The organism is Acinetobacter sp. GRABPA_MV_2, assembly GCF_056725885.1.
Genome location: NZ_JBWZNA010000013.1, coordinates 1 through 111443 on the forward strand (window position 1 = coordinate 1; position 111443 = coordinate 111443).

The 111443-nt window shown below is 39.5% G+C and carries 103 protein-coding genes and 3 pseudogenes; 66 read left to right on the forward strand and 40 right to left on the reverse strand.

Annotated elements, in window-relative coordinates; translation table 11 throughout:
- Positions 1-94 precede the first annotated feature (94 nt).
- Positions 95-406, forward strand: coding sequence for an ankyrin repeat domain-containing protein (locus tag ACXM0J_RS12085; protein ID WP_086266090.1), 312 nt, complete (start codon positions 95-97; stop codon positions 404-406).
- Positions 407-449: 43 nt separating this feature from the next.
- Here the strand turns inward: ACXM0J_RS12085 and ACXM0J_RS12090 are convergent, their stop codons facing one another.
- The 5 genes from ACXM0J_RS12090 to ribF all read right to left on the reverse strand — a co-directional run bounded on the left by ACXM0J_RS12090 (position 450) and on the right by ribF (position 6037).
- A complete protein-coding gene (locus tag ACXM0J_RS12090) occupies positions 450-992 on the reverse strand; it encodes an NADPH-dependent FMN reductase (RefSeq protein WP_086266091.1) in 543 nt (180 codons plus the stop codon).
- A 137-nt stretch (positions 993-1129) separates the two neighbouring features.
- On the reverse strand, positions 1130-1612 hold the full coding sequence (locus tag ACXM0J_RS12095) for an FKBP-type peptidyl-prolyl cis-trans isomerase (protein WP_057067883.1): 483 nt from the start codon (positions 1610-1612) through the stop codon (positions 1130-1132).
- A 1-nt stretch (position 1613) separates the two neighbouring features.
- Positions 1614-2144, reverse strand: a complete 531-nt coding sequence (gene lspA / locus ACXM0J_RS12100) for a signal peptidase II (protein ID WP_005804840.1) — start codon at positions 2142-2144, stop codon at positions 1614-1616.
- Entirely contained in the window at positions 2137-4974 is a 2838-nt protein-coding gene (gene ileS, locus ACXM0J_RS12105) for an isoleucine--tRNA ligase (RefSeq protein WP_086266092.1), read from the reverse strand. The genes lspA and ileS overlap by 8 nt, the downstream gene beginning before the upstream one ends.
- A 61-nt stretch (positions 4975-5035) precedes the next feature.
- Positions 5036-6037: a bifunctional riboflavin kinase/FAD synthetase gene (gene ribF, locus ACXM0J_RS12110; protein ID WP_086266093.1), complete on the reverse strand. Its 1002-nt coding sequence runs from the start codon at positions 6035-6037 to the stop codon at positions 5036-5038.
- 207 nt (positions 6038-6244) lie between these two features.
- Between ribF and ACXM0J_RS12115 the strand changes: the two genes are divergently transcribed.
- Both ACXM0J_RS12115 and ACXM0J_RS12120 read left to right on the forward strand, forming a co-directional pair.
- Positions 6245-7378, forward strand: coding sequence for a TDT family transporter (locus ACXM0J_RS12115; RefSeq protein WP_086266094.1), 1134 nt, complete (start codon positions 6245-6247; stop codon positions 7376-7378).
- A gap of 80 nt (positions 7379-7458) precedes the next feature.
- Positions 7459-8025, forward strand: a complete 567-nt coding sequence (locus ACXM0J_RS12120) for a 5'-methylthioadenosine/S-adenosylhomocysteine nucleosidase family protein (RefSeq protein ID WP_086266095.1) — start codon at positions 7459-7461, stop codon at positions 8023-8025.
- A 36-nt stretch (positions 8026-8061) separates the two neighbouring features.
- Here ACXM0J_RS12120 and ACXM0J_RS12125 read toward each other — a convergent pair whose 3' ends face one another.
- The 12 genes from ACXM0J_RS12125 to ubiG form a co-directional block, all read right to left on the reverse strand.
- A complete protein-coding gene (locus ACXM0J_RS12125; RefSeq protein ID WP_009387703.1) occupies positions 8062-8682 on the reverse strand; it encodes a TetR/AcrR family transcriptional regulator in 621 nt (206 codons plus the stop codon).
- Positions 8683-8941: 259 nt separating this feature from the next.
- Positions 8942-9742, reverse strand: coding sequence for an ATP-binding cassette domain-containing protein (locus ACXM0J_RS12130; protein ID WP_086266096.1), 801 nt, complete (start codon positions 9740-9742; stop codon positions 8942-8944).
- 13 nt (positions 9743-9755) lie between these two features.
- Positions 9756-10553 carry an aliphatic sulfonate ABC transporter permease SsuC gene (gene ssuC / locus ACXM0J_RS12135; RefSeq protein WP_002120785.1) on the reverse strand — a complete coding sequence of 266 codons (798 nt, stop codon included), beginning with the start codon at positions 10551-10553 and terminating at the stop codon, positions 9756-9758.
- Positions 10550-11725: an FMNH2-dependent alkanesulfonate monooxygenase gene (gene ssuD, locus ACXM0J_RS12140; RefSeq protein WP_086266097.1), complete on the reverse strand. Its 1176-nt coding sequence runs from the start codon at positions 11723-11725 to the stop codon at positions 10550-10552. The genes ssuC and ssuD overlap by 4 nt, the downstream gene beginning before the upstream one ends.
- 26 nt (positions 11726-11751) lie before the next feature.
- Entirely contained in the window at positions 11752-12735 is a 984-nt protein-coding gene (locus tag ACXM0J_RS12145) for a sulfonate ABC transporter substrate-binding protein (RefSeq protein ID WP_086266098.1), read from the reverse strand.
- A 72-nt stretch (positions 12736-12807) separates the two neighbouring features.
- Positions 12808-13776: a sulfonate ABC transporter substrate-binding protein gene (locus tag ACXM0J_RS12150; RefSeq protein WP_086266099.1), complete on the reverse strand. Its 969-nt coding sequence runs from the start codon at positions 13774-13776 to the stop codon at positions 12808-12810.
- Positions 13777-14110: 334 nt separating this feature from the next.
- Positions 14111-15466 (reverse strand): amino-acid N-acetyltransferase, encoded by a 1356-nt coding sequence (argA, locus tag ACXM0J_RS12155; protein ID WP_057085049.1) that lies wholly within the window; start codon positions 15464-15466, stop codon positions 14111-14113.
- A 119-nt stretch (positions 15467-15585) separates the two neighbouring features.
- Complete coding sequence (locus tag ACXM0J_RS12160; RefSeq protein ID WP_017482365.1) at positions 15586-15915, reverse strand: RcnB family protein; 330 nt, start codon at positions 15913-15915, stop codon at positions 15586-15588.
- Positions 15916-16155: 240 nt separating this feature from the next.
- Positions 16156-16569 (reverse strand): RcnB family protein, encoded by a 414-nt coding sequence (locus ACXM0J_RS12165; RefSeq protein ID WP_009387402.1) that lies wholly within the window; start codon positions 16567-16569, stop codon positions 16156-16158.
- 218 nt (positions 16570-16787) lie between these two features.
- Complete coding sequence (locus ACXM0J_RS12170) at positions 16788-17534, reverse strand: YciK family oxidoreductase (protein WP_002120710.1); 747 nt, start codon at positions 17532-17534, stop codon at positions 16788-16790.
- Between the two features lie 68 nt (positions 17535-17602).
- Positions 17603-18304, reverse strand: coding sequence for an HAD family hydrolase (locus tag ACXM0J_RS12175; protein ID WP_086266100.1), 702 nt, complete (start codon positions 18302-18304; stop codon positions 17603-17605).
- Complete coding sequence (gene ubiG, locus ACXM0J_RS12180; RefSeq protein WP_005804826.1) at positions 18301-19014, reverse strand: bifunctional 2-polyprenyl-6-hydroxyphenol methylase/3-demethylubiquinol 3-O-methyltransferase UbiG; 714 nt, start codon at positions 19012-19014, stop codon at positions 18301-18303. Before ubiG ends, ACXM0J_RS12175 begins: the two co-directional genes overlap by 4 nt.
- Positions 19015-19194: 180 nt before the next feature.
- Here ubiG and ACXM0J_RS12185 point away from each other — a divergent pair, with 180 nt between their 5' ends.
- A complete protein-coding gene (locus ACXM0J_RS12185) occupies positions 19195-19812 on the forward strand; it encodes a thiol:disulfide interchange protein DsbA/DsbL (RefSeq protein WP_002120747.1) in 618 nt (205 codons plus the stop codon).
- An 87-nt stretch (positions 19813-19899) separates the two neighbouring features.
- On the opposite strand, the gene ACXM0J_RS12190 is transcribed toward ACXM0J_RS12185, so the two are convergent.
- Both ACXM0J_RS12190 and ACXM0J_RS12195 read right to left on the reverse strand, forming a co-directional pair.
- The gene (locus ACXM0J_RS12190) at positions 19900-20547 is read right to left on the reverse strand and encodes a TetR/AcrR family transcriptional regulator (protein WP_025464204.1); all 648 of its coding nucleotides are present in this window, start codon (positions 20545-20547) and stop codon (positions 19900-19902) included.
- A gap of 138 nt (positions 20548-20685) precedes the next feature.
- Complete coding sequence (locus ACXM0J_RS12195; protein ID WP_033850857.1) at positions 20686-21324, reverse strand: TetR family transcriptional regulator; 639 nt, start codon at positions 21322-21324, stop codon at positions 20686-20688.
- Between the two features lie 173 nt (positions 21325-21497).
- Between ACXM0J_RS12195 and ACXM0J_RS12200 the strand changes: the two genes are divergently transcribed.
- The 5 genes from ACXM0J_RS12200 (at position 21498) to ACXM0J_RS12220 (ending at position 27574) form a co-directional block, all read left to right on the forward strand.
- A complete protein-coding gene (locus ACXM0J_RS12200; RefSeq protein ID WP_086266101.1) occupies positions 21498-22523 on the forward strand; it encodes a ferredoxin reductase in 1026 nt (341 codons plus the stop codon).
- Between the two features lie 30 nt (positions 22524-22553).
- Positions 22554-23696, forward strand: coding sequence for a fatty acid desaturase family protein (locus ACXM0J_RS12205; RefSeq protein ID WP_078221350.1), 1143 nt, complete (start codon positions 22554-22556; stop codon positions 23694-23696).
- Between the two features lie 159 nt (positions 23697-23855).
- Entirely contained in the window at positions 23856-24572 is a 717-nt protein-coding gene (gene rph, locus ACXM0J_RS12210) for a ribonuclease PH (protein ID WP_002120794.1), read from the forward strand.
- Between the two features lie 289 nt (positions 24573-24861).
- A complete protein-coding gene (locus tag ACXM0J_RS12215; protein WP_086266102.1) occupies positions 24862-27030 on the forward strand; it encodes a phosphocholine-specific phospholipase C in 2169 nt (722 codons plus the stop codon).
- Between the two features lie 376 nt (positions 27031-27406).
- Complete coding sequence (locus ACXM0J_RS12220) at positions 27407-27574, forward strand: ABZJ_00068 family colistin stress protein (RefSeq protein WP_000938938.1); 168 nt, start codon at positions 27407-27409, stop codon at positions 27572-27574.
- Here the strand turns inward: ACXM0J_RS12220 and nadC are convergent.
- Positions 27571-28416 (reverse strand): carboxylating nicotinate-nucleotide diphosphorylase, encoded by an 846-nt coding sequence (nadC, locus tag ACXM0J_RS12225; RefSeq protein ID WP_086266103.1) that lies wholly within the window; start codon positions 28414-28416, stop codon positions 27571-27573. The genes ACXM0J_RS12220 and nadC overlap by 4 nt on opposite strands.
- A 171-nt stretch (positions 28417-28587) precedes the next feature.
- Between nadC and ampD the strand changes: the two genes are divergently transcribed.
- Both ampD and murJ read left to right on the forward strand, forming a co-directional pair.
- Positions 28588-29157: a 1,6-anhydro-N-acetylmuramyl-L-alanine amidase AmpD gene (ampD, locus tag ACXM0J_RS12230; RefSeq protein WP_086266104.1), complete on the forward strand. Its 570-nt coding sequence runs from the start codon at positions 28588-28590 to the stop codon at positions 29155-29157.
- A 72-nt stretch (positions 29158-29229) separates the two neighbouring features.
- Positions 29230-30780, forward strand: coding sequence for a murein biosynthesis integral membrane protein MurJ (gene murJ / locus ACXM0J_RS12235; RefSeq protein ID WP_171265351.1), 1551 nt, complete (start codon positions 29230-29232; stop codon positions 30778-30780).
- Between the two features lie 48 nt (positions 30781-30828).
- Here murJ and bamJ (ACXM0J_RS12240) read toward each other — a convergent pair whose 3' ends face one another.
- The 5 genes from bamJ (ACXM0J_RS12240) to ACXM0J_RS12260 all read right to left on the reverse strand — a co-directional run bounded on the left by bamJ (ACXM0J_RS12240) (position 30829) and on the right by ACXM0J_RS12260 (position 36225).
- Positions 30829-31524 carry a BamJ family beta-barrel-assembly machinery protein gene (gene bamJ, locus ACXM0J_RS12240; protein WP_068611900.1) on the reverse strand — a complete coding sequence of 232 codons (696 nt, stop codon included), beginning with the start codon at positions 31522-31524 and terminating at the stop codon, positions 30829-30831.
- Positions 31525-31572: 48 nt separating this feature from the next.
- Positions 31573-32298: a BamJ family beta-barrel-assembly machinery protein gene (gene bamJ / locus ACXM0J_RS12245; RefSeq protein ID WP_086266107.1), complete on the reverse strand. Its 726-nt coding sequence runs from the start codon at positions 32296-32298 to the stop codon at positions 31573-31575.
- 191 nt (positions 32299-32489) lie between these two features.
- Entirely contained in the window at positions 32490-34673 is a 2184-nt protein-coding gene (locus ACXM0J_RS12250; RefSeq protein WP_086266108.1) for a polysaccharide biosynthesis tyrosine autokinase, read from the reverse strand.
- A gap of 18 nt (positions 34674-34691) precedes the next feature.
- Positions 34692-35120 carry a low molecular weight protein-tyrosine-phosphatase gene (locus ACXM0J_RS12255; RefSeq protein WP_086266109.1) on the reverse strand — a complete coding sequence of 143 codons (429 nt, stop codon included), beginning with the start codon at positions 35118-35120 and terminating at the stop codon, positions 34692-34694.
- Positions 35121-35124: 4 nt separating this feature from the next.
- On the reverse strand, positions 35125-36225 hold the full coding sequence (locus tag ACXM0J_RS12260) for a polysaccharide biosynthesis/export family protein (protein ID WP_086266110.1): 1101 nt from the start codon (positions 36223-36225) through the stop codon (positions 35125-35127).
- A 355-nt stretch (positions 36226-36580) separates the two neighbouring features.
- Here ACXM0J_RS12260 and tviB point away from each other — a divergent pair, with 355 nt between their 5' ends.
- The 16 genes from tviB to galE all read left to right on the forward strand — a co-directional run bounded on the left by tviB (position 36581) and on the right by galE (position 53846).
- Positions 36581-37855 carry a Vi polysaccharide biosynthesis UDP-N-acetylglucosamine C-6 dehydrogenase TviB gene (gene tviB, locus ACXM0J_RS12265; protein ID WP_086266111.1) on the forward strand — a complete coding sequence of 425 codons (1275 nt, stop codon included), beginning with the start codon at positions 36581-36583 and terminating at the stop codon, positions 37853-37855.
- Positions 37856-37900: 45 nt separating this feature from the next.
- Entirely contained in the window at positions 37901-38899 is a 999-nt protein-coding gene (gene pseB, locus ACXM0J_RS12270) for a UDP-N-acetylglucosamine 4,6-dehydratase (inverting) (RefSeq protein WP_009387362.1), read from the forward strand.
- A gap of 1 nt (position 38900) precedes the next feature.
- A complete protein-coding gene (pseC, locus tag ACXM0J_RS12275) occupies positions 38901-40061 on the forward strand; it encodes a UDP-4-amino-4,6-dideoxy-N-acetyl-beta-L-altrosamine transaminase (RefSeq protein ID WP_086266112.1) in 1161 nt (386 codons plus the stop codon).
- Between the two features lie 2 nt (positions 40062-40063).
- Positions 40064-40756, forward strand: coding sequence for a pseudaminic acid cytidylyltransferase (gene pseF / locus ACXM0J_RS12280; RefSeq protein ID WP_086266113.1), 693 nt, complete (start codon positions 40064-40066; stop codon positions 40754-40756).
- Positions 40757-40758: 2 nt separating this feature from the next.
- On the forward strand, positions 40759-41856 hold the full coding sequence (gene pseG, locus ACXM0J_RS12285) for a UDP-2,4-diacetamido-2,4,6-trideoxy-beta-L-altropyranose hydrolase (RefSeq protein ID WP_479750545.1): 1098 nt from the start codon (positions 40759-40761) through the stop codon (positions 41854-41856).
- On the forward strand, positions 41850-42365 hold the full coding sequence (pseH, locus tag ACXM0J_RS12290; RefSeq protein ID WP_479750547.1) for a UDP-4-amino-4,6-dideoxy-N-acetyl-beta-L-altrosamine N-acetyltransferase: 516 nt from the start codon (positions 41850-41852) through the stop codon (positions 42363-42365). Before pseG ends, pseH begins: the two co-directional genes overlap by 7 nt.
- A gap of 1 nt (position 42366) precedes the next feature.
- The gene (gene pseI, locus ACXM0J_RS12295) at positions 42367-43419 is read left to right on the forward strand and encodes a pseudaminic acid synthase (RefSeq protein WP_479750548.1); all 1053 of its coding nucleotides are present in this window, start codon (positions 42367-42369) and stop codon (positions 43417-43419) included.
- The gene (locus ACXM0J_RS12300) at positions 43416-44669 is read left to right on the forward strand and encodes a lipopolysaccharide biosynthesis protein (RefSeq protein ID WP_479750550.1); all 1254 of its coding nucleotides are present in this window, start codon (positions 43416-43418) and stop codon (positions 44667-44669) included. Before pseI ends, ACXM0J_RS12300 begins: the two co-directional genes overlap by 4 nt.
- Positions 44647-46077 (forward strand): capsular polysaccharide export protein, LipB/KpsS family, encoded by a 1431-nt coding sequence (locus ACXM0J_RS12305; RefSeq protein WP_479750552.1) that lies wholly within the window; start codon positions 44647-44649, stop codon positions 46075-46077. Before ACXM0J_RS12300 ends, ACXM0J_RS12305 begins: the two co-directional genes overlap by 23 nt.
- Positions 46074-47411, forward strand: coding sequence for a DUF6418 domain-containing protein (locus ACXM0J_RS12310; protein ID WP_009387370.1), 1338 nt, complete (start codon positions 46074-46076; stop codon positions 47409-47411). Before ACXM0J_RS12305 ends, ACXM0J_RS12310 begins: the two co-directional genes overlap by 4 nt.
- Positions 47412-47414: 3 nt before the next feature.
- On the forward strand, positions 47415-48257 hold the full coding sequence (locus tag ACXM0J_RS12315) for a glycosyltransferase family 2 protein (protein WP_479750554.1): 843 nt from the start codon (positions 47415-47417) through the stop codon (positions 48255-48257).
- 12 nt (positions 48258-48269) lie between these two features.
- A complete protein-coding gene (locus ACXM0J_RS12320) occupies positions 48270-48890 on the forward strand; it encodes a sugar transferase (protein WP_025470407.1) in 621 nt (206 codons plus the stop codon).
- A 24-nt stretch (positions 48891-48914) separates the two neighbouring features.
- Complete coding sequence (gene galU / locus ACXM0J_RS12325) at positions 48915-49790, forward strand: UTP--glucose-1-phosphate uridylyltransferase GalU (protein ID WP_479750556.1); 876 nt, start codon at positions 48915-48917, stop codon at positions 49788-49790.
- Positions 49791-49907: 117 nt separating this feature from the next.
- Positions 49908-51170: a nucleotide sugar dehydrogenase gene (locus ACXM0J_RS12330; RefSeq protein WP_479750558.1), complete on the forward strand. Its 1263-nt coding sequence runs from the start codon at positions 49908-49910 to the stop codon at positions 51168-51170.
- On the forward strand, positions 51167-52837 hold the full coding sequence (gene pgi / locus ACXM0J_RS12335; RefSeq protein WP_479750559.1) for a glucose-6-phosphate isomerase: 1671 nt from the start codon (positions 51167-51169) through the stop codon (positions 52835-52837). The genes ACXM0J_RS12330 and pgi overlap by 4 nt, the downstream gene beginning before the upstream one ends.
- The gene (gene galE / locus ACXM0J_RS12340) at positions 52830-53846 is read left to right on the forward strand and encodes a UDP-glucose 4-epimerase GalE (protein ID WP_086266126.1); all 1017 of its coding nucleotides are present in this window, start codon (positions 52830-52832) and stop codon (positions 53844-53846) included. Before pgi ends, galE begins: the two co-directional genes overlap by 8 nt.
- 45 nt (positions 53847-53891) lie before the next feature.
- Here the strand turns inward: galE and ACXM0J_RS12345 are convergent, their stop codons facing one another.
- Entirely contained in the window at positions 53892-55262 is a 1371-nt protein-coding gene (locus ACXM0J_RS12345; protein WP_086266127.1) for a phosphohexomutase domain-containing protein, read from the reverse strand.
- Positions 55263-55635: 373 nt separating this feature from the next.
- On the opposite strand from ACXM0J_RS12345, the gene lldP reads away from it, so the two are divergent.
- The 4 genes from lldP (at position 55636) to dld (ending at position 61227) form a co-directional block, all read left to right on the forward strand.
- Positions 55636-57303, forward strand: a complete 1668-nt coding sequence (gene lldP / locus ACXM0J_RS12350) for an L-lactate permease (RefSeq protein ID WP_171265352.1) — start codon at positions 55636-55638, stop codon at positions 57301-57303.
- A gap of 19 nt (positions 57304-57322) precedes the next feature.
- The gene (lldR, locus tag ACXM0J_RS12355; RefSeq protein ID WP_086266129.1) at positions 57323-58075 is read left to right on the forward strand and encodes a transcriptional regulator LldR; all 753 of its coding nucleotides are present in this window, start codon (positions 57323-57325) and stop codon (positions 58073-58075) included.
- Positions 58072-59223 carry an FMN-dependent L-lactate dehydrogenase LldD gene (lldD, locus tag ACXM0J_RS12360; protein WP_086266130.1) on the forward strand — a complete coding sequence of 384 codons (1152 nt, stop codon included), beginning with the start codon at positions 58072-58074 and terminating at the stop codon, positions 59221-59223. The genes lldR and lldD overlap by 4 nt, the downstream gene beginning before the upstream one ends.
- Before the next feature lie 297 nt (positions 59224-59520).
- Entirely contained in the window at positions 59521-61227 is a 1707-nt protein-coding gene (dld, locus tag ACXM0J_RS12365; RefSeq protein WP_213034472.1) for a D-lactate dehydrogenase, read from the forward strand.
- A 48-nt stretch (positions 61228-61275) separates the two neighbouring features.
- On the opposite strand, the gene ACXM0J_RS12370 is transcribed toward dld, so the two are convergent.
- Together ACXM0J_RS12370 and ACXM0J_RS12375 are read right to left on the reverse strand one after the other, a co-directional pair.
- Positions 61276-62490, reverse strand: coding sequence for an amino acid aminotransferase (locus ACXM0J_RS12370; RefSeq protein WP_086266132.1), 1215 nt, complete (start codon positions 62488-62490; stop codon positions 61276-61278).
- Positions 62491-62825: 335 nt separating this feature from the next.
- Positions 62826-62960: pseudogene (locus ACXM0J_RS12375) on the reverse strand (hypothetical protein).
- 45 nt (positions 62961-63005) lie between these two features.
- Here ACXM0J_RS12375 and ACXM0J_RS12380 point away from each other — a divergent pair.
- From ACXM0J_RS12380 to ACXM0J_RS12425, 10 genes are all read left to right on the forward strand, one after another.
- Entirely contained in the window at positions 63006-63716 is a 711-nt protein-coding gene (locus tag ACXM0J_RS12380; RefSeq protein ID WP_001153627.1) for a GntR family transcriptional regulator, read from the forward strand.
- On the forward strand, positions 63709-64593 hold the full coding sequence (prpB, locus tag ACXM0J_RS12385) for a methylisocitrate lyase (protein WP_005071840.1): 885 nt from the start codon (positions 63709-63711) through the stop codon (positions 64591-64593). Before ACXM0J_RS12380 ends, prpB begins: the two co-directional genes overlap by 8 nt.
- Before the next feature lie 66 nt (positions 64594-64659).
- Complete coding sequence (gene prpC / locus ACXM0J_RS12390; RefSeq protein WP_002120737.1) at positions 64660-65817, forward strand: bifunctional 2-methylcitrate synthase/citrate synthase; 1158 nt, start codon at positions 64660-64662, stop codon at positions 65815-65817.
- The gene (gene acnD, locus ACXM0J_RS12395; RefSeq protein WP_086266133.1) at positions 65817-68423 is read left to right on the forward strand and encodes a Fe/S-dependent 2-methylisocitrate dehydratase AcnD; all 2607 of its coding nucleotides are present in this window, start codon (positions 65817-65819) and stop codon (positions 68421-68423) included. Before prpC ends, acnD begins: the two co-directional genes overlap by 1 nt.
- A gap of 101 nt (positions 68424-68524) precedes the next feature.
- On the forward strand, positions 68525-68743 hold the full coding sequence (locus ACXM0J_RS12400; protein WP_000350168.1) for a hypothetical protein: 219 nt from the start codon (positions 68525-68527) through the stop codon (positions 68741-68743).
- 72 nt (positions 68744-68815) lie between these two features.
- Positions 68816-69754, forward strand: coding sequence for a PDDEXK family nuclease (locus ACXM0J_RS12405; RefSeq protein ID WP_262470567.1), 939 nt, complete (start codon positions 68816-68818; stop codon positions 69752-69754).
- A 323-nt stretch (positions 69755-70077) separates the two neighbouring features.
- Positions 70078-70212 (forward strand): zinc ribbon-containing protein, encoded by a 135-nt coding sequence (locus ACXM0J_RS12410; RefSeq protein WP_001983336.1) that lies wholly within the window; start codon positions 70078-70080, stop codon positions 70210-70212.
- Positions 70213-70335: 123 nt separating this feature from the next.
- Positions 70336-70911 carry a DUF4126 domain-containing protein gene (locus tag ACXM0J_RS12415; protein WP_017482338.1) on the forward strand — a complete coding sequence of 192 codons (576 nt, stop codon included), beginning with the start codon at positions 70336-70338 and terminating at the stop codon, positions 70909-70911.
- 406 nt (positions 70912-71317) lie between these two features.
- A complete protein-coding gene (locus ACXM0J_RS12420; protein WP_086266262.1) occupies positions 71318-71827 on the forward strand; it encodes a GNAT family N-acetyltransferase in 510 nt (169 codons plus the stop codon).
- Between the two features lie 377 nt (positions 71828-72204).
- Positions 72205-72741: a hypothetical protein gene (locus ACXM0J_RS12425; protein ID WP_086266261.1), complete on the forward strand. Its 537-nt coding sequence runs from the start codon at positions 72205-72207 to the stop codon at positions 72739-72741.
- A gap of 343 nt (positions 72742-73084) precedes the next feature.
- Here ACXM0J_RS12425 and ACXM0J_RS12430 read toward each other — a convergent pair whose 3' ends face one another.
- Positions 73085-73369, reverse strand: a complete 285-nt coding sequence (locus ACXM0J_RS12430) for a hypothetical protein (protein WP_086266260.1) — start codon at positions 73367-73369, stop codon at positions 73085-73087.
- 661 nt (positions 73370-74030) lie between these two features.
- Positions 74031-74723, reverse strand: coding sequence for a tetratricopeptide repeat protein (locus ACXM0J_RS12435; protein ID WP_086266259.1), 693 nt, complete (start codon positions 74721-74723; stop codon positions 74031-74033).
- A 261-nt stretch (positions 74724-74984) separates the two neighbouring features.
- Here ACXM0J_RS12435 and ACXM0J_RS12440 point away from each other — a divergent pair, with 261 nt between their 5' ends.
- From ACXM0J_RS12440 to ACXM0J_RS12465, 6 genes are read left to right on the forward strand one after another with little or no spacing between them, the layout of a single operon-like run.
- The gene (locus ACXM0J_RS12440; protein ID WP_086266258.1) at positions 74985-77747 is read left to right on the forward strand and encodes a type VI secretion system Vgr family protein; all 2763 of its coding nucleotides are present in this window, start codon (positions 74985-74987) and stop codon (positions 77745-77747) included.
- 1 nt (position 77748) lies between these two features.
- Complete coding sequence (locus ACXM0J_RS12445; protein ID WP_086266257.1) at positions 77749-78579, forward strand: lipase family protein; 831 nt, start codon at positions 77749-77751, stop codon at positions 78577-78579.
- Positions 78576-79064 (forward strand): hypothetical protein, encoded by a 489-nt coding sequence (locus ACXM0J_RS12450; protein ID WP_086266256.1) that lies wholly within the window; start codon positions 78576-78578, stop codon positions 79062-79064. The genes ACXM0J_RS12445 and ACXM0J_RS12450 overlap by 4 nt, the downstream gene beginning before the upstream one ends.
- Positions 79065-79072: 8 nt before the next feature.
- A complete protein-coding gene (locus ACXM0J_RS12455) occupies positions 79073-79483 on the forward strand; it encodes a hypothetical protein (protein ID WP_086266255.1) in 411 nt (136 codons plus the stop codon).
- Complete coding sequence (locus tag ACXM0J_RS12460) at positions 79437-79859, forward strand: hypothetical protein (protein WP_086266254.1); 423 nt, start codon at positions 79437-79439, stop codon at positions 79857-79859. The genes ACXM0J_RS12455 and ACXM0J_RS12460 overlap by 47 nt, the downstream gene beginning before the upstream one ends.
- 45 nt (positions 79860-79904) lie before the next feature.
- On the forward strand, positions 79905-80381 hold the full coding sequence (locus ACXM0J_RS12465; protein WP_086266253.1) for a hypothetical protein: 477 nt from the start codon (positions 79905-79907) through the stop codon (positions 80379-80381).
- Between the two features lie 86 nt (positions 80382-80467).
- Here the strand turns inward: ACXM0J_RS12465 and ACXM0J_RS12470 are convergent, their stop codons facing one another.
- Entirely contained in the window at positions 80468-81169 is a 702-nt protein-coding gene (locus ACXM0J_RS12470; protein ID WP_086266252.1) for an SDR family NAD(P)-dependent oxidoreductase, read from the reverse strand.
- 608 nt (positions 81170-81777) lie between these two features.
- Here ACXM0J_RS12470 and ACXM0J_RS12475 point away from each other — a divergent pair.
- The 5 genes and pseudogenes from ACXM0J_RS12475 (at position 81778) to ACXM0J_RS12495 (ending at position 84188) form a co-directional block, all read left to right on the forward strand.
- Positions 81778-82281 (forward strand): DUF2867 domain-containing protein, encoded by a 504-nt coding sequence (locus tag ACXM0J_RS12475; RefSeq protein WP_086266251.1) that lies wholly within the window; start codon positions 81778-81780, stop codon positions 82279-82281.
- A gap of 24 nt (positions 82282-82305) precedes the next feature.
- Positions 82306-82500: pseudogene (locus tag ACXM0J_RS12480) on the forward strand (DUF1003 domain-containing protein); the annotation flags it as partial.
- A 111-nt stretch (positions 82501-82611) separates the two neighbouring features.
- Complete coding sequence (locus ACXM0J_RS12485) at positions 82612-83277, forward strand: pseudouridine synthase (RefSeq protein ID WP_086266250.1); 666 nt, start codon at positions 82612-82614, stop codon at positions 83275-83277.
- A 127-nt stretch (positions 83278-83404) separates the two neighbouring features.
- A complete protein-coding gene (locus ACXM0J_RS12490) occupies positions 83405-83782 on the forward strand; it encodes a ribonuclease E inhibitor RraB (RefSeq protein ID WP_069035888.1) in 378 nt (125 codons plus the stop codon).
- A gap of 28 nt (positions 83783-83810) precedes the next feature.
- Positions 83811-84188, forward strand: coding sequence for a nuclear transport factor 2 family protein (locus ACXM0J_RS12495; RefSeq protein WP_086266249.1), 378 nt, complete (start codon positions 83811-83813; stop codon positions 84186-84188).
- A 42-nt stretch (positions 84189-84230) separates the two neighbouring features.
- Here the strand turns inward: ACXM0J_RS12495 and ACXM0J_RS12500 are convergent, their stop codons facing one another.
- Positions 84231-86321, reverse strand: coding sequence for a TonB-dependent receptor (locus tag ACXM0J_RS12500; RefSeq protein WP_213034475.1), 2091 nt, complete (start codon positions 86319-86321; stop codon positions 84231-84233).
- Positions 86322-86396: 75 nt separating this feature from the next.
- On the opposite strand from ACXM0J_RS12500, the gene ACXM0J_RS12505 reads away from it, so the two are divergent.
- Positions 86397-87542 carry an acetyltransferase domain-containing protein gene (locus ACXM0J_RS12505; protein ID WP_086266248.1) on the forward strand — a complete coding sequence of 382 codons (1146 nt, stop codon included), beginning with the start codon at positions 86397-86399 and terminating at the stop codon, positions 87540-87542.
- A 41-nt stretch (positions 87543-87583) separates the two neighbouring features.
- Here ACXM0J_RS12505 and ACXM0J_RS12510 read toward each other — a convergent pair whose 3' ends face one another.
- Entirely contained in the window at positions 87584-88051 is a 468-nt protein-coding gene (locus tag ACXM0J_RS12510; protein WP_005804788.1) for an Lrp/AsnC ligand binding domain-containing protein, read from the reverse strand.
- Between the two features lie 136 nt (positions 88052-88187).
- Between ACXM0J_RS12510 and ACXM0J_RS12515 the strand changes: the two genes are divergently transcribed.
- From ACXM0J_RS12515 to ACXM0J_RS12535, 5 genes are all read left to right on the forward strand, one after another.
- Complete coding sequence (locus ACXM0J_RS12515; RefSeq protein WP_002118025.1) at positions 88188-89453, forward strand: D-amino acid dehydrogenase; 1266 nt, start codon at positions 88188-88190, stop codon at positions 89451-89453.
- A gap of 20 nt (positions 89454-89473) precedes the next feature.
- On the forward strand, positions 89474-90577 hold the full coding sequence (alr, locus tag ACXM0J_RS12520; RefSeq protein WP_086266247.1) for an alanine racemase: 1104 nt from the start codon (positions 89474-89476) through the stop codon (positions 90575-90577).
- Positions 90578-90587: 10 nt separating this feature from the next.
- Positions 90588-90947 (forward strand): RidA family protein, encoded by a 360-nt coding sequence (locus ACXM0J_RS12525; RefSeq protein ID WP_000071347.1) that lies wholly within the window; start codon positions 90588-90590, stop codon positions 90945-90947.
- 161 nt (positions 90948-91108) lie between these two features.
- Positions 91109-92548 (forward strand): amino acid permease, encoded by a 1440-nt coding sequence (locus tag ACXM0J_RS12530; RefSeq protein ID WP_086266246.1) that lies wholly within the window; start codon positions 91109-91111, stop codon positions 92546-92548.
- Positions 92549-92918: 370 nt separating this feature from the next.
- Positions 92919-94352: an amino acid permease gene (locus tag ACXM0J_RS12535; RefSeq protein WP_171265354.1), complete on the forward strand. Its 1434-nt coding sequence runs from the start codon at positions 92919-92921 to the stop codon at positions 94350-94352.
- Positions 94353-94409: 57 nt separating this feature from the next.
- On the opposite strand, the gene ACXM0J_RS12540 is transcribed toward ACXM0J_RS12535, so the two are convergent.
- Positions 94410-95291: a LysR family transcriptional regulator gene (locus tag ACXM0J_RS12540; protein ID WP_005071920.1), complete on the reverse strand. Its 882-nt coding sequence runs from the start codon at positions 95289-95291 to the stop codon at positions 94410-94412.
- Between the two features lie 166 nt (positions 95292-95457).
- On the opposite strand from ACXM0J_RS12540, the gene ACXM0J_RS12545 reads away from it, so the two are divergent.
- From ACXM0J_RS12545 to ACXM0J_RS12575, 7 genes are all read left to right on the forward strand, one after another.
- Positions 95458-96975: a CoA-acylating methylmalonate-semialdehyde dehydrogenase gene (locus ACXM0J_RS12545; RefSeq protein WP_086266245.1), complete on the forward strand. Its 1518-nt coding sequence runs from the start codon at positions 95458-95460 to the stop codon at positions 96973-96975.
- Positions 96976-96986: 11 nt separating this feature from the next.
- On the forward strand, positions 96987-97877 hold the full coding sequence (gene mmsB, locus ACXM0J_RS12550) for a 3-hydroxyisobutyrate dehydrogenase (protein ID WP_086266244.1): 891 nt from the start codon (positions 96987-96989) through the stop codon (positions 97875-97877).
- A gap of 77 nt (positions 97878-97954) precedes the next feature.
- Positions 97955-99604: an AMP-binding protein gene (locus tag ACXM0J_RS12555; RefSeq protein ID WP_086266243.1), complete on the forward strand. Its 1650-nt coding sequence runs from the start codon at positions 97955-97957 to the stop codon at positions 99602-99604.
- Between the two features lie 11 nt (positions 99605-99615).
- Complete coding sequence (locus ACXM0J_RS12560; protein WP_086266242.1) at positions 99616-100743, forward strand: acyl-CoA dehydrogenase family protein; 1128 nt, start codon at positions 99616-99618, stop codon at positions 100741-100743.
- Between the two features lie 21 nt (positions 100744-100764).
- Positions 100765-101538: an enoyl-CoA hydratase gene (locus ACXM0J_RS12565; RefSeq protein WP_032025523.1), complete on the forward strand. Its 774-nt coding sequence runs from the start codon at positions 100765-100767 to the stop codon at positions 101536-101538.
- Between the two features lie 12 nt (positions 101539-101550).
- A complete protein-coding gene (locus ACXM0J_RS12570; RefSeq protein WP_086266241.1) occupies positions 101551-102576 on the forward strand; it encodes an enoyl-CoA hydratase/isomerase family protein in 1026 nt (341 codons plus the stop codon).
- A gap of 120 nt (positions 102577-102696) precedes the next feature.
- Positions 102697-104058, forward strand: coding sequence for an MFS transporter (locus ACXM0J_RS12575; RefSeq protein ID WP_086266267.1), 1362 nt, complete (start codon positions 102697-102699; stop codon positions 104056-104058).
- A gap of 125 nt (positions 104059-104183) precedes the next feature.
- On the opposite strand, the gene ACXM0J_RS12580 is transcribed toward ACXM0J_RS12575, so the two are convergent.
- From ACXM0J_RS12580 to ACXM0J_RS12595, 4 genes and pseudogenes are all read right to left on the reverse strand, one after another.
- Positions 104184-105080, reverse strand: a complete 897-nt coding sequence (locus ACXM0J_RS12580; RefSeq protein ID WP_086266240.1) for an EamA family transporter — start codon at positions 105078-105080, stop codon at positions 104184-104186.
- A 64-nt stretch (positions 105081-105144) separates the two neighbouring features.
- Positions 105145-106584, reverse strand: coding sequence for an amino acid permease (locus ACXM0J_RS12585; protein WP_086266239.1), 1440 nt, complete (start codon positions 106582-106584; stop codon positions 105145-105147).
- 58 nt (positions 106585-106642) lie between these two features.
- Positions 106643-108059, reverse strand: a pseudogene (locus ACXM0J_RS12590) (NAD(P)/FAD-dependent oxidoreductase).
- Between the two features lie 11 nt (positions 108060-108070).
- The gene (locus tag ACXM0J_RS12595; RefSeq protein WP_005804779.1) at positions 108071-108466 is read right to left on the reverse strand and encodes a nuclear transport factor 2 family protein; all 396 of its coding nucleotides are present in this window, start codon (positions 108464-108466) and stop codon (positions 108071-108073) included.
- Positions 108467-108736: 270 nt separating this feature from the next.
- On the opposite strand from ACXM0J_RS12595, the gene pdxR reads away from it, so the two are divergent.
- Entirely contained in the window at positions 108737-110248 is a 1512-nt protein-coding gene (pdxR, locus tag ACXM0J_RS12600; RefSeq protein WP_086266238.1) for a MocR-like pyridoxine biosynthesis transcription factor PdxR, read from the forward strand.
- Positions 110249-110372: 124 nt separating this feature from the next.
- On the opposite strand, the gene abaI is transcribed toward pdxR, so the two are convergent.
- Both abaI and ACXM0J_RS12610 read right to left on the reverse strand, forming a co-directional pair.
- Entirely contained in the window at positions 110373-110939 is a 567-nt protein-coding gene (gene abaI / locus ACXM0J_RS12605) for an acyl-homoserine-lactone synthase AbaI (protein WP_086266237.1), read from the reverse strand.
- A gap of 84 nt (positions 110940-111023) precedes the next feature.
- Positions 111024-111419 (reverse strand): DUF4902 domain-containing protein, encoded by a 396-nt coding sequence (locus ACXM0J_RS12610; RefSeq protein ID WP_086266236.1) that lies wholly within the window; start codon positions 111417-111419, stop codon positions 111024-111026.
- Between the last annotated feature and the right edge of the window lie 24 nt (positions 111420-111443).

Below are 111443 nucleotides of genomic sequence, written 5' to 3' on the forward strand. Positions count from 1 at the left end.
ATTTTTATAAAAGATAGATTCAAAATTAGATTTGTATCCTTGTTGTATTCTATGAATATTATAATGATGAACTCTATTATTTTTGGGTGCGTCTATGAAAATCAATTCTTTCTCTCCAATACCTGAAGATGATGAAGAGCTATCTTTGCCTGCATTAATTTATTGGGCATCTCTAGGTGATATCGATCAAGTAAAAGAATTACTAATAGAGGGAGAAGATCCTAATCAGACAGATGATGAGGGATATAGTGCTCTACAAGCAGCTGCTGAAAATGATCATTTAGAGATAGTTCAACTCTTAATTGAAACAGGTGCGCATGTCGCTTACAAAAGTGAATACACAGCATTAGAGCTTGCAGAAATGGCAGGTAATACTGATGTAGTGGAGTATTTAAAGAGTTTATAAAATTAAAGGCCTCTTTTGTTTAGAAAAGAGGCCTTTTGTTCAATTAAGACAAATGATATTTCTGTAATTTCTCAATAATGGATTGAAGACCTTTTACTTCAAACTCATTAGCTTCGAATTTTTCATCTTTATTACGTTTAAATATATCTCTTATCTCTATTACAGCATTCGGGTCAATAATACTTAAACTTGAGGTGACTTGACGTATTTGGCTAATCGAGCGAGAGCCATTTGTTGAACCATAGCCAATAAATGCAGCAGGTTTACCACCCCATTCCTTACCGACATAATCAAGTGCATTTTTTAAAGCTGGACTGTAACCATGGTTGTATTCTGGGCTAATAAAGATAAATGCATCTGCTTGAGCAATTTTGTCTGCCCATTCTTGTTGTTTAGGTTGATCATAAATCCCGGTAGCAGGTGGATGAGAGCCTGAAAATAACGGTAAATTCCACTCTTTTAAATCAACTACTTCTGTTTGGAAATCTTTTAAATTAAATGATGGAATTGTGGATTCTACCCAATTGGCAACTTTAATTGCTGTACGTCCTTCACGAACACTTCCTACGATAATATAGACCAGCATGTATTTTTCCTAAGAATTTTTATCTTTATAACTTAATTCATTATATAGATAGGAGAGAATATAGAATTTGTAAGGATTCTTATGTCTCTAATAAAAATTGAATCATAAAAAAGCCCTCATTTAGAGGGCTTTTTTATTTACATTAGCTTAATGCCTTGTTGGCCTTCAGGAGTAACCTTGAATATTTCTACTTCAAAGGTAATGTTTTTCCCAGCTAACGGATGATTAAAATCAATTTCTGTAATGTCATCATTAACTGATTTTACTACACCGAATAAGGTGGTTTTTGCCTTATCTTCAAATTCGATCATGTGACCAGGAATAGGGCGTTGCTCAAACTTAACTGTATCGAAAGTTTGAACATTTTCTGGATTCCACGGACCAAAAGCATCTTCTGGTGGAAGGTGTACTGTACGGCGGTCACCTGCACGTAAACCGAATAATGCTTTTTCGAAACCTGGTAAAAGGTTTCCGTCACCAATCGTCAGACTAACTGGCTCTTCACGGCTACGTGTATTGTCAATTTCTACACCATTTTCGATAGCCACAGAAAAGTGTAGATCGACTTTAGAGCCTTCTTGGATACGAATTTCTTCGTTAGGTTGAATAATTTCGGTCATATTATGCATCCGAATTTTGGTTACGTTGCTTCTCAAGGAAGAATGTATCAATGAGTAGCAAAATCGTACCTAGGGTGATGGCACTGTCCGCAATATTAAAAGCTGGAAAGTGATGATTTTGGTAATAAACATGAATAAAATCGACCACATAACCTAGGGTAATACGGTCAATTAAATTGCCTAAAGCTCCACCTAAAATTAAAGCGATGGCTACAGGTAGTACCACCATTTTTTTAGGCATACGCATTAACCAAAATACAAAAAGTACTGAAACTAAGCCCGCTAAAGATGTGAAGAAATAGCGCTGCCATCCTCCTGCATCAGATAAAAAGCTAAAAGCTGCACCATAGTTATGTAATAGTGTCCAGTTTAAAAATGGAAGTACTGGTACAGGATCTGCATAGTTGAGATGTGTACTTGCAATCCATTTTGTCCATTGATCCAATACAATGGCAAGGACAGAAAGTCCAAGCCAAATCAGATTATGTGGATAAAACTGGAATAAGCCTTTTTTAGCTTGTGAATTAGGCATATTTTCTCACTTCGCCACGACCAGTGACGTTCACAATACAACGACCACATAAACCAGGATGATCGGCATGTGTATTTACATCTGGAAGAACGTGCCAGCAACGTGCACATTTTTCACCTTCAGCTGCAGATATTTGTACACGTAAGCCTTCCATTTCAGTTGCTTCACCTTGCTCAGCAAATGGATGTACTACTACTTGCGAAGTAATAAGAACAAAACGGAGTTCATCAGCCAGTTGGTTTAAAACTGTTTGTAATGATTCACTTGCCCAAAGTTCAACTTTGGCTGAAAGATTACTGCCGACAAGTTTAGCGTTACGCGCTGCTTCAATCTGTTTATTTACTGCAGATTTTACGCTAATCAATGTTTGCCAATCTTCTTCAGAAAGCAAGTTTGCTTTTGATGAAACAGGCAAGTCATACCATTCTGATGTAAATACATACTTTTCAGTTTGTTCTGGAATCAGTGGCCAAGCTTCTTGAGCGGTAAAGCTTAGGATTGGGCTCATCCAACGGATAAATGCTTGAACAATATGATAAAGCGCTGTTTGTGCAGAACGGCGTGCCTGAGAATCCGCTTTAGTGGTGTATTGGCGATCTTTAATAATGTCTAGGTAGAAACCACCTAAGTCATTAATACAGAAGCTCGTTAACGCACTACACACCACATGGAAGTTCATTTCTTCATAGGCAGTGATAATAGTTTGTTGTACTTCATTTGCACGCTGTAAGATGTATTGATCTAGAGCAATAAGGTCATCTACGTCCAAAGCATCAGTACTTGGTTTGAAACCATTTAGATTGGCAAGTAAGAAGCGTAGAGTATTACGAATACGACGATAGCTATCACTTACACGGCTAAAGATTTCTTTCGATGCTGCGATTTCATAACGGTAGTCACTAGAAGCTACATATAGACGTAAACCATCGGCACCAAGCTGTTTGATGATTTCTTCAAGTGGGATATAGTTACCTAAAGATTTTGATAACTTACGACCGTTTTCATCCACTGTAAAACCATGTGTTAACAATGCCTTATATGGTGCACGATTGTGAATTGCCATGGACGTTAATAAAGAAGATTGGAACCAACCACGGTGTTGGTCTGATCCTTCTAAATATAAATCGGCAGGGCTTTCTAATTCATCACGTTGCTCAAGTACAGCGTAATGCGTTGTACCAGAGTCGAACCATACATCGAGTGTATCGCGAACAGCGTTATATTGTTCAGCATCTTCACCAATGAAGTCTTTTGCTTCACGTTTGAACCATGCTTCGATACCTTCTTCTTCGATCAGTTGAGCAACTTCTTCGATGAGTTCAGGTGTACGTGGGTGTAATTCGTTCGTGTCTTTATGAACGAAGAATGGAATTGGAACACCCCAAGTACGTTGACGTGAAATACACCAGTCCGGACGGCCTTCGATCATTGATTCAATACGGTTTTTACCCCAGTTCGGTACAAACTCGATATCATTTTCAATAGCATTAAGCGCACCTTCACGTAACCCTTTTTGATCCATGCTAATGAACCATTGTGGTGTAGCACGGAAAATAATAGGAGTCTTATGGCGCCAACAGTGTGGGTAGCTGTGTTTAATTGGTTGATGAGCCCATAAACGGCCTACAGCGCCCAAAGCTTCGATAATCTTTGGATTGGCTTTATAGATGTGCTCACCAGCATAGATTGGAGCAGTTGGGAGATAAACACCATTACCACCCACTGGGTTATCTACTTTAAGGTTGTATTGAAGACCTACTTTATAGTCGTCTGCACCATGGCCAGGTGCTGTATGTACGGCACCTGTACCGCTTGTTGCGATAACGTGTTCACCTAAAATAACCGGAACTTGACGATCAGTAAGTAGAGGGTGTTGTAAGGTAAGGTTTTCAAGAGCCGAACCTGTAAAATCAGCTAAAACAACTGGATTTTCAAGCTTGTAACGCTCAATCGCAGAAGCAACTAGGTCTTTAGCAAGAATGAAGTTTTGCTTACCGCGCTCAGTTGTCACTTGTACCAATTGATATTCAATTTCGGCATGCAACGCAACTGCTTGGTTAGCTGGTAATGTCCAAGGTGTAGTGGTCCAGATCACGATATCTGTCGGATCTTGAACTTCTATGTTTAAGCGAGCACTTAAATCTTTTAGATCGACAACGCCAAATCCAACGTCAATTGCGTCAGATTTTTTATCTTCGTATTCAACTTCTGCTTCAGCAAGAGCTGAACCACAGTCCATACACCAGTTCACTGGCTTTAAGCCTGGCTGGATATGGCCATTTTTCTGGATGAGACCTAGAGCACGAACGATATCGGCTTCTTGTTTGTAATTCATGGTGAGATAAGGATTATCCCAATCACCTAAAATACCAAGACGTTTAAAGTCAGTACGCTGTAAATCAATTTGTTTTAGCGCGTATTCACGGCAAAGTTTACGGAAAGTTGCTGCGTCAACTTTTTCGCCCACTTTACCCACTTTTTCTTCGACTTTTAGTTCGATTGGCAAACCGTGACAGTCCCAACCTGGAACATATGGTGCATCAAAACCTGAAAGCGTACGGCTTTTTACAATAACGTCTTTGAGTACTTTATTGACCGCGTGACCCAAGTGAATTGTACCGTTCGCATATGGAGGGCCATCATGCAAAATATATTTTTTCTTGCCAATACGCGATGCACGAATCTGCTGATAAATGTTGTCGGTATACCACTCTTCTAACCATTTCACTTCACGTACTGCCAAATTTGCTTTCATTGCAAATTGAGTATCCGGCAGGTTTAGCGTGGCTTTGTAGTCCACTGCATTCTCAGGAGTTTGCTTATCGCTCATGCAAGTTTTCTTCCAGTTTAATCAGCTTGGGAGCTGACATGTTTTACAATCAAAATTCGAATTAAAAAGGAAATTGTGTCGTGTCGTTACGATATTGTCGTAACTGTTTCACGTCATTATCAATTCCTGCCTTAAGTGCCTCAAGCGAAGGGTAGTTCAATTCACCATGAAGATAGTGAAGAAAAGTCACCCGCATAAATAAGCCATACAGATTAGCAGAAACATCAGGGAAATGTACTTCTAATCTCCATTCCGGATGTTCTTGCTGAATGGCGGGACGTGTACCGACATGACCTGCGCCATAGAGGCTATTTTCATGATATCCGGCAATTCCCGGTTTCTCTGGTGTTTCTTGGCGTACTTTTTCAGTGAGTGAAGTTGTTTCGCAAATGACTTCAACGCCATAAATACCGTTTAAACAAGGTTTGTGGCGGTTGAGACGAACATTAATGGTTGGAAAATCAAGAGTTCGTCCAATTTGGTCGCCATATTGGACACGTCCAGTAATACTGTACGGACGGCCTAATAATTTAGCTGCTAAAGCGAGATTACCCACTTGAAGTACTTGGCGAATACGGGTTGAACTGACGCGTTCACCTTCAAGTTCAATGGTATGTAAATTTGTGACTTGGAAGCCATAATCTTTTAAAAATTCACTATTGCCTTGGCGGTCTTTACCGAAATGAAAGTCATCCCCTAAAACTAATGACTGGGCATTTAATTTATTTTTTAATAAATCTGCGAAGGCAGATGCGCTCATGCTACGGAAATGTTCATCAAATTTAGCAACCGCAATATAGTCAACGCCAAGCTCAGCTAGGTATTCAACTTTTTCCCGTAATGAATTAATACGAGGAGGTGCATCGTAACCTTTAAAGAACTCAAGAGGTTGTGGCTCAAAAATCATGACCAAAGTTTTTAAGCCTTGTGCTGCAGCAATGTTTTTGAGTTGAGCAATCATCGCTTGGTGGCCTAAATGGACACCATCAAAATTACCAATAGTCACCGCTGTTTGAGGTAACTGAAAATTGGGCGATAACACATTAAGACGAAGCAGTTTCATGAACTTAAAATATGGCTATTTTTGCAAGGGCTATATATTGCCATAATCTCACAGATTCGTCTTGTTGTTGTGTTTTTACTCAGTTATTTTTCAATATGAATATCTTTATATTTAAAATACTGATGAATTAAATAAAAATAAATCAATTTTGCTTATCAATGGTTTGCTCTACTATGCCTTTATCCACTCTTTAATTAGAGAACTAAGATGAAAAAACCCTTTTATCAATTAAATCAAAGCAAAGATGTTATACGACATTTTACCCCAAATTGGTTTACAGCGACTATGGGTACTGGTGTGGTGAGTATGATTTTAATCCAGCTGCCATTTGCTCAATCTTTTTTATTCACGTTAGCAACTTGGTTATGGCAATTTAATATTGTCTTATTCAGCGTTTTTTCAGTTCTTTATTTATTGCGGTGGTTTCTTTTCCCTCATGAAGCGAAGCAAATTTTTAATCATCCAAATATGAGCTTGTTTTTAGGGGCTATCCCGATGGGGCTCGCAACGATATTAAACGGGTTTCTAAGCTTCGGTTTTGGGCTTTACGGTGAAGTCGCAATCCATATCGCCCAAGCTTTATGGTACATCGATGTCTTTTTAGCGCTAGCAATTGCGTGGATTGTGCCGTTTTGCATGTTTAGCCGTCAGAACCATCAGTTACATACGATGACCGCAATCTGGCTTTTACCTGTAGTTGCTTGTGAAGTAGCAGCAAGTTCTGCGGGGATGTTGGTTGCACATTTACCAGCAGATGTGCACAGCTTTCATCTATTACTGGCTGGTTATGTGCTCTGGGGAATCTCTGTTTTACCAGCATTCGCTATTTTGACAATTTTAATGTTGCGTATGGCTTTGCATCAGTTACCTGAAAAAGAAGTCGCTATTTCTAGCTGGCTCTCTTTAGGTCCTATTGGTACAGGTGCATTAGGTTTATTGCTATTAGGGCAGCAGGCACAAAGAGTAGCGCCAAACGTAGGATTTGACCAATTTGCGAATATCTTTCAAGCCTTAGGAGTTGTAGGTAGTCTCGTGCTTTTAGGCTTTGGGTTATGGTGGCTTGGTCTTGCGATTTTAACAACGCTTCGGCACGCAAAGACAGGTATTCCATTTAACTTGGGCTGGTGGGGCTTAACTTTTCCATTAGGCGTATTTATTCTCGCCCTATTTAACTTAGGACATCAGGTTGAAGTTGTATTTTTACAATACGTTGCTGTGGCATTGAGTTTTTTATTATTGGCAATGTGGGGCGTGGTAATGAAGAAAACGCTTGCAGGCGCATATAGCGGTCAACTGTTCTTTTCACCGTGTTTAATCGCTTTACAACAAAAAGTGCAGTAATGATGAAAAGGTGCAAAAAGCTTTTGCACCTGATTTATACTTATTTTCTAACTTATTTAATTTTGATTTGAGCTTTTTGAATGAACACTGATATTGCTTTAATTATGGCACTTCCTAATGAATCTAAGGGTTTATTTGAACAAGCAGGTGTAGAAGTCCATTACAGTGGTATTGGTAAGATTAATGCTGCCTTTAAAGCATTTGAAGTTATTCAAAAAACAGGATGCAAAACTTTAATTAACCTCGGTACAGCTGGAAGCTCTGCATTTAATCGACATGATTTGGTCGAAGTAAAAACTTTTGTACAACGTGATATGGATGTTTCTCCCTTAGGTTTTGAAGTAGGAGTAACGCCGTTAGATGATCACTTGCCAGCTGAAATTCATCTTCAAACACATTTTGCTGATTTGCCAAAAGCAATTTGTGGAACTGGAGACTCATTTGAAACAGGTCATCCAAAAGTCGCGTGTGATGTCGTGGATATGGAAGGCTATGCTTTAGCCAAAGTATGTCATAAGTTAGGCGTACGACTAATTTCGGTGAAGTATATTACTGATGGGGCAGATGACACCGCGTATCTGGATTGGGAAGAAAATTTATTGTTAGGTGCCCAGAAACTTTTAGCCCTTTATCAACACCATTTCTAAAAAAAGATCGGCAAATTTGCCGATCTTTTTTTTGTTTTAACGAGGCAATACGCCGTAGAGCATCAGGTGAACTGTATGCTCAATCGAACGCTGGAACATACTGCGGTTACGAAGCGTTTTACCGGTCACCATTTCCATTTGAGTTGCAAAATCTGCATAGTTTTGCGTAAGGCCCCAAATATTTAAGATTAATAATTCTGGGTCGATATCTGGGGAAATCTTTCCTTCTTCTTGCCAAGTCTGAATGACCTTGGCTTTGCGCTTAAATAGCTTTTTCAAAGGCCCTTTCAGTATTGGTAAAATATGTGGAGCGCCTTGAATAATTTCTAGTGCAAACAATCTTGATGCTTTCGGTTGGCTACGAGACAGTTCGATTTTTTGAATTAAATAGTGAGATAAGGCTTCGGCTGGTTCTAATTCAGCTTCTAAAGTTTGTAATGGGGCCAACCATTTTTGTAAAACGGTTGTGAGCACTTCTACATATAAAGACTCTTTATTTTCATAGTAATAGAAAATATTCGACTTATGCATGTCGGCGAGTTGGGCAATTTCATCCAGACTTGCTCCACTGAACCCATAGACTGAAAATACGTCAAGGGCCGCAGCAAGAAGCTGATTGCGCTTTTGGGTACTCTTTTTTTGTTCCATCTGCTGCATAATTAAAAAAATAATATTCCCATTGTAAGGGAAATTGTTTGATTTGTGCACAGGTGTCTTGCTTTTTTAATCAAAAAACAGCTAGTTATTTGCGTAATAGATATACTATTGTGCAAAAAATAGAGAGATTCACTAGTTTATTGTTATTATTAAAAATATTTTTTAAATTTCGCCCTAAAAAAGAGCAATAAAGCAGCAGTTTTATTGCTCGTAAATTGGGCATTTTTCGGTTGAACAGTTGTGATTACTCATCGCAACCTTAAGTTGCTAAAACCGCATCGAGTACTTGTTGCTCAAGCTGAGCAAAAGTAATGCTTTTTTTACGCGGACGCGGCAAATTAACTTGGAAACTTTGAGCAATTTTGCCCTTATCTAATAAGATAATACGGTCAGCCAATTGCACTGCTTCACTCACATCGTGTGTGACCAAAATTGCAGTAAAGCCTTGCTCTTTCCATAAACGTTCAATCAAGCTTTGCATCTCAAGCCGAGTTAGAGCATCTAATGCACCTAACGGCTCATCTAACAATAATATGCGGGGTGTATGCGAAAGTGCACGTGCTAAAGCTGTACGCTGACGTTGACCACCTGAAAGTTGGGAAGGCCATTGCCCAGATTTTTCTTTTAAACCGACTTTTTCTAATAATTGTTCAGCAAAAGCATGTTGCGATTTTGGTAGCCCAAGTTGAACATTTTGAAGAATATTTCTCCAAGGAAGTAAACGAGGATCTTGAAACATGACACGAATATCGTCGCTAGTAATACCTTCACGCAAATGTCGGGCAGATTTAAATTTGATTTCCCCAAAACTGGCTTTTTCAAGTTGGGCAATTAAACGTAATAACGTACTTTTGCCACAACCACTTCGGCCAACAATTGCTACAAACTCACCAGGCTGAATATGTAGATCAAGATCTTCGAGGACCTTTACCTCACCATAAAATTTATAAAGTTGCTCAATCAGAATCTCTGCACCTAATACTGGTTCTTGAGATTCTGTTGGTTCTTCCGGAATGAGCTGCACTTCATTCTGATTAATATTTAAATTCAGATTTGTCATGTTCTAAGCTCCCTTATTTCTGATATCCAGAATGCCAACGTAGTAAATAGCGTTCTAAAAGCTGTGCTAAAACATCTGCCAGTTTGCCTAGTAAGGCGTACAGAAGAATACCGACCAGAACTACATCCGTTTGTAAAAACTCACGTGCATTCATGGTCATATAACCAATACCTGCTTGAGCTGAAATGGTTTCAGCAACAATGAGCAATACCCAAACCAAACCTAAAGCAAAGCGTAAACCCACTAAAATAGAAGGCATCGCACCTGGCAAAATAATTTCTTTGTAGAGCTGCCAACGTGAAAGTCCGTAGCTTTTGCCCATCTCAATCAATTGAGGGTCAACTGACCGAATACCGTGATAAGTGTTGATATAGATAGGGAAGAAAACACCTACTGCGACTAAAAATAATTTTGCTGTTTCATCAATGCCGAACCACAAGATGACAAGTGGGATAAGTGCTAAGGCAGGGATGTTACGAATCATTTGTAAGGTCGTATCGAGCAGGGTAGAGGCGAAACGCGAAGACCCGTTGAGTAGACCCAATAACAAGCCTAAGCCACCGCCAATCAACAACCCTAGTAAAGCACGTCCTGCACTGACTTTAACGTGCTGCCAGAGTTCACCACTCACCAGTAGATGCCAAAAGGCGGAAACTACAGCAGTAGGTGCAGGTAAAATACGGCTTTCTAGAAGACCCGAACTTGAGGCAATTTGCCAAACAACTAATAGAAGAATAGGGAAAATCCAAGGCAGCAAACGCTGCCCGATTTGTTTTGTTCCACGTGAAACAACACTTTCAGCTTTGCTCATGCAGGCTCCTTGACGGAACTATTTTGCTTCTTCTCGTCTGGAACATAATTGTTGGCAATAATTTCCCCGAATGGACCGGTTAAATTTGGCTGAGCAAGTTTAGCGCGAGTTTCAATTGGTAATAACGGGAATACCAACTCTGCAAAACGGATTGATTCTTCAAGATGTGGATAGCCTGAGAAAATGAAGGTATCAATACCTAAGTCAGCATATTCCTGAATGCGAGCAGCAACTGTTTCAGGATCACCTACAAGAGCTGTTCCAGCACCACCACGGACTAAGCCAATACCTGCCCAAAGGTTTGGAGATACTTCAAGCTTGTCTCTGTTGCCGCCGTGGAGAGCCGCCATACGTTGTTGGCCTACAGAGTCCATTTGTGCAAATTTTTTCTGTGCTGCAGCAATAGTCGCATCATCAAGATATTGGATAAGCTCGTTAGCTGCTGCCCAAGCTTGTTCGTTGGTTTCACGAACAATTACATGCAAGCGAATGCCGTAAGTTAATTTACGACCTTTAGCCTCAGCTTTAGCATGAACATGTTCGATCTTTTGTTTGACAGCTTCTGGCGGTTCCCCCCAAGTGAGGTAAGTATCGACTTGCTCAGCTGCAAGATCGACAGCGACGTCTGAAGAGCCGCCGAACCAAAGTGGTGGATAAGGCTTTTGAACAGGTGGGTAAAGTAGTTTTGCATCATCCACTTGTAAGCGTTCACCGTGGAATGTAAAAGCTTCACCTGTATGTGAGCGTGTCAAAATCTCACGCCAGATTTTTACGTATTCATTAGCAGTTTGATAACGTGTTGAGTGATCTTCATATAAGCCATCACCGCGTAGTTCTGCTTCATCACCACCAGTCACTAAGTTGAGTAACACACGGCCATTCGACAAACGGTCAAACGTTGCAGCCATACGTGCTGCCAACGCTGGTGTCGTTACCCCTGGTCGTAATGCAACTAAAAATTTAAGGTGTTGAGTGGCATCAATTAGGCTAGCCGCCGTAATCCAAGGGTCTTCACATGAACGACCTGTTGGAATAAGTACACCTTCGTAACCTAAATTATCTACTGCCACAGCAATTTGCTTCATATAGGCATGGTCAACCTGACGAGCGCCTTTACTTGTACCTAAATAGCGACTATCACCGTGGGTAGGAATAAACCAGAAAATTTTCATGTGCATTACCTATATGTCTGTTGAAATTACTTGGCAATCCAAACAGCTTGTTTAATGCTGATTGGTTTTGGAATGATGCCTTGTTGAGTAAAAATGTCTGCGAGTTGCTGCTGCTCAGCAATCACTTTGCTGTTCAGCGGAGCTGCCGATGATGGGCGTGGACGTCGTTTAATGAATAAATCACTGGTTGCAGGCTTAAGCCCTGTGCTTTGGCCAATCGCACCTGCCGTTTCTGCTTGATGGCTTTGAACCCATTTGTCAGCTTGATTGATTTGTTTGATGAGTCCAGAAACAGCTTTAGGATGTTGTTTAACAAAATTTGGAGCTGCTAAATAAAATGTATAGTTCGGGCTTAAACCTTTACCCGATGTAAGAACACGAGCTTGGTCTTCTAGTTGTGCTGAAGCGAAATAAGGATCCCAAATTGCCCATGCATCAACGGCACCTCTTTGAAATGCTGCGCGAGCATCGGCAGGAGCAAGCCAGATGGGGGTAATATCGCTCCATTTTAAGCCAGCTTTACGCACAGCCTGTACGAGTAAGTAATGTGAACTGGAACCTTTTTGCAACGCAATGCGTTTGCCTTTAAGGTCTTTAAGTTGGGTGAGCTGTGAGTTTTTAGGAACTAAAATTGCTGATGCCAATGGCTTAGCTGCTTCATAAGCAATGTAATATAAAGGCTTGCCTGCTGCTTGTGCGTAGACTGGTGGTGTGTCTCCAGTAACGCCGACATCGAGTGAGCCAACAGCCAATGCTTCTAAAATTTGTGGACCAGCAGGGAACTCATTCCAAGTAATTTTTGCATTTGGAAATTCTTGTTCAAATAGCTTTTGCTGTTTGGCAATTGCAAAGTTAATCGAACTTTTTTGAAAACCAATACGAAGTTCTTTCACAGTTGGATCAATTGCCCAAGCTGGCGCTGCGATTGTTAAGCCTAATACAGTGACTGCACTGAGGCGCTTAATTAATTGTGTCCACTGACTCTTACTAAATAATGACTGATGTTGCATATTGATATCCTTGTTCCCCTTGAGGCAAGGCACAGCATTTATATCGTTATTTAAGCTGTGCCCAAGCTGGGGTTATTTCAGTTTTAAAATGGCGTCTTGAATGGTGAGTTTGTTTGGAATGAGCTTTTGTGCATAAAAAGCATCAGCCACATATTGTTGTTCTTGTGCCACCTTGTCAGATATTGGCTGCACTCCGAAACCCATACGTGAAATGGAAGTTTTGAGTACATCCAACTCAAGTGCGGTCGGTTTTTCGAGTAACTTGGCAGCTTCATCCTGATGTGAACTTACCCACTCAGTGGTCTGGTTAAGTGTCTGTACAACAGTGTTGAGTACTTTCGGATTATTTTCTGCAAATTTACGGTCAGCTAAATAGAACTGATGATTACTCACCAAGTTTTCACCTGTTGCTAAAACTCGGGCCTGAATTTGATGTTCAGCTGCTGCAAAGAACGGGTCCCAAATGACCCATGCATCGACTGCACCTTTTTCAAAGGCAGCACGAGCGTCTGATGGCGGTAAATAAACTGGTTGAATATCACTTAAGCTTAAGTTGTTGGCTTCTAAAACTTTTAACAATAGGTAATGAACATTCGAGCCTTTGTTAAGAGCAACACGTTTGCCTTTTAAATCTTTAATAGATTGGATTGGAGAGTCTTTTTGTACCAATAGTGCTTCAGCTTTTGGCGCAGCAGGTTGGTTTGCGACATAGACTAAATTTGGATTGGCAGCCTGAGCAAAGATCGGTGGTGCTTCACCAGCTTCCCCCAGCGAAACACTTCCTACGTTTAAACCTTCAAGCAATTGAGGGCCAGCAGGGAACTCAACCCATTTCACTTGCACGCCTTGTTCTTTTAATGCTTTTTCTAAGTCACCACGAGCCTTTAAAATAGGAAGAATCCCATATTTTTGGTAGCCAATATTTAAAGTTGTGATGGCTTGTTCCTCTTTTTTGGCACAACCACTTAACATCATCACTCCTGCAAGGCTGGCCGCGATGACTGAATATTTTGCCCATGAAGTGGTGTTGAAAAGTGCCATGAGATTTCGTGCTCCCCGAAAGAGAAAAAGAAAAAATAATTGGATGAGCAGATACCCTAAATGGATTTTTATTTCAGAAAAAATAAGTATTCGGTCTTTATTTATGCAAAAAAAAGCTAAACACAATAGGCTATAAACTTATGTGAAAAAATGATTTATCTAATAGAAATATATTTAATGAATTGCGAGTAAGTTGATGTAAATAAAATAAAAAATATTAAAATCTTAAAAAAATAGATTTTAAAAAAAGTACAACCATAAATTAATCGTGTTTACGGTTGTACTTTTTGAACTAAGCTTATCTGAAATAAGAATATCTTAAAAATAGCAAAGGCTAAGGAAGTGGTTTTTTAAAGACTAAAGAATTTCTTTGATAGTTATAGAGTGCCTGACGAGCATTGGGTAAGTCATCAACAGTAACTTGATGAAAACCATGCTCCAAAAACCAGTGAGCTGTCCGAGTCGTTAAAACAAATAATTGACGAATACCTTGTTCTTTTGCTTTTTCTTCAAGGAATTGCAAAATTTGGCTGCCACGGTTCGATTTACGATAACTTGGATGTACTGCGACGCAGGCAATTTCTGCTGAACGTGTTTCATTAAATTCTGTTGGAATTGGATAAAGTGCAGCACACGCTAGAATCGTACCATCGCGTTCGATAACAGCGAACTGGCTAATCTCTTGCTCTAAACGTTCACGTGAACGATAAACCAAGATACCTTCTTCTTCTAATGGACGTAATAAATTCATTAAACCGCCCACATCTTGAATGTTGGCCATGCGAACTTCTTCATAATGCGCATCGGTAATCATGGTACCAACACCATCACGAGTGAACAGCTCTTCAATTAGTGCACCATCATAGGCATAAGATATGAGGTGAACACGGTGTACGCCTGATAAAGACGCTTTTTTTGCTTGTTGCAAATGTAAAGTAAGTGTTGGGCTAAGGGTTTGGTATTGTTGAATATAGTAGTCCAGTTGATGTGGGCTTAATTCACGTAATATTTGCTCATCTTCATTCAGCAATCCTTGTTGCTCACCTAGAAAAATGAGTTTATCTGCTTTTAAGTAAGTTGCTGTTTTAGTTGCGACTTCTTCAGCTCTTAAGTTAAATACCTCACCTGTAGTGGAGTAACCTGTTGGTCCTAGCAGTACAATATTATGGTTGTCGAGGTGCCGATCAATCGCATCGGTATCGATAGAACGAACTTCACCTGTAAGCTGGAAATCCATGCCATCACGAATGCCATAAGGTTTAGCAGTCACAAAATTACCTGATACCACATCTATGCGAGCGCCGTACATTGGCGAGTTTGCTAAGCCCATAGAAAGCAATGCTTCGATTTCTAGGCGGATAGAACCTACAGCACTCATGACACAGCTTAAAGATTCGCGTGTGGTAATACGGCTGTTGTCATAAAAAGGAGTTTCGATTCCTTTTTCTTTAAGATTTTGATTAATTTGTGGACGTGCGCCATGAACTAAGATTAAGCGGATGCCAAGAGAATGTAATAAAGCAATATCGTGAATGATATGTTCGAAATTAGGATGTCGGACTGCTTCACCACCAAACATCAACACAAATGTTTTATCGCGGTGAGCATTAATGTAGGGCGCTGAGTGTCGAAACCAGTGTACATAATGCTGGGTGTTATTATGCGACTTACTTTCAGGCTTACTTGGCATACCGATCTCGAATCAACAGCAAAAAGATATAAAGATGATTCTAAACAAAAAAGACTAAAGCCGCATGTTTTAGATAAAAAAACACCCAAATTGAAATTTGGGTGTTTAAATTTTTTTGATTAGTGAACAACTCTAATGATTTTATGACTTTGTTCATTCACTAATACGTAATTTCCGTTCACTTTATACCATTTTTGATAGCGACCCGGTTTAGTTAATTTTTGGTGTTGACGATAGTCGATCACGTAACGTGAATGTCGATACTCATGCGGTACAACCTGACCTACTCTCCACGCATTACGATGGTCATCTTTTTTAATCACTTTAACTGTTTTTACTTCATGGTTTTGATAGTTGCCATGATGATTATGATCATTTGGTGCTGCCATTGCTGTTGTTGCAACTAAACCACTAAGTGAAAGAACAATCGCTGTTGTTAATTTTTTCATTGTAAACCTCGAATGATGAGTTAAATTTCAATAATTAAAGATTAGTGAACAATTGCAGATAAATCGTGGAGGCTAAGAAGAATAAATGTGAAAACTCTATATGAAATAAGAAGAAATTAAGAAAATTCATCATTTAAGAATATAAAAAATCTTTTTATTTTTAAGTTAGATAAGCAATAAAAAAGGATAAAACCCAGAGGCTTTATCCTTTTTATTCAGCGATAGCGAGGGTCTATCGCCTTAAAAACCACGAATACTCACAATGCTATTAGAATCTGTGTCGACTAAAATATAGTCATTGTTGATTTTGTACCATTGCTGATTACGGCCTGGTTTCGGCAGGTTACTGTCTTTATAGTCGACTTTATAGCCATTACCACGATAGTGCTGTGGCATAACATAGCCAGGCTGCCAGCGATGTTGTTTTAAGCGTTCAAAGCCACGTTCTTCGCGCATACGGCGTTCGTCACGGATACGATCTTCATCATGATCACGTCCAAATCCTGGCCCACGATCATTCCACTCACCGCGTGGCCCTCCACCTTTAGGTCCTTTGGGACCATGGCCTCGGTCAAAAGGAGGATCGGCAAAGCTTGCCATACTTGTGGTCAGTACGGTTATGCAAAGGGCTAAGATGGTGAACAACTTTTTCATGATGCATCCTCGTTTACATCTGATGTCTCTCATGTTGAATACTCTACGCGCAAAATGCAGAGAAACTGTGAAGATCATTTAATGGTTCAATTAAAATTACGGATAGATCAAGAGTTTTTATCAATAATAAAAAAGGCTTGTATATATCTTTTCAGGTATAGGCAAGCCAGATTTGATGATTGGCCGTAATTGAATCTAGCTTTTCATCTTTAACTTTTTTAATCCTGCGCATCAATACTTTGACCATTGAGTGCCAAGCTGTCTTCACCCATTAAATAGAGATAGGCAGGCAAGATCGACTCTGGTGTAGGTAGTGTTTTCGGATCTTCTTGTGGGTAAGCTTTCGCACGCATTGCAGTACGTGTTGCGCCTGGATTAATGCAGTTAAAGCGAATATTTGGATAAGTATTCTCCGCTGCAAAAATTTTACTCACTGCTTCAATTGCAATTTTTGAGACAGAATATGCGCCCCACAAAGCACGTGCTTCACGACCTACACCTGAACTGGTAAATACGACAGAGGCGTTTTCTGACTTTTGCAAAAGTGGCAATAAGGCTTGAGTGAGGGCAAAAGGAGCTCGTAAGTTAACTGCCATCACGTCATCCCACACTTCGGTAGGATAATGTGCTAGCTCTACACGCTCACCTAAAATACCGGCATTATGCAAAATACCGTCTAGACGTCCAAATTGCTTTTCAAGTGTATCGACTAAAAAGTCATAATCACGGTCAGAGGCACTTGAAAGTTGTAATGGTAAAATCGCGGGCTGAGGTGCGCCTAGACTTTCAATTTCATCATAAATCACTTCAAGTTTATTTAAGGTTCTACCATGCAGGACAACAGTCGCACCATGTAGGGCATAACTTAGAGCTGCAGCTCGCCCAATTCCATCACCAGCACCGGTAATTAAAATAATTCGATCTTTGAGTAGATCCGGACGAGGTTGGTATTCTGAATATTTCATTGGTAAACCTCCTTCTTTTTATATTGATAAAACAAATAGCCGTTAAAAAAGTCTATAAAACTCTTAAGTTAACTTATCATACGCTGATTTTCCTGTAGAGCAGGAAGCTTTTGACGTAACATATCGTGTAATTCTGTCACTGTATTTACAATCGAATCGGCCTGCCAAGCGGCTAAATCATCACGGTGTTCAATAGGCAAATAACCGTACGCAGCTAAAATAGTGTACATATCGGCATTGCGGCCAGCATCAATATCACGTGGATGATCACCTACATAAATAATTTCATCTGCTGATATATTTAACTGTTTAGCAGCCAAATACATTGGTTCAGGGTCTGGTTTGGTTTTACTGACATCTTCAGGACATACCAAAACCGCACAGCGTTCTGTCAGATTTAACTTTTCTAAAAGAGATTCACTTAAACCGCGTGGTTTGTTGGTCACAATACCCCACGGAATTTGCGCAGCTTCTAACTCTTCTAAGAGTGGATACATACCTTCAAACAGATCTGTATCAACCACAATATTATTGCCGTAAATATCTAAAAAGTTTTGACGATGTGCCAAGAAAATTGGATTGGCCATATCCAGCTCTGGATAAACCAATTTCACCATCGCACGTGCGCCTTCAGACACCTGAGTGCGAATAAGATCGGCTTCTACAACAGGGCGTCTTGCATCACGGCACATTTGCTGAATAATACGAATGAAATCCGCAGCTGTATCGATAAGCGTACCGTCTAAATCAAATAAAACAGCTTTCATCATGCACCTGTATTAATCGTATGAACCATATAGTTAACGTCAACATTTGGCGCTAACCAGTAATGCTTGGTCAGTGGGTTGTAATGTAGTCCAGTCATTTCTTTTAACGTAAGGCCTGCATTACGAATATCATGTGCCATTTCAGATGGTCGAATAAATTTATGATAATCATGTGTACCTTTTGGCAACATGCGTAGTACGTACTCTGCACCAATAATGGCAAATAAATAAGATTTTGGGTTACGGTTAATGGTCGAGAAGAACACATGGCCGCCCGGTTTAACCAGAGCCTGACAAGCTTTTACAATAGATGCCGGATCTGGAACGTGTTCCATCATTTCCATACAAGTCACCACATCATATTGACCTGCTTGTTCTTGTGCTAATTCTTCTACAGGAATTTGACGATATTCAATATTTTGAACATTTTCTTGCTGAGCATGTAAACGGCCGACAGCTAGAGGTGCTTCACCCATATCAATGCCTAATACATCTGCGCCACGACGTGCCATGCTTTCGGCCAAGATACCGCCACCACAGCCGACATCAAGTACTTTTTTACCAGCAAGACCGCCTGCGCGTTCATCAATCCAGTTAAGACGTAGAGGATTGATTTGATGAAGTGGGCGAAATTCAGAATGTTGATCCCACCATTTGGCAGCAAGTGCTTCAAACTTTGCGATTTCTTGTAAATCAACATTCAATTGCGACATGGTGCTACCTCTAAACTTGAGTTATCTTTTTGGATGTAGTTCGCCGTTAGTGTAGCGATTATTGGGAAAAAAGCGATAAACCCAATAAAAAACTTCACAGAAGCAAAACGAATTTAGCATATTTGTTTTATATTTAGGGCATAAGCTAATGCATAACAACTTAGAGGAAAAGCTGTAGCAATGAAAAAATTGGTTTTGGGTGGTTTGAGTGCAGCAATTATGGCCGTATCGGGTAGTGCAATGGCAGCAGATTTTGTTGCTGGTAAAGACTACACCGTGATTGCCAATCCAGGCAAAGTGGAAGTTCCGGGGAAAATCGAAGTTCGAGAGTTCTTTTGGTATGGATGCCCACACTGTTTTAAACTTGAACCGCATATGCAAACGTGGTTAAAACAGATTCCTAAAGATGTACGTTTTGTACGTACACCTGCTGCAATGAATAAAATGTGGGAACAAGGGGCACGTACGTACTATACATCTGAGGCATTAGGTGTACGTAAACGCACGCATTTACCACTATTCCATGCGATTCAGGTGAACGGTCAACAAATTTTTGATCAGGCTTCTGCTGCGAAATTCTTTACTCGTTATGGCGTACCTGAGCAGAAATTTAATAGTACTTATAACTCGTTTGCTGTGACGGCAAAAGTTGCTGAGTCAAATAAACTTGCTCAACAGTACCAATTAACAGGCGTACCTGCAGTGGTCGTGAATGGTAAATATGTTGTGCAGGGTGAAGATGGTAAAGTTACTCAAGTTCTTAATTATTTAATTGAGAAAGAACGTAAAGCAAAATAAGTTGTTTAGGCTTTACTTCAAAAATGGGCTTCATACGAAGCCCATTTTTATATTTAATTTATCGTTAATTATCACGAAATAATTCAATTAATTTTTCTGGTTTTCATCTTCAATTTGAAAATTTAAAACGTCAAAATTAGCGGTTTGAGTCGGCAGTGATAATGCTTGATTAATATATAAATTAATTAATTTTTGGCGAGAACCAATCGAACGCTGATAATAAGTAGAATTTAAAAGTAGTGATGCACCATAAGTCAGTGACCAGATATAAGACAAATAATCACGAATCGACATGTCATAATTTAATGATTTTAAATACTTTTCGGTAATATCTTTAATTGCCAAAATACGCTGTTGGCGAATTTCATAAAGCTCTTCGAAAAGATGCTTCAACTTAGACTCTGTCATCGTCAGATTTTCTTCAAGTTGATGCAATAGAATCGTTTTACCTGGTGCAAGCAAATGGTGAAGCATGTAATGAGGAGCATACTCTTTGAAATCTGTATTATATTTTTTAGAAATTTCTAAAATTTGCTTTTCATTTTGAATAATGAGCTCAAGTAGAAGCTCATTTTTACTTCTAAAATGCTTATAAAGTGTGCCTTTAGCAATATCTAGCTCGGCCACCAACTCATCTAGAGTAATTTCCTGATTGTTTTCTAATAACAACTTTTCTGCCACGCTCAGAATTTTTTCTTTACGCATCAAAAACTGTGTATGACGATCAAGATTCATAGGTATTCCCACACCAGTTTGGCCTAACTAATAGTTTACTTCCTGTAAAAAAGAAAAAGACTTTTCTCGAAATTTCTAGCCTTTTTCTTTCTCTCTTTACGTATTACCACATAACCTGTTTTTTGTCATTTGCCGCTTCTATCGTTCCCAGTTTGCAATCCCTCTAAAGAGTAAGCGAACTTGTGTAGAAGCATTTTCAATAAAGGCTGTTTGTTGCAGCTTGAGCTGTTCACCTTGATATTGTTTCGATAGGTTGAGCCACGTCATTGCCCATGTAAATGACATATTAGTCAAAATGGTAGATAAGACATTTAAGTCTTGAGAGTTTTGAATATGTTTAAAATTTTCAAGTTTCGTAAGATCAGTTGTTAGATCTTCAATCAGAAATTCAATTTCTCGTGCAATTGCTGCACGGACTGTTTCTGAGCCGCCCCAACGTTCAGCAATCATAAATTGCCATTGCTTAGGGCTATGATTCACTGCCTGCACAAATAGCTCAATACTGGTTTGGGTTTTAGCAGACTTGTGCTGTAAATAACTTTGACCGAGTTGATGTAAGACACTTTTTAAATGTAGGGCAACTTGATCGACCAATTCCTTGCCGAGTTCATCCATGTCCTGAAAATGACGGTAGAACGCTGTTGGTACTAAACCTACTTCACGTGCAACTTCACGCAAACTGATACTACTGAACGAACGCCCAGACGTGCTCAGATGCAAGGCTGCATCGAGAAGTGCCTGACGACTTTGCTGTTTTCGTTCATCGCGTATCGACATTAAAAGAACCTATTTAAACCGTGAGCCAAAGTCTAACAAAAAAGAGCAAACTTTCATAAAAAAAATAGTGAACAAGTGTTGACTGAGTGAACAGTTATAAATATAGTGTACATATGTTCACTATACGAACATGTGTTCACTCAAATAAATAGCCAGATACAAAAGAGGAACGTATGAACGCAACACTTAGTTATCAGCCACATTGGGTTCGAGAAGATTTCGTTGATTTTGTCTTGCAGAAAATTAACGTGACTTGGGCGTGGAAAAGGGTACTTGCAGAAGTTACCGCCGTTCAGCCACTTCATACCGATATGGTGCTCATTAGACTTAAACCAAATCGTAATTTTAATTTCGATCAGGTTCGAGCGGGTCAAAGTATTTTACTGACTTTACTTATCGATGGCGTTTATCAACAACGTAGTTACTCGATTATTGAAGTGACAACGCAAGGTGAAATTGCTTTAGGTATTAAAGTCCAAGGCTTAGTGTCTCGTGCAGCTCAACTATTACATGTGGGCGAGTGTGTGGAGATTTCACAGCCACAAGGTGATTTTACTTTGCACCAAAGTCAGCAGCCTGCGATTTTAATTGCGTCAGGAAGCGGCATAACTGCAATTTATTCACTCTTGCAACAAGCTTTGAAACAGCAGCTTGAACAAATTCATGTCATTTATTTTAATCGTGCGGAAATTTTTCATGCTGAATTAAAAGCTTTGGCAGAACAGCACCCACAGCTTCAATATCACTTTTTTAATACCAGCGAGCAAAAACAGCATTTAACTAAAAGCTTACTGCAAAAGCTGGTTCCAGATTTCGAGCAGACAGCAACTTATGTTTGTGGTCATCACGGTATGATGCAGCAGGCGAATGAAATTTATGCGCAAAAAGGTGCTCAGTCGCAGCTTCATCAAGAGTATTTTCAGCCACTTCAAGTGACTGGTACACATGCAGCACAGCCTGTTATTTTCCGCCGTGCTCAACACGAGTTTTTAGCTGAAACAAATTTACTGAGCAGTGCAGAGCAAGCCGGTTTACGTCCACAACATGGGTGCCGTATGGGGGTCTGCAATAAATGCAGCTGTACCAAAGTGAGCGGAGTTACTCAAAACCTGTTAACTGGTGAAATTGAAGATCAACCGAACCGTCCAATTAAACTATGCGTGAGCCAGGCATTAAGCCCAGTCACGATTGATCTATAAAAAGAATTAAAGAGGATTAACCCTATGAATATGGCATTAGAATTTTCTACTGTTTCTAAATCTGCTCATTTAACACCTGAACAGACTGAAGAGTTTGGTCGCCGTGTTGAGCAGATTCGTCAAGACGTTATGCAAAGTCTTGGTGAGCAAGATGCAAAATATATCTACAAAGTACGTAATTTTGTTCGCTATACAGAAATCGCATCACGTGGCATGTTGATGTTTGGTGGTTGGATTCCGCCTGTTTGGCTACTAGGCACAGGCTTATTAGGTATTTCTAAAATTGTAGAAAACATGGAACTTGGTCATAACGTCATGCACGGGCAGTTTGACTGGTTAAATGAACCAAGCCTGAACGGTAATACTTACGATTGGGATACTATTGCATCGGGTGATGACTGGCGTGAAACACATAACTATGTGCACCACACCTATACCAATATTGTCGGTAAAGACCATGATGTCGGTTATGGCATTTTGCGAGTAAGTGATCAACAGAAGTGGGAACCTCGCCACCTGTTTAATATTCCACTCGGTCTACAATTAATGTTTTTCTTTGAATGGTATGTAGGCGTGCAAAACTTACATCTTGAAGATGCTTTAGTTTATAAAACCAAGAGTTGGAAACAGGTTTGGAAAGATTCGGCTAAAGTACGTAAAAAAGCCACACGCCAAGTTTTAAAAGACTATGTGTTTTTCCCTGTCATCTCTGGTCCTATGTTTTTACCAGTTTTTGCAGGAAATGTAGTTGCGAATATTATTCGGAATTTGTGGTCATCTGCGGTGATCTTTAATGGTCACTTTACTGAAGATGCAGAAACGTTTGAACCAGATAATACTGATACCGAAACTAAGGCAGAGTGGTATTTACGCCAGATTCGTGGTTCAAGTAATTTTAGTGGTACAGAATGGCTGCATTTTATGAGTGGTAACTTAAGCCATCAAATTGAACACCATTTATTTCCAGATATGCCAGCTAACCGCTATAAAGAAGTAGCCCCGAAAATTAAAGCACTTTGCGCAGAATATGGCATTAACTACAACGAGGCGAACTTTATGCGCCAGTTCTGGAGTGTATGGGTACGTTTAGCGAAATGTTCACTGCCAAACCATACCACTGGAAAAGTGATGCAGACATTGGAAAAGTTAAAAGCAAAATTCAAGTTTGCATAATCTAAATTATTTCAAAATAGCTCCTTTTTAGGGGCTATTTTTATTTTTGAATTATAAAAATTGCAGACTTACATTTGAAAGTAGGGAATAAACTCAACCTGTCAAAATCCTTTGCTATACTATGCCCAAGTTTGTATTTAAGAGAAGTTAGGAAGGATTATGCGTATTGACCAACGTGCATTAGACCAATTACGTGAAGTGAAAATTACACGAAACTACACCCGTTATGCTGAAGGTTCTGTGCTGGTCGAATTTGGTCACACCAAAGTCCTTTGTACTGCAAGCATTGATAACTCAGTGCCACGCTTTTTAAAAGGCCAAGGCCAAGGCTGGGTAACAGCAGAATATGGCATGTTACCGCGTTCAACACATTCACGTTGTGACCGTGAAGCGGCTCGTGGTAAACAAACTGGTCGTACTCAAGAAATCCAACGTTTGATTGGCCGTAGCTTACGTGCGATGGTTGATTTGAAAAAGCTTGGTGAAAACACGATTACCATCGACTGTGACGTGATTCAGGCTGATGGTGGTACGCGTACTGCTTCAATCACTGGTGCTGCTGTAGCATTGGTTGATGCGATGAATGTTTTATTGTCTCAAAAGAAAATTAAGCATGATCCGCTTAAAGGCTTAGTTGCTGCAATTTCTGTCGGTATGTATCAAGACGAAGTGTTGCTCGATCTTTGCTATGAAGAAGACTCGAACTGTCAAACTGACTTAAATGTAGTAATGACACAAGCTGGCGAGTTTATTGAAATTCAAGGTACTGCCGAAGACAAACCGTTTACCCGCGCTCAAAGCAATGCCATGTTAGAAATGGCTGAAAAAGGGATTGCCGAGCTCATTAAAAAGCAACAAGAAGCTTTAGGCTGGTAATTTTACGCTTTCTAAAAAGCGCATCTTTGGATGCGTTTTTTTATGCCTTCATCAAATCGACATAAAAACATCACTTGCCTGTCACTTTTACGCTTTATTAGTAGTTCGCATTTAAACCGTTTGGAAAAAACCAATGCGAAAACTTTCACTTTTATTCATTACATCTTTAGCGCTTATGCTCAGTGCTTGTAACGATGATAACGACTCAGATAATTCATCGCCAACAACACCGCCCACCAGTAATTGCAAAATGCACTGTGCACCATAATAAGAACTCAGGATAGAACTAATGAATCGTCGCGAATTTCTTTTAAACTCTACAAAAACAATGTTTGGGACAGCTGCTCTAGCGAGTTTCCCGCTGAGTATTCAAAAAGCGTTAGCAATTGACGCCAAAGTTGAAAGTGGAACAATTCAAGATGTTAAACACATCGTCATTTTGACTCAGGAAAACCGTTCTTTCGATAATTACTTCGGAACATTAAAAGGTGTACGTGGTTTTGGTGACCGTTTTACCATTCCTATGACAGAAGGCCGAAAGGTTTGGGAACAATATGATGCGAATAAAAAGAAAGTATTGCCATACCACTTAGATAGTCGTTTAGGCAATGCTCAGCGTGTTACTGGTACAAATCATTCATGGTCAGATGGTCAAGGAGCTTGGGACAATGGTCGAATGAGTGATTGGGTAGCACACAAACAACCACAGTCAATGGGTTACTACAAAAAACAAGAAGTCGAATATCAGTTTGCTTTAGCGAATGCTTTTACGATTTGTGATGCCTACCATTGTGCTATGCATGCGGGAACTAACCCGAATCGTAAATTTATCTGGACGGGAACAAATGGCCCTACAGGTGCAGGTGTGGCTAGTGTAGTAAATGAATTTGATGGGATTGGGCCATCAACAAAAGGTTATGAATGGACGACTTATCCTGAGCGCTTACAGCAGGCTGGGGTGACATGGAAAGTTTATCAAAACATGCCAGATAACTTTACCGATAATCCTTTAGCTGGTTTCAAGCAATATCGCCGTGCAAACGAGCAATCTGGTCAGCCTGTCAGTAACGATGCGCTAACGTGCCCAGCATATGATGAAAAGATTGATGCGACTCAACCACTTTACAAAGGTATTGCCAATACCATGCCGGACGGGGGGTTTTTAGGAACTTTTAAAGCTGACATCGCACAAGGTAAATTACCGCAGGTGAGTTGGTTAGTTGCTCCTGCAACTTACAGTGAACATCCGGGGCCATCTAGTCCTGTACAAGGTGCTTGGTATATTCAGGAAGTATTAAATGCATTAACTGAAAATCCTGAGCTGTGGAGCCAAACTGTTTTATTGGTAAACTTCGATGAAAATGACGGTTTCTTTGACCATATTCCTTCACCAAGTGCACCGTCTAAAGATATTAAAGGTGTCGTATATGGAAAAACGACTTTAAGTGATCAGCAACTAGCTTATGAATATTTTGACCATCCCGCAGTAGCGGCTTCAAAATCTCAACCTACGCCAGATGGTCGAGTGTATGGACCAGGTGTACGCGTTCCAATGTATGTGATTTCACCGTGGAGCCGTGGAGGATGGGTAAACTCTCAAGTCTTTGACCATACCTCTATTTTACAGTTCTTAGAAAAGCGCTTTGGTGTGCAAGAGCCTAACATTAGTCCATACCGCCGTGCTGTATGTGGTGATTTAACCACAGCTTTTGACTTTAAAACACCGAATCTTTTGCCTGTTGCTGAACTAGACGGGAAAAAAACAAAAGCTGAAGCCGATGCAATTCGTATTGCTCAAGAATTATTGCCGCAAGTTTCTGTTCCAAGCCAACAGCAATTTCCTCAGCAGGAAATGGGGATTAGACCATCACGGGCTTTGCCATATATTTTGCACACCAGTGCCAAAGTTGATGCGACTAAAAAAACGGTAAAGCTCATGTTCTCTAATACGGGTAAACAGGCAGCAGTTTTCCATGTTTATAACCGATTAGATCTAATAGCAACTCCACGCCGTTATATGGTTGAAGCGGGTAAACAGCTTGATGATGTGTGGAATGCTACAAATGGGCAGTATGATTTATGGGTACTTGGACCAAATGGTTTCCACCGTGCATTTAAAGGCAATTTGAGCCAAACCAATCAAACTCAAGCATTACCGGAAATTAGAGTATGTGTGGAAGAGTGTGATGCGAATTTGTATTTAAAAGTTCGCCACGATGGTAATAAATCAGTCAAACTCACAGTCAAAGCAAATGCTTATCTTCCAAACAAGACATGGACGATTGAAACGAATAGTTCTGAAAAAGAACTAATTTGGGATATGTCTGAATTTGGTGGATGGTATGACTTTACTGTGACTTTAGCTGAGGATGCTACGTTTAGTCGTCGTTTTGCAGGACGTATAGAAACTCAAGAAGATTCAATTTCTGATCCTTATATGGGTTATTTAGAGTCTTAAGTTATATAGCCTGAATTGGGATTGTTATTTAAAGTCGATTTAGATGACTTTGATAAAAAAGCACAGCCTCATATCCCATGAAATTCAAATAGAGGTTGTATAGGCTTCCTCACTTTTGAAAGGTCAAAAGTGACAAAAACCTTTGTTTCTCTGATGTTACTTCCATGTAACACAGAGAAACGGTGACATCCATGTCACCTGTCACGATAGTAAATAAGAGGAATAAGGTGTTTATATAAAATACTATGTGGGAAGATGCTGTCGTATAGATGAATAATAAAAATAAAGGCTTACCTTTTGTAACAGAATCTCCTAAGCCTCGTCATATTTATCTTTTATCTTGAAACCCTGAATTTTAAAGTAATGGGGAAAATTTATGCTACAAGGTTTTATTGTATTATTAGCAGTCGTTACATTTGTTTTAATGGCTGCCGACCCACGTGATGGTGGGGCACAAGCGACTCAGTCAGCATGGCAGAAAACACAAGCGGCAGACATGACCAAGTCGCAAAAAAATACCAATAATGACGCAGATTTTATCTAAGCATTAAAACGCATAGATAAATCAACAGCTCTAACGTCTTTAGTTAGGACGCCCATAGAAATATAGTCAACGCCAGTGGTGGCAACTTCACGCAAGTTTTCAATAGTGATATTGCCAGATGCTTCGAGTTTACAGCGTCCCGCCACATGTTTTACAGCATCAATCATTTGCTGTTGGCTAAAATTGTCGAGCATGACAATGTCCGCACCAGCTTCAAGCGCTTGGTTTAGTTCATCCCAAGTTTCAACTTCGACTTCAACAGGTTTGCCCGGTGCAATTTGATGTGCTTTGGCAATTGCTTGAGCAATACCACCCGTTGCCATAATATGGTTTTCTTTAATTAAGAACGCATCAAATAAACCAAGACGATGGTTTTGTCCGCCCCCGATAGCAACCGCATATTTTTGTGCAATACGTAAGCCCGGTAGGGTTTTACGTGTATCGAGAAGTTTTGTATTTAAACCTTCAAGATGCTGAACATATTCAGCAGTTTTTGTAGCAACAGCAGATAAAGTTTGAATAAAGTTTAAAGCAGGGCGCTCTACAGTAAGTAAGCTACGTGCAGAACCTGAAAGCTTTAAAAAGGCTTCGTTTGCAGCAACACGTTCACCTTCTTGTTTTAGCCAAGTCACCTGAACAGTATTGTCATAAGCTGAGATGAGCGCATTAACCCACGGTTGTCCAGCTAAAACCATATCTTCGCGACTAATAATGGTTGCAGTGGCTTGCTCATCTTCAGGTGTGAGCATAGCGGTAATGTCACCGTCCCCAATATCTTCTTGTAATGCTTGTTGAATATTGATTTGAATTGATTGTTCAAGCAAAGACTGAGGTATGCTCATACGGTTTCCATTTTGTCGATGACCCTAAAACTTGCGATATATTAGCATCGTCGACCTGAAAAATAAGCTGTTTTATGAGATTAATCGCGATAAACAATCGCATTTACTACTTTGAAAAGCTCATAACTGTTTTAAACTAAAACAATTGGTAAGCAATTTATTGGCGTCTCAATGAAGCAAATCACAGCGTATGAAGTTATAGATGGACAATTAAAAGGGGCGAGACAAATCCCTTCTCCAAATTTTAACCAGCGTCCGACTGGCACCGAAATTCAAATGATTGTGGTTCATAATATTAGTTTGCCACCGTCTCAATTTGGAGGTGGCTATATTGAGCAGTTTTTTCAAAACAAGTTAGATTGGTCAGTTCATCCTTATTTTCAGACTATTGAAGGCATGCAAGTTTCTACACATCTGTTAATTTTAAGAACAGGTGAAGTCCTGCAGTTTGTTAATTTTAATGATCGTGCATGGCATGCAGGACGTTCGAGCTATTTAGCTAAAGTTGAATGCAATGACTATTCAATTGGTATTGAGCTTGAAGGAAGTGATGATTTACCTTTTGAAGATGTACAATATGAAGTGCTAACTGACGTTGTTACTGCAATTCGCCAAGCTTATCCTGAAATTAAAAACCATATTGCAGGGCATTCAGATGTTGCTCCTGGCCGAAAAACCGATCCGGGAACTTATTTTAAATGGCAGCACTTTAGGCAATTGTTAGCTCAGAAAAAAACTTGAGTTTGTTCATCATTTCACAACGAAAAGATTTTCTAGTTTCATTACAATAGCGTCTTTCGAATATAGCTGTAGGTGAGTGCGATGGCATTGTGGCGATCGACTTTTATTGTCAGTGCAATGACGATGTTGTCACGAGTGTTAGGGCTCGTGCGTGACGTCGTATTGCTCAACGTGTTTGGTGCAGGTAAAGATTTTGATACCTTCGTCGTCGCTTTTCGTATTCCCAACTTCTTTCGCCGATTGTTTGCCGAAGGCGCCTTTTCTCAGGCCTTTATTCCAGTATTAACTGAATATAAAACAGGTCGAGCACACGCTGAAGTACAGATTTTAATTAGTCGAGTATTTGGTTGCTTGCTAACAGTCATGACCTTACTGACTTTTGTGGCTATGGTTTTAGCACCTGCAATTATCTATATGTACGCACCGGGCTTCCACAGCGATCCGGAAAAGTTCGATTTAGCTGTCAGCATGTTCCGTTTGACCATTCCTTATTTAATGTTTATGTCGCTCACGGCTTTTGCCAGCAGCATCTTAAATAGTTATGGCTCGTTTGCTTCGCCTGCTTTTTCACCAGTTTTATTAAATGTGGCAATGATTGCAGGAGCGTGGTGGCTTACGCCGTATATGGCTGAGCCAATCAAAGCTTTGGGTTGGTCAGTTGTTGCAGCTGGGGTATTACAGTTAGCGATACAAATTCCTGAATTGTGGCGTAAGAATCTGCTGATTCCACCTAAGGTTGATTTTAAACACGAGGGTGTAGAGCGTATTTTAAAACTAATGCTCCCTGCATTATTTGGCGTATCTGTGACTCAGATTAATCTGCTGTTAAATACGATTTGGGCATCCTTTATGCAAGATGGTTCTGTATCTTGGCTCTATAGTGCCGAACGTATGACTGAGTTACCTTTAGGTTTAATCGGTGTTGCGATTGGTACAGTAATTTTACCTTCGCTTTCTGCCCGTCATGCAGAGCAAGATCAAGCAAAGTTCCGCAGTATGATCGATTGGGCTGCAAAAGTCATTGTATTGGTAGGATTGCCGGCAAGTATTGCTTTATTTATGCTTTCAACACCGATTATTCAAGCATTATTCCAGCGCGGTGAGTTTGATTTACGTGATACACAAATGACAGCTCTAGCATTGCAATGTATGAGTGCAGGTGTAATTTCTTTCATGCTCATTAAAGTATTTGCACCAGGTTTCTATGCTCAGCAAGATACGAAAACACCAGTGCGTGTAGGTTTAATGTCAGTTGCAGCTAATGCGATTTTAAACGTTGTATTTATTGGCTTCTTTAAGCTTATTGATTGGCATGCAGAACATATGGCACTTGCATTAGCATCTTCAGGTTCAGCATTAGTAAATGCCGGTTTACTCTACTTCTATTTGCATAAGCGTAATATTTTCCGATTTGGTTCACATTGGAAGAAATTGGGACTTCAATATGGTTTAGCAAACCTTGTTATGATTGCAGCACTTTGGTTTGGGCTCAATTGGTATAACGGAGAGCTTTCACAGTGGTTACGTGTTGCCGAAGTCGTAGGGCTATGCGTAGTTGGGATAATTGCTTACCTGATCGGTTTAATCCTTACGGGGTTTCGACCTAGAGATTTAAAACACTAAAAATAAAAAAAGCGATCATTTAAGATCGCTTTTTTTATACTAATACATTTATTTTGGCAGAACTTGTAGCAATTCAATATCAAAAATTAAAGTGCTGTTTGGACCAATCGTGTCACCTGCACCGACTTCACCGTAAGCGAGATTTGCAGGGATAAAGAAACGAGTTTTACCGCCTTCTTTCATGGTTTGCAGACCTTCAGTCCAGCCTGCAATCACTTGACTAAGCTGAAACTCAACAGGATGATTACGTGCGATTGAGCTGTCAAATACAGTTCCGTCGAGTAAGCGGCCTTCATAATTCACTTTAACACGAGAGGTGGCTTTCGGCTTTTTGCCTGTACCTTCTTTTAATATTTGATATTGGAGACCTGATTTAGTCGTGATTACACCTGATTTTTTTGCATTATCAGCAAGAAATGCAGCACCTGCTTGAGCATTTTGTTGACCTACTTTTTGAAATTCAACAAGCTGCTTAGCTTCTAAAGTTTTTTTATAATCATTAATCGCTTTCGCCATTTCTTCATCAGTTAAGCGTGCTGTTTTACTCTGAGCACCTTCCTGTAGGCCTTGATAAAAAATATCTAGATTCAGATCTTTTAATGCATCAGTATTATTACGGCCCATCAAATAACCATAGCTATAGCTAAATTGTTCTTTCGCCGGGCTTTTATTTGTAATAGGTGCAGCAGCAAAAACAGATAAACTCATTGTTGATGTTGCAATAATTAAACCAATTTTTTTCATGCCGTTTTCCAAAAAAAGGAGAGTACTGTTTTACTCTCCTGAACGTTTTTATTTCACTGAAATGAGTTCTACATCAAAAATCAGCGTACTGTTTGCTGGAATGCCAGGAAGTTCCTGAGGACCATAAGCAAGATTAGATGGAATGAAGAACGTCGCTTTACCACCTTCTTTCATGAGCTGAAGCCCTTCTGTCCAGCCTGGAATAACCTGATTGAGTGGAAACTCAACTGGTTCACCGCGCTTATAAGAACTATCAAACACTTGACCATTAATTAAACGGCCTTCGTAATGTACCTTAACCATAGATTGCGCAGTTGGTTGTTTACCTGTGCCTTCTTTAGTAATGATGTATTGCAAGCCAGACGCTGTAGTTTTTACACCAGCTTTTGTTTTATTTTCTGCTAGGAATTGAACATCTGCAGATTCAGACGCTGCGCCAGCAGCTTGTTCTGGCTTATCTTGTTGTTGCATTTTTTGCTGCAACTCTTTTTCATAAGCAGCAACAGCAGCTTTTAACTCTTCTTGAGTATAAGCACTTGGTTGCTTATTACGAGCATCATGAATCCCTTTCACAAATGATTTTGTGTCTAGTTCAGGTGGAGTTTGCTGAGCAACTTCGTACCCAAGAACATAACTGATTTTTTCAATTGGAGAGGCATTTTTATTTGCTTTGCTTCCGACTTCTTTGGTCGGATGTTGGCTTGCATAATATACTGGTACAAGTGCAGCACCGCCTAAAACTACAGCGACAGCAATGGGTAAGGCTTTACTCATAAAAGGTTCCAAAAATAATCATTTGAGTCTAAAAAAGCTGCTTTTGATCTTAGCATGCTTAAGCATAGAATGTTTAAGAAAAAAAACGAGTGGTTTTTTATATATTTTAGTTAGTTTTAGTAGGGATAGACTCAAAAAATCTTAAATAAAAAAACCGGATCATTTGATCCGGTTCTCTTATCACTTTTCGGTTAATCTTCTTTTTGTGCTTTATAAGCATAGGCATAGTTATAACCATAACCGTAGCCGGCACTTGCACGTTGAATATCGTTAAGAATAAAGCCGTTGACTTTCGCACCTGCTTGTTCAAAGCGATTAAGTGTTAATTCAAGCTCTTTCATTTGTGACTTAGCATAACGCGCAACAATTAAGTTCACACCAGTATATTGCGAGATAATAATACCATCGGTTACTGCAAGCACTGGTGGAGTATCAATAATGATGTGGTCATATTCACTTTGAACTTTTTCTAGCAAATCTTTAAATTGAGCAGAACTTAAGATTTCCGAAGGGTTCGTTGGGCTCTTACCACGAGTAATCACATCTAAGTTAGCAACTTGAGTTTTGTGAAGAACCTGTTGAAAGTCAGCTTGTCCACTTAATAGCTCAGAAAGACCAGGTTTTACATCGACATCGAAGTACTTATGCATATAACCGCGGCGCATGTCAGCATCAATCAGTAAAACTTTTTTGTCACCTTGAGCAAAAATCGTTGCAAGGTTGGTCGAAATAAATGATTTGCCCACTTCTGGAGAAGGGCCAGCAATCATGATGATATTATTCTTAGCATTTGTTAAAGCAAAGTGAATGGCTGTCCGAATGCTACGTAAGCTTTCAATTGCAATATCATCACTATTTTTAACAGCAAGGATAGGAATGCTCTTCTTCTTCTTCAAGATATTCATTCGAGTTTCTTGAATTGGAGAACGTGGAACTGTTGCATAAACTGGCAGATCCAATTCACTTTCAATTTGACCAGAGTCTTTCACACCACTACGTAACATATTGCGTAGTAGAGCAATTAAAGCTCCAATAAAACCACCAACAAAAAGTGATAAAACTAAAACCAGTAGTTTTTTGGGTTTAATTGGTTCAACAGGTTCAACTGCTGTATCAACAATACGGACATTACCAATTTCGCCAGCTTTGGCAATGCGAAGTTGTTGGTAAGAGTTGAGAAGTGCTGTGTAGAGTTGAGTTTTTACTTCTACTTCACGATAAAGCTGTAAATATTGACGTTGAACATCCGGCAATTGTTTTAAGGTGCTATTGAGTTCGCCAATTTGTTTATTAATGGCTGCAAGCTGTCCATTAATCTCACGCATTGCAGGGTGTTCGGCAGTATACTTCGCGACCATTTCAGCTTGCTTTTGTTCAAGTTCAGCTTTTTTAGTCTCTAATGTAATGCTTTGAGTTAAATAAAGCTCAGATTCTTTTGTGACATCAACTGTATTGTATTGCTGACGGAACTTATTAAATTGACGTTCAGCATCATCTAGTTGTTTTTTAAGGTCTGGTAATTGTTCATCCAAAAACTTTAATGTTTGAGCAGACTCAGCTGAACGGCGTTCAATATTTTGTGCACTATAAGTTGCTAAAATCGCGTTTAAAACTTTAGTGATATGCTCTTTGTCTTGACCTTGATAGTTTAAACCTAAAACGCCAGTCAGCTTACCGCGTTCTCCTACTGAGTAGTTAGCAGTAATAGCATCTACAGTTGCAGGTAAAGATGAATTAGTAATGTTATAAGTTGCATTAAGCTGATCTTTAGTAAAGATAGCAACTTTCCAAACTCCGTGAGGACCAGCAACACGGTTAGCATGATTTAGAGGAACGGTTAATAGGACCTCTTCTGTTTCTGGATCGGTTAAACGTAAAGATTGTTTATCAAAATTAAGAAGTAAATTTTTATCTAAATAGTATGCTGGTACTTCAAATTCACGAATTTCAAAACTTTTTAAGTCGTCTTTAAATAAAACCGATTTTTGGGTGTATTCAGTTTTATATTCAGTATCGCTTAATAAACGATGAGTAAGGGTATTTTCTGTGCTGGAAACTTGTATATTCAGATGTAAATCTTTAATGACTGAACCCAAAACCAGACGAGACTTTAAAATTTCAATTTCTGCTTGAGCGGGTGATTTTTGCTCAATCATTTGTGACAAATCGCCTAAAAGTGCTGCAGAGGCTCCTTTACTATCTTCAACCTGAACCAAAGCATCAACCGAATAGGTGTCTGGCGTTACACGTAAATAAAGCAGCGCACACACAAGGCTTAAAATAATGCAGAGTGCGATTAGCTTCCACTGAGCAATCAGTGAAAAAAACAATTCTTTTAAATCAATTGTATCTTCGGTGTTTGTATTTTGGTTCATAAGTTTAAAATCTTGGCGTTAAATATAAGGTTTCCAATCAGCAATGCACTGTTGAATAAGTTGGCAGGTTTCATCAAAAACAGCTTGATCGTGCTGATAGGGATCTGGCACGTTTTTGTTTTGCCAATGCCCTAAGCGATAGGTTTTACCTTTTGCAAAGGGCCAACTTTGCTCAATATGCTTTTGCTGGTTGTGACTCATGACCAAAATAAGGTCGGCTTTTTTAATATGTTCAGCGCTAAGCTTACGCGCTACATGCGGTTGCATGTCAATACCTAAGCGCTGCATACAAAGTTGTGCTTTATTATCTGCTTGATGTCCTACGAGCCCGGAAATGCCAGCAGACTCAATATTTAAATGGGGATATTGCTGCTTTAAGAAATATTCTGCCATAGGACTACGGCAGATATTTCCAATGCAAACCACCAAAATATTTTTAATTTGCATAATATTATTGGCCCAAGCGATCTATGTTATATAAAGCATTTGAGAATGGAATAATCTGGTTAACAATACGCTGCCAGCGAGTCAAGCCAGTCGCATCAACATAGACAATATCATTACTACGTAGTCTAAACTGATTGGCTAAACCAAAGTCACCAATACTCATTAAATTTAAATGATAAATTTCTGTTGTGTGATCATTTGGGTTAGTACGTACTACATAAATACGGCTTGCACTTGCCGAGTTCGGGTTAATCCCTAAACTTTCACCTAACGCGTCCGTTAGTGTCATGCCCTGATCGCGCATAGGTAACGCTTGGTTTTTACCTGACTCACCCATGACATAAATTTTCTGGTTTTCGCGTGTGCTCACATAAATCGTATCATTGGGTTGAACCAATAGCTTATGTAGTGAATAGCCAGCTTTTTCTAAATCAATCGTATTTAAATTATAAGTTCGCCCATCTCGAATGAGTTGAATATAAGTATTATCACCTGTGGTAGTAACACCACCAGCTAGACCTAATGCAGTATAAATGCTGACAGGTTGATCACTTAAATAAAACTGACCACCTTTTGTAACACTTCCTTGTACAGAAAAGCGTTGACCTTCATAAGATAGTACGCGGACAACTACATCAGGGTTTTTTAAGAAACGAGAAAGTTGACTACGAAGTTCACGGTTGACTTGAGCGAGTGACTTACCGGCAGCTTTATAACGACCCACTAATGGGAACTGAATATAACCACTTTGATCAATAGGGTAACCATTGGCCTGAATAGATTGTTCACTACTAATATTATTTACAGGTGGTGTAATTTCAGGGTAGGCCCAAAGCTGAATAGAGAGAATATCCCCTGGACTTAGGCGGTAAATAGATTGCTGGTTTTTAAATAAGCTTGAATAGTCGCGCTGGTAGTCGACTTGGGCAGGTTGAATTGCTGGAAGCGTTTCTTGAGAAATTTTAACAACATTAACCGTAGTTCCAAGGTCGGTTCTATAAACGCCTTCATTTGGAATATCGTAAGTTTGTAAACCAGAAGTGACTGCACAGCTGGCGGCACTCAAACTTAAGGCAAGAACAGAAAAAAACTGGCAATACTTCACACGCAACCCTTTGTGTATTTATCTTTAATTGATATTGTTCACTGCATACTAACAAGTATCTATTAAACGCAGGATGAACAGATTCTAGCTGAAAAGAAATGAAAAAACACCGAAAAATCGTAGTGCTTTGTATGTTTAGTTTATCCGATAGGAGCATCTAAGCTACAGTCATTTACCAGAAATATTAAAAATGTATTATTTTAGCTAAACTGATCAGTTCTACTTATAAATGCTGTAAACACATTTATACAATTGGTGTACGGGGATAAACAAAAATCTGATATAGTACGCTGCATTGTAAGTGCCAAAAGCATGATTTATTAGATATAAACTCTAAGGAAAAAGGCTCGTTTATATGCAAATTGCCAATTTAAAAATAGCAATTATTGGGTTGGGCTATGTAGGCTTACCATTGGCAGTTGAGTTTGGGAAAAAAGTACCCGTTGTTGGCTTCGATATTTATCAAAAACGTATTGATGAGCTTAAAGGCGGTAAAGATCATACCTTAGAAGTATCAACACAAGAATTACAACAAGCGGTGCAATTAAGTTATACCGCTGACTTGGTGGACTTAAAAGACAGCAACTTTTTTATTGTAACGGTCCCAACACCAATTGATGACTTTAAACAACCAGATCTCACACCTTTAATTAAAGCATCGACCAGTATTGGTCAAGTGCTTAAAAAAGGTGATGTAGTAGTTTATGAATCTACTGTCTATCCAGGTGCAACAGAAGAGGTATGTATTCCTGTTCTGGAAAGGGTTTCAGGTTTAAAATTTAATCAAGACTTTTTCGCAGGCTACAGCCCTGAGCGAATTAACCCAGGTGATAAGCTTCATCGTGTGACTAATATTTTAAAAATTACTTCAGGTTCAACTCTTGAAGTAGCTGACTATGTTGATGACGTTTATAAGCTGATTATTGAGGCGGGAACACATAAAGCACCAAGTATAAAGGTTGCTGAAGCAGCTAAAGTGATTGAAAACACTCAGCGCGATGTCAATATTGCTCTTATTAATGAATTAGCTCTTATTTTTAATAAGTTAGGTATTGATACTGAAGAAGTCCTTAAAGCCGCTGGAACGAAGTGGAACTTTTTACCATTTCGTCCTGGGTTGGTAGGTGGACACTGTATTGGTGTAGATCCGTATTATTTGACCCATAAAGCCCAATCTATCGGATTGCATCCGGAAATTATTTTAGCGGCTCGCCGTTTAAATGACCGTATGGGTGAACATGTAGCGACGCAACTCATTAAGGAAATGGTGAAGCAACGTATCCAAGTGGTTGGTGCACGTATTTTAGTAATGGGTCTCAGTTTTAAAGAAAACTGCCCAGATATTCGTAATACAAAAATTGTCGACTTTATTAAAGCTCTTAAAGAGTATGATCTAGATTTAGATATCTATGATCCATGGGTTGATGATACAGAAGTACAACACGAATATGGTTTAGCGCCAATTAAAGAATTACAACAAGGCTTGTATGATGCGATCGTCATTGCCGTAGCACATAATCAGTTTAAATCTATGAGTGCACAAGAGTTTCATGCCTTAGGCAAAGAGAAACATGTACTCTATGACTTGAAGTATGTTTTAGATAAATCAGAGACCAATATTAGGCTTTGATTTTATTTAATTAATAATTTAATTTGTTTAAAAAATGAGGAAGAGATGTTACAAGGCTCAACAATATTAGTAACAGGTGGAACAGGTTCTTTTGGTAATACATTTGTTCCTATGACATTGGAAAAATATAATCCTAAAAAAATAATTATTTTTTCTCGTGATGAAATGAAACAATGGGAGATGGCAAAGAAGTTTAAAGACGATAGCCGTGTTCGTTTTTTCATTGGTGATGTACGTGATAAAGAACGTTTATATCGTGCTTTAGATGGTGTTGATTATGTAGTACATGCGGCAGCAACAAAGATTGTACCAACTGCCGAGTACAACCCATTTGAATGTATCAAAACAAATATTAATGGCGCAATGAATCTAATTGATGCTTGTATTGATAAAAATGTAAAAGGTGTAGTTGCTCTTTCAACAGACAAAGCAAGTAGTCCAATTAACCTATACGGTGCAACAAAACTTGCTTCTGATAAATTGTTTGTTGCGGGTAATGCCTATTCTGGTGAGCATGGTACGAAATTTTCGGTTGTTCGTTACGGTAATGTAATGGGTTCTCGTGGTTCGGTTATTCCTTTCTTTATGTCAATTAAAGATAAAGGTATTTTACCAATCACTGATGACCGCATGACTCGTTTCATGATCTCTTTAGAGCAAGGTGTAGAGCTCGTTTGGCATGCATTTGAAGACATGGTTGGAGGCGAGATTTATGTGAAAAAAATCCCTTCAATGAAAGTAACAGAGCTTGCTAACGTTGTTGCACCAGAAGCAAAACAAGAAGTCGTTGGGATTCGACCTGGTGAGAAATTACATGAGCAAATGATTAGTGTCGAAGATGCTTATTATACTTATGAATATCCAGAGCATTATAAAATCTTGCCTGTAATTAATGATTGGGCAGAGACGGCAGAACGTATTAAAGACGGTAAAAGAGTCCCAGAAGGTTTCCACTATTCTAGTGATAATAATACTGAATGGATGAGTCCAGAAGATTTACAAAAATGGTTAACTGAAAACGCTGAGAAAGTAGGAAATATCTAAAATGTTCATTCCATATGGCAAACAAAATATAAATCAGGCAGATATTGATGCAGTTATTCAGGTTCTTCAATCTGACTTTTTGACACAAGGGCCGCAAGTCCCATTGTTTGAAAAATCAGTTGCAGAGCTGGTAGGGGCTAAATATGCCTTTGCTATGAATAGTGCGACGTCAGCTTTACATGTAGCTTGTTTGGCATTGGGATTGAAAAAAGGAGATGTTCTTTGGACGTCTCCTATTACCTTCGTTGCATCATCAAATTGTGCTTTATATTGTGAAGCTGAGGTTGATTTTGTTGATATTGATCCAGATACGTATAACCTTTCAGTTGATGCTTTAAAAGCAAAACTAGAGGTTGCAAAACAAAATAATAAATTACCGAAGATTGTTGTTCCTGTACATTTATGTGGGCAGCCATGTGACATGGAACAAATTTATGCACTTTCTCAAGAGTATGGTTTTAGCATTATTGAAGATGCATCCCATGCAATTGGCGGTAAATATAAAGAAAATTATATTGGTTCTAATCAGTATTCTGATATTACGATCTTCAGCTTTCATCCTGTCAAAATTATTACGACTGCTGAAGGTGGAATGGCACTTACGAATAATGAAGAGTTAGCCAAGAAAATTGATTTGTTACGTAGCCATGGCGTAACTCGTAACCCTGAGTTTATGACTAAACCTTCAGAAGGCCCATGGTATTATCAGCAGGTAGAGTTGGGTTATAACTACCGTATGACTGAGTTACAAGCAGCTCTGGGTGTTACACAATTGACTCGTCTAGAAGCTTTTGTGGCTAAACGACATGAAATTGCAAAAAAATATAATGAATTATTAAAAGATTTACCCTTAATTACACCTTATCAATTGCCAGAAACATACTCTGGATTACATTTATACGTTATCCGTTTAAAACTTGATGAGTTGAGCAAAGGGCGTAAAGAAATCTTTGAAACGTTGCGAGAGAAAGGTATTGGTGTCAACGTACATTATATTCCGGTACATACTCAACCTTATTATGAGCAGCTTGGTTTTAAGCAAGGGGATTTTCCTGAAGCTGAGGCTTATTACGAAGCGGCTATTAGCTTACCAATGTTCCCTGATTTGACTGATGAGCAAATTCAGCATGTTTACCAAACATTAAAAGAGGTGTTGGTATAACAATGCAACTGGCGGTTATTCCTGCGCGGGGCGGAAGTAAAAGAATTCCTCGGAAAAACATTAAAGACTTTTATGGTAAGCCCATGATTGCGTGGTCAATTGAGGCCGCACTCAAAAGTAATTGTTTTGATGAGGTATGGGTTTCCACCGATGATAAAGAAATTGCAGATATTGCAATAGAGTATGGGGCTAAAGTACCTTTTATGCGTCCTGCACATTTGTCTGATGATTATGCAACTACCGCAGATGTAATGCAGCATGCTACTCAAGCTTTTTCTAAATTGCAGCGACAATCGCCAGACTATATCTGTTGTTTATATGCGACAGCACCGTTTGTACAAGCTAATGATTTACAAGCAGGTTTACAATTATTAAAAAATAACCCATTAGATTATGCTTTTAGTGCAACAACATTTGCTTTTCCAATTCAAAGGGCGATTAAGCTTAATCAGGATGGAAACGTTGAAATGTTCCAGCCCGAAAACTTTAGTAAACGCTCACAAGATTTAGAAGAAGCTTGGCATGATGCTGGGCAGTTTTATTGGGGAACGGCAAAAGCTTGGTTAAATAAATCTGTAATTTTTTCAAATAAGTCACGGATTGTAGAGCTACCTAGAACACGAGTGCAAGATATTGATACTCCAGAAGATTGGCATCGTGCAGAGTTGATGGCACAGTTATTACTAGATGTATAAAGATGAAGTTTTGTTTTAGAGCTGATGCTTCTTTACATATAGGCTCTGGCCATGTAGTTCGTTGTTTAACCATTGCTGATGCCTTGGTTAAACAAGGGCATGAAAGTTATTTTATTTGTCGGCAACATCAAGGTAATCTGATTGCGTTTGTGCGCCAACGTGGTTATACGGTCTATGTTTTGTCTGAACCAGCTCTAAACAATTCCGATAGTTTGTCAGAATATCAACGTTGGTTAGGAGTGACCGAGCAACAAGATGCTCAAGAAACATTAGATATTTTGAAAGAACAACCCGTAGACTGGATGATCGTCGATCACTACGGCCTTTCTAGTGTATGGCAACAAATTGTACGCCAACAGGTTAATTGGATTGTCGCAATTGATGATTTGGCGAATCGACAACATGATGCCAATATTATTTTAGATTGTGGTTTAGCCAATACACCTGAGGACTATGCGAAACTAAATAAACGGAAAGGATTTTATTTAACGGGTCCAAGCTACGCTTTATTACGCCCGGAGTTTCGTACAAAAAGATTATGGTTAGAACAACATCCGAAATCTTATAATCACGAAAATTTACGTATTTTAGTAAATTTAGGTGGAATAGATAAAGATAACTTAACAGGAACAGTGTTAGAGCTTTTATCTCATAGTCAACAACGACAGTATTTATCTGTTACGGTCGTGATGGGGATTAATGCGCCTTGGAAAGAGTCGGTTGTGGAATTGTCAAAAAAACTCCCGTTTCATAGTACGGTTCTCATTAATGCTAATAATATGGCTGATTTAATGGCTGAACATGATTTGGCGATTGGTGCTGCAGGGAGTACAGCTTGGGAACGATGCTGTTTGGGACTACCAACAATTATGATTTGTATGGCAGATAACCAAAAAATGATTGCAAAATATTTGCATGATTTGGGTGTGGCAGTCTCTCTCGATCAAACAGAGCTTAACGAGAAATTGTTAATGGCATTGGAACAGTTTAATCAAATGCAGTTAAGCACAATGCATCAAAAGGCTTTATCTATTACAGAAGGTTTAGGTGCAGATTTGTTATTGAAAACTATTTTTTCCGAAGAGTTTAATGCATGTTAGATAAGAAGAATGCGCAGCTTAGAGCGTTGAATGCAAATGATCTGGAAATGGTTTTGCAATGGCGTAATCATGATGAAATTCGTAAATGGATGATCAATTCAGATGTTATTGCTTTAAGTGATCACCTCGCTTGGTTTGAGCGTAACAAAGAAAGAACTGATCGATTGTTTTTTATCTTTGAATATCAGCAGCAGCCTCAAGGTTATGTTTCATTTATTGCAGTTCCAAACAGTTCAGTTTATGAGTGGGGATTTTATATAAAACCTCAAGCTAAAAAAGGAATGGGGCATTTATTGGGCAGTACTGCATTAGATTTTGCATTTGGGCAGCTTAAGATTGAAAAAGTTTTTGGTCAAGTTTTAGATTTCAATGAAAAATCATTAAGTTTTCATAAAAAAATGGGCTTTTTTCAAGAAGGTTTATTGAGAAAACATTTCAAAGATGAACGTGGCGAATTTGATATACATCAGTTCGGTTTGCTACGAAAAGAATGGCTAGAGGAAAAATGAGATGAGCAAAAAAATTACAATTAATAACCGTAATATTGGTACAGACTTTCCACCCTATGTAATTGCTGAGCTTTCAGCAAACCATAACGGAAGTTTAGAAACAGCCTTAAAAATTATCGAAGAAGCAAAGCGTTGCGGTGCAGATGCGATTAAACTGCAAACCTATAGTGCAGATACTATTACGCTTAATAGCCAAAACGAAGAGTTCATGATTCGTGGTGGTTTATGGGATGGTCAATCTTTATATGAACTCTACCAAAAAGCACAAATGCCATGGGAATGGCATAAACCTCTTTTTGAACATGCTCGTGCTTTAGATATTACCATTTTTAGTTCACCATTTGACCGTACAGCAGTTGATTTGCTTGAAGATCTTAATGCTCCCGCATATAAAATTGCTTCTTTTGAAGCGGTTGACTTACCACTCATTAAATATGTAGCTTCGACTGGTAAACCAATGATTATTTCAACTGGTATGGCAGATAAAGAAGAAATTGGTGAAGCGATACAGGCTGCTTATGATGGTGGATGTAAAGAGCTTGTGGTTTTACATTGTGTGAGTGGTTATCCTGCACCTGCAGAAGATTATAATTTGCTCACTATGGTTGATATGGCGAAATCATTTGATGTTCCAATTGGATTGTCTGACCATACTTTAGATAACACAACTGCAATTACTGCAGTAGCATTAGGTGCATGTTTAATTGAAAAACATTTTACGCTTGATCGTAATGGTGGCGGACCAGATGATAGTTTCTCTTTAGAGCCTAAAGAACTACAGCAGTTATGCCAAGGTGCGAAAACTGCATGGCAAGCGCTTGGTCGTGTTGATTATGGAAGAAAGTCGAGCGAACAAGGTAATGCTCAATTTAGACGTTCGCTTTACTTTGTAAAAGACTTAAAAGCGGGGGATGTGATTGATGAGTCTAGCATCCGTAGTGTACGTCCAGGCTATGGTCTACCACCTAAATTTTATGATGAGCTTATAGGAAAAAGAGTCAATCAAGATATTTCAAAAAATATAGCTACAAGTTTTGATTGTATTGATAGATGAAAAAACATTTGTTATCCATATTTAATCTAGCAGTACGAGGGTTAAATTTAGCCAGTAAATTTATTTTAATTGTTTTTCTGGCTAAATTTCTAACAGTTGCAGAGCTAGGGTTATATGGGCTGATTGCTGCGACAATTAATTTTGCTATGTATTTTATCGGGCTTGATTTTTATGTTTACAGCAATCGGGAATTACTGAAAAGCTCAGATATTCAAAGAAATAAAATTGTGAGTAGTCATGCACAACTATTATGTTTTGCTTATCTATTTGCTTTACCTACTTTGTCTATTATTTTCTTTAAAGATTTTTTGTCACTGGAATACCTTATTCCATTTTATGGGCTAATTATACTAGAGCATTTAAATCAAGAGTTTACACGTTTGCTAATTGTGTTGAAAAAACCAATTAGTTCTAATTTGTTGCTATTTGTACGTTCTGGTGGTTGGAGTTTTATTATAATTCTCCTGCATTTTTTACATGTCCATTTAACCTTAATGGATGTTTTGAATGTCTGGATAGTGGCTGAAATATTATGTTTCTTATTGAGCATAATTCTACTTTATAGAGAGCAGGTTCGTCTTTATCTATTTCAACAAGTGAATTGGAGTTGGATCTGGAAGGGGCTAAAAATTTGTTTGCCTTTTATGCTCGGTACTTTGGCTGTACGTGCAATATTTACTGGTGATCGTTACATACTAGAATATTTTTATGATGCTAATATTTTAGCGGCATATGTCTTTTTTGCTTCGTTAGCTGCTGCAACAATGAGTTTTATGGATGCAGCGGTTTTTTCATTTGATTACCCTGAGCTGGTGAGGTCAATGAATACACGAAATAATAAGCATAGAGAGCTTATAAAAAAACTATATAAAAAAGTAGCTTCTTTACTGATTTTGATTAATCTGAGCGCATATGTTTTTATTGATTTGTTGTTAAGATTAATTGGAAAAGACATTTTTAATTCTTATCTAAATTACTTTTATTTATTAATGTTAGTGCAGGTTTTATATGCTTTTAGCATGATCCCTCATTATATTCTATATGCCTTGGATGCAGATAAACCTATTATTGTAACTCAAATATCTAGTTTGGTTATCTTTCTTTTACTTTGTTTTAGTCTGATTGGATTATTGCAGGAAGATTATGGGATATTTATTGCATTATTAGTTTCATTCTCTTTCTTGTTTTTGTCGAAATATATCTATTCTTGGAGATTGTTAAAGAAATATGAACATTCTTATTCTAGTTAACCCAGCGAAAAATTATAAATATTTTTTCTATAATGTTGCTAAATCATTGGTAGATTTAGGTCATAGTGTATATTATGCGTATGACACTGAAAAAAATAAAATTTTATTTCCTATCCCTGAAATAGATGAGTCATCTAAGAGCTATTTTTTTGATGTTTTTTTTAAAACTAATCAAGAAGAAAATTTGCAGTCTAATGATGAATTTCTTTTTGATTGTACTTGGGGGGAATATTTTTATTCAGATTTTGATCGATTTTTAACTCATGGTTATAATTTAGAAAAAGATGCTGAAGAGTGGGTAAAAATCCGTAAAAAGATGGATAGTTTTTTTTATAAGATTATAACAGAAAGAAATATTGATCTCGTGTTGTATGAAAATATTTCCAATAGTTTTGAGTACTCAGCATATAGAGTAGCTCAAACATTAGGGAAAAAGTATTTTGGTTTAATTGCATCACGTATACCTGGGCGCTATGAAATTCAAACTTCTATTATTGATGATTTATTGGTAGATTTAGAATTGGTGAAGGAAAAGCCGCTTACAGAAGAAGAAATAAATTGGTATGAAGATTATAAATCTAATATTAACAAAATTGAACCCGACTATATGAAACAAAATGGGTTAGATAATGTTTCTTTGTTGAATAAGCTGAGTTCTAATATTTTTTATAAAATCATTAGGTCTATAAAAGCTGATATTAAATATGGAGCAAAATCAGATTATGCTAGTGGGCTTCTATTTTTGAGGGTTTTGTCGGCCGTGAAAGTTGCTGTAAATAGAAGATTAAATCATAAAAAAACAAAAAAATACTTTCTGAAAATAGATGAGGTTAATGAGGTTAAACAGCAGCATAAGTTCTATGTTTATCCTATGCACTATCATCCTGAATCATCAACGTCGGTATTGGCTCCGCAATATACAAATGAATATCACAATATATTAAATATTTCTAATAATTTGCCATTTGGGCAATATTTGTATGTAAAAGATCATAGAAGTGCAATCGGTTTAAACTCAGATGAATTTTATAGAAAAATTTCAGCATTACCTGCAGTCAGGTTAATTCCCGCAGAATATAATATTAAAGATTTAATAAAATACTCTGCTGGTGTGATAACGGTTAATAGTACTGCTGGTTATGAGGCTCTTATCTTGGGTAAGCCAGTATATTTATTGGGTAATGTTTTTTATCAGAATTTTTCTAATGTTATCCGTCTAGAAAATTTTGATAGCCTTAGATCTTATTTAGGAAAACCTACTGAGTTTATAGAAAATGCGGCAGATATTGTTGCTTATAGACGCGTAACTTATGAAGGATTACTTAATTTTAATATAGTTGATTATGAAGATAACAAATATTTTTTTGATCAGCTTGCATTAAACATTGAAGAAAAGATGACAATATGAATCTGCTAATCATATCCATTCTAACTTTTATTTTATTAGGAATTAATATTGTTATTTCTAATGAGATGCCAATAGGGCGTATCTATATTGATTATATATCAATAATTATTCTAGTTTTTTGGTTTATTATTGCTGTTAAAAGATTTAAAGTTCCTTTCTTATCTAATATTTATTTTTCCTTAACTGTTTTAACCACTGTTTGTATTTCTATAATTTTAGAGCATGGGATTTTTTTGACTGAAATTCAAGAAGTTACTTACAAAACTGGTTTGCCAACTCGAGCTTCGATGCAAGTATTTCTGTTATTTAGCGGACTCTTTTATGGCTATTCTTATCTAGATAAATATATTAAAAAAGTTAGTTTTTTTAAGTTTGATCCTTATTCTAATTTTCTGATAGAACGATCATTCATAGCTATAGTTTTTATAAGCTTTTTAATATTGTTAGGTATTTTTTTGATTTATGGCTTTCCTTTTTCAATGAGTTTACACAGGCAGAATTATTGGGCTTCTTATGCACCTAGTTGGGGAGCTACAATAGTGAATGCTATAATACAATTTAATCTTGGATTAGGTTATTTATTTTATAAGAATAAATCAAAATTTTATTTGAATTTAATGCTTTTTTCTATTTTTGTACTTTTTTGCGCAGGGGTGCGGTTTACTGGGATAATAACAACATTATTTTTATTCTTTACTCCTCTAATTGTTCTTAATAAGGATTCTGTTAAACTTCTTAATAAAAAAGTTATAGTTGGTTTGGGTTTTATTTTTACCTTCGTTGTAGTGGGAATATTTCTAGGTTTCCAAAGTTTAGATGATATTTCAACTTCTGAGCGCTTTTTTACAAGGGTTAGTTTACAGCCACAAATGTGGTGGATTATTGACATAAATTCATCTGTTTTCCCACGCGACATATACACAACCTTAATCCATTACTTCGGTTTTGGGGCTGATTCTAAGTCCGTAGGTCCATATTTCTTCATGTATCAGTTTGCACCTACATATATTGCTGAAAGTTTGTTTGAAACAGGGAGTACTTTTACATCGATTGGAATTTTTAATCATGTATATTTTTTTGGGTATTTTTTTGGTGGATTATTAAACTTTATATATGGGTTTGTTTTAGCTATTTTTACTTGGCTATTTGTTAGTTCTATTAAATCTAATAATCTAATTGTTGTCCTGCTTGTTTTTAGATTAATGTATACTATGCAAATTATTATTGTATCCGCTACTAACTATCAATTATTTACTTTTAAATATCTTTTATTTCTTCTCATAATACTATTCTTAATAGTCCTATCTATGCGGGAAAAACATCATAAGGTGTGATATATGGTTAATGATTTTTACTTTTCAGTATTGATGTCTTTATATCATAAAGAAAAGCCTGAATATCTGGAAAAATGTTTTGAAAGTATTTGGAATAAGCAAAACTTAAAACCTAGCGAAATTGTATTAGTTTTAGATGGTCCAGTTGGCGATGAGCTTAACGCATGTGTACAAAAGTGGCAGTTAAAGATTGGAGATTATTTAAAAGTAGTTGCACTACCTCAAAATGTTGGTCTTGGAAAAGCATTAAATGAAGGTTTGAAACAGTGCAGTTATGAATGGGTTTTCCGTATGGATACGGATGATATCTGTACTCCTGATCGTTTTGAAAAACAGATTGTTTTTATAAAACAGAATGCTGAGGTTGTTTTATTTAGTGGGCAAGTGATGGAGTTTGATCAGGACATTTCTGATGCAACAGTTTTAAAAGCTGTACCTATAACCTATGACGAAATCAAAAAATTTGCTCAAAAACGTTGTCCTTTTAATCATATGACAGTAGCTTATAAGCGAGATATAATCTTAGAGTTAGGTGGTTACCAGCACCATTTATTCATGGAAGACTACAATTTGTGGCTACGTGTGATTGGCAATGGCTATCAAGTTGCAAATCTTCCAGATGTACTTTTATATGCTCGTGTTGGTAATGGCATGCATGCACGTCGTAAAGGTTTCGAATATATTAAAAGTGAAAAACAGTTACTAGATTTAAAAAAACAACTAAAGTTACAAAATCCTCTATATGCTAACATGCTGTTTCTGGTACGGTCTGCGTTTAGACTGTTACCAGCGAATTTATTAGGTACAATTTATAATACCTTTCTTCGTAAAGATATTAAAAAATGAGTGAATGAAAATATGAAGCGTTTAGTAGACATAGTCATTTCTTTAATAGCTTTAACTGTTCTGTCGCCAATATTTCTGATAGTTGCTTATAAAGTCCGTAAAAATTTAGGTTCACCAATATTCTTCTACCAAGAAAGACCAGGAAAGGACGGAAAATTATTTAAAATGATTAAGTTCCGTTCGATGAAGGACGCTTTTGATGCAGAAGGAAACCCGTTGCCAGATGAGGCACGTATAACTCCATTTGGTCAAAAATTGCGTTCTACGAGCCTAGATGAAATGCCGCAATTGATCAATGTGCTTAAAGGTGACATGAGTGTAGTTGGACCTCGTCCAATGCTTAAAGACTTTGTTGCATTATATTCACCAGAGCAGGCGCGTCGTTTAGAAGTGCGTCCAGGAATGACAGGTTTGGCTCAGGTAAGTGGCCGTAATGAACTCGACTATGAAGAGCGATTTAAGTGTGATGTATGGTATGTAGATAACCACAACGTTTGGGTTGACTTTAAAATTATGTTTAAAACAGTCAAAGTGATGACTAAACGTGAAGGCATTAACGCGCCAGGACATGTTGGACCATCTTTATTTAAAGGTAATGATGCTCCAGAAAATGTTGATTCTTCTGTAAAGTAAATTTTGTATCTTGAAATCTTTGTTATGATCAAAAAAGCAGTTTTACCGGTAGCCGGTTTAGGCACACGTTTTTTACCAGCAAGTAAGTCAATTCCAAAGGAAATGGTGACTGTTGTTGACCGTCCAGCCATTGAATATGTAGTGCGTGAGGCAGTTGAAGCAGGAATTGAACAAATTATTTTGGTAACTCACTCTTCAAAAGCGTCAATTGAAAATTATTTTGATCGAAACTTTGAATTAGAAACAACATTAGAGCAAAAAAAGAAATTTGATTTACTTGCAGAAATTACCCAAATTGTTCCCCCTCATGTGAGCGTTGTAAGTGTAAGACAACCTCAGCCGTTGGGTTTAGGGCATGCAGTTTTATGTGCAAAGAGTATTGTTGGTCAAGATGATTTTGCAGTGTTATTACCAGATGTGTTGGTGAAAGACGACTCGGGACGAAATGATTTAACCCGTATGATTGCACGTTATGATGCAATTCAAGCAGCACAGATTATGGTAGAAGCCGTACCTGATAACCTTGTTGATCAATATGGGATTGTAGATGTAGCGCATAGCCCTAATGAGGGTGAAAGTATTGCTATGCAAGGCATTGTTGAAAAACCAGCAGTTGGCTCTGCACCTTCTAATCTTTCTGTGGTGGGTCGCTATATATTACCTGCAAAAATTATGCACCTTTTGGAAAACACGCCAAAAGGTGCAGGTAATGAAATTCAGTTAACAGATGCGATTGCGATGTTACAAGAAACAGATATTGTTGAAGCCTATCGTATGCAAGGCCAAACTTTTGACTGCGGTAGTAAGCTTGGTTATTTAAAAGCTGTATTACATTATGGAATTCAACATCCTAAATTAGGGGCGGAATTTAAACAGTTAATTCAAGAGCTTAAGTTGTAGTATTGTGTAGTTCTACTTAAGTATTTGTAAAAACTGCTGAATATAATAAACAGTCCATATATTCTCTTCCCTTAATGGGAAGAGAAATCTATAGAATATTAAAAAATCAGGTGTGCAATGAAAATCGCAGTGTTTGGAACCACCTTACACGCTGGTGTAATGGCAGCATTACTAGCTGAATATGGCAATCAGATTTATTGGTGCACAAGTGTCACCTGCGAAGAAAATATTTCTGTACTTTCCTATCAAGATCAAGAAGTTAATAACTATTTAAATAAACAAAGAAGATCGGGTTTTCTACAAGAAAGTCCTTTTTCTGCTATTCCTCTTGATGTTGAGGTTTATTTATTCTGTTTTAGCCCTACACAAATTCAGCTTGCTTTAAATACAGTTGAGAAGTTAAGTCAACGTCCTATTGTTCATCCTCGTTTAATGGTAAATGGTTCTACATTTGGCTTGCATGGAACTGATCAGTTAAAACAATATTTACCAAAAGACGAGTGGGTCTATTTCCCTGATGTAATACAAGAGGGGAATGCCATTAATAGCGTATTGAATGTAAAGCATGTCATTGTTGGTGTTGAGTCCAATTATGCACGGGATACAATGCAAGAGTTGTTACGCCCATTTTTTCGTTTTAGTTATCAATACTTATTTATGCCGATCTTGGATGCTGAGTTTACTAAACTGAGTATTTCTGGCATGTTGGCGACCCGCATTAGTTATATGAATGACTTAGCTATGGTGGCAGAGAAACTCGGTATTGATATCGCCAATGTAAAGCATGGTATTGCGGCTGATACACGTATTGGTGCGGCTTACTTGTCCGCTGGAGTTGGTTTTGGTGGTGAAAATTTTTCGCATGATATTTTAACCCTTTCGAGTACTGTTTCTGAAACTGGGGCGAAAAGTCGACTGTTAGAGCAGGTATGGGCGATTAACGAACAACAAAAAGAAATTTTATTCCGTAAGCTGTGGAATTATTATCATTGTAATTTGAATGGTAAAACCGTGGCTATTTGGGGTGCATCCTTCAAAGAAAATACCTCAAGCATACATAATTCGCCTATTCATATTTTATTAGCTGCATTGTGGGCGCAAGGTGTAACAGTACGTTTACATGATCCTCAAGCATTAGATGAAATTGCCGCTACATATGGTGACCGTAAGGATTTAGTACTGTGTACTGATCAATATGAGGCTGCTCGAGACGCACATGCCTTATGTTTGGTTACCGCATGGAAACAGTACTGGAGTCCTGACTTTAAGCAGTTACAACAATTGATGCAACATCCTTTAATTTTGGATGGGCGTAATATTTATGACCCAGCATATGTAAAGGCTAAGGGCTTTGCTTATGAAGGAGTAGGTCGTTTATGAGTAAATCTATCGAGAAATTTCCTAAAGAGTTGGTTTCACCTTTACTAAAATTACAGTTAATGGGTGAGAAAAATTCAAAGTTACACATAAAAGAATTGTTCGCTTCAGAACCAGATCGCTTTCAACAATATTCTATAAAATTTGATCCATTAGTTTTTGATTATAGTAAGCATCGTGTGACTAAAGACATTTTGGAACAATTGACTGCTCTTGCGAAAACTAAACAATTAAATCAATGGATTGAACGTCTTTTTTCACAAGACAAAGTAAATTGTACAGAGCAACGTGCAGCAATGCATTGGGCACTACGCTTGCCAGCTGACTATTCGAAGTTTCCGGAATTAACAGCACAAGTCCATAGCCAGTTACAACGTATGTATGCTTTAGTAGAAAAGATTCATGCTGGTCAATATCGTGGTGCAACCGGTGAAGTGATTCAAGATGTTGTGAACATTGGTGTGGGTGGTTCTGATTTAGGGCCACAAATGGTCACGCATGCGTTGTCAGATTTTAAAGTGAAAACAGCTAAACCTTTAAATGTTCACTTTGTATCGACCATGGATGGTAGTCAGTTGTCGGAGTTACTCCACCAACTTCGTCCAGAAACAACCCTATTTATTATTTCTTCAAAATCTTTTGGAACGATTGATACTTTATCAAATGCCCAAACAGTACGACAGTGGCTTGAAAAGACTTTAGGAAAACATGCTCGAGTTTTAAAAAGTCATTTTGTTGGCGTATCTACAAAAGCGGATAAAATGACTGAATGGGGAATTGCCCCAGAAAATCAATTACTGCTTTGGGACTGGGTAGGTGGTCGTTACTCATTGTGGTCATGCATTGGGTTACCTATTGCGTTGAGTATCGGGGTTGAAGGTTTTCAGCAACTCTTAGCTGGTGCTCATGCAGTAGATGAACATTTTCAAAATACAAGTTATGAGCAAAATATTCCTGTTTTAATGGGATTATTAGGCGTTTGGAATAATAATTTTTTAAATATTCAAACTCATGCCGTATTGCCTTATGATGGCCGATTAAAGTATTTCGCTGCTTATTTACAGCAGCTTGAAATGGAATCTAATGGTAAATCGGTACAACGTGACGGTCAAAAAGTCGAACTCGATACATGCCCAATTGTATGGGGTGAAGTTGGACCAAATGCTCAACATGCCTTCTATCAGTTATTACACCAAGGAACTCAAGCAGTCAGCTGTGATTTTATTGCGCCAGTCCAACGCTATAACGCTGACCATTTTACCTATGTTGAAAATGCAGAGGCTTTAGTCGAGCAGCATCATCTTGCATTATCAAATTGTTTGGCCCAATCAAGATTATTGGCCTTTGGTAATGACGCTTTAGACTCAACTGAATTGGAAAAACTGCCGATTTACAAGCAATATGAAGGTAACCAACCGAGTTCAACCCTATTATTGAAAGAGTTGAATCCATATAGTTTGGGAATGTTAATTGCTTTATATGAGCATAAAGTTTTTGTGCAGTCTGTAATTTGGAATATTAACCCGTTTGATCAATGGGGTGTCGAAAAAGGCAAACAGATTGCTGATCAGCTATTACCTATTTTAAATGGGGTTCAAAATGATCTTTCATCATTAGATGCCTCAACACGTGGATTAATTAAAATATTATTAGGAAAAGTAGATGGCTAAAATCCTAGTTACTGGTGGTGCTGGTTATATTGGTTCACACACCTGTGTAGAGCTTTTAAATGCTGGCCATGAAGTTATTGTTTTTGACAATCTATCAAACAGTTCTGAAGAGTCATTAACGAGAGTCCAAGATATCACACAAAAGAGTTTGGCTTTTGTTCAGGGCGATATTCGTAATGCAAATGAACTTGATCGCGTGTTTCAGGATCATGCAATTGATGCGGTAATTCACTTCGCAGGTTTAAAAGCAGTAGGTGAAAGTCAGGAAAAACCGCTGATTTATTTTGATAATAATATTGCTGGTAGTATTCAACTCGTTAAGTCGATGGAAAAGGCAGGTGTCTATACGCTTGTGTTTAGTTCCTCTGCGACAGTATATGACGAGGCCAATATATCTCCATTAAACGAAGATATGCCAACAGGTATGCCAAGTAATAACTATGGCTATACTAAACTGATTGTTGAGCAATTATTACAAAAGTTGTCAGCATCTAATCCAGAGTGGTCAATTGCATTACTACGCTATTTTAACCCAGTTGGTGCACATAAGAGTGGCCGTATTGGTGAAGATCCACAAGGTATTCCAAATAATTTAATGCCATATGTGACTCAAGTTGCTGTGGGACGCCGTGAGAAGCTATCTATTTATGGTAACGACTACAATACTGTAGATGGGACTGGGGTACGTGACTATATCCATGTAGTCGATTTAGCGAATGCACATTTATGTGCTCTAAATAATCGATTAGAAGCGACAGGTTGCAGGCCATGGAATATTGGTACAGGTAATGGTTCATCAGTTTTGCAAGTTAAAAATACATTTGAGCAAGTTAATGGTGTGCCTGTTGCTTTTGAGTTTGCACCACGTCGAGCTGGCGATGTAGCAACATCTTTTGCCGATAACGCTCGTGCAGTTGCTGAGCTAGGTTGGCAACCACAATATGATTTAGAAGATATGCTTAAGGATAGCTGGAATTGGCAGAAGCAGAATCCTACAGGGTATAAATAAGTAAATAAAAAAAAGGAGCAAATCGCTCCTTTTTTTTATTGTTGATTAGTTCTGAATCAATCCAGTTAACTCATCTACATAATGTTGCATTGGCTGAGCTTGGCGGTCTGCACGGCTTTCAATGTTGAGACGTAGTAAAGGTTCAGTGTTTGAAGCACGGACATTAAAGCGCCATGCACCAAAGTCTAGACTTACACCATCAGTACGGTCAATTTGTGGATTTTGCTCGGCATAGAAATCGAAAATCTTTTGAATGGTGATCTGTGTATCAGCCACTTTAAAGTTGATTTCACCACTGCAAGGAAACTTGGTAATCATATTTTCAACTAGGGTTGAAAGAGATTGTCCTGTTTCAGAGAGTAGGGCAACGGTGAGTAACCAAGGAATCATGCCGCTGTCGCAGTAAGCAAAGTCACGGAAATAGTGATGGGCACTCATTTCACCGCCATATACAGCATTGTGTTCACGCATAACGTCTTTAATAAATGCATGGCCAGATTTTGACTGGACGGCAACACCTTTGTATTCTTCTATGATATCAAATGTGTTCCACACTAAACGTGGGTCGTGCACAATTTTCTCACCTGATTGCTTAATCAAGAAAGCTTGAGCCAATAGACCAACAATATAGTAACCTTCAATGAACTGACCTTTTTCATCAAACAAGAAACAGCGGTCGAAGTCGCCGTCCCAGGCAATTCCCATATCCGCTTTATGCTCAATTACAGCATTACGGGTACTGTCCCGATTTTCAATTAAAATTGGGTTAGGGATGCCATTTGGGAAAGTACCATCTGCTTCATGGTGAATTTTAATAAATTCAACAGGCACGTTAAGCGCTTTAAATTTTTCTTCAATAGCATCAATGACATGACCAGCTGCACCATTACCCGCGTTTACCACTAACTTTAATGGACGGATTTTTGCAGGTTCAATATAAGTCAGTAGATGGTCAACGAACTCAGGCAAAATGTTATAGCTTTGAGTTATACCTTTTTGACTAACTTCTTCAAAGTTATTGGTCTCTGCTAAAGCCTGAATTTCTTTTAAACCAGTATCGGCACTAATTGGACGAGCGTTTTCTCGAACCAATTTCATACCGTTATAATCCATTGGGTTATGACTTGCAGTAACTTCGATACCACCTTGTACATCTAAATGGAAAGCGGCGAAGTAAACTTCTTCAGTACCCGTCATGCCTAAATCAAGCACATTCACTCCCGCATCATTTAACCCGCGGATGGTCGCTTGTTTTAAAGCCTCACTGCTTAGACGAATATCACAACCTACAACCACAGTCTTTGGTTTATAGATTTGTCCGTAAGCGCGGCCAATTTTATAGGCGATTTCTTCATTCAATTCGGTGCCGAGTTTGCCTCGGATATCATAAGCTTTAAAACACGTTAAAGTAGTCATTATTCAATTCAATACATGTGGTTTGAGTTGTGTGCACATTATACATAGATCATGAAACAGGTATGTTTATAGTTTTTATATTCAAATTTTCCACTTCATTTTTGTAGTTCATATCTAAATTTATAAGAAAGATTTTTACGACTTTAGTCTAATAAATAAATTTATAAATTAGAAATTTCTTGATTTTACTTGGCACTATTGGTCTTACCAATTGTGATGGTTATTTAATGATTGATCTTACTAATATCTGCATTTATGATGTCTCCTCTGGTTTAAGGAACAACATTTGCACTTAATTTTTAATTGGTAATACCAATTGTGTTGAATGTTTAAGAATTTAAGGTACAAAAATTCGCCCCGGCATTTCAAGGAGATGACAATGCTCAATATGTGGCAACAACTTTATGACCCTTTAAATAATATTTGGCTGTCCAGTGCGGTTGCATTAATCCCGATTATTTTCTTCTTTTTGGCATTGGCTGTTTTTCGTTTAAAAGGCAGTATCGCGGGTACGGGCACAGTCATTATTGCATTATTGATTGCTCTCTTTTTCTATCAAATGCCGGGTCAAATGGCCTTTGCGTCAATCATTTACGGTTTCTTCTACGGTCTATGGCCAATTTCATGGATCATTATTGGGGCAGTTTTTCTATACAAAATTTCGGTAAAAACAGGTCAGTTTGAAATTATTCGTTCAAGCATTTTGTCGATTACCGAAGACCAGCGTCTGCAAATGCTATTGGTTGGTTTTGCATTTGGTACTTTCCTTGAAGGGGCGGCGGGTTTTGGTGCTCCTGTAGCAATTACCGCTGCACTGCTTGTCGGTTTAGGGTTTAAACCACTTTACGCTGCTGGTTTATGTTTAATTGTAAATACAGCGCCAGTGGCATTTGGTGCAATGGGTATTCCAATTATTGTGGCGGGGCAGGTTTCCGGTGTAGACACTATGGAAATTAGCCAAATGGTTGGCCGTCAGTTGCCATTTTTAGTCATTATTGTGCTGTTCTGGATCATGGCGATTATGGATGGCTGGCGTGGTGTTAAGGAAACTTGGCCTGCGGTATTGGTCGGTGGTGGCGCTTTTGCGATTGCCCAATATCTTACATCTAACTTTATTGGCCCTGAGTTACCAGACATTACCGCAGCAATTGCTTCATTGGTGAGCTTAACTTTATTGTTTCGGGTTTGGAAACCAAAACATATTTTCCGTTTTGAACCTGAAGTGGGTCAGACTTTGACTCAGCAACCTACTACGGTTCAACGTTATAGCATTAGCAAAATTGTAAAGGCATGGTCTCCATTTGCCATCTTAACGGTGATGGTCACCATCTGGAGTGTTAAGCCATTTAAAGCATTATTTGCAAAAGATGGTGCTCTTGAGCACTGGATTTTTAAATTAGAAGTACCGTATTTGCATAAATTGGTCGAAAAAATGCCGCCAATTGTGGCAGAGATGAAGCCATACGAAGCGATTTATAAGTTTGACTGGTTCTCTGCAACAGGTACTGCAATTTTTATTGCTGCAATCATCACTGCTATTTTCTTAAAAATGAAAGCAAGTGAAGCTGTAACGACCTTTGGTGAAACACTCAATGAGCTGAAAACACCGATTTATTCAATTGGTATGGTGTTGGCATTTGCTTTTATTGCGAACTATTCAGGTTTATCTGCAACATTGGCTTTGGCTCTATCGCATACGGGTCATGCGTTTACTTTCTTCTCACCATTTTTGGGCTGGCTTGGTGTATTCCTTACGGGTTCAGATACCTCTTCAAACGCTTTGTTCTCGGCTCTACAGGCGACCACAGCGCAGCAAATTGGTATTCCCGAAGTGTTATTGGTGGCTGCTAATACCAGTGGTGGCGTAACAGGGAAGATGATTTCTCCGCAGTCGATTGCCATTGCTTGTGCAGCGGTGGGCTTAGTTGGAAAAGAGTCTGACTTGTTCCGTTTCACGGTAAAACATAGCATCATATTCACTGTCTTTGTTGGCATCATTATTACGGTTCAGGCTTATCTGGTGCCGTGGATGATTCCATAACTCCAGTGAAGGAAACGCGATGAGAATCTCCGATCAAGTGGTCATGAAATTGCAGGCATTAATTGAAGAGCGGCACATGAAAAAAGGTGACCGCTTGCCAGCCGAGCGCCAGCTTGCAACTAGCTTAGGGGTTTCTCGTCCGTCTTTGCGTGAGGCAATTCAACAGCTCAATAGTCAAGGAGTGCTCAGTAGTCGCCGCGGCGATGGGACTTATATTCAGCAGTTACCTGAACAGTGGCCACAGCAACTGATTGTGAACCCGATTAGCAACCTGATTGAAGAAGATCCACTCTACCGTTTTGATGTGCAAGAGGCGCGGTTATTGCTTGAGGGTGGCACGGCATGGTATGCCGCATTACGTTCAACGCCTGAAGATCGCGCCAAAATCCGTCATTATTTTAATGAAATTGGTCGCCATCAAAATGCGGGTGACTCAGCACAGGCTGCGGTGGCAGATGCTGAGTTCCACTTAGCGATTGCTGAAGCATCTCACAATGTGGTGCTGATTCAAATGATGCGTAGCCTGTTTGATTTGCTGCAATACAACGTCTTGTTGGGACGTAAAAAAGTTTATAACGACCCCGTAAATGGTGACTTGCTCAGCGAGCAGCATTTTCAGGTGATGGATGCTATTGATCGTAAAGATCCCGAGGCCGCACGCCAAGCTGTCTGCGGTCATATTGAATTTGTGATTAATCATGTGCGTTCTCTGGATGAAGACGAAGCTCGCCAGAAACGTGCAAATCGTTTAAATAGAGTTGATTCAAAATGATTATTTCTTCTGGCAATGATTATCGTGCTGCGGCACAACGTCGCTTACCTCCATTTTTATTTCATTACATTGATGGTGGAGCGTATTCGGAATATACCTTAAAGCGTAACGTACAAGATTTGTCAGAAATTGCATTGCGTCAACGTGTGCTCAATGACATGTCCGCGTTGAGTTTAGAGACAAAACTGTTTAATGAAACGCTGTCGATGCCAGTTGCCTTGGCACCTGTAGGTTTAACAGGTATGTATGCACGCCGTGGTGAAGTGCAGGCAGCGATGGCAGCCGACAAGAAGGGCATTCCATTTACACTTTCAACGGTTTCAGTGTGTCCGATTGAAGAAGTTGCACCTGCAATTAATCGTCCAATGTGGTTTCAGCTTTATGTATTACGTGACCGTGGATTTATGCGTAATGCTTTGGAACGTGCAAAAGTAGCTGGTTGTTCAACACTTGTATTTACTGTAGATATGCCTGTACCGGGTGCGCGTTACCGTGATGCCCATTCGGGGATGAGTGGACCAAATGCTGTGATGCGCCGTTATATGCAGTCTATGTTTCATCCGCATTGGTCATGGAATGTCGGTTTAATGGGCCGTCCGCACGACTTGGGAAATATCTCTAAATATTTAGGTAAACCGACAGGTCTTGAAGACTATATTGGCTGGTTAGGTTCGAACTTTGACCCATCGATTTCCTGGAAAGACCTTGAGTGGATCCGTGAGTTTTGGGATGGCCCAATGGTCATTAAAGGTATTTTAGACCCTGAAGATGCCAAAGATGCTGTACGTTTTGGTGCAGATGGGATTGTGGTATCGAATCACGGTGGTCGTCAGTTAGATGGTGTAATGTCGTCTGCTCGTGCGTTGCCTGCAATTGCCGATGCCGTTAAAGGTGACTTAGCGATTTTGGCTGACTCAGGCATTCGTAATGGTCTAGATGTGGTGCGTATGTTGGCGCTCGGTGCCGATACGGTTTTACTTGGCCGTGCATTTGTTTATGCCTTGGCAGCAGCAGGTGGGCAAGGGGTTTCAAACTTGCTTGATTTGATTGATAAAGAAATGCGTGTTGCGATGACGCTTACGGGTGCTAAGTCGATTTCGGATATTAATGCGGATTGTTTAGTGCAAGCGATGAAACAAGGTTTTTAAGAAATAACTTTTTAAGTGAAGCAATAAGCACAGCCTCAGAATTTGGTGATTTGCTAATGTTTTACATATAGGCATTTGTCACTTTTGAAAGGTCAAAAGTAACCAAAAACCTTTTGTTGAGCAAACCGTACTTCCTTGTACAGTTGCTCAACAGGCGGCATCCCTGCCGCCAACCACGATAGTAAATATAGGGCTGATTCGAATTAGAGAATGAGCTAATTAAATTATAAATTACAAACGGTAAGATCCCGTCGTGTTGGTCTAATTTTATAAATGGATGACCAAAAGGAAACCATCATGCAAACATTTTCTCCTCAAGCAGTGATCGAACGCTTACAAAATATTGTAGGGCGTTCTTATGTTTTGACCGATGACCAAAGTACGCGTCAATATCGTCAAGGTCGTCGTTTTGGTGAGGGGAAAGTACTTGCTGTGGTGGTGCCGGGTACCTTGCTAAAGCAATGGCAGGTCTTGCAGGCAGCAATTGAGGCAGATTGTATTGTCATTATGCAAGCAGCAAATACAGGACTCACTGGTGGTTCGACCCCGTATGGCGATGATTATGACCGTCCTGTGTTGGTCATGAGTACGCGCCGATTAAAGGGCATACAAGTTATTCATGATGGTAAGCAAGTGATTTGTTTACCGGGTGCGACCTTAGATAATTTAGAGCAAATTTTAAAAGGCTATGATCGTGAACCTCATTCGGTGATTGGTTCATCTTGTATTGGTGCTTCGGTACTCGGTGGTGTATGTAATAACTCTGGTGGTGCCTTGGTACGCCGTGGTCCCGCGTATACTGAACTAGCATTATATGCTCAAGTGAATGCTACTGGTCAGTTAGAACTAGTGAACCATTTAGGGGTGAATTTAGGTTCGACTCCTGAAGAAATTTTGACTCGTTTAGAGAAGCAGCAATATCAAGCCGTAGATATTTTAGATGACAGTGAAAAGCAGGCATCGGACCATCGCTATGCGCACGACGTGACTCAGGTCGATGAAGATACGCCTGCTCGTTTTAATGCAGACCCGTCACGATTGTTTGAAGCATCAGGTTCGGCAGGTAAAGTTTGTGTGTTTGCGGTACGCCTTGATACTTATGAAAAAGTAGAGAGCAATGTCTTTTATATAGGTACTAATGATGCCGATGATTTAACTGCCATTCGCCGTTACTTACTGACCTCTTTGCCAAGCCTGCCGATTGCAGGCGAATATATTCACCGAGATGCTTACCTGATTGGTGAGAAGTACGGAAAAGACACGTTCTTATTTATTGAAAAGTTTGGTACAGCCAATGTTCCAAAAGCTTTCGCGATGAAAGATAAAGTCGATGGCTTCTTGGAACGATTTAAAATCAAAGGCTTAACGGATCATATTTTACAAGCGATTACCTTCTTTTTACCGAGTCATTTACCTAAGCGTATGACCGAATATCGAGATCGTTATGAGCATCATTTAGTGCTGCGTGTTGAAAATAATTCAAAAGCTCAGACCGAGCAGTTTTTAAAAGAATATTTTGCAGTGCATCAGTCAGGTCACTATTTCGTATGTAGCGAAGAGGAAGGCCGAAAGGCTTTCTTACACCGTTTTGCGATTGCAGGGGCGGCAATTCGTTATCGTGATACACACCGTAGTGAAGTTGAAGATATTGTGGCGCTTGATATTGCGTTACGTCGTAATGACCGCGAATGGGTAGAGCAACTGCCAACCGAAATGGAAAATAAAATCATCCATAAACTCTATTATGGGCATTTCTTTTGTCATGTGTTCCATCAGGACTATATTCTTAAAAAGGGCCATGACCCTTTAGAAATGGAACATCAAATGTGGAAGTTGTTGGACGCGCGCCGTGCTGAATATCCAGCAGAACATAATGTCGGGCATCTTTACATTGCCAAACCTGCATTGGCCAATTTCTATCAAAAACTCGACCCAACCAATAGTTTTAATGTAGGGATTGGGCATACCTCAAAACTGAAATATTGGGGCAAAGCTAAATCTTAATATCGATACATAAAAAAAGGCGCCGAAGCGCCTTTTTTTATAGATGTATTATGCCGCTTCTGTTGATTTAGCAAGCACTTCTGCAACTGCTTTAGCAACAGTGTAAACATTGTTCATGTTTAAGCCTGCTACACAAATACGGCCACTACGTACTAAGTAGATTGCATATTCTTCACGTAAGATATCAACTTGCTCAGCAGTTAGACCTGTGTAGCTGAACATACCTTTTTGGTTTACAAGGTAGCTAAAGTCACGGTCTGGTAATGCTTTAGTAAGTTCATCTTTCAAGATGCTACGCATTTTAATAATACGCTCACGCATCTCTTTCACTTCACCTTGCCATTGTTGGTTAAGTTCAGCGTCATTTAACACTTCATCAACTAACCAAGCACCTGTTGTAGGAGGGCTAGAGTAAATACGACGTACAGTCGCTTTTAACTGACCGAATGTGCACTGAGCAGCTTCTGCATCGTCACATACGAAAGTTAAGCCGCCAACGCGCTCGCCATATAAAGAGAAGATTTTAGAGAACGAGTTGCTCACAATGAAGTTTAGACCCGCTTGGTCTAAAGCACGGATTGCATACGCATCTTCTTCCATACCGTCACCAAAACCTTGGTAAGCGATGTCTAGGAATGGAATAAGGTTACGGTCTTTTAATATTGCAATTACTTGATCCCATTGCGCTGGGTTTAAGTCAGCACCAGTTGGGTTATGGCAGCATGGGTGCAATAACACAATGCTTTGCTCAGGCAAAGTTTTAAGTGTGGACAACATACCGTCAAAATCTACACCACGAGTTTCGTTGTCGAAATATGGGTAGAAATGAGTTTTGATGCCAGCGCCATTGAAAATCGCAACGTGGTTATCCCAAGTTGGTTGGCTTACCCAAACGTCTGAATTTGGGAAATAAGTTTTTAAGAAATCTGCACCAACTTTTAATGCACCTGAACCACCAAGTGTTTGGATGGTTACAGCACGGCCAGCTTTAACTGCTGGGCTGTTTGCACCAAATAAAAGTGCTTGAATTGCTTCACGGTAAGGTTTGAAGCCTTCCATTGGCAAATAAAGTTTGGTTTTACCGTTCTTAGGCTCAATACGCTTTTGCGCCTCGATAATGGTCTCTAACTGAGGAACAATGCTGTCTTCGTTATAATAAAGACCAATACTCAAGTTTACTTTTTCAGAACGAGTATCAGCATTGAACTGTTCCATTAAAGAGAGAATTGGATCGCCTGCGTATGGGGGGATATGTTGAAACATCAAAAAAGTCCTTTCATTCAACAATATGCATAGTGCTCGGTTTTTTCTGTCTCGAAAAATACGCCACAACTATGTCGATGCTCAATAATGTATCAATAAAGCTACCGTGAAGCACCAGATAATTTCACTAATATCGATATTTTCTGGATGAAAATGATAAAAAGATTTAAAAGAAATTACGGTAAATAGATACTAATTTATAACTCATGCTTTCATTCAAGCAGATTGTCTACAATCTTGCTGTAATACATTGGTTGTAGACTAAAGTTTGAAACAAAAGTTTAATGACTAAAAAGTAACTAAGAAAGAGTCATAAAACTATAGACAAATTGACATTAAATTATTGTTTTATAAATATTAACTGGCAAGTGGTTTAATGCTTTAAATATAAGGTGATATAAGCGGTCAGGCTATAAAAATTGACCTGATGCGTTCTGTAAAGTGTCAACAATCACCTTGATTTTTTTCATTCATACCGCTATAAAACTCATAATTGATTAAAAATTGTCGACAATATGCAAGATTTGACCTTCGCACCAGAGCCACTACAAAGTCAGGGAAGAACACTGACCGAGAATGTATTTAAACAAATACAGACGGCGATTGTTTTGGGTCAAATTCCGGCAGGTAGCAAGATTTCTGAGCCTGAGCTGGCACGCACTTATGGCATTAGTCGTGGGCCTTTGCGTGAAGCGATTCATCGCCTTGAAGGTCAACGTTTGGTTGAGCGTACTGCACATGTGGGCGCGCGCGTGGTTTCGCTTTCACTGCAACAGTTTAAAGAGCTTTACCAGATTCGTGCGTCATTAGAAGGTTTAGCTTGCAAACTTGCGGCACAGCATATTGATAAAAAGCAAATTTTGGCGCTACGTGATGTATTACGTATGCATGCCGAAGATGAAAACTTTAAAGCAGGTAAAGGATATTACTTGCAAGAAGGGCAGGACGATTTTCACTACTGCATTATCAAAAGTAGTGGCAATAAAACCCTAGAAAAAATGCTATGTGATGAGCTTTATCACCTCATCCGCATGTACCGAATTCAATTTTCAAACACACCCGATCGACCTAGCAAAGCTTGGGACGAACATATCCGTATTTTAGATGCAATTGCAGAAGGTGATGGTGAACTTGCCGAGCTGCTCATGCATCGACATATCAATGCTTCTTACAAAATTATTGAGCAAACACTGCTACAAGCACAAGGAGAACATAACAATGGCTAAACAATCCGCAGGTCAGCTATTTCGCGATGCAGTAGCCCAAGAAAAGCCATTACAAGTGGTTGGAACCATCAATGCCAATCATGCACTTTTGGCAAAACGTGCAGGTTATAAAGCGATTTACTTATCAGGTGGTGGTGTAGCCGCTGGTTCTTTAGGCTTACCTGATTTGGGAATCAGTAACCTTGATGATGTGTTGACAGATGTACGCCGTATTACCGATGTATGTGATCTTCCATTATTGGTCGATGCGGACACAGGTTTTGGTGCTTCTGCATTTAACATTGCCCGAACTACAAAAGCACTTATCAAGTTTGGTGCTGCGGCAATGCACATTGAAGACCAAGTGGGTGCAAAACGTTGTGGTCACCGTCCGAACAAAGCCATTGTGACTCAAGAAGAAATGGTTGACCGTATTAAGGCTGCGGTTGATGCGCGTGGTGATGACAGCTTCGTGATTATGGCTCGTACCGACGCATTGGCAGTAGATGGCTTACAAGCTGCAATTGACCGTGCGGGTGCCTACATCGAAGCGGGCGCAGACATGTTGTTCCCTGAAGCAATTACTGAGCTTGATATGTACAAGCAATTTGCTCAGAAGACAGGCGCACCGATTTTGGCAAACATTACCGAATTTGGTTCTACACCACTGTTTACCACTGAAGAGTTAGCATCTGCCGATGTAAGCCTTGCGCTTTATCCGCTTTCTGCTTTCCGTGCCATGAACAAAGCAGCCGAAACTGTGTATGAAACCTTACGTAAAGAAGGCACGCAAAAGAACGTGATTGATATTATGCAAACGCGTAAAGAGTTATATGAACGTATTAACTACTATGCGTTTGAAGACTACTTAGACAACGCATTTGCTAAAAAGAAATAAGAAGTAAAACACGGTACATATGCCGTGTTTCCCAAATAATTTAAATAGATAGGAAAGGACAATCTTATGAGCTCAAATGAAACAACAACAGGCTTCAAACCAAAAAAATCAGTTGCACTTAGCGGACAAGTTGCAGGCAACACAGCACTTTGTACCGTAGGACGTAGCGGTAACGACTTGCACTATCGTGGCTATGACATTCTTGACCTTGCAGCGGGTAGCCAGTTTGAAGAAGTTGCTCACTTGCTCGTACATGGCAAATTACCAAACAAAGCTGAACTCAAAGCCTATAAAGCAAAATTAAAAGCACTTCGTGGCTTACCAGCAGCACTTAAAACTGCACTTGAACAATTACCACCTTCTGCACACCCAATGGATGTGATGCGTACAGGTGTTTCAGTGCTTGGTTGCTTAACGCCAGAACACGAAGACCATAACGAAGCTGGTGCAAAAGACATTGCTGACAAATTAATGGCAAGCCTAGGTTCAATGCTGCTTTATTGGTACCACTTCAGCAACAACGGTCGTCGTATTGAAGTTGAAACTGATGACGACTCAATTGCAGCGCATTTCTTACATTTGCTTCATGGCGAAAAACCATCTGAAGAATGGATTCAAGCAATGCATACCTCTCTGATTTTGTATGCTGAGCATGAGTTCAACGCGTCTACATTTACGTCACGTGTGGTTGCAGGTACAGGTTCTGACATGTACTCGGCAATTACAGGTGGTATTGGTGCACTTCGCGGACCTAAGCACGGTGGTGCAAACGAAGTTGCATTCGTGATTCAACAACGTTACGACAACGCAGACGAAGCAGAAGCTGACATCCGTAAACGTGTTGAAAATAAAGAAGTTGTGATCGGTTTTGGTCACCCTGTATATACAGTTTCTGACCCACGTAACGAAGTCATCAAGAAAGTTGCACATGACTTAGCGCAAGCACAAGAGAACACCAAAATGTACCTCATTGCTGAGCGTTTAGAAGCAGTGATGAAAGAAGTGAAAAACATGTTCCCGAACCTCGACTGGTTCAGTGCGGTGAGCTACCACTTAATGGGTGTTCCAACTGCAATGTTCACACCATTATTCGTAATTGCACGTACAGCAGGTTGGTCAGCGCACGTGATTGAACAACGCCAAGACGGCAAAATCATTCGTCCAAGCGCGAACTACACAGGCCCTGAAAATCTTGAATTTAAACCATTGGCGGAGCGTGGTTAATGAACACTAAATACCGTAAGCCGCTGGCAGGCACCCAGCTTGAATATTACGACGTGCGTCAAGCCGTTGAAGATATTCAGCCAGGCGCATACGAAAAACTGCCTTACACCTCTAAAGTACTTGCAGAGCAATTGGTACGCCGTGCCGATGCCGAGAATTTAACTGCTTATTTAACGCAGTTAATTGAGCGCCGTCAGGACTTGGACTTTCCTTGGTATCCTGCGCGCGTAGTGTGTCATGACATCCTAGGTCAAACTGCATTGGTTGACCTTGCAGGCTTGCGTGATGCGATTGCAGACAAAGGCGGTGACCCATCTAAAGTTAACCCAGTTGTGCCGACTCAGCTCATTGTCGACCACTCTTTAGCAGTGGAATACGGTGGTGCTGACCCAGACGCTTTTGCAAAAAACCGTGCTGTCGAAGACCGTCGTAACGAAGACCGTTTCCACTTTATTGAGTGGACCAAAACAGCATTTAAAAATGTCGATGTGATCCCTGCGGGGAACGGCATTATGCACCAGATTAACCTAGAGAAAATGTCTCCAGTGATTCAGGCGCGTGATGGCGTAACATTCCCAGACACTTGCGTAGGTACAGACTCACACACACCACATACAGACGCTTTGGGCGTAATTTCTGTGGGTGTTGGTGGCTTAGAAGCTGAAAACGTAATGTTGGGCCGTGCATCTTGGATGCGTCTGCCAGACATTATTGGTGTTGAGTTTGTAGGTCAGCGTCAGGCAGGCATTACTGCAACAGATATCGTGTTGGCTCTAACTGAATTCTTGCGTAAAGAGCGCGTAGTGGGTGCATACCTTGAGTTCTTTGGTGAAGGTGCTGACAGCATGTCTGTGGGCGACCGTGCAACCATTTCGAACATGACTCCAGAATATGGCGCTACGGCTGCGATGTTCTACATCGACCAAAACACAATCGACTACTTACGCCTAACAGGCCGTGAAGATGCTCAAGTGGCATTGGTTGAACAGTACGCAAAAGAAATTGGCCTTTGGGCTTCTGACATGACCAAAGCAGAGTACCCACGCGTACTTCGTTTTGACCTATCGACAGTCACACGTAACATTGCTGGTCCATCAAACCCACATGCACGTGTTTCAACTGCGGATCTAAAAGAAAAAGGCATTGCAGGTGTTGTTGAAAACCGTTCTGACGGCTTAATGCCAGATGGCGCAATCATTATTGCTGCAATTACTTCATGTACCAACACATCTAACCCACGTAACACTGTGGCGGCAGGTTTGTTGGCACGTAAGGCAAATGAGCTTGGTTTGGTTCGTAAACCTTGGGTGAAATCATCATTTGCACCGGGTTCAAAAGCGGCTGCACTTTACCTCGAAGAAGCTGGCGTACTTAAAGACTTAGAACAACTTGGTTTTGGTATTGTGGCTTACGCTTGTACAACGTGTAACGGTATGTCAGGTGCGTTAGATCCGGTCATCCAACAAGAAATTATTGACCGTGACTTGTACGCAACAGCAGTACTCTCTGGTAACCGTAACTTCGATGGCCGTATCCATCCATATGCAAAACAGGCGTTCTTGGCATCTCCACCACTTGTCGTGGCGTATGCAATCGCGGGCACGATTCGTTTTGACATCGAAAAAGATGCGTTAGGTCATGACAAAGACGGTAACCCGATTTACCTCAAAGACATCTGGCCATCTGACGCTGAAATTGATGCATTAGTAAAAGAAGCCGTGAAGCCTGAACAGTTCCGTAAAGTCTACATTCCAATGTTTGACTTGGGCGAAGTTGAACAAGCGAAGAGCCCACTTTACGACTGGCGTCCGCAAAGTACTTACATCCGCCGTCCACCATATTGGGAAGGGGCGTTGGCTGCACCACGTACTTTAGCGAACATGCGTCCGCTTGCGATTTTGGGTGACAACATCACTACCGACCACTTGTCGCCTTCAAATGCGATTTTGATGGACTCGGCTGCGGGTGAATACCTTCACAAAATGGGCGTACCAGAAGAAGACTTCAACTCATACGCAACGCACCGTGGTGACCATTTGACTGCACAGCGTGCAACATTTGCCAACCCGAAACTGTATAACGAAATGGTAGTTCGTTCAGACGGTACCATTAAGCAAGGTTCAAAAGCGCGTGTAGAGCCAGAAGGCGAAGTGATGCGTATGTGGGAAGCGATTGAAACCTACATGAACCGTAAGCAACCGTTAATTATTATCGCGGGTGCTGACTACGGTCAGGGTTCAAGCCGTGACTGGGCTGCAAAAGGTGTACGCCTTGCAGGTGTTGAAGCGATTGTGGCAGAAGGTTTTGAGCGTATTCACCGTACCAACTTGGTGGGTATGGGCGTGTTACCACTTGAGTTTAAACCAGGTGTAAACCGCAAGACTCTAAAGCTAGATGGTACAGAACTTTACAGCGTGATTGGTAATATTGCGCCGCGTTCGACTTTAACTTTAGTGATTGAGCGTGCTACAGCGGATGGTAAAGAAGAGATTCTTGAAGTACCTGTGACCTGCCGTTTAGATACAGAAGAAGAAGTTTCTGTATATGAAGCGGGCGGTGTATTACAGCGTTTTGCGCAAGACTTTTTAGAAGGCCAAGTGGCTTGATTAAATAGTAAAAAGTAGATTGATTTTTGTACAATAAAGCCATATTTTAAATATGGCTTTATTTTTTAAGCCTCTTAACTTTATAAATATGGGGGTAAACAATGGATCATTATATTATCAATAAAAATCCACAATATAATGGAGATCACGAAGTACATAATGCTACGAAAGGATGTAATTATTTACCAAGTATAGAAAATCAAGTCTCAATAGGTAATTTTGTTAATTGCCAACAAGCAGTAGCTCAAGCTAAATCGAATTGGCCGAATAATAGAATAAATGGTTGTTACTGGTGTGCAAACGCGTGCCATACTACTTAATTGAAAATTATTGATATTCTTTAAAAAAGAGCCTACTTTAAAGTAGGTTTCTTTATTTTTTTAGAGGCTTTTATGAGGTTTAGAGATAGAAACTTAAAAGATATTGCAGACTGTATTGTGGGTGACAGGCAATATTTTCCTTATAGAAGTAGTTTTTATATTACACAGTTTTTTGATGAATGTGATTTACCTTATGTACATGATGGGAGTACTAGATGGTGGTGGACAGCAGAAAGATTAAAGGAATTATTGGAAGAACCGTGTGCAAAAGACTCTTTACCTGAGAAATTTATCAATCTGCTTAGGATATTAATGTATAAGTCTGATGCAACAGAAGATGATCCTGAAAGAATAAATGCATTAATGGAATTGAATAAACCATTAAGTCGGGAGGGATTTGAAGCTTTTTATGGAAACGATAATATTTTATATGTAAGAAATATAAGAACCAATAATTTAATAAAACCAAGTGAAAATCCACATAGACCATTCACAGAAGATGAGCTAAAGAAAAGAGAATTACTTATAAACTTTTTAGAGCGATGTTCAGAAGATGAGTTAATTGAAAAAATTTTATTACCTTTATTTAGAATATTGGGTTTTCAAAGAATCACGGTAGCTGGACATAAAGACAAAGCTTTAGAATATGGAAAAGATATTTGGATGAAATTTACGCTGCCCACCCAACATATAATTTATTTTGGGATACAAGTTAAGAAAGGAAAATTAGATTCTTCTGGAATGACTAAAGCAGGGAATCATAATATTGCTGAAATTTATAACCAAACTACAATGATGTTAGGACATGAGATTTTTGATCCTGAAACAAATAAAAGAGTTTTAGTTGATCATGCTTATATCATTGCAGGTGGAGAAATTACTAAAGCAGCAAGAAATTGGTTGGGAAATAAACTTGATGCTAATAAGAGAAGTCAAATAATCTTTATGGACAGAGAAGATATTCTAAATTTATTTACGGTTAACTTAATCGAAGTTCCGCAATTATCTTAGATCAATAAAAAAAAGCCCAACATCCTGTTGGGCTTTTTCGTATTTGGTTGCTAGATATGACTCCTGTCGTATCTCACGATCCTGATGCATGAACCTATTATTGTTGTTTTATGTTCCGGAACATCCTGTTCCTGTATGAGTTCATATTAGAAAAAAAGCAGAAGATAGCCAATCGGCTAAATCCCTAAATCTATGTAAGATAAATCGTACAAATAACATTTTTTGCATTTATGCCATCATCATCGGGCGAAATGGACAATTGACATTCACTTTAAGTGGGTTATATTCCTGTTTAATATATATACGATTATAGGAATGTAATCATGGTAACAGCTGGCGAAAAACCCGGAACAGGCTTCTACTTCTGTGCTCAGTGCGGTCATAGAGTGTTTTTAGAAATTAATACCGACCCTTTACCACCTTGCACGAAATGCTACTGCACACAATTTAAACGTTAAGAATGAAATAATATTTGCGTTCGCATTTAACAAAAAGCCCTGTCACCCGATGGGGCTTTTTTGTTAATTTAAAAATAAGACTTACATAACAAGACCCGTGATGGGCATGAAAAGGAAACCGTTATGGAAACAATATTGGGTTTATGTATTGGCGTGGGGCTGAGCGCTGCCTGCGGTTTTCGCGTGTTTGTGCCGCTACTGGTTATGAGCATTGCCACCATGATGGGATGGTTTGAGCCATCAAAAGGTTTTGAATGGTTAGCTTTGCCATCGGTGTGTTTAGCTTTAGGCGTGGCAACGGTGTGTGAAGTTGCAGCTTATTATATTCCTTGGGTCGATAATGCTTTAGACACAGTCGCAACCCCTGCGGCCATGATCGCGGGTACGTTAGCAACAATGGCGGTTAGTAGTGGAGAAATGTCTCAGTTTGCCAGTTGGGCGGCAGCGATTATTGTGGGCGGTGGTACAGCTGGTGTGGTGCAAATGAGTACCGTTGCTGCACGTGGTGTTTCAACTGCAACTACGGGTGGCTTGGGTAATTTTGTCGTTGCAACAGGTGAGTGGATTGGAGCAATCTTACTTTCAGTTTCGGCCATGTTAGTGCCTGCGCTTGTTGCTGTAGTGGTGCTGATAGCGATTATTTTAGCGGTACGTTGGATCCGCCATAAAAAACAAGAACAGGCGCATAGTCCTCTATAGGTTTAGCCTAAACATATTTTAAACAGCAATAAAAAAAGCCCAACATCCTGTTGGGCTTTTTCGTATTTGGGTACTAGATATGACTCCTGTCGTATCTCACGCTCCTGGTGCTTGAACCTATTATTGTTGTTTTATGTTCCGGAACATCCTCTTCCTCTATGAGTTCATATTAGGAAAAAAGAGGGATATCGCCAATCCGCAAAATCCCTAAAAGTTTGTAGGATAAAACGTACATTGAAACATGGTGTGAGGCGTTTTGTAGTTACAGAGGGGGGCGAATAGAGGGGGCTTACTTTTATATCTAATCATTTGAGATGTTGAGAAGAATAAGAGTTGCTATTGATAACAATATGTTATGTTTAAGTTTGGTTGTAAAAAGAACAATTTTATCGGGAGTAATCAATAAATGACCGTTATGTTGGTAAAACCTCATTTAAGGTTTAAAGAGAGCTATAACAACTATATTAATGAATTAGCTGATGAAGAACGTTACCCTTTGACAATGGATTTTGACCATACAAATTTTGAATCATTTTTGAATAAACTGAGAGATTATGAAAAAGGGGAATCTCTAGAAGAAGGGCATGTTCCCAATATTACATATTGGTTAGTAGAAGGTAATGAAATTATTGGCGCGTCTAACTTGCGACTTAAACTCAATGAACAGATTGAATATTGTGGTGGACATATTGGTTTAGGTATTCGTCCTTCTAAACGTGGAATGAATTTTGGCTCGAAATTGTTAGAGCTTACAATTCAGGAGGCATGGAAGTTAGGCCTAACGGAGTTACATATACATTGCTATAAATCTAATTTAGCTTCTGCAAAGACCATTCAAGCAAATAATGGTCGCCTTCATTCTGAAATTACTCTCAACCAAGTAGTTCAAAGGTATGTTGTGAATAAAACAATATAAGAATTTTCTTTTAAAGTATTTTTAAACAGCAATAAAAAAAGCCCGACATCCTGTCGAGCTTTTTCGTATTTGGTTGCTAGATATGACTCCTGTCGTATCTCACGCTCCTGGTGCATGAACCTATTATTGTTGTTTTATGTTCCGGAACATCCTGTTCCTGTATGAGTTCATATTAGGAAAAAAGAAGGATGTCGCCAATCCGCAAAATCCTTAAAAGTTTGTAGGATAAAACGTACATTGAAACATGGTGTGAGGATGAAATATTAAATAATCTATTTTCTTGATTTTAAGGTCAATATAATAACTTTACTAATATTTAACTTCCTATTAGATTGGTAAGAATAGGCAAAATAAAAAAACGAATAAGGAAAGATATAATGTCAAATAAAAAGGCAAATTTTTTAGGGTTTATATTGCTTTTCGCCTTACTAGCACTAATTGTTTACTTATTATATTTTTTTATTGGTTGGTTAAAAGGTTTAAACCCTAGTATAGGTGCCGCATTAGTAACAGCCTCTTTAGGATTAATTGGACTTTGGTATGCACAATGGCAATCAAAAGGACGAGATATTGCTGAAAGCCATAGAGCTAGTAAGATAGAAGTTTATAATCTTTTTTTTGAAATAGTTGAAAGTTTTCAGAATGAAGAGGTAGATTCTGGAGAATTACCTGAAGAACTTAAAAAGAAGTTCGTAAAACTTAATCGTGGACTAGTTCTTTGGGCGTCACCTGAGGTTATCAAAGCGTATTTAAAGTTTCGTACAATAGCAAATGATAATAGTGGTAGAAATATTTTATTTGTAGTAGATGAAGTTTACCAAGCTATAAGAAAAGATCTATCGAATAGCAATAGTACTTTGAGCAAAGGTGATTTAATAAGATTAAATTTAAAAGATCCAGATGAATTAAGATAATTTTTTTAATAAAAAAAGCCCGACATCCTGTCGAGCTTTTTCGTATTTGGTTGCTAGATATGACTCCTGTCGTATCTCACGCTCCTAGTGCATGAACCTATTATTGTTGTTTTATGTTCCGGAACATCCTGTTCCTGTATGAGTTCATATTAGGAAAAAAGAGGGGTGTCGCCAATCCGCAAAATCCCTAAAAGTTTGTAGGATAAAACGTACAAGATCGCTTTCGATATATATTATTTTGAATTCAACTTTAGGCCCCTGTGCCACAACAGACTTTAATCTTTTGCGCTGATTTAAAGTAAGAAACTATTGCGGCACAGAGATAAAGAGCTAAGTCAAACGCTTAACTCATACTACTTTTGTCACACCGCTGCATGACGCTAAAGAAAGTAGGAGCAAAGTCCCGTGGGAGAACAGGACTTTGCAAACTGACATGTTCTAGCTGCTGCATCAGCTTGGGTGAGTAGGTTTGTTCAAGTCGCTGATAAATACATCCACAACTGGTCTTAGTGTGTCCACCCGACAGGCAAATTTTTTCAAACTCCTGCTGAGTGTGTAAGTTACAACCCGAAATTCCCAAGCTCGCTACAACCAAACTTAAAGCCATAATAGATTTATAAATTGTCATATTATTCTCATAATGATTTATATCTATGAGTAGAATAAAAATATAATTTGTTTTAAGGCTTAAAATAATTTTTAGGTAATAATTAACCCTCCCATGCATATAGGAAAATAAAATAATTAAATTTTTAAAATAAAAAATAGTTTATGAATTTAAAAAATCAGGCAATAGAAAACCTAAATTTTAAATAAATAAAATGATTAAGCAGGAGAGGGAATAAGTTTGAAAAGTGTCATGGTCAACTCCTTATAATTTATGGAGTCCTACCACCAGATTACCGCGAATTAATTTATGGTGGTAGAACGGAAAGGGGTTGACAGACTGGGATCCATAGAACCAGCACGCACGGGGCGTCCCCCAACCGTCCTACCGCAAAGAGGGGGGACGCAAGGGTCCAGCGAATTATAGCAGAACTATAATCCGTGGTGGATCAGCGGTCTGTCAAAACCGACTGGCAATGTAGGCCAGCAACGAGATAATAATCGGTGATTTTAATTACGTCAATTTAATGTTTAAAATATTTTTGATTTAATAATAAAACTAAATGTATTTTTAAAATAATAGGATTAATATTTATATTTAATTAGAAAAAATAAATAATAAAATAATCTTATTAATAATAGGGTTCAGTATCTTATAAATAAAATATTATAGAGATAGCTGCCTATTCTAAACTTTTAAGCATTTCTTTCGCATCCGAATCACCTGCATCGGCAGCGTGCTGAAACCATTTCTTTGCCAGTTGTAGGTTTTTCGGTGTGCCTTCACCATTTAAATACATCTGGGCCAAGTTGTACTGAGCATCGCTTTCATTGTGCTCAGCCGCTTTGGTGTACCACTTAAGTGCTTGCTCATCGCTTTGTGAGACGCCGTGACCTTTTTTATATAGATGAGCTAAATTATATTCTGCGGGTGGGTAGCCTTGGTTGGCAGCACGACTAAACCACTCAAACGCCTTTCCATAATCTTGCGCAGTTCCTTCACCTCTGTCATATAGCACCCCTAAGTTATATTGCGCTTTCGCATGGTCTTTGGCCGCAGCCTTAGTAAAATAATCAAAAGCGCGCTTGGCATCTTTTTCTACCCCCGTGCCTGTGTAATACATCATCCCTAAACTATATTTTGCCCCCATACTTCCATTTTGATCAGCCACAGTTAGCCATTTAAACGCTTGTTCATAGTTTTTAACAACGCCTTGTTCGCCACTTAAAAGCATCATCCCCAAATGATATTGAGCAACGGATTGCCCTTGTTCTGCACGATATTGAATATCGGCCACACTCGGTTCAGCAAATGCTGAAGAATGAAGAGAGAAAATCATCGTAAATATATAAAAAGCAGACTTTTTTATTTTCATATCTCATCCTGAATTTTATTAATTTGAGTAGTTACTTTCTTTAATATCTATTTGAATATAAAAGAAAAATATTGAATATATTTGGCTGATTTATAGCATTTTAAAATGATCTGATTTTACGGTTTAAATACCTATTTAATAAGAAATTAACCTAAAACTGCATATTTAGACTAGTTACATTTTGAAAATGAGTATAGATAGACAGATTAGTCTTTTTTTAATTAAAATGCGGCCTAAATATAAGTTTGATTGATAATAAAAATGCAGATGAGTGTGTCGAGTATATTGGAGCGTTTAGGCCTTGTTTCACAAAATCGCGCTGTTCATATCCAATTCTCAAATCAGTCTTTAAATCAGCAAGTTTTCTTGCAACGCATTGAGGGTGAACATACCCTCAACCAAGGTAGCGTTGCTGAATTACTGTGTCTGTCGACAAATGCGCATATTGCATTAAAACAATTTATTGGCTGTCAGGTTGCCGTCGATCAAGTCACCGATACAGGTCAATTCTTTAGAACCACGGGCATTATTACCGAAGCGAGCCAAGGGCAAAGCGACGGCTCACTCACCATTTATAACCTTACCTTAAAAGACCCAACTGCACTCTGGCATAAACGCCGCAATAGCCGCGTGTTTATGAATAAAAGCGTGCGCGATATTAGCGAAATTCTGTTTAAGGAATGGCAGGAGAAAAGCCCGTTATTTGCCGCAAGCTTAACACTCGACACAGCAGGCTTAACCAAAGATTACGATGTGCGTCCATTTGTGATGCAGTCAAATGAAAGTGATTATGACTTTTTAACCCGTTTGTGGCGTAGCGAAGGCGTTAACTGGCTGGTCGATGAATCGCAACTTTTTGTCGCTGACCCGAATGCTTCCATTCAGCCACAAGTGTTACGTTTAATTGATGATAACCAAAATTATCAAGCCCTTGAACGACGTAGTTTGCGCTACCAGCGCAGCAGTGCTACAGAACAGTTCGATACCATTACGCAAGTTAAGGCAGAACGCCGTTTACAGCCGACATCGGTTCATGTGCAACGCTGGCAAGCCGATGCCCTACAACAAGAAGAAGGCAGTGGCAGTGTACAAGGCACACAAAAGCACAGTGAACACTACGACAATGCCAGCCTAAACCTTGAAGATGCATGGCATGTCAGTCCCGCTTGGATGCAAGATTTAAACGGTGAAGACCAAGCCACTGCTTCAGGCAATGGCCAGATTGAACAGCTTAACCAGCACATGAATGCTTATCATCACCTGAGTTCTAAACAATTTACCGTTTCAGGTAACGTCCGTGATGCACAGGTCGGTTACTGGTTTGCACTTTATGATCACCCAGAACTCGACCAACATGATAGTGCCGATAAAGAATTCTTAATCTTAAGCAAGCACTACTATAACCAAAATAATTTACCGAAAGAATTACAACAGCAACTTGAGCGACTATTACCAAAAGACAAATTCAAGGCTGCGCAACTCGACAACCAAAACCCTGAGCAGCGCCACTATGCTGAGCTGAACGTGGTTCGACGCAACATTAAAGCTGTGCCTGAATATAGCCCGCTAGAGCACCGACCAGCCGCTCACCCGCAGCGCGCTAGAGTGGTGGGGCTAGAAGGTGAAAGCATCCATGTCGACCAGTGGGGACGCATTAAGGTCCGCTTCCTGTTTACCCGAACAGATGACCATAGTCATGACGGTGGTGCGGGAAGTAACGACAATGACACTGACTCCGCTTGGGTTGATGTACTCACCCCGTGGGCAGGTGCGGGTTATGGCGCACGCTTCTTACCACGTGTGGGTGAGATCGTGGTGATCGACTTCTTTGACGGCAATATTGACCGCCCGTTTGTGGTGGGCCGTATTCATGAAGCCGAACGCCACCCAACCCAGTTCGATCAGAAAGGCCAATTACCTGACACTAAAAAACTCAGTGGCATCCGCTCAGAAGAAGTCGATGGTAAAGGCTTTAACCAACTCCGCTTTGATGACACGACAGGCCAGATCAGTGCCCAACTACAAAGTAGCCATGCAGCAAGCCAACTAAACCTCGGTAACTTAAGCCATCCAAAAGACAAAGCGGAAAGTGATGGCCGAGGTGAAGGTTTTGAACTCAGAACAGACCAGTGGGGCGCAGTAAGAGCTGGCAGTGGCTTACTCGTTAGTACCCACAAACAGGACCAAGCTCAAGGCGTACACCTTGATGCAAATGAAGCCAAGCAACAAATCGAAGGTGGCCTCAACAATGCCAAGGCACTCAGTGAGGTTGCTAAAAATCAGCAAACTGACCCGTTAGAAAATTTAGAAAACTTAAAATCCTTTATTGAAAAACTCGAGCAGCAAGACAACGCAAAAGCTAAAACCTTTAAAGAGGCGATTATGTTGTTGGCGAGTCCAAATAGCATCGCGCTGAGCAGTAACGAAGACATTCACTTAAGCGCAGATGGCCAGATAAACCAAACTGCTGGAGACAGTATTAACCTGTCTACCCAAAAGAATTTAATCGCGCATGCCCAAAATAAAATTAGTCTTTTTGCAGCTCAAGAAGGGGCGAGACTCTATGCAGGCAAAGGTAAAGTCGAGATACAAGCACAAGGCGATGGAGCAGATTTGATTGCCCGTAAAGCTGTTCAGGTGATTTCGACTGAAGACAAAATCGAAGCGACTGCAGCCAAAGAAATTGTACTCACCGCAGGCGGCTCTCAAGTCAAAATTACCGGTTCAGGTATTTTTATGACCACGAGTGGAAAGTTTGAGGTGAAAGCTGGGCAGCATTTATTTATGGGAGGTGGGAGTGTGAATAGTTCATTACCGTATCTACCCGAACAAGGAAAACAAAAATATGGTGTATGGTTTGATGTAATGGATAAACAAGGAAATAAACTAAAACCTGGCACGGAATATATTATTTTTGACGAAAATGATAAAGAAATTGAGCGCGGTAAGTTAGATCGAACTGGCTTAGTTAAGTTGGAAACAGAAGAGCCGAATAAGCAATATAAAATACATGTGGTAAATTGAAATGGATAATGTAATAGATGCCAATAAAGATATAAAAAAACAAGCAACTGAATTGTTAAAAAAAGCACATGGAAAAGTAAGTAATGTGCCGCCAGTAATTCCAGTTAAGTTAACAACTTATACTCATAGTTTAACAATCTTCATTGGAGGGGCAGCTGATAAGTATGTATTTACACCCGGAGATGTTCCTGTCGGGTGGGGGGATTTTAGACCTATTGGCCCAACATACTTTGTTGGAAACTATGTTAATAATTATTTTGCAACTATAAAAGGTGGCAGTAAAAATGCATTTGTTAAATATTATGGGTATGAAGAGGCATATGTATCTGATACAAGAGAATTAACAGTAAATACAAATAAGGATAAAAAATTAAATGCTTTCAATGATGTAAAAAAATTTTTAAAAACCTATCCTCAAACACAAGTAAATATTGTTGGTCATAGTTTAGGTGGTTGGAATGCAGCTGGATTAGCTGAAATATTGCATAAGAATAATATTTGTAAGGTTAACGTGCTGATAACTATTGATCCAGTGGGAGAAATATTATCTAAAATTGGTTTGGGATCTAGAACTAGTATCTATTATAGTAGACCAAAGCCAGTATTTAATCTTTGGATTAGTATAAGTTGTGACCCTAAAAGTTATGAGTGGAACAATGATTTGATTGCAGATTTAGGTGGGCAATGGAGTAGTTATCCCTCTAGTAATAGTTCCTATTACTATGTAACAAGGTATAGCCATGCAGATTTCAGATTAATGATGCAAGAGAAAATTGTTAATAATTTAAGTGTGCAGGATATTTTGTCAAAAGAGTTGAGTAGAATAAAATGAAATATTTTTTATTAACATTGCTTTCTATAACATTGTCAGCATGTAATCCTTTTATAAATAATGAGGAAGCATCTAACAATAATGGAGAGATTAAGATTTTAACTTACTCACGTCTGGATGGTATGAGTGGTGATATTTTTAAATTTAATTTAGAAACAAATGATGATTTAAATAAGATTTATCAAGAGAATAATTATAAATATTCACATTTTAAGTGCGATAATATTAAAAATTACTTTGTGACAGGAGCTATTTCAGTCGAGGGCGAGAAGTTAGAAAATGGAAAATATACTTCATCTGGGTACTTCAAAGTCTGCGAAGATGAATCCATGAATGTATGTATCGATAAGAATCAATTGGAAAAATTGTTAACTAGCAATATGTCTTGTAGAGTAGTTTTTGGGGGCTTATTACAAAGTAGTAAAGTTGTAGCAGATAATATTTTAATATCCAAAGAAGCTATAAGAAAATCCAATTTCCAATAGAGTTTTAAATGAAAAAATTTCTTTACCTATTAGGGCTAACTTTTTTAAGTGGATGTAGTGAAAAAATTTCAAATTTCACAATAGAATATACTAGGAAAAGTAATGAAAAATTAAACTTTGCTACGAAAATTGAAGATAAGGAAGTTTTAAATAAAATAAAAGAATCTTCATCAAAAAAAATTGTTTGCAAAAATACTGCTAATAACAATCAAATGTTGGATGCTTATATAGATAAGATTGAAAATAACAAAATTGATGTATCTGTAGAATTTTGCTCAAATTATGATAATAGAAGCTGTGAGCCTATAGATATCAGTTCACTTAAAAAAATTAATTTAGAATGTCAAGCAATTTTCTCTGCAATAATTGGTAATGTCTCTAAATCAGAAAAATTTCCAATTGTATGGGAAGAAAAATAATTTGTTTAAAAATCTGAAACTTGACTTGATAACTTTAGGTATTCCCTTGTTACTTATGGCAGGGTGTGGTCACGAATATACAATTGAGCCTGAAAGACTTCCAGTAGCCTATGTAGGTAAGGCATATAATCAGCAATTAAACATATCAGGTGGTAGAGTGATACCACAGTCTTTTGAAGTAAAAGATAATTTTCCAAGTGATATGAATATCTCTATTGAGCCAATAGATCAAAATGAAGCAGATGCTTATAATAATTTAAAAATTTCTGGAGTTCCAAAGTATAAGGGAACTTTTACGATTCATATATATGCGGGTTTTTATGCTAGTGGGGATGGGAAGTTAGATAAGACCTATGAATTCATTGTAAATGAATAAGATATTTAACCATGTGATTTTATTTGGTTTAAATAAGAGATAAGTATGAAAAAGAATTTATTAATTACCATACTAATTTCAATTTTCATCATACAGTCTTTATTAAATTATTACTTCTGGAACCGTACAAAAACACCCGAAATTCATGTTTTAGAAAAACCTTTAAAGATATATTCGTTTGAAGGTAAATATTCGAAAAATAGCACTTTGCCAGAATATTATATTTTACCAGAAGGTACTGTTTTATATGATGATAGTGACTCTTTGAACAGAAGGGTTATGGTTTATTTCAATTTACAAGGTGTAGATTTTAAATTCGAAGAACAAGATCCAGATATCTTAAAACAACCTAGTGAAGTCAGTGGTATAAGGTCGAAGGACTTGCCAGATTTACTAAAAGAAATTCCTCTGACTAAAAAAGATATTTATTTAATTATTAAACATGATGAACGTATAAAAGACTCTGTGCGTTCAATTTTATTCAAAGAATACAAAATTGATCCTTCAGCGTATGAAAAATAATTAAATACTTCTGTGACATACAAACATAAATTTAAAAATCAGAAGAAGCCTAATTAATTATGCTTCTTCTCCCATAAGAAATAATTTTAAGCAGCTTGAATTGCTTCACCACAAAAGGAAACAGTTTCTTGTTTATGCTGGTGTAAATACCAGAACTGCTCTGCAACCGTTTCTGGATGCACCGTGTAGGTCCTATCTTGTGCTCCAGATGTCCCATCAACAAAACCATTCACAATCACTTGGCTCACGTAAACATTTGAGTCAGCAAGACTATGAGCAAGTAAGTTGGTGGCTTTGTATTGAGCGGCAGCGGTAGTTGCTAAGGATGAGTACTCTTTAGCAACCAAGTCGATACCCACTGCATCGAAAGCAAAGATTCCGTTTGTCGATAAAATACTACCGTGGTTCTTCTCTAAATCGCCTAAGCAAGCTTGTACCGTCGCAATATAGCTCGAAACACGAATATGAAAGCTTTTGGTAAGCTCTAGTGGAGGGGTTTTTAAGATATTGCCTTCAATATCATGGAAAGCATTCCAATGAATATTTTTAATCTCTCCTAATCGGTCTTTAATACGATTAATAAGATTTGGTATATCTTCAAGAACCGCTAAATCACATGTAAAAGCGTAAGCTTCAATACCTTGTGTTTTAAGTTCTAAAATGGCCTTTTCAAGTTTTTCAGCATTACGTGCCACTAAACCGATTTTATAGCCTTCTTTACCAAATTTATGTGCTACGGCTTGGGAAATACCCGTTCCATAACCAAAAATTATAATATTGTTGTTCATTATAAAGTTCCAAAAAACCAATCATTTGGTTAGAAATAATTTATAATATGTTTTTATAATGTATTCAAGCGCAAAAGTTATCTCTAAGAATAGTACCCAAAGAATAAAAATGCTTAAAAGTGGGGATTAGGGAGTCAGCTTTACATGAGTTATTCGGCTAAACATGCGCTGTTGAAAGAACTTCCAATTTAGCTTATAAATTTTTATTGGTAAAATAAACCGAAAAATACAAATAAAGTGGAATTTAAATATAATTAATTATTGGTAAATGGGAATAAATTCTTTTAAATTTGTCTAATGACGTAAAAATTCCCAAAAATATTAAAAATTAGCTTTTCTTAGAAAAACAATCCCGCAGGGTGCTGGCTAAACTATATCTCAAGGGTGTGATAGGGATCGAAAAGAGTAGCATGCACCAAAACGTATAACGTTAGTGTGTACTCACCCAAAAGGTCTCGATTCGGCTTAGGACGCTATAGATCAAAAGTTTATAGGCACAAGGTTATAACTTACAAAGTTATGATTGTTGAAGTAAACCATAGATGTTTTCCCTTGACACCTTAAAAAATTCTCTATAATAAAAACTATACTTTACAAGAATATAATTCATGAATAAGCCTTATCTTTCTACCTTGCCGCATGACAGTCAAATCTCATCTCAACTGAATAATGCCTACTTCCACGACTCGTGGAGTATTGTGCTTGGTCAACCTGACCTGAATGTATTTGAGCAGCTTATTAAACTGTTCCATCACACTCCACAGTGGGTAGAGTGGAGCATGAATATGCGTAATAAAATTACTTCAAAGATTGGGCTTAAGGATTTAGGAAGTTTTAAGCAAATTGATACTCATAAAAAAGAAAATGAGTATGTCGCAGGTGACCGGATTGGAATTTTTACCTTGTTGCAGCGTACAGAAAATGAATTAGTGATTGGAGACGATGACAAGCATTTAAATGTGACTTTATCTATATACAAGAATGAAAAGACCAAAGTGCTTACCGTAACCACAGTGGTACATATTAAAAATTGGCTAGGACGACTTTATATGGTGCCTGTGATTCCTGCTCATCGAAAAATCGTGCCAGCGACTTTACAGATTTTAGGTTAGAACACTCTTTTTATTTACGGTGCGATCAACCAAAATCGCCAAGAAGCCAAAGACCGCTTACGTTCTCAACATGATTATCAAATTAATTTAAAAGCTGAGCTTGAGATTCGTCATTTGCATGAAAAAATGGACCATCTTTTATCGTATCAGTGGGAAAGGCTTGCGCATATTCAAGAAATTCAGCTCGATCTTTTGGCTGAAATGAATAAAAAACGATAAAGATTTTCTGAGTTTCACGTGGAACATGAGTAGAGCGTTATAGATTATTTTGCGGTAGGTTCGAAATTTCTTTATGATTTGCCGCCATGCTCCATTGCTGCTTCTACGACCATGCCTTTAAACGACAATTTTGTTTACGCTCCGCCACAAGATCCGCTTTCAATTTTATTTGAAGACGATGATTTGATTGTGGTTGATAAACCTGCAGGCTTGTTGTCAGTGATGGGGCGTTTACCTGAGCATCATGACAGCGCTTATTTACGGGTGCTAGAAAAGTTTCCTTTAGCAAAGGTCACGCATCGTTTAGATATGGCGACTTCGGGCCTACTTATGTTTGCCAAACATCGCGATGCAGAAGTTGCGGTAAGTAAAATGTTTCAGGCCAGAACAGTCAAAAAGCATTATATTGCGTTGGTGCAAGGCCAAGTCGCACAAGAGGGCAGTGTTGAAGTTCCTCTCATTACTGACTGGGAAAATCGCCCAAGACAAATTGTACATTTTGAATTAGGCAAACATGCTAAAACTTTGTTTCAAGCGCTCATCTATGATGAAAAGAACAATCAAAGTCGAGTATTACTTGAACCAGTAACAGGACGCTCGCATCAGTTACGTGTGCACATGATGCATATAGGACATCCGATTATGGGGGACAAGCTATATCACCCTGAGCCTAAACGTTTTTACTTAAATCGCATGGCCTTACATGCCGCATATTTGGCTTTCCAACATCCCTTAAATGGAACGGATGTGGTGATTGAGTCACAAGTGCCTTTTTAAAATTTATATACTTAAAAAAATTAATTTGATGCAATTGGGAACTGAATATATACCCAAACTGCAATAAAAGTCGGGTATTCTTGATGTCGAATAATATTAATATCGCAACAACAACAAGGATCACTTTATGACTCGTGACTACGAACAATTTCCAGATGACGATAACGGCAATGTACTTTGGCAAATGGCTGAAGACGGGGATGATTTAACCGAACTGCATGAAATTGAATTTTCTATTGCTTTTCATGATCAGAAAAATGCAGAGCAATGTGCACTTTATTTGCTTTACCAAGAACAAAAAGTTTCACTTTTTCAAGATGACTCTGTTGAGCCAAATGAATGGGTAATTACCATCTTCGTTAACATGGAACCTGAGTATTCAGATATTGTTGACTTGGAACAATGGTTTGCCAGTATCGCTGAGAAATTTCAGGGCGAATATGATGGATGGGGCTGTATGGCCTATGTCTTCGAGGAAGACGACGAAGAAGATCTGTTGCAGTAAGGTCTAAAATAAAAAGTAGGAGATAAATATGAACTTATCTCAAAAACAAATTGCAGTACGGTTTTTAGAGCTTGCCGCAGCCGGTGAAGTCGATGAAGCCTATAGCAATTACACCGCGCCAAACTTCAAGCATCACAATCCTTATTATGCGGGTGATGCGACTTCTTTGAAGGAAGGGATGCGTGAAAGTGCAATTGAAACGCCTAACAAAGTCTTTGATGTTCAACATGTCATTGAAGAGGGCGATTTGGTTGCAGTGCATTCAAAACTTGAAATGCAGATGAATGGGTTAACCACCTTGGCCGTGGTTCATATTTGTCGTTTTGAAAAGGGTAAAATTGCTGAGTTTTGGGATATTGGGCAAGTACAGCCCGATCCACTCGTCAATGACAATGGTATGTTCTAATAAAAAGCCCGAAAGTTTTCGGGCTTTTTATTTATGTATGAATTAAAACTTCCACTGTGCCGAAATTGAGGCGTTCAGGGGTTCGCCTGGTTGAACCCATAAATCGTTATAGCTTGAAACATAGTAAGTTTTATCAAACAGATTATTTACATTGAGCTGATAACGTAAACGATCAGATGGGGCATAGTAGCTATTTAAATTGACCAGCGTATAGTTTGGTAAATTAAATCCATTATCTAGATTATGCCCGCTGCGTTCACCGACATAGGTGAGGTTGGCACCTACACCTGCTTTTCTCGGACCTTCTTGTAGAAATTCATAATTGGTGCTTACGGAGCCTTGGTGTTTTGGAACATTGCTCAAACGTGCACCTTTTGGCAAGTCTTGGTCTTTTTCAATTTGAGCATCAGTATAACTATAGTTGGCATTGACGAACCAACGGTCAGTGATTTGGCTATTTAAGTCAAACTCAATCCCTTTACTACTTACTTCGCCAGCTGCGGTTTGGAAGTTACTGTCGATTGGGTCGGTTGTCAGTACATTCTGTTTTTTCATTTTAAACAGAGCGAGACTCACCACACTTTGGTCGTTTATTTTATATTTGGTGCCGACTTCATAACTTTCGCCTTTTTCAGGGGCAAAAGTCTGACCATTTCGGTTCATACCACTATTCATGGCAAATGAGCGACCATAGTTGGTATAAAACGCCCACTGGTCAGAGGCCTTAAAGTTTACTCCGAAACGCGGACTATTTTGATGAAGTGTCTGGTTGCTTTCAGTCTGAGTTAGGTGATTTTTAAAGTCTTGTTCGACCTGATCAAAACGGTTACCGAATAGCACACTCCACTGATCATTAAAAAAGATCTGGTCTTGAATATTGAGTGCAAAGTAACGCTGCTGTTCTTTGGTATTGGTAAACGGAGCTAAGTTCGGTAAATATTTGCCATATTCGGGTTGGTAAATATCAATTGTGTTAGGCATGCCAGCACTGTGATTACGACGAAGCTGGTTTTGTTTATAGTCGAGTTGACCAAGCTCGGTTGAAAGCAAAATTTCATGGCGAGCCCATGAGGTATCAATCTTGCCAAGTAATTCTGTCTGAGCGAGCACATCTTCACTCTTATAATCACGATAGCGACGTTGACGCTCTAAAGTACGTCCATCGGCTTGTATACGGCGAGGTTCGGTTGCAAAGCCGACCATTTTGGCGTCTTTATAGCTGACAGCACTATTTAGTTTCCAGTCAGGGTTAAATTCGTGACTCAGACGTAATTGGTAAAAGTAATCTTTTATTTTCAAATCGCCGTCGTCAGGTTCACCTGTAAATGTTTTCGGATCCATCACAAACTGATGATTGACTGTGCTGACACCGCGGTCAAAGGTTCCTTTATGTTCTGTAAATTCACTGTCAAAGTCGAGTTGTGTTTTGTCTGAAATTTTCCATGTGAGCTGCGGTGAAAAGAACCAGCGTTCACTGCTAACATGATCACGAAAGCTTTGATTATCTTCGTGAGCCACTGCTAGACGATAGGCCAGTTCATCGTTAATAGGGGCAGTATGCTCCAGACTTATGCGATATTGTTCTTGGGTATTGGCACGTAAGTTAAGTTCACTTTCGCTTTCCCACTGTGGTTTTTTACTGTTGAGGTTGAGCAAACCTCCTGTTTCGCCGCGACCATATAGCGCCGCCATTGGTCCTTTTAAAAACTCTAAAGATTCAATATTCACTACATCTTTTGGAGCACTAATACCTCTGTTGACACTCAAGCCGTTGCGGATCATAGCCGCACCTAAATTGGGATCGGTACTAAAACCGCGGAAAGAGTAATTATCCCAAAAGCCACCACCGAAACTGTTTTGATGAAAAACCCCGCTCACTAAAGTTAATGCGTCATCAATCCGTTGAACGTCTTGTTGTTCCATCATTTTTTTTGAAACATAAGCACGGTTAAAAGGGACATCTAAAACATCGTGAGTAAATTTAGTCGCCGAGCTATTTTGGCTCAGATCTTCTCGGGTGCTTTCAGCCTGAATACGTATAGTTTCAAGTACCGTTGATGTTTCCTCTCCCCAAGTGAATGTCGATATAAATGATAGACCTAACGAAGACAGCAATCCTAATTTGTGTCGCATAAATAATCAGCCATAAAAAGACAAAAGGAATTAAATGTAATAGTATAACGTTACATTATTTTGTTGATTACTGCTATGTCTTTAGAAAAGAATATTGAACGTTTACAGTCGATTGATGCATTGCGTGGTTTGGTGATCATCATTATGTTACTCGACCATGTAAGAGAAACTTTCTATTTACATAAACAGGTTACCGATCCAATGGACGTAACAGTAACAGAACCAGCATTATTTGGCAGTCGATTATTGGCACATATTTGCGCTCCGGTTTTTGTACTTTTAACGGGTATTTCTGCATTTTTATTTCAATCAAAAAAACAAGACTTACAGCAAACCCGTGCTTTTCTATTAAAACGCGGCTTATTTTTGATTGTATTAGAGGTCACGCTAGTGAACTTTGCATGGACAGCAACTTTTCCACCCGAAGTCATTTATTTACAGGTGATTTGGGCGATAGGTATTAGCATGGTGGTATTAGCTTGCTGTGTAAGTTTGCCTTTGCCAGTTCTTGCTGGTGTAGCTTTGGTCATTATTTTTGGGCACAACCTGCTAGATTCTGTGCACTTCTCACAAGGCATCCTACAGAATATATGGTTCGTTTTACATGAACGTGGCTGGCTTGAGTTTGCGGGTATCAAGCTTCGTACAAGTTATCCAGTTTTACCTTGGATTGGGGTGATTTTATTAGGCTACGTTTTAGGTCAGTTCTTTAGTTCAAAATATACAGCAAAGCAAAGAGGCCACGCTTTACTCAGTGTTGGTTTAGCAAGTATAGGGTTATTTGTTTTACTACGTTTTATCAACGTCTATGGTGACCAGCCGTGGCAACATTTTGAGTCATTACAACTGAGTCTCATGAGCTTTTTTAACCTCACTAAGTATCCGCCGTCTTTATTATTTATTTTGCTGAATGTTGGAATTGGCTTGCTTGCGCTCGTTGCTTTTGAGCGTATGCAGCAATATTCATTTCTAAAACCCTTGGTGGTGTTTGGCTCGGTGCCTATGTTCTTTTACTTACTGCATTTATATGTGTTGAAACTGATGTATGTTTTTGCGCTAAGTGTGTGGGGAGCTAACTACGGAAACTATTTGTCGGTCAATCATGTGTGGATGCTGTGGTTAATCACGATTGTGTTGTCTTTTGCGCTCTATCCAGCAGTTAAGTGGTTCTCGAAGTTCAAACATCAAAATAAACACATTTCGATTTTAAAATATTTCTAATTTTCAAAAACGTGAGTAAAGCGAGTTCAATAATGCTCGCTTTACTTGCTTACATCTAAATATAGAGTTTCTTTCACTTCTTCCATAACCACATAACTGTGTGACGATGCCGAAGCGGGGAGTTTCTTTAGCAGATCCCCTAACAAGCGACGATATGCACTCATTTCTTTTAAACGCGCTTTTACAAGGTAGTCAAATTCGCCAGAAATAAGGTGACATTCGAGCACTTCAGGAATCTCAACTAAGTCTCTGGCCACTTGGTCGAATACATCGCCAGATTTGGCAGATAACTTGATTTCTAAAAAGACAAGCAGGTTACGGTCCACAAAGGCTGGGTTTAGTCGAGCGTAATAACCCATGATAATGCCATCGCGTTCAAGACGCTTTACACGCTCCGAACAGGGGGTGGTCGACAGGTTAACTCTTGATGCCAATTCACTAATCGCAATTCGTCCTTCACGCTGCAAAATGTCCAGAATCATACGATCTATACGATCTAAGGGGCGCATAGATATTTCCTCTTTTTTTAAAATTCTCGTGAGAAAAACATAAATTTACCTAGATTATAACCTGAAAAACAGTGAAATAAACTATTGAAGCAGAAATATACTAGTGAAATAAACTGGTGTGCGTGAGGGAATGGAAATGCGCGTAATTGTTTTAGGTAGCGGCGTTATTGGAGTGGCAAGTGCCTATTATCTAGCTCAACAAGGAGCTGAGGTTACTGTTCTCGATCGCCAGTCAGGTCCTGCTGAAGAAACAAGTTTTGGTAACGCAGGGCAAATTTCGCCTGGGTATTCGACCCCTTGGGCAGCACCAGGAATCCCTTTTAAAGCCGTGAAATGGATGTTCCAACACCATGCACCGCTTGCGATTAATTTAGATGGTAGTATGTGGCAATTACAGTGGATGGCGCAAATGCTGAAAAACTGTAATCCACAAAGTTATGCTGTAAACAAAGAACGTATGATGCGTGTGGCTGAATACAGCCGTGACTGCTTACGTGAACTTAGAAAAGATACGGGTATTAACTACGAAAACCGTGCAAAAGGCACGTTGCAGTTATTCCGTAAAGAAGCACAAATGGAAGCGGTTCAACGTGACATTAGCGTGCTACAAGAATGCGGCGTAAGCTACGAATTATTAAATGGCAACGAACTTGGTCGTGTAGAACCAGCGTTGGCAAATGCGCAAGATAAATTGGTTGGTGGTTTACATTTACCAAATGACGAAACAGGTGACTGTTATTTATTTACCAATGCTTTAGCTCAAATTGCCAAAGAGTTAGGTGTTAACTTCCAGTTCAACCAGAACGTAGAAAAATTGATTGTTGAAGGCGATGAAATTAAGGGCGTTCAGGTCAATGGTAAGGTCTTAACCGCAGATCGTTATGTTCTAGCATTTGGTAGTTATTCACGTGATTTCTTGAAACCACTTGATCTACAGTTGCCTGTATATCCTGTGAAAGGTTACTCGTTGACGATTCCAATTGTTGACCCTGCTTTTGCTCCGCAATCTACAGTGCTTGATGAAACCTACAAAATTGCGATTACTCGTTTTGACCAACGTATTCGCGTAGGTGGTATGGCTGAGTTAAGTGGCTTTAACTTAGGCCTGAATGAAGACCGCCGTGCAACATTGCAAATGGTGACTCAGGACTTGTTCCCGGGCGGCGATATGGCACAGGCGTCTTTTTGGACTGGTTTACGTCCAATGACACCAGACAGTACACCAATTATTGGCGCAACTCGCTTTAAAAATCTGTTCTTGAATACAGGTCACGGTACTCTAGGCTGGACAATGGCATGTGGTTCAGGAAAATTAATCAGTGACATCGTATTGAATCACAAGACTGATATCAGTACCGATGGCCTTTCAATTCAGCGTTATTCACATGCGCATGCTGCATAACGGACGTTAGGAAAGTAATCATGCCTCGTCCTATTACCGCAGTCATCCACCGTCAAGCCTTACAAAATAACTTGGCGGTGGTACGCAAGGCTATGCCAAACAGTAAGGTCTTTGCCGTTGTAAAAGCCAATGCTTATGGACACGGAATTGAACGTGTTTATGAGGCGTTTAAAGCAGCAGATGGCTTTGCCTTACTTGATCTTGATGAAGCAAAACGCATTCGTGCTTTAGGTTGGACAGGTCCAATTTTATTGCTCGAAGGAATTTTCTCTCCTCAAGACTTATTCGATTGTGTGCAATATCAACTCAGTTTCACCATTCATAGTGAAGCGCAAATCGAGTGGGTAGAAAAGCATCCTTATCCTGCTCAATTTGATGTTTGCCTAAAAATGAACAGTGGTATGAACCGCCTTGGTTTTAAACCTCAGCACTATGTTCAGGCTTGGGAACGTTTAAATAACTTGGCGAACGTGTCCAAGATTACGCACATGATGCATTTTTCAGATGCAGATGGCGATCGTTTCGGTCAGCAAGGCATTGATTATCAAATCACTGCATTTGAAGAAATCGTTAAGGATTTACCGGGCGAAAGATCGGTAAGTAATAGTGCGGCAATTCTGCGTTATCAACACCAGCTCAAATCAGATTATGCACGTAGCGGCATCATGCTCTATGGCAGCTCGCCAGACTACCCGACGCATAGTATTGCGGACTGGGGCTTACAACCGACCATGAGCTTACGCGCTGAAATTATTTCTGTTCAGCATTTAGAGCCGAATGAAAGCGTAGGTTATGGCTCAAACTTTGTCGCAGAGCAGCCCATGACGATTGGGATTGTTGCTTGCGGCTATGCCGATGGTTATCAACGTATTTCACCAACAGGTACGCCTGTTTTAGTGGACTCTGTCCGCACTCGCACAATTGGTCGCGTCAGCATGGATATGTTGGCAGTCGATTTAACAGGTATTGAAAGTGCCAAAGTCGGCAGTGAAGTGGTGCTCTGGGGCCAATCAAGTAAAGGCGTCGTTTTACCTATTGATGATGTCGCTGTTTCATCCGGTACGGTGGGCTATGAACTGATGTGTGCTGTCACCGCCCGTGTTCAATTTATTAATCAGGTATAAGGAAATCCGAATGTCTAATTCAGATATACAAAAGATTAACACTAACGAAGTCATGAGCGCCGTGACTGTTTTTAACAAAGTGGTCTATCTGTCAGGTCAGGTACCTAAAAATACCGAGCAAGACGTGGCAGGCCAAACTCGTGAAATTCTTGCAACGATTGATGAACTTTTGGCATTAGCCAATACCGACAAATCTCGCTTGCTCTCTGCACAGCTCTATTTAAAAAATCTTTCTGACTTTTCAACCGTAAATGCAATTTGGGTTGACTGGTTAAAAGGGTGTGTTGCTCCATCGCGCGCCACAATTCAGGCCGATTTGGTCAATCCAGATTGGTTAATTGAAATTGCCGTGACGGCAGCACAAAAGTAATTCGTTTTTACTCCAAAAATGATGATGTATCTAACAGAAGGAAGATAGATACGGTTTATCCAGTCATTTTTGGTGAACAGATTCAGTGACCTATGGCATACGGTTCGATTTTCGCCATAGGTTGCTGATCTTAACAAAGGAATTCAAAAAGGAATTTTAATATGACAATGGCTCGTCATTCAGATACGGAAAATTCTCCTGATCATCTGCAACGAAAACTGTCTAACCGTCATTTACAACTGATTGCAATTGGCGGTGCAATTGGAACCGGCCTGTTTATGGGTTCGGGTAAAACCATCTCCCTCGCAGGTCCTTCAATTCTTTTAATCTATATGATTATTGGAGGAATGTTCTTTTTCTTAATGCGTGCAATGGGCGAGTTGCTCCTTGCAAATCTGCATTACAAATCTTTTGTTGATATGGCTCATGACCTGATTGGTCCTTGGGCTGGTTATTATTTGGGCTGGACTTATTGGTTAGGTTGGGTGCTGGTGGGTATTGCGGACCTTTCAGCGGTCATTAACTATTTAGGTTTCTGGCTACCCGATGGTGCAAGCTTCTCTCCGATACAGCAAGCCATGATTAGTGCAGGCTGTGTGTTGTTTGTGATGGGCCTTAACCTACTGACAGTACGCCTATTTGGTGAAATCGAATTCTGGTTTGCTCTCATTAAGATCTTGGCGATTATTGGCCTGATCGGAGTGGGTGGCTACATGATTTTCAACCATTTCCAAGCTCCTCAAGGCGCTGTTGCAAGTATTAGTAATGTCTGGTCACATGGCGGTTTATTCCCGAAAGGTACAGAAGGCTTCTTGGCAGGGTTCCAGATTGCTGTATTTGCTTTTGTCGGGGTGGAACTTGTAGGTACGACGGCTGCTGAAACCAAAGATCCACAGAAGAACTTACCGAAAGCAATTAACGCGATTCCAGTACGTATTATTTTGTTCTATGTGTTGGCACTGTTTATTGTGATGTCGGTAACGCCTTGGGATCACATTCGTGCAGATAAAAGCCCGTTTGTTGAGTTGTTCTTAAATGCGGGTATTCCAGTTTCAGCCATCATCATGAACTTGGTGGTGCTATCTTCGGTTATGTCTTCAATGAACAGCGGCGTGTTTTCAACCAGCCGTATGTTGTTTGGTTTATCAAAAGACGGTCAGGCACCGGGTGCATTTGGACGCTTATCAAAACGTGCAGTACCTTCAAATGGTTTGATTTTCTCTTGTACTTTCATTATGGGCGGGGCAGTGCTTCAGTACTTTGTTCCAAACACGATGGAAGCATTTACTTTAGCAAGTTCACTCTGTGTGATTCTATTCATTAGTGTCTGGAGTCTTATCATGGTGTGCTATTTGCGCTACCGTAAATTACGTCCTGAATTACATGAAAAATCAACATTCAAAATGCCAGGTGGCGTTTGGATGAGTTATGTTGTTTTGGCATTTATGCTTTTCACTTTAGTTATCTTGGCATTAGAGCCAGATACATTGAAAGCTTTATATGTCAGTCCAGTATGGTTAGTTATCTTAGGTGTTACCTATCATGTGCTCTATAAACCACGCATGAAAAAACTAGGACGTGAACTCGTCAACGATCATTAAGTTTTATTAAAAAGCCAATCAATCATGATTGGCTTTTTTTATTTTTATTAGATTTTTTATCGGAATAATATTGTTTATTTTTGGATCAATAGAGCAGTTTGGAGGTTGTTGGAAAAGTACATATAGCAGGATCACATGCTACACTTCGGCTAATCTGGAAACCCAGATTGATTAATTAAAATTGCCGTGAAGGCAGTACATAAATAATGTGACTTAAAAAAATCAGGACAAACGATTTATCAATTAAGGAAAAAATATACTTGAACATCTTGTCCTGAGGTATAGACTCAGCAACCCACGATATACGGTTCGTTTTTCTCCCTATAGGTTGCTGATTTAAGTTAAGCAAAATATAAAAAGGACTTCTAATATGACAATGGTTCATCATTCTGATGAGGCAAGCTCCCCTGATCATTTACAACGGAAATTAAATAATCGCCATCTACAAATGATTGCAATTGGCGGTGCAATTGGAACCGGCCTATTTATGGGCTCGGGCAAAACCATCTCCCTCGCAGGTCCTTCAATCCTCGTTATTTACATGTTAATTGGCGGTATGTTCTTTTTTCTGATGCGTGCATTGGGTGAACTACTGCTTGCCAACTTACATTACAAATCATTTGTCGATATGGCTTATGACTTGATTGGCCCATGGGCTGGCTATTATATAGGCTGGACTTATTGGTTAGGCTGGGTACTAGTCGGTATTGCTGATTTGTCTGCGGTCATTAACTATTTAAGTTTCTGGCTACCCGAAGGCGCCAGTTTCTCACCAATGCAACAGGCCATGATTAGTGCGGGCTGTGTACTATTCATTTTAGGGCTTAACCTTCTTACGGTGAAGTTATTTGGTGAAGTTGAATTTTGGTTCGCACTCATTAAGATTTTAGCCATTATTGGCCTAATCGGAGTAGGTGGCTACATGATCCTTACTCATTTTCAAGCTCCGCATGGTGAGGTTGTAAGTGTAAGTAACGTGTGGTCGCATGGCGGTATATTTCCAAAAGGCGTAAGCGGATTTTTGGCAGGATTCCAGATCGCCGTATTTGCCTTTATTGGTGTTGAGCTGATTGGTACAACAGCAGCTGAAACTAAAGATCCAGAGAAGAATTTACCGAAAGCAATTAACGCGATTCCAGTACGTATTATCTTATTCTATGTGTTGGCACTCTTTGTGGTGATGTCAGTGACACCTTGGGATCACATTCGTGCAGACAAAAGTCCGTTTGTTGAGTTGTTCCTAAACGCGGGTATTCCTGTTTCAGCTATCATCATGAACTTGGTCGTACTGTCTTCAGTGATGTCTTCAATGAACAGCGGTGTGTTTTCAACCAGTCGTATGCTGTTCGGTTTATCGAAAGATGGTCAGGCGCCAAGCGCATTGGGCCGTTTATCAAAACGTGCAGTGCCATCGAACGGTTTAATCTTCTCATGTATTTTCATTATGGGCGGGGCGGTGCTTCAGTACTTTGTTCCAAACACCATGGAAGCATTTACTTTGGCAAGTTCACTCTGTGTGATTCTCTTTATTAGTGTATGGCTTCTGATCATGGCATGCTATTTACGTTACCGTAAGTTGAGTCCAGAGTTACATGCTAAATCGACCTTTAAAATGCCAGGCGGGGTGTTGATGGCGTATGTTGTCATTGCATTCTTCTTGTTCACTTTAGTGATTTTGGCACTAGAGCCAGATACATTAAAAGCGGTATATGTTAGTCCATTGTGGCTAGTTGTTTTAGGCGTTAGCTATCATGTGTTTTATAAACCACGCATGAAAAAACTAGGTCAAGAAACTTTTGATTAATTATTCATAATTTCAAAAAAGCCAATCATCTGTGATTGGCTTTTTTATCTAGGTTCTTTAATCAACCAACAAATGCTGATATTTATCGGCTTGTTTACGTAGATAATCCCAAACCAATTTAATGCGCGGTTCATGTTGTAAATCAACAAATGTCAGCATCCAAAATGTATGAGTAAAGCGAACTTGTTGCTCTAACACCTCTTCAAGTTCCGGTTTATCATCTGCCAAAAACTTGGGCAAAATCGCAAGTCCTGCGCCAGCACTTACCGCAATTTGTTGAGCCAAAATACTGCTGCTACGGAAGTTCGCGTTAAGCTTTAAGGGTAACCGTTCTAAACAGTACAACTCAGGGCTATACACCAGATCATCAATATAATTCACAAAGCGATGTTGGGTTAAATCTTCTAAGGCTCGGATAGGCGGGTTTTGGGCCAGATAGTTTTTGCTACCATAAATTTTTAAACAATAATCTGATAATCGCGTAATGATGTAAGGGCCAGACGTAGGACGATCAATGGATACCACAATATCTGCCTCACGGTGTGAAAGCTTAATCATTTTTGGCACTGGAATTAGGTCGATGGTGAGCAGTGGATATTGGATAGAGAACTCAGCCAATAACCGAGCTAAAAACGCAGTACCAAAACCTTCAGGTGTGCCAATTCGCACACGACCTTGCAAAGGTTGATGTGGTTTTTCAATTTGTAAGAAAGCTTGTTCCATTTGCTCAACTCGAGGAACCAGTGCCATCCCTTCGAGTGTCAGCTCATAACCCGTCGCTTCACGCTTAAACAGCGTTGTACCCAAAGCAAGTTCTAGGGCCTGAATCCTTCTGGCCACCGTACTGTGCTCGACACCAATAATCCGCGCAGCATTGGTCAAAGTTTTAGTCCGAGCTAAAACCAGGAAAAAATGTAGATGATCCCAATCCACTTTCATTTTTGTTGTCATCCTTGTGCATATTTGCACAACAATCGTGCATGAATTTCCGTTGGTGGTCAAAGTTTTCTTTGTTAGTCTCAATTGAAACTGGAATAAAGAAAATACGATCAAAAAGTATTTTCTAATAATTGAACACAATAAAAATATGGCCTACGGAGAGGTTATGAACACAATCCAAAAAATCGAATTGGAAACCGCTAAATTACTCATTAACGGAAATTTTATTGAATCTGAAACACAGGAATGGCAAGACATCATTAACCCTGCGACTCAGGAAGTGATTGGTCGTGTACCATTTGCAACGGTTAAAGAAGTTGACGCTGCTATTCAAGCTGCACAAGATGCTTTTGCTTCTTGGCGTCAGACCCCAATTCAGGCACGCATGCGCATCATGCTTAAGTTACAAGATTTAATTCGTGCCAATATGAAAGAAATTGCGCAAGTACTAACGGCGGAACAAGGCAAAACCTTGGCAGATGCAGAAGGCGATATTCAACGTGGTTTAGAAGTCGTTGAACATGCCTGTTCAGTTGGTACTTTGCAAATGGGTGAATATGTTGAAGGTGTCGCGCGTGGTGTAGACACCTATACCTTGCAACAACCTTTGGGTGTTTGTGCGGGTATTACGCCGTTTAATTTCCCAGCCATGATTCCACTTTGGATGTTCCCAATGGCAATCGTGTGCGGCAATACATTTGTTTTAAAACCATCAGAACAAGACCCGTTATCAACCATGATGCTGGTTGAACTTGCCATTCAAGCAGGTATTCCAGCAGGTGTACTCAACGTTGTGCATGGTGGCAAAGAAGTGGTTGACCGTTTGTGTACGCACAAAGATATTAAAGCGATTTCATTTGTAGGCTCAACTGCAGTTGGCACACATGTTTATAACCTTGCAGGGCAACATGGTAAACGTGTGCAGTCGATGATGGGCGCAAAAAACCATGTTGTGGTCATGCCTGATGCCAATAAAGAACAAACATTAAATGCTTTGGTGGGCGCAGCGTTTGGTGCAGCAGGGCAACGTTGTATGGCATTGTCGGTTGCAGTCATGGTGGGTGACAGCAAACAGTGGATTCAAGAGCTAGTTGAAAAAGCGAAAACCTTAAAAGTAAACGCAGGCCATGAGCCAAATACTGACATTGGCCCAGTGATTTCAAAACGTGCTAAAGCGCGAGTGCTGGACTTGATTAATAGCGGTGTTGAGCAAGGTGCAGAGTTACTACTCGATGGTCGTGATGTTCAAGTACAAGGCTATGAATCGGGCAACTTCGTGGGTGCAACGATTTTTAGTGGCGTAAATAGCGACATGCGTATTTATAAAGAAGAAATCTTTGGTCCAGTTCTTTCAATTATTTGTGTAGACACCCTTGAGGAAGCGATTGCGCTTATCAACGCCAATCCATTTGGTAACGGTGTAGGTCTATTTACACAAAGCGGTGCGATTGCACGTACTTTCCAAAACTTAATTGATATTGGTCAAGTTGGTATCAATATTCCAATTCCTGTGCCAGTGCCTTTCTTTAGTTTTACGGGTTCAAGAGGTTCAAAACTGGGTGATTTGGGGCCATACGGCAAACAGGCTGTACAGTTCTATACCCAAACTAAAACCATTACCAGTCGTTGGTTTGAAGATAGCCATGAAGTTGGCGGTGTAAATACAACAATTAGTTTACGTTAAGGGGATCACGGATGAATATCGCCTTTATCGGGCTAGGGAATATGGGCGGCAAAATGGCCCATAACCTACTGAAAGCCGGAATCAAAGTTTATGGTTATGACCTCAGTGAAGTCGCGATTCAGCACTTTGCCGAGGCAGGTGGGGTGGTATGTGATAGCCCACAGGATGCAGCTAAAAATGCAGATGTCGTTATTACCATGTTGCCTGCGGCAAAGCATGTTAAGGAAGTTTACTTAGGTGAAAATGGTGTATTAGAGGTGCTAAAAGCAGGTAGCTTATGCATTGATAGCAGTACCATTGACCCACAAACCATTAAAGACATTGCTACTGTTGCACATAGCAAAAATATTAAAATCTGCGATGCACCCGTCTCTGGTGGAACCATTGGTGCTCAAGCAGGAACCTTAACCTTTATGGTTGGTGCCGATGATCAAACCTTTAATGAAGTAAAACCTGTGCTTAGCCACATGGGCAAAAACATAGTTCATTGTGGTGATGTTGGAGCAGGCCAAATTGCCAAAATCTGCAATAACCTGATTTTGGGTATTTCAATGGCAGCGGTGGCCGAAGGTATGGCACTTGGTGTGAAACTCGGCATCGACCCACAAGCATTGGCCGGCGTCATTAACACCTCAAGCGGTCGTTGCTGGAGCTCAGATGTGTGTAACCCATGGCCGCATATTAATGAAAATGCCCCAGCATCTCGAGGCTATCAAGACGGCTTTGCAACTCAGCTGATGCTAAAAGATTTGGGTCTTGCAGTAGAAGCGGCAGGCCAGGTCAAACAACCTGTTGTATTAGGTGGCATGGTGCAACAGCTGTATCAGCAAATGTGCATGCGCGGTAATGCCAATCTCGATTTTTCGAGCATTATTCAGCAATACCTGCCACAAGAGGCATAACGGTAAAGCCAAAGGATGGCTTTAAACACATTAAACCCTGTCGTGAATAACAACAAATCCGGACTGAGGGAAAAGATATGATGGATTATCAAAATGCTGCACAGACTTTCGATTTGGAAAGCACTGCAAAACAGATGTTATCAGGTTCAGTTGATGCCTTAAATGCTTGTTATGAATGCTGTGATCGACACGCAGATGGCGACAAAATTGCGCTGTATTGGCAAGGAAAAGACGGGCGAAAAGAGCAATATACCTTCTGTGAATTAAAAGAGTGGTCGAGTCAGTTTGCTAACTTTTTAAAATCACAAGGTGTGAAAGCAGGCGACCGTATTTCAGGTCTATTACCAAGAACACCTGAATTGATCGTGACTATTTTTGCAGCTTGGCGAATTGGTGCTGTCTATCAACCACTATTTACTGCATTTGGCCCAAAAGCGATTGAGCACCGTATTCAGCTTGCACAAAGTAAGCTAGTGGTGACCGATATGGGCAACCGTAGCAAGCTTGATGAAATTGAAAATTGCCCTGCAATTGTGACGGTGGCCGACGCAAAAGGTACTCCGCTTAAAGCAGGTGATTTTAACTTTTGGAATGAAGTGAAACAGCAGTCCGAGCAATGCGATTTGGTTATGCGTAGCATTCAAGATCCTTTCTTGCTCATGTTTACTTCAGGCACTACAGGTCCTGCTAAACCATTGGAAGTGCCTTTAAAAGCATTGATTGCCTTTGGTCGATATATGCAAGATGCCATTGGTTTAACCGAAGAAGATTCGTTTTGGAATATTGCTGATCCGGGTTGGGCGTATGGTCTCTACTATGCGATTACTGGGCCGTTATTCTTGGGTCACGCTACTTTGTTCTATGAAGGTGGTTTCAGCACAGATAGCCTATGTCAAATTGTGAAAGATTATAAAGTTAACAATTTGGCAGGTGCACCAACGGCTTACCGTATGATGATGGCGGCTGATCCAGCACAAATGGCGCCCTTAAAAGGGCAGTTCCGTGTAGTGAGCAGTGCAGGCGAGCCGTTGAATCCAGAAGTAATTCGCTGGTTTAAACAAGTGCTTGATGCTCCGATTTATGACCACTATGGACAAACCGAAGTCGGTATGGTGGTGTGTAATCATCATGGTTTAAAACATGAAATTCATGCAGGTTCCGCAGGTTTCCCAAGTCCGGGTTATCGTGTTGCCATTGTCAATGAACAAGGTGAAGAGCTTCCGCCAGACACACCGGGAATTTTAGCGGTAGACATTAGCCAGTCTCCAATGATGTGGTTTGGTGGCTATAAAGAAAGCCGCAAATCGCCTTTTGTGAGTCATTACTATTTAACTGGCGACACTGCCGAACTTCATGCCGATGGCAGCATGAGCTTTGTTGGTCGTAGTGATGATGTAATCACTACATCGGGCTATCGTATTGGGCCTTTCGATGTAGAAAGCGCACTACTTGAACACGACGCTGTGATTGAAGCAGCAGTGATTGGTGTGCCTGATCCGGACCGTACCGAAGTGGTTAAGGCCTTCGTAATTTTAGCTGCGGATGCTCAACCTTCCGATACACTTGCTGAACAACTCAGTCAATTTGTAAAAAAACGACTTTCTGCACATGCTTATCCACGGTTAGTTGAATTTGTGAGTGAATTACCTAAAACTCCAAGTGGCAAAATTCAGCGCTTTTTATTGCGTAATCAAGAAATTGCTAAACAACAAGCTAAAGCAGGGTAAAGGAAATAATAATGCAATTTACCGAAGAACAATTACTTATTCGTGATATGGCGAAAAGTTTCGCCCAAGAACAAATCAAGCCTCATGCCAGTGATTGGGACCGAGATGGAACTTTCCCAAAAGAAACTCTGACTCAAATGGGGCAACTCGGTTTTATGGGTATGCTTGTTTCAGAGCAATGGGGTGGTTCAGACACGGGTAACTTAGCCTATGTACTGGCTCTTGAAGAAGTTGCGGCAGCAGATGGCGCAACCTCAACCATCATGAGTGTACATAACTCGGTTGGCTGTGTGCCTATTTTAAAATTTGGTACCGACGAGCAAAAAGAGCGTTTTTTAAAGCCTTTGGCTCAAGGTGAAATGATCGGCGCTTTTGCCTTAACTGAACCACATACTGGCTCAGATGCGGGAGCCATTAAAACCCGAGCGGTGAAAGATGGCGATGATTACATTTTAAATGGTGCCAAGCAGTTTATTACCTCTGGTAATAATGCTGGCGTCATTATTGTGTTTGCCGTGACCGACCCGAGCGCAGGTAAAAAGGGTATTAGTGCCTTTTTAGTTCCACGCGAAACTCCAGGTTATGAAGTGATTCGTGTTGAAGAAAAACTAGGTCTGCATGCTTCAGATACGTGTCAGATTGCTCTAACAGATGTACGCATTCACAAAAGCCTCATGCTAGGCAAAGAGGGCGAAGGCTTAAAAATCGCTCTCGCCAATTTAGAAGGTGGGCGTATTGGTATTGCTGCACAAGCAGTCGGTCTAGCACGTGCGGCACTCGAAGAAGCAACTCGTTATGCCAAAGAACGTATTACTTTTGGAAAACCAATTTTCGAGCATCAAACCATCGCGTTTCGTCTTGCCAGTATGGCAACTGAAATTGAAGCAGCGAGACAACTGGTTCACTACGCTGCGCGTTTAAAAGAAGCGGGGCAACCATGTCTCAATGAAGCTTCAATGGCCAAGTTATTTGCTTCGGAAATGACGGAGCGCGTGTGTTCGAGCGCCTTACAAGTGTTTGGTGGCTATGGTTATCTCAGAGACTTCCCAATTGAACGTATCTATCGTGATGCCCGTATCTGCCAAATTTACGAAGGCACGAGTGATATCCAACGTTTAGTGATTGCACGTAGTCTATAAAACCAGAACAAGGAATAAATAATGCAGTGGCAAAGTATTTTATTAGAAAAGCGTAATGGGGTTGGACTGATTACATTAAATCGCCCTCAAGCGCTCAATGCTTTAAACAGCGAATTAATTAGTGAAATTAATCAGGCATTAGATCAGCTCGAAAAAGACCGCGAAATTGGATGCATCGTATTGGCAGGTTCTGAAAAGGCTTTTGCCGCAGGTGCCGATATTAAAGAAATGGCTGATTTGGCATTTCCCGATATTTATTTAGATGATTTTTTTCATCTTGCAGACCGTATTGCACAGCGCCGTAAACCTCTAATCGCTGCGGTCAGCGGCTATGCATTGGGTGGTGGCTGTGAGTTAGCGCTGATGTGTGATTTTATTTATTGTGCTGATAACGCCAAGTTTGGTTTACCCGAAGTCACTTTAGGTGTGATTCCAGGTATTGGTGGCACACAACGCTTAACCCATGCGATTGGTAAAGCCAAAGCAATGGAAATGTGCCTTACCGCTCGTCAAATGGGCGCTGTAGAAGCAGAACAAAGTGGTTTAGTTGCACGTGTGTTTACTAAAGAAGAATTACTTGAACAAACCGTACAAGCCGCTGAAAAAATTGCGGCACGCTCTTTAACTGCAAACATGATGCTCAAAGAAACCATTAACCGTGCTTTTGAAGTGAATCTGACTGAAGGTTTACGTTTTGAAAGACGCATGTTCCATTCAATATTTGCAACATTTGACCAAAAAGAAGGAATGCAGGCTTTTGTTGAAAAACGAAAGGCAAATTTTAAAAATCAATAAGAGATCAATAAAATGAATACAGAAAATCACTTAATGATTGAGCAACAAGGTAAGTTGGGCATTATTACCTTAGATCGAGTGACTCATCTCAACGCATTGTCGCTAGATATGATTAAAAGTATTGGTGCCCAATTGGAACTGTGGCGAAATGATGCTGCTGTTCAAGCAGTTTTAATCAAATCAAATAGTCCAAAAGCCTTCTGTGCAGGTGGAGATATCCGCTATCTCTATGACAGTTATAAAAATGGCACGGCCGACTACAAAGGCTACTTTAGCGCCGAATATAAAATGCTAAATATACTGCGTGAATATGAAAAGCCAATCATTGTTGTGCTTGATGGCTATGTATTAGGTGGCGGTTTTGGCTTGGCTCAGGCTTGTCACATTGTGGTGAGCAGCGAGAAGTCCAGATTTGCCATGCCTGAAACAGCGATTGGTTTTTTCCCAGATGTGGGTGCAACACACTTCCTGTCTCGCCTTGATGATATTGGTGTTTATATGGCAATTACGGGTGAACAGATCAGCAGTAGCGATGCACTTTACCTCGATTTAATTGACTACCATGTGCCAAGCGAGCAGTTACAAGCGTTGCAAGATGCTCTCGTTGAAGCACCAAGTTTAAGCAAAGAGGGAATTGAACGCATCATTACCCGATTTATTACTCGCCCTGCCGAAAGCGAATTAAAACAATTGGCTGAAGGTATTCGTAAACACTTTGGATATCAGCATTTAGATGAAATCGAGCAAAGTCTTGAAAATGAACAAGATGAAAGCTTAAAAACTTGGGCAAGTAAGATGCTCAGCATTTTGCAGCAGCGCTCATTTATTGCTAAACAAACCAGTTTAAAACTACAACATTTAGGTCGAGGGCTCTCTTTACCTCAGTGCATGCAGCTTGAACGTGATTTACAAGATATCTGGTTTGAGCATGGTGACTTTATTGAAGGTGTTCGTGCTCTCATTGTCGATAAAGACAAACAACCACAGTGGCAAGAACGTAATTCGAGATTTGAGCTAATTTTAGAAAAATTGAGCTAAACCGAATTACAAAAACATAAAAAGCTTAAGGAGATAAAGCGAGACCTGAAAATGCTTATGGTCAGGGCTGGTCATAAGCATAAAAAAGATAAAACAAGAAAATCTAAAAAGGATATTACGATGCAATCAATACATGGAAACGGTTCAAATACTAAAAAGTCGTCACATCGATTAGCAGGCATCTCTAGCATGGTCGGCACCACCATTGAGTGGTATGACTTTTTTATTTACGGTGCGGCGGCAGCACTCATTTTTAATAAGCTATTTTTCCCAAATCTAGACGCACTTACCGGCGTGCTTGCTGCATTTGCAACCTATGCCGTTGGATTTATTGGGCGACCATTAGGAGGCCTAGTCTTTGGTCACTTTGGTGACAAGATTGGCCGTAAATCGATGTTGCTACTGACCTTGATGCTCATGGGGATCCCAACCGTACTGATTGGCTTATTACCGACTTATGAATCAATTGGATATTGGGCTGCGATTGGTTTGGTTGTCTTGCGATTCATTCAAGGTATGGCAATGGGCGGTGAATGGGGCGGTGCTGTGCTCATGGCCGTTGAACATGCACCAGAAGGCGGTAAAGGATTCTGGGGAAGCTTGCCTCAAGCCAGTACAGGTGGTGGCTTAATGCTAGCCTCAATCGCGTTGGGTCTGGTGTCGTTATTACCTGAAGAAGCATTGTTTAGCTGGGGTTGGCGTTTACCATTTCTTGCCAGTATTATTTTACTGGCAGTGGGTTGGTATATACGTGTAAAAGTGCCTGAGTCGCCAGATTTTGAAAAAGTAAAACAACAGTCTGAAGAAGTCAAAGTTCCTGCTTTACAGGTTTTTAAAAACCATCCAAAGCAACTCATCACCATTATTTTGGCTCGCGCAGCTGAGAATGCATGGTTTTATATTGCCTCAACATTTACATTGGCTTATACCACTGCACAACTTGGAATCCCACGCCAAGACATTTTATTTGCCACCATTTGCGGCGCAGCCGTCATTTTATTTATGACGCCGTTATGTGGACATTTTTCGGATAAAGTCGGCCAACGCAATATGTTTATGTTTGGTCTATGCATATTGGCGCTTTACTGCTATCCATTTTTTACCATGCTCAACACAAAAGATCCTGTATTAGTTTGGACAGCAATTGTTTTAGCGATTGGTGTTGTGTTTCCGATTATGTATGCACCCCAAGCTCAGCTTTTTGCGCGTCAATTCCCCGCTGAAATTCGTTATAGCGGAATTTCAATTTCGGTACAGTTAGCTGGCGTATTAGGTGGTGGTTTAGCACCAATGATTGCTACTAAATTATTGAGCGTCGGGCAGGGTAATCCATATTTAATTATGCTTTATATTGGAAGTATGGCTGTGGTTGCAATTATATCGACGACATTTATGCCGCGTGATCAAAGCTTTGTAGTAGATAAGCATCAAACAAAGCCTAAAAATTTAAATCTTAAGACGAATGCTTCAGATCATTCTTGAGCTATTTGGAGAGTAGAGGCCTAAGTTTTTCTTAGGCCTCTACTAGGGTAAGCTTATAAAATTAAGATAATGACGATATCTAGCTGTTGCAGAAATGAGATTGGTTTTTATACCAATATATTGTGTTAGGGATGAAGTGGCTTTTTTCCAATCAGATGCGTTTTGATTTTTTGTCCAAGTAGATGAACCATTAAACCTAACATCACAACAATAGAACCAAACCATTGCCAGTTGTTTAAATGTTCATCTAAAAAAATAGTAGCAAAAATCATACTAATGACAGGAACCCATAACGAAAGTGGACTAATCTTGGCTGCTGGATAACGTGTAAGCAAATAAATCCATAACCCATATCCAATAATGGTTGCGAAATAAGCTAAGAAAGCAGCAGCTCCCAGACCACGCCATGTTAAGGCTTGCCAGTCTACAATGACGCCTTGCCAACCTGTATCTTGGATAGCGAATAATAAAAACCAAAGAGGTGTAAGAATATTTCCCCAAACGACTAACCCGATTGGATTAATGGAACCCATTCGTTTTACAACAATATTTCCACATGCCCAAGAGAATGCTGAACACAAAACGAGTATCAAACCTAATAAAGGGATATGACTATGCTGTTGACCTAATGCAATCAGTAATAGTCCTAATGATGCGATAACGATTGCTAGCCATTGATTCCAAGATGCTTGCTCCTTAAGAAGAAATACAGCAATCATCACTGTAAAAAAGGCTTGTGATTGAACAACTAAAGCAACTAGTCCAGTAGGCATACCTGTGGCAATAGCACTAAACATAAAGGCAAATTGAGAAAAGTTGCTAATAAACCCATATGCCAAGAGCCATTTCCATCCGACTTGTGGAATACGAATAAAAAGTAGAGCGGGGATTAGAACTAAAATATAGCGTAAACATCCCAACATCATGGGGCTAATTTCACTCACACCAACTTTCATAAAATAAAAGTTAATACCCCAGATGAACACCACTGCAAAAGCAGCGAGTTTATCTTTCAACAACATGTGCTTATTCCTGAAAAGAGATTTACGACCTATCTAAAAGACAGGTCGTGTAAACGAGAGGAGGTTAGATTTTGTTATGCTTCGCAGGAACGAGAGTATCTAACTTGGGATGTTGATTACGTAATTTAAGTAGTTCCACATAGTCACGAATCATAAAAATGCAGAATAAAATCGCAGCACTAGCAATACCGAACCAGAACGCTTTTTGTAAACTTGGAATGAGGGACATTGCGGTAAAGATACAAACCATACCAATAATGGCAACATAACTGAGGTATGGGAAACACCACATACGAACTTTAATTCGTTCAGGGGCAACACGTTCTAGGTGACGACGTAAACGGATTTGAGAAAGGGCAATGATGATATAAACAAATAAAGCTACCGTACCATAGGACTCGACCAAGAAAGGAAAGATACCCTCAGGTGAAAAATACGAAGCTAAAATGGAAATATAACCAAATAGTGTGCTGAATAAGATGGCACGAACAGGGACTCCATTTTTAGACAATTTAGTTAAGGCACGAGGGGCATCACCATTTTTGGTTAAAGCAAACAACATACGGCTTGCAGCATAAACTCCTGAATTTAGACAACTCAGAACCGCAACTAAAATGACAGCATTCATAATATCTGCAACAAAAGGGATATTGAGTACTTTAAGTGCACTTACATAAGGTGTTGCGATATCGGGGCTGTTCCACGGCACAAGGCATACGACTAAAAAGATTGAGCAAACATAAAAGAGCAATACACGAGTGATGACAGATTGAGTTGCCTTAGCAACAGATTGCTCTGGATTTTTTGTTTCTGCTGCAGCAATTGTGACGATTTCAGCACCAAAATAAAAACCAGTAGCCGCAACTGCACCTGATAACACAGGAACCCAACCATTTGGCATAAAGCCACCATGGTTTAATAATTCACCTAGTCCTGAAGCTTGATGGTTTGGCCAGAAACCAAATAAATATAATGAACAAAGGAAAATAAATACCCCAATTGCTGCAACCTTGATAGATGAAAACCAAAATTCAAATTCACCAAAAGATTTGACAGAGAACAAATTGGTTGCGGTTAATAGAACGAGCAGAACCAGACTCACGATCCATTGGGTAATATCAGGTAACCAGTAAGCGAGAAGTTTAGCCCCAACAATTGCCTCAAGGGCAATCACGATCACCCAAAAATACCAATACATCCAGCCTGTCATAAATCCAGCGAGGCGAGATAAAAATGGTGAATCTTGAAAAGCATGGCGAGCATAAGCATAAAAGGAACCTGTTACCGGTGAAGCAGTGGCTAACTCCCCCAGCATACGCATCACTAAAATGATTAAGGTACCTGTGATGAGAAATGAAAGAATGGCTGCAGGGCCGGCAGATTGAATCACTACTGAGCTACCGACAAATAGCCCCATACCAATGACACCACCAAGTGCCATCATCTGGACATGGCGTGGCTTTAAGCTACTTTTTAAATCTTGGTTTGAATCTGAATCATACATGGCTAACTCCCCCCATAATTTTTATAACCGTATCGTTAGGCTGATCGTTGAATAACACTTAAAGCATTTCGTCTTTTAAGTAATACCAGCGGTACAACAAGGCTTGCCCTAACCGTCTAAAAGGTCGAAATAAATGTGAAGGTAATGGTGACTGATAAATAGGTAGATCAAATTGTGGGCGTTGAATGCCCATTACTCGTTCTGCAAGACGACGTCCTGCCATTGCCGCCATAGCCAATTGCATAATAGATAGTTTCATCAGGATTAGGCTGTACAATTCGTGGCATCATGTCATGACTGACATCGACCCAACCCCACCATGAATATGCAATTGGTATACCACGCAAGCTTGGGAATTTGCGATAGAGTCCTTCTTTTAAACGCTCTAGATGTACAGGGTTATTTGCATCAGCTCCTGTTAAAGCACTTCGGCTGCCACACTGTACTGAACCATCAGGCAATAAGCGCTAATAATGGCGTAAAGTACGAGTATCTGTAATGAACGTTGTACTATGTAGGCCTGCTTCTTTAAGCTCAGCAGCTGTTAACGGACGGGTGACAATAGAATTAGATAAAATTGGCATGATTTTGCCAGACAAGCTTGGATGCAAACCATTAGGTGTATAACCACCTGTTGCTACAGCGACTCGTTTAGCTTTGACCGTGCCATGGGGGGTACGTAGATAGTGAATACCATTACGTGTTTCCCAATCTAATACAGGACTTGAGGTATGTACTTTCGCGCCAGCAGCACGCGCTCTTTTTAAATATCCAAAAGCCAATTTTAATGGATGTACACCAATACCATCAGGTTCGAGTAACGCACCGGCAGCTTCTTGGTCTCCAACAAACTCTTCGTGAAGTTGTTCGCGGCTTAGCATACGAGTGTTATAACCAAACACATCTTTCATGACTTTGCCTTCGTTTTCTAAAAACGCCAGTTTTTTTGCACGATGAGCAATATATAAATGCCCACCATCTTGTGCATCACATTCAATACCAGTTACCAGATGTTTAAAATAATCAAAACCTTCGCGGATTTCTGCATCTAAACGTTTGGCTATATCTAGTCCCCATTTTTCGATCCACTGTGAACGATATAACCGACCAGAAGCATTTTGACCTTGTCCGCCATTTCGGCTTGTACAACCCCATGCACTACGATTTGCTTCAAGAACTAATGGCGCAGTACCAAATTGTTCTGCAAGAGTTAACGCAGTTGAAAGACCAGTAAAACCGCCACCAATAATGACAATGTCGGCCTCTGTATCACCTGGTAATGGGCCATCATCATCGGGAGGTGTTCCAGCCGTTGCAACCCAGTAGGTTGGTGCGTATTGTTCGTTGCCAGTTACGATTTTATCTGTCAACGGATCAAATTTAGCGTTGTAGGTTTTAAAGCCACGATGAATGGGTTCAGATATTGGATCAACTATTTTGTCTAGAGAAGTTAATTGTTGTACTGATTGGTTCATGGGCAGGCTCCTTAAGCGGCTGCTTGCACGGGGCGATTTTTACGGAATGCATTTTTGACTAAAATTTTTCCATCTTTAAAGGTGAAAACATCAACCATGTTGGCTTCAATCTTTCCACCTTCAGGGGTTGATGCTGTAAATGTTGTTTCAGAAATTCCGTATAGCGCATCTTCGCTCAACCAGTGTTTACCATTAAGCCACTGTGCATCAGGAAAACTTTTAAAAGTATTTTCAAATGCTTGACGAACAGCCTCATGCCCTTGAATGCGTGTACCGTATACCTCATCACCTGCGACTGTTTCAAAACAACAATCAGGATGCATACAGTCCATGAGTTGCTCTACATCGTGTTTATTCCATGCTGTAGAAAAGTCAGTGATTAGTTGCAAAAGTTGAGCTTGGTTCATCTTTTTAACTCCAAATACATACGAATCCTTTTTATGATTAAACTGTAAGGAAATAGAGCAATTAGCCGTAGTACCAGATTTAAGGTTTTGATGGAGCCAGACTTAAATTAATTTAAATATTTAAAATTTATTAATTTTTTATTTTTTTATATGTTGGAATGGGTCTTGCATTTGTATTTATGATGCCAGATTTCGGTAAATCATAGGTCTTCAGAGGCAAAATGCACCATGTTAAGCATTTGGGCTTCAAAATAGGTCGAGAAATGCACTATGGAAAGAGATCAGTTTGTAATAAATCCAGAAGCACCAGGTATATGGAACGTATTATTTGCAGAGACTGAGCAAAGTGGACTCAATTTGCAGGGAAGAATTTGCCGTATGATGTTTACTGCATTAGTACAAGGTTATCTCAAGCCAGGTATGGCTGTTCCATCAAGTCGTTATTTGGCAGATCAACTTGGAGTTGGTCGTAATACTGTGACTATTGCATATCAACAACTCGTAGCTGAACGTATTTTAGAGTCTAGGCAACGTAGTGGACATTTTGTGCATCCCAGCTTCCAAATTGATAGTAGTGAAAGCAAAACGATAAAAACGACATCAAAATCTACAGAATGGGTTTCACGCTTTCGTCTTCGCCCATCAGCACAAAGGCATATTAATAAACCTGTGGATTGGATGAGTTACCCATACCCGTTTATATATGGTCAGCCTGACTTTGAAAGTTTTCCGGCCTCATCTTGGCGTGAGTGTGCTGTTAAAGCTTTATCAGCTAAAGATGCATCGATATGGTCAAGGGATATTACACAACAAGGTGATGATACTTTTCTTATAAATGCAATACGGCAACATATTTTACCGACCCGTGGAATTATGGCCAAAGAAAATGAAATATTACTTACGGTAGGAAGCCAGCATGCATTGTATATGTTGGCAGCACTACTACTTAAAGAACAACAAAGTGTTGGTATAGAAGACCCTGGCTATCCTGATGCACGAAATATTTTTATGTTGCATACACCAAATATTGTGCCATTAGCGGTTGATCATGAAGGCGTTACCCTAACAAATGCTGTGGGCTGTGATTATTTTTATGTGACACCAGGACGACAATGCCCAACAGGCATAACCATGTCTCCTTCACGCCGTAAAAAGCTTTTACAACTGGCGGAGCAGCAAGACAGTATCATTATAGAAGATGAATACGATGCACAGGTTCTAGTTCAAAATACTACGATCCCTGCATTAAAAAGTTTAGATCGGCATGGGAGAGTAGTTTATATTGGGAGTTTATCTAAGCCTCTAGCACCAGGTTTACGCTTAGGGTACATCGTAGCAGCCCCAGAACTCATTAATGAGTTGCGTCATTTGCGTCGTCTAATGCTTCGGCACCCCAATGTTTTTAATCAAAGAGTATTTGCCTTTTTTATTGATCAAGGTTATTACCACGGCATGTTACGTCGTCAGTTTCAACTCCATAAATATCGTGGTGAGCAGTTAATATCAGCATTACACCATCACTTTCCCACATGGAATGTTTATGCATTAAATGGTGGCTCGGCATGTTGGATTGATACCCAAAGTGATATCGATTGTACTGTTCTAGCTCAATACGCAGCTAATGTAGGGGTTTTTATAGAGGCTGGTCAGCCATTTTTTCTAAATACAGATCAACATCAACATTTTTTAAGGTTAGGTATTGGATCTATTACTGCCGATAAAATTGATGAAGGAATTCAGGCTTTAGATCAGGCAGTTAATGATTATAAGAAATACAATTAAAAAAATTTTTATGAGTCAAACTAATCTTTCGGGTAGTGCTTTTAGTATTTGAAGCGAAAAAAGAGGTACAAGCGCTACTTTTTTCGCGCTCCAGCCGTTCAATATGTAGCTAATTGGTTATGAACTAAACTTCAATCAGGCATGCAAACATAGAATATCCATCAATAACCATCGGTGGGCCCGCGCGATGGGCCCGAAAACCCGCAGCACGTAATAAACGTTCTACACCAAGAGGAGAGGTCGTAATAAGTTGTTTTGCGCCTTGTTCTCTTGCAAAGTTAATAGCTTCTTGCAGAATGGCAATAGAAACTGGCGATGACACTGCTTGGCTCGCTGTGGTAGATGGATTCGAGAAATCTACAGCTGAAAACCTTGAGAGTTCCCAAATTTCTGGCGAGCAGGGAATAGGCATTCCATTCATTAATTGAGGAAATATTTCACCCAGTAAATAGGGTTGAGTCGTGGGTAGTAATCTTGCACAGCCAATAATATTGGATTCTCTATCTTGAGCGACGACATAAGCTGTGTCGACTTTATCAAATTGATCTAGTTCTTCATTGTTTGGACAGTTCAACTCCCATCCCAAATGCTCAACAAATACCCTGTAACGGTAACTTTTAAATTTGTTATACAAGCCTTCTGAAAAATTGTTTTGAAATCCAGCAATAATATTCATTACAAGTGCTTCCACTTATTTTTCAAGCGACTTTACTGAACAGCTGGAAAGGCGGTAACTGTAAGAATTTACAGGTTTCTAAGAGATGGTTTGACTTAATTAAGTCTGGATTAATGACGTATTGATTTGGGCATAAATAAACGGTTCCCAGAATAAAGTATCTATTTTTTTCTTGAGGAATGTTTCATTAGTATCAAACCCGATATCTATACCAGATATATCAACAATCATGATATTGCTTCGAGGCAAACCTACTCGTTTTACGGTAGTGATGCCATTGTACTCAATAAATTCCCAATCCCATCCGGTACTTAAAGCTGGAGTTTTTAACGTTGCCCATTCGGTAAAACCATAATAGAGAATTTTAGAATCTTCAATTTGTGTTGATTCAACAATAGAGATGATGTGTTGGAGAGGATAACTCATGAGTTGGTTTTCGTTCATTCGAATAAAACCATCTGTTGAGATAGAGAAATGAGGGAGTATGCTAACCATGCTACCTGCTTAAGTACCCTAAAT

Excerpts from the sequence above, each read along its gene's own strand:
- ACXM0J_RS12415 (WP_017482338.1), top strand. The coding sequence starts at position 70,336 with ATGGAAACAATATTGGGTTTATGTATTGGCGTGGGGCTGAGCGCTGCC.
- ACXM0J_RS12545 (WP_086266245.1), top strand. The coding sequence starts at position 95,458 with ATGAACACAATCCAAAAAATCGAATTGGAAACCGCTAAATTACTCATT.
- ACXM0J_RS12425 (WP_086266261.1), top strand. The coding sequence starts at position 72,205 with ATGTCAAATAAAAAGGCAAATTTTTTAGGGTTTATATTGCTTTTCGCC.
- ACXM0J_RS12405 (WP_262470567.1), top strand. The coding sequence starts at position 68,816 with ATGAGGTTTAGAGATAGAAACTTAAAAGATATTGCAGACTGTATTGTG.
- ssuC (WP_002120785.1), bottom strand. The coding sequence starts at position 10,553 with ATGAGCAAAGCTGAAAGTGTTGTTTCACGTGGAACAAAACAAATCGGG.
- ACXM0J_RS12300 (WP_479750550.1), top strand. The coding sequence starts at position 43,416 with ATGAAAAAACATTTGTTATCCATATTTAATCTAGCAGTACGAGGGTTA.
- ACXM0J_RS12255 (WP_086266109.1), bottom strand. The coding sequence starts at position 35,120 with ATGCAAATTAAAAATATTTTGGTGGTTTGCATTGGAAATATCTGCCGT.
- ileS (WP_086266092.1), bottom strand. The coding sequence starts at position 4,974 with ATGAGCGATAAGCAAACTCCTGAGAATGCAGTGGACTACAAAGCCACG.
- ACXM0J_RS12490 (WP_069035888.1), top strand. The coding sequence starts at position 83,405 with ATGACTCGTGACTACGAACAATTTCCAGATGACGATAACGGCAATGTA.
- ACXM0J_RS12560 (WP_086266242.1), top strand. The coding sequence starts at position 99,616 with ATGCAATTTACCGAAGAACAATTACTTATTCGTGATATGGCGAAAAGT.
- ACXM0J_RS12095 (WP_057067883.1), bottom strand. The coding sequence starts at position 1,612 with ATGACCGAAATTATTCAACCTAACGAAGAAATTCGTATCCAAGAAGGC.
- pseG (WP_479750545.1), top strand. The coding sequence starts at position 40,759 with ATGAAGTTTTGTTTTAGAGCTGATGCTTCTTTACATATAGGCTCTGGC.
- ACXM0J_RS12435 (WP_086266259.1), bottom strand. The coding sequence starts at position 74,723 with ATGAAAATAAAAAAGTCTGCTTTTTATATATTTACGATGATTTTCTCT.
- ACXM0J_RS12445 (WP_086266257.1), top strand. The coding sequence starts at position 77,749 with ATGGATAATGTAATAGATGCCAATAAAGATATAAAAAAACAAGCAACT.
- ampD (WP_086266104.1), top strand. The coding sequence starts at position 28,588 with ATGAAGCAAATCACAGCGTATGAAGTTATAGATGGACAATTAAAAGGG.
- ACXM0J_RS12555 (WP_086266243.1), top strand. The coding sequence starts at position 97,955 with ATGATGGATTATCAAAATGCTGCACAGACTTTCGATTTGGAAAGCACT.
- bamJ (WP_086266107.1), bottom strand. The coding sequence starts at position 32,298 with ATGAGTAAAGCCTTACCCATTGCTGTCGCTGTAGTTTTAGGCGGTGCT.
- galU (WP_479750556.1), top strand. The coding sequence starts at position 48,915 with ATGATCAAAAAAGCAGTTTTACCGGTAGCCGGTTTAGGCACACGTTTT.
- nadC (WP_086266103.1), bottom strand. The coding sequence starts at position 28,416 with ATGAGCATACCTCAGTCTTTGCTTGAACAATCAATTCAAATCAATATT.
- lldR (WP_086266129.1), top strand. The coding sequence starts at position 57,323 with ATGAGAATCTCCGATCAAGTGGTCATGAAATTGCAGGCATTAATTGAA.
- prpB (WP_005071840.1), top strand. The coding sequence starts at position 63,709 with ATGGCTAAACAATCCGCAGGTCAGCTATTTCGCGATGCAGTAGCCCAA.
- pseF (WP_086266113.1), top strand. The coding sequence starts at position 40,064 with ATGCAACTGGCGGTTATTCCTGCGCGGGGCGGAAGTAAAAGAATTCCT.
- ACXM0J_RS12510 (WP_005804788.1), bottom strand. The coding sequence starts at position 88,051 with ATGCGCCCCTTAGATCGTATAGATCGTATGATTCTGGACATTTTGCAG.
- ACXM0J_RS12455 (WP_086266255.1), top strand. The coding sequence starts at position 79,073 with ATGAAAAAATTTCTTTACCTATTAGGGCTAACTTTTTTAAGTGGATGT.
- ACXM0J_RS12410 (WP_001983336.1), top strand. The coding sequence starts at position 70,078 with ATGGTAACAGCTGGCGAAAAACCCGGAACAGGCTTCTACTTCTGTGCT.
- pgi (WP_479750559.1), top strand. The coding sequence starts at position 51,167 with ATGAGTAAATCTATCGAGAAATTTCCTAAAGAGTTGGTTTCACCTTTA.
- ACXM0J_RS12420 (WP_086266262.1), top strand. The coding sequence starts at position 71,318 with ATGACCGTTATGTTGGTAAAACCTCATTTAAGGTTTAAAGAGAGCTAT.
- ACXM0J_RS12145 (WP_086266098.1), bottom strand. The coding sequence starts at position 12,735 with ATGCAACATCAGTCATTATTTAGTAAGAGTCAGTGGACACAATTAATT.
- galE (WP_086266126.1), top strand. The coding sequence starts at position 52,830 with ATGGCTAAAATCCTAGTTACTGGTGGTGCTGGTTATATTGGTTCACAC.
- pseI (WP_479750548.1), top strand. The coding sequence starts at position 42,367 with ATGAGCAAAAAAATTACAATTAATAACCGTAATATTGGTACAGACTTT.
- ACXM0J_RS12565 (WP_032025523.1), top strand. The coding sequence starts at position 100,765 with ATGCAGTGGCAAAGTATTTTATTAGAAAAGCGTAATGGGGTTGGACTG.
- ACXM0J_RS12330 (WP_479750558.1), top strand. The coding sequence starts at position 49,908 with ATGAAAATCGCAGTGTTTGGAACCACCTTACACGCTGGTGTAATGGCA.
- ACXM0J_RS12125 (WP_009387703.1), bottom strand. The coding sequence starts at position 8,682 with ATGCAGCAGATGGAACAAAAAAAGAGTACCCAAAAGCGCAATCAGCTT.
- ACXM0J_RS12580 (WP_086266240.1), bottom strand. The coding sequence starts at position 105,080 with ATGTTGTTGAAAGATAAACTCGCTGCTTTTGCAGTGGTGTTCATCTGG.
- ACXM0J_RS12570 (WP_086266241.1), top strand. The coding sequence starts at position 101,551 with ATGAATACAGAAAATCACTTAATGATTGAGCAACAAGGTAAGTTGGGC.
- lldD (WP_086266130.1), top strand. The coding sequence starts at position 58,072 with ATGATTATTTCTTCTGGCAATGATTATCGTGCTGCGGCACAACGTCGC.
- ACXM0J_RS12345 (WP_086266127.1), bottom strand. The coding sequence starts at position 55,262 with ATGACTACTTTAACGTGTTTTAAAGCTTATGATATCCGAGGCAAACTC.
- ACXM0J_RS12400 (WP_000350168.1), top strand. The coding sequence starts at position 68,525 with ATGGATCATTATATTATCAATAAAAATCCACAATATAATGGAGATCAC.
- ACXM0J_RS12190 (WP_025464204.1), bottom strand. The coding sequence starts at position 20,547 with ATGAATCTTGATCGTCATACACAGTTTTTGATGCGTAAAGAAAAAATT.
- prpC (WP_002120737.1), top strand. The coding sequence starts at position 64,660 with ATGAGCTCAAATGAAACAACAACAGGCTTCAAACCAAAAAAATCAGTT.
- argA (WP_057085049.1), bottom strand. The coding sequence starts at position 15,466 with ATGCCAAGTAAGCCTGAAAGTAAGTCGCATAATAACACCCAGCATTAT.
- ACXM0J_RS12130 (WP_086266096.1), bottom strand. The coding sequence starts at position 9,742 with ATGACAAATCTGAATTTAAATATTAATCAGAATGAAGTGCAGCTCATT.
- ACXM0J_RS12085 (WP_086266090.1), top strand. The coding sequence starts at position 95 with ATGAAAATCAATTCTTTCTCTCCAATACCTGAAGATGATGAAGAGCTA.
- bamJ (WP_068611900.1), bottom strand. The coding sequence starts at position 31,524 with ATGAAAAAAATTGGTTTAATTATTGCAACATCAACAATGAGTTTATCT.
- rph (WP_002120794.1), top strand. The coding sequence starts at position 23,856 with ATGCGTATTGACCAACGTGCATTAGACCAATTACGTGAAGTGAAAATT.
- ACXM0J_RS12530 (WP_086266246.1), top strand. The coding sequence starts at position 91,109 with ATGACAATGGCTCGTCATTCAGATACGGAAAATTCTCCTGATCATCTG.
- ACXM0J_RS12175 (WP_086266100.1), bottom strand. The coding sequence starts at position 18,304 with ATGATGAAAGCTGTTTTATTTGATTTAGACGGTACGCTTATCGATACA.
- ACXM0J_RS12430 (WP_086266260.1), bottom strand. The coding sequence starts at position 73,369 with ATGACAATTTATAAATCTATTATGGCTTTAAGTTTGGTTGTAGCGAGC.
- ACXM0J_RS12320 (WP_025470407.1), top strand. The coding sequence starts at position 48,270 with ATGAAGCGTTTAGTAGACATAGTCATTTCTTTAATAGCTTTAACTGTT.
- ACXM0J_RS12215 (WP_086266102.1), top strand. The coding sequence starts at position 24,862 with ATGAATCGTCGCGAATTTCTTTTAAACTCTACAAAAACAATGTTTGGG.
- ACXM0J_RS12610 (WP_086266236.1), bottom strand. The coding sequence starts at position 111,419 with ATGGTTAGCATACTCCCTCATTTCTCTATCTCAACAGATGGTTTTATT.
- ACXM0J_RS12120 (WP_086266095.1), top strand. The coding sequence starts at position 7,459 with ATGAACACTGATATTGCTTTAATTATGGCACTTCCTAATGAATCTAAG.
- ACXM0J_RS12310 (WP_009387370.1), top strand. The coding sequence starts at position 46,074 with ATGAATCTGCTAATCATATCCATTCTAACTTTTATTTTATTAGGAATT.
- ACXM0J_RS12515 (WP_002118025.1), top strand. The coding sequence starts at position 88,188 with ATGCGCGTAATTGTTTTAGGTAGCGGCGTTATTGGAGTGGCAAGTGCC.
- ACXM0J_RS12220 (WP_000938938.1), top strand. The coding sequence starts at position 27,407 with ATGCTACAAGGTTTTATTGTATTATTAGCAGTCGTTACATTTGTTTTA.
- ssuD (WP_086266097.1), bottom strand. The coding sequence starts at position 11,725 with ATGAAAATTTTCTGGTTTATTCCTACCCACGGTGATAGTCGCTATTTA.
- ACXM0J_RS12195 (WP_033850857.1), bottom strand. The coding sequence starts at position 21,324 with ATGTCGATACGCGATGAACGAAAACAGCAAAGTCGTCAGGCACTTCTC.
- ACXM0J_RS12170 (WP_002120710.1), bottom strand. The coding sequence starts at position 17,534 with ATGAAATATTCAGAATACCAACCTCGTCCGGATCTACTCAAAGATCGA.
- acnD (WP_086266133.1), top strand. The coding sequence starts at position 65,817 with ATGAACACTAAATACCGTAAGCCGCTGGCAGGCACCCAGCTTGAATAT.
- ACXM0J_RS12450 (WP_086266256.1), top strand. The coding sequence starts at position 78,576 with ATGAAATATTTTTTATTAACATTGCTTTCTATAACATTGTCAGCATGT.
- ACXM0J_RS12250 (WP_086266108.1), bottom strand. The coding sequence starts at position 34,673 with ATGAACCAAAATACAAACACCGAAGATACAATTGATTTAAAAGAATTG.
- pseC (WP_086266112.1), top strand. The coding sequence starts at position 38,901 with ATGTTCATTCCATATGGCAAACAAAATATAAATCAGGCAGATATTGAT.
- pseB (WP_009387362.1), top strand. The coding sequence starts at position 37,901 with ATGTTACAAGGCTCAACAATATTAGTAACAGGTGGAACAGGTTCTTTT.
- ACXM0J_RS12090 (WP_086266091.1), bottom strand. The coding sequence starts at position 992 with ATGCTGGTCTATATTATCGTAGGAAGTGTTCGTGAAGGACGTACAGCA.
- pseH (WP_479750547.1), top strand. The coding sequence starts at position 41,850 with ATGTTAGATAAGAAGAATGCGCAGCTTAGAGCGTTGAATGCAAATGAT.
- ACXM0J_RS12380 (WP_001153627.1), top strand. The coding sequence starts at position 63,006 with ATGCAAGATTTGACCTTCGCACCAGAGCCACTACAAAGTCAGGGAAGA.
- ACXM0J_RS12465 (WP_086266253.1), top strand. The coding sequence starts at position 79,905 with ATGAAAAAGAATTTATTAATTACCATACTAATTTCAATTTTCATCATA.
- ACXM0J_RS12470 (WP_086266252.1), bottom strand. The coding sequence starts at position 81,169 with ATGAACAACAATATTATAATTTTTGGTTATGGAACGGGTATTTCCCAA.
- ACXM0J_RS12495 (WP_086266249.1), top strand. The coding sequence starts at position 83,811 with ATGAACTTATCTCAAAAACAAATTGCAGTACGGTTTTTAGAGCTTGCC.
- pdxR (WP_086266238.1), top strand. The coding sequence starts at position 108,737 with ATGGAAAGAGATCAGTTTGTAATAAATCCAGAAGCACCAGGTATATGG.
- lspA (WP_005804840.1), bottom strand. The coding sequence starts at position 2,144 with ATGCCTAATTCACAAGCTAAAAAAGGCTTATTCCAGTTTTATCCACAT.
- ACXM0J_RS12595 (WP_005804779.1), bottom strand. The coding sequence starts at position 108,466 with ATGAACCAAGCTCAACTTTTGCAACTAATCACTGACTTTTCTACAGCA.
- ACXM0J_RS12200 (WP_086266101.1), top strand. The coding sequence starts at position 21,498 with ATGAACGCAACACTTAGTTATCAGCCACATTGGGTTCGAGAAGATTTC.
- mmsB (WP_086266244.1), top strand. The coding sequence starts at position 96,987 with ATGAATATCGCCTTTATCGGGCTAGGGAATATGGGCGGCAAAATGGCC.
- ACXM0J_RS12185 (WP_002120747.1), top strand. The coding sequence starts at position 19,195 with ATGAAAAAATTGGTTTTGGGTGGTTTGAGTGCAGCAATTATGGCCGTA.
- ribF (WP_086266093.1), bottom strand. The coding sequence starts at position 6,037 with ATGAAACTGCTTCGTCTTAATGTGTTATCGCCCAATTTTCAGTTACCT.
- ACXM0J_RS12540 (WP_005071920.1), bottom strand. The coding sequence starts at position 95,291 with ATGAAAGTGGATTGGGATCATCTACATTTTTTCCTGGTTTTAGCTCGG.
- ubiG (WP_005804826.1), bottom strand. The coding sequence starts at position 19,014 with ATGTCGCAATTGAATGTTGATTTACAAGAAATCGCAAAGTTTGAAGCA.
- ACXM0J_RS12440 (WP_086266258.1), top strand. The coding sequence starts at position 74,985 with ATGCAGATGAGTGTGTCGAGTATATTGGAGCGTTTAGGCCTTGTTTCA.
- ACXM0J_RS12165 (WP_009387402.1), bottom strand. The coding sequence starts at position 16,569 with ATGAAAAAGTTGTTCACCATCTTAGCCCTTTGCATAACCGTACTGACC.
- alr (WP_086266247.1), top strand. The coding sequence starts at position 89,474 with ATGCCTCGTCCTATTACCGCAGTCATCCACCGTCAAGCCTTACAAAAT.
- ACXM0J_RS12305 (WP_479750552.1), top strand. The coding sequence starts at position 44,647 with ATGAACATTCTTATTCTAGTTAACCCAGCGAAAAATTATAAATATTTT.
- ACXM0J_RS12525 (WP_000071347.1), top strand. The coding sequence starts at position 90,588 with ATGTCTAATTCAGATATACAAAAGATTAACACTAACGAAGTCATGAGC.
- ACXM0J_RS12575 (WP_086266267.1), top strand. The coding sequence starts at position 102,697 with ATGCAATCAATACATGGAAACGGTTCAAATACTAAAAAGTCGTCACAT.
- ACXM0J_RS12585 (WP_086266239.1), bottom strand. The coding sequence starts at position 106,584 with ATGTATGATTCAGATTCAAACCAAGATTTAAAAAGTAGCTTAAAGCCA.
- ACXM0J_RS12315 (WP_479750554.1), top strand. The coding sequence starts at position 47,415 with ATGGTTAATGATTTTTACTTTTCAGTATTGATGTCTTTATATCATAAA.
- ACXM0J_RS12485 (WP_086266250.1), top strand. The coding sequence starts at position 82,612 with ATGCCTTTAAACGACAATTTTGTTTACGCTCCGCCACAAGATCCGCTT.
- ACXM0J_RS12475 (WP_086266251.1), top strand. The coding sequence starts at position 81,778 with ATGAATAAGCCTTATCTTTCTACCTTGCCGCATGACAGTCAAATCTCA.
- ACXM0J_RS12505 (WP_086266248.1), top strand. The coding sequence starts at position 86,397 with ATGTCTTTAGAAAAGAATATTGAACGTTTACAGTCGATTGATGCATTG.
- lldP (WP_171265352.1), top strand. The coding sequence starts at position 55,636 with ATGACAATGCTCAATATGTGGCAACAACTTTATGACCCTTTAAATAAT.
- ACXM0J_RS12460 (WP_086266254.1), top strand. The coding sequence starts at position 79,437 with ATGTCTCTAAATCAGAAAAATTTCCAATTGTATGGGAAGAAAAATAAT.
- tviB (WP_086266111.1), top strand. The coding sequence starts at position 36,581 with ATGCAAATTGCCAATTTAAAAATAGCAATTATTGGGTTGGGCTATGTA.
- ACXM0J_RS12535 (WP_171265354.1), top strand. The coding sequence starts at position 92,919 with ATGACAATGGTTCATCATTCTGATGAGGCAAGCTCCCCTGATCATTTA.
- ACXM0J_RS12500 (WP_213034475.1), bottom strand. The coding sequence starts at position 86,321 with ATGCGACACAAATTAGGATTGCTGTCTTCGTTAGGTCTATCATTTATA.
- ACXM0J_RS12370 (WP_086266132.1), bottom strand. The coding sequence starts at position 62,490 with ATGTTTCAACATATCCCCCCATACGCAGGCGATCCAATTCTCTCTTTA.
- dld (WP_213034472.1), top strand. The coding sequence starts at position 59,521 with ATGCAAACATTTTCTCCTCAAGCAGTGATCGAACGCTTACAAAATATT.
- ACXM0J_RS12160 (WP_017482365.1), bottom strand. The coding sequence starts at position 15,915 with ATGAAAAAATTAACAACAGCGATTGTTCTTTCACTTAGTGGTTTAGTT.
- ACXM0J_RS12150 (WP_086266099.1), bottom strand. The coding sequence starts at position 13,776 with ATGGCACTTTTCAACACCACTTCATGGGCAAAATATTCAGTCATCGCG.
- ACXM0J_RS12205 (WP_078221350.1), top strand. The coding sequence starts at position 22,554 with ATGGCATTAGAATTTTCTACTGTTTCTAAATCTGCTCATTTAACACCT.
- ACXM0J_RS12115 (WP_086266094.1), top strand. The coding sequence starts at position 6,245 with ATGAAAAAACCCTTTTATCAATTAAATCAAAGCAAAGATGTTATACGA.